Below are 115,343 nucleotides of genomic sequence, written 5' to 3'. Positions count from 1 at the left end.
CAGACGAATAGCACCGGTTCACAAGTCGTCGCGCTGTTGTTGATGACGGTGATTGCGCTGGTGTTCGGCTGGCATCTGGTGGCGTCGATTGGCGGTGCGGATATGCCGGTTGTGGTGTCGATGCTCAACTCCTACTCCGGTTGGGCGGCAGCGGCTGCGGGCTTTATGCTCAGCAACGACCTGCTGATCGTCACCGGTGCGCTGGTGGGTTCTTCGGGTGCCATCCTGTCCTACATTATGTGTAAGGCGATGAACCGCTCGTTCATTAGCGTGATTGCCGGTGGTTTTGGTACCGATGTGAGTGTCGGTGGCGAGAGCGAAGAAGAGGGTGAACATCGCGAAATCACGGCAGAAGACACGGCGGAATTGCTGAAAGGCTCAACGTCAGTGATCATCACCCCAGGCTACGGCATGGCAGTGGCGCAGGCACAGTACCCGGTGGCGGAAATTACCGAAAAACTGCGTGCGCGTGGCATCAAAGTGCGTTTCGGCATCCACCCGGTTGCTGGCCGTTTGCCTGGCCACATGAACGTGTTACTGGCTGAAGCCAAAGTGCCGTATGACGTGGTGCTGGAAATGGACGAGATTAACGATGATTTCAGCGATACCGATACCGTGCTGGTGATCGGTGCCAATGACACCGTTAACCCGGCGGCGCAGGAAGATCCGCGCAGCCCAATCGCTGGTATGCCCGTACTGGAAGTGTGGAAAGCGCAGAACGTTATCGTGTTTAAACGTTCAATGAATACCGGTTACGCTGGGGTGCAGAACCCGCTGTTCTTCAAAGACAACACGCAAATGTTGTTTGGTGATGCGAAGGCGAGTGTAGAAGGTATCCTGCGCGCGCTGTAATCTGTAGTGCGATTAAAAAGGCGACCATCTGGTCGCCTTTGTTGTTTTAATCGTCTTCGTCTTCTTCATCGTCATAATCAATCGGCGATTTGAAATCGTCCGGTTTGATTGCCAGCAAATCACAGCGGAGATGATCGATAACCTGCTCAGCGGTATTCCCCAGGAACGCGGCCGAAAGGCCAGTGCGGCCGATGGTGCCGAGTACCACAATTCCCGCCTCCAGATGAGAGGCGATATCCGGTATCACTTCCTCCGGCAAGCCTTTTGCCACATGCGTAAACTCTTCGCCGATGGAGAATTTCTGGCGTAGCGCTTTCATCGCCACCAGATGTTGTCCGCGAATCGCATCGTTATACACGCTGGGGTCAAAGTCGGGGAGTTCAATGGCGATATTGATTGGCGTGATGGGATAAGCACCGACAAGGTGCACTTCTGTGTGATTGACCATATCGGCCAGCAGCACTGTTTCACGAATCAGCTTTTGGTTTAATTCATCGTGATGGGGCTCTTCACTGGCCAGATTGACCGCCACAACGGCTCTGCCACCTTCCGGCCACGGCTGATCTTTCACCATCCACACCGGGCAGGGGCATTTGCGTAGCAGATGCCAGTCTGTCGGGGTAAAAATCACTGCTTCCAGGCGATCGTGCTGATGGGCCATTTTCAACACCAGGTCGTGCTGGTGCGCCATCACTTCCTGAATGATCGCTTCATAAGGGCGGTTATGCCACACCACCTTAATTTCAATATCAACACCGGCCTCAAGATAGGCGTGGGCCTGTTGACGAATCCATTCAGTACGCTGACTGATCACACCTTTACGCATGTTGGATCGCTCATCAGGCGACAACAAGGTGGTCATTTCATAGGAGAAGTCGTAGATAGGCAGGAAAGCTTTGATTTTTCCGCCGATACGTTGATTCAGATACACCGCACGACGCAGCGCGGGTTGATCGTCCTGTTGGGCGTCAATCGCCACCAGAATATTTTGGTACCGGGACATAAGGCAATCTCCTCAAACCAAAGCAAGTTGGATTAAAGATAGCCTAAGTTGGCGCAGGGCAGAAGGGGAAAAGTTGTTGCCGGATCAATAAACTAACATTTATCGACCCGGCATAGAATCACGCAGCTTGTTCAGTCTGACCCGCCAGTTCTGCCAGCAACGCATGGTTCTCGATAGTGATATATTTGCCTTTAACGGCCAGCATGCCACTTTTCTGGAAGCGGCCCAGCAGACGGCTAATGGTTTCTACGGTTAGTCCCAGGTAGTTACCAATGTCACCACGCGTCATGGTCAGGCGGAATTCGCGTTGTGAGAAGCCACGTTGACCAAAGCGGCGTGACAAATTCCAGACAAAGGCCGCCAGACGCTCTTCCGCGTTTTTCTTGGAGAGCAGCAGGATCATATCCTGATCGCCTTTAATCTCACCGCTCATCAGACGCATCATCTGCTGGCGCAGTGCCGGCATTTTACCGGAGAGATCGTCGAGAGTTTCGAAAGGAATTTCACACACCATCGCTGTTTCCAGCGCCTGAGCAAAACTCGGGTGGTGCGCGCCGACAATCGCATCAAAGCCCACTAAATCCCCTGCCAGATGGAAGCCGGTAATCTGCTCGTCACCCTGTTCAGTAATGGTATAACTTTTGATGGTGCCGGAGCGGATAGCGTAAAGCGATTTCAGTTCATCACCGGCTTTGAACAACGTCTGACCTTTCTGAATCGGCTTTTTGCGCTCAATGATATTGTCCAGCTGATCCAGCTCATGCTCGTTCAGTGTGAAAGGGATACACAACTGGCTGATACTGCAATCCTGACAGTGAATGGCACAACCGCCAGACTGAATACGTCGAATGCTGCGTTTTTCCGGGATCATATAGGTACGCTCGATGATTATTGACTGCCGTCAATTTTAACATTTTTACGCGTTAAGGGAACTCATCCGAGCAGTAATTCCCCTTAAACCCCCACTAACGTAGGGTATACCTGAGTTTGCGCAAGGTTTGCCTGACATTATTTTTTGACCTGGAACGTTTTGTTGCCATATTTACATCTGGTCACAACTTGTCTCAGCGCAAAAAGTGACAGATGTGATGCCAAAAATCCTTTGCTACTATTTTGTTTTTGAGCGGCAACTTGCGCTCAGCAAACCACCAGGCGTGAGAAAACACCATGAACCTAGACGATGAAGACCTTTTCCGGGATGCCATGGGCGATGTGACGCCACTGAAAGATTGTGCCAATACCCAATGGTTGCGTTCCCCTTCGACCAAAGCGCCGCGCCCGACGCAAGCGAATGACGAACAGGAAAATTTCCTCACGCGGGGCTTTCTTGACATCATCCCGCTGACGACACCGCTGGAATACAAAACAGAAGGGATTCAACAAGGTGTGTTGGACAAGTTGCGGCTGGGGAAATATTCCCTGGACGCCAGCCTGAACCTGCTGCGTCAGCCGATAGAAACCTGTCGAAAGTCATTGTTCAGTTTCATGCTGCAGGCACGCAAGCAGGGGCTACGCAATCTGCTGATTATCCACGGTAAAGGCCGTGATGATGAAGCCCATGCCAATATCGTACGCAGTTATCTGGCACGCTGGCTGACGCAGTTTGACGAGGTGCAAAGCTTTTGCGTGGCGCAGCCCCAGCACGGAGGTGCCGGGGCACTGTATGTCAGTTTAAGAAAAACGGATCAGGCGCGGCTGGATAATCGTGAGCGCCACGCCAAACGCAGTCGCTAATCAGGTGTGAAATTTGCGAATGGTCGCCAGCAACACTTCGGCACTCAGGCTGAGATGACTGCCGCTGCGGGTGATAATCCCCACCGGCTCTCCCGGCCCAGGGGAGTTAATCGGCAGTGCAATAACGGCATTGTGGCTAAGGTCTTCCTTGATGGCGCCTGAGGGGACAAACCACACATAGTCATAACGCAGGGCCAACTGACGCGCCAGCGAAGTGGATGAGGTTTCAACACAATTAGCGGGAAGCGCGCAACCTTGCTCGTCCAGCATATGTTGAGCGATACGACGCGGGGCGGTGCCCTCCGGCGATATCACCACTGGCCACTGCATCGCGCGGGATAACGTGACGTTGTCACTGAGGAGCGGGTGTTCCGGACGTACCACCAGTTTAAGCGACTCAAGGAATAGCAATTCATAACTCAGACCCGCCATCATTTCACTGTCGGCCATGCGCCCAATGCCAATATCAAACTCACCCGCGCGCAACCCGGCCAGCAGAACATTATTATGTAATGTCGCCACTTGTACCGTGGTGTTCGGTTGTTGCTCGTGAAAGCGATCGAGAATCTGTGGCAGCATACCCATTGCCGCTGTGGTGAGCGCGCCGAGGCGAATCACGACCGGTCGGCCGGGTTGTGGGGCGTTAAAGCTTTGGCCTGCATGGTTAAGCGCATCCAGCACTTTTACCGCATGGACAAGAAATTGCTCGCCGAGCGTCGTTAACTGGGCACCGAGACGACCACGTTCAAACAGGCGCGCGCCAGCCAGTTCTTCCAGCTCATTCAGGGTTTTCGAGAGCGCAGGTTGGCTGAGATTCAGTGTCTCCGCCGCGCGCCCCAGCGTACCTTGCTGCGCGACCGCAACAAAGGTGTGTAAATGGCGCAAGCGAATGCGCTGATTGAAAAGGGAATTTTTGTCCATAGCCTCAAACATAATGACTTTTACCTGATGGCGGCAATGGGAAAACTGGAATTATGTTAACTTCACTGCAAAATTATATTAACAAAAACCCTGATGTTGCTAACCTGATGTTTTAAATAGAATTAGTGAAAGTCAGCGCCAATGCAAAATTATCACCTATTGCAATATCAAGCGCTTAATCTCGCATAATTTGAATAATTCTCACTTACACCTAAAAATCCTGCCCGTTATTGTTAACGATGAGCTATCATTATCGCCGTTTTTTTTACCAAAACTGATGATTAAACGATGAATGTGCAGGAGTTGATCCGTGACCACCGTTGAAGCCGTAGATGTTCGCCAGCTGATTAATCAGAGTGCGCTTAGCCGTTGGCAAAAACGCCTGATTGCGCTGTGCTTCATCGTTGTTGCGTTGGATGGCATGGACATCGCGCTGATGGGCTTTATCGCTCCTACATTGAAAGCCAGTTGGGGCGTCACTAATCATCAGCTTGGCATGGTGATCAGCGCTGCGCTGATTGGCCTGGCCTTAGGTGCCATGGTGGCAGGGCCATTGGCCGATCGCTACGGGCGGCGTGTGATGATACTGCTCAGCGTGGGTTTTTTTGGCTTGTGGACGCTGGCCACCGCCATGGCGCAAAACATCGATCAAATGATGTTATTCCGTTTTCTCACCGGCCTTGGCCTCGGTGCAGCCATGCCAAACGTTGGAACGCTGGTAGCAGAGTATGCACCAGAGCGTCGACGTTCATTCATTATCACCGTGGTGTTCTGCGGTTTCACCTTTGGTGCCGCATCGGGCGGATTTGCAGCTTCCTGGCTGTTGCCTCGCTATGACTGGCACTCCGTGATGTTGATGGGTGGCGTCTTGCCGCTGATTGTTTTGCCTTTCCTGCTGCGCGGCTTACCGGAATCCGTGCGCTTCCTGATTAGCCGTCGCGCACCTGCTGCACGTATTCATGCCATTTTGGATCGCATGCTGCCTGGCGTCGTTGAGCCGAACAGCCATTACCAGTCCACTGAACAGGTTGTCGTGCGGCGTGGCGCAGTGGCGACGGTGGTTTCCCGGCGATATCTCTTCGGCAGCCTGATGTTATGGGGCGGCTACTTTATGGGGCTGTTCCTCGTCTATCTGATTGGCAGCTGGATGCCCTCGCTGATCAACACCCTGGGTATGTCGGTGACGGAGGCGGCTATCGTCACGGCCATGTACCAGGCGGGCGGCACGGTAGGCTCGCTGTTTGCGGGTTGGCTGATGGACCGCATCAACGCCAATATCGCGCTGGCGGTGATCTACTTCTGTGGCGGCATTGCGATTGTCGCGCTCGGCTTCTCCCCGGCGGAAGTGGGATTAATGAGTGCCATCGCCTTCTTTAGCGGCTTCTGCTTTAACGGCGCCAATACCGGCATGAATGCGCTGTCCGCCAGCTATTACCCTACGCACGCGCGTGCGACCGGTTCCAGCTGGATGCACGGTGTGGGTCGTGTCGGTGCGATTATGAGTGCTTTTGTCGGCGCAGAACTCCTTTCGCTCGGGTGGTCGTTCAGCCAAATCTTCCTGTTGCTGGCGATTCCAGCGGTGCTCACCACGATCATGCTGGCCCTGAAATGTCGCTTTGGTGACCCGTCAGACCGGGTTGAGTGACAGGCCGATCACAGTTCCACGAAATTCCTCCACGGCGATAAAGGGTTGATCTACATTAGCAACAACCCTTAACGCCGAGGTGATGACCATGGAAAACTTTCTCACCAGCGATGCGATTCGCACGCTGTTCTCGCAAGCGATGTCCAGTATGTATCAGCAGGAAGTGCCGCAATATGGCACCCTGACGCAACTGGTCACGGCCGTGAATGAACGTACGCTGGAAGCACAACCCGCTTTAAAAAACCGTCTCGCCGCCGCCGATGAACTGGACCGACTCAGTGTGGAACGTCACGGTGCGATTCGTGTGGGGACTGCCGAAGAACTCAGCACGCTGCGCCAGATGTTTGCGGTGATGGGGATGGAACCGGTAGGATATTACGATCTCTCCCAGGCGGGCGTGCCGGTTCACTCCACCGCTTTTCGTCCGGTTACGGACAGCGCATTGCGCCGCAATCCGTTCCGCGTGTTTACCTCTCTGTTACGTCTTGAACTGATTGATGATGCCGCGTTGAGAGAGAAAGCCGCCGCGATTTTAGCCGCGCGCGATATTTTCACGCCGGGTTGCCGCGCATTGATCGCGCAACATCAACAGCAGGGCGGTTTAAACGCCGCTGATGCCGCTCGCTTTGTCAAAGAGGCGCTGGAAACCTTCCGCTGGCATGCCCATACCCTCGTGGACAGTGAAACCTACCGCGCACTGAGCCAGCAACATCGTTTGATTGCCGACGTAGTGTGCTTCCAGGGGTGCCACATCAACCATCTGACCCCACGCACGTTGGATATAGATCGCGTGCAAACCTTAATGCCCACGCGCGGCATCGATCCTAAAACCCTCATCGAGGGCCCCCCCCAACGTCAGGTGCCGATTCTGTTACGTCAAACCAGCTTTAAAGCGCTGGAAGAGGCAGTCCATTTTAATGACGGCACCCCCGGCACACATACTGCGCGCTTTGGTGAGATCGAACAGCGCGGCGCGGCGCTAACCCCCAAAGGCCGCACACTCTACGACCGTCTGTTGGCGGAAGCGGGCACCGGCAGTGATAACCAGCATCATCAACAGCATCTGAGCGCGGTGTTTCGCGATTTCCCAGATGATGAAGATACCTTGCGCGAACAGGAACTGGCGTGGTTCCGCTATCGTTTGACCGCTAAGGGCACCCAGCATCCTCCGCAAACGGGAGAAACTCTGGTTCAACTGCTTGCTGAAGGGCGCGTGCAGGCAGAACCGATAGTGTATGAAGATTTTCTGCCAGTGAGCGCAGCGGGGATATTTCAGTCTAATTTAGGCGACGAAACGCACGCACGTAGCGCGGGCAATGCCAGCCGGGCGGATTTTGAAGCCGCGTTAGGTGCAGCGGTGCAGGATGAGATGGCGTTGTATCAGCAGATGCAGCAGCGCAGTCTGGCTCGTTGCGGTATACGTTAAGGGCATAAGAAAACCGGTCTGTGAAGTGGCATCAGCACTTCAGCAGACCGGCTTCATTTCTTTTGATTTTTATTGCAAGCGCGAATCACGCACCAGCGTGTACTTCCCGGCACCCAAGAACATGATGGCGAGTGCGCCCAGCAGATAAAGCGCCTCTGTTTCCAGAGACCAGGCGCCAACATCTGTGCGATGCCAGACTGCGCCCATTTTTACCAGCAAGGTCGCAACAACCATGTTCACCGCAATAATGAAAGCCGCAGGGCGCGTCATTAAACCGATGATCACCATGACAGGTGCCACTATTTCCCCGATGTAAGCACCGTAAGCGATGAAACCTGGCATGCCTTTAACGGCCAGCATATGAGCGATCCAGTCGACGCCATGCATCACCTTGAATTCGCCATGAAATAACAGCAGGCCGCCAAACGTCAGACGTAACAGCAGTTTACCGAAGTCCGGGTGATCGCTCATCCGATTGAACATCTGGTTGATACCACCAAACATCGCGCTTCTCCGTCTCGCCAGGTTAACTTGTAACCTTAATGCAATTCGCCATGCCAGGGTTAGCCAAATAATTTGATGGAGATGTTCAATGGATCGAAAGCATATTCGGCTTAATCTGCAAATGCTTTCAGAACATGGACATTCGCTTAAGGCCTGCAAATAATGGAACCAAGCTTGATCTGGGAACCCGAGATGAAAAACGAACGACGTCTGAGGATCATGACCGCAGAGGGTGAACTCAGAGGCCTGATTGACGATGATCTTTTTGTCTTCAAGGGAATACCTTACGCCGCGCCACCTGTGGGCGCACTGCGCTGGCGTCCGCCACAGCCGGTTGCACACTGGCAAGAAGTACGTGAAGCCACGCAATGGGGTGATGCCAGCTGGCAAAACCGGGATTATTGCGTGGCAGTGGGTGGCGGCGATCCGGGCCGGTTCAATGAGGATTGTCTGTACCTGAATATCTGGACCCCAGACGTTGAGCCCTCCCGTCCCTTGCCGGTGATGGTGTGGCTGCACGGCGGAGGCTTTACCATCGGCGCGGGTAGTCTTGATCCCTATCGCGGCAAAGCCTTAGCCGCGCAGGGCGTCGTAGTGGTCACGCTCAATTATCGTCTTGGCCATTTTGGCTTTTTCGCCCATCCGGCGCTGGATGCTGAATACCCGCAAGAAGCGGTGGTAAATAACTTTGCCTTGCTGGATCAAATCGCTGCGCTGCAATGGGTTCAACGCAATATTCCTGCCTTTGGCGGCGATCGCCAAAATATCACACTGTTTGGCGAATCATCGGGGGCGCGCAGCGTGTTGTCTTTATGCTGTTCTCCGCTGGCTGAAGGGCTGTTCCACAAAGGTATTGTCCAGAGTGCATACAGCTTGCCGGATGTGCCGCGCAGGAGGGCGCAACAGATCGGTAAACAGGTTGCAGCGCATTTTGGCCTGCCGGATCACGCCTCTGCCGAACAGCTTCGTCAGTTACCTGCCGATCAATTCTGGCCGCTGCAACGTCCACTGGGATTAGGTCCGGTGGCAATCAGCGGTGATGCGGTGCTCCCCAGACCGATGCTCGAAACCTTTATGGCCGGTAAACAGCATCGGGTGCCGTTGATGGTGGGAAGTAACAGTGATGAAGCCAGCGTACTGGATTATTTTGGTGTTGATCCTGCAACGGTGTTACAACAAATTCGTCGCAAAAATCGCCTGAGTTATGGCCTGATGAAATGGCTATACGATATTCACGACGATACCTTACTGGGCCGGGCAGTGGCGCGAGACATGGCGTTTACCGTGATCCCGTTACTGGTGGCGCAGTCTCAACACAGTATTGGCATGCCTGCCTGGCGATACTGGTTCGACTATGTGTCAGAGAACGCCCGCGACCTCTATCCACATGGCACCTGGCACGGCAACGAAATCCCCTATGTGTTCAACACGCTGACCTCACTGAAACCGCTGCCTGAGCGGGATTACACTGCCGCAGATAAGCGCTTCGCCGACATGGTCAGTACCTATTGGGTGACCTTCGCCCGGGATGCCAGTGAGTTTAGTTATCGGCTGCAGGGCAAAATCGACTGGCCGGTGTGGCGTCCCCGTGAAGACCTGACATTAGCCCTCGGTGATCAGGGTAAACCGCAAGCGGTGTTGAAGGCGCGTTTTATGCGTGGGCGGCTGTGTTTGTTCCGTCTGATGATGCGCAGCCACGTTAAGCTTTGATGAGCAGGCTAATAGTGAAATTGCGCAAATGAATTTATAAGGCAAATTTTCGGCTAATCCATTGATTATCAGTAATAACATTTCCTATCCGGCTTAAGCAGACAGCAATTAATTAGCTTATTAAACCGTTACATTTTCCCAATCCACTGCCGATAAACGCAATATGCCCGATTTTATCGGGCCTCCTACGCGTTTCACACCAAGGGATTATGTATGGGAATCTTAAAAAACTTCACTATTCGCGCCGTCATGCTGACTATTCTCGGGCTGTTCTGCCTGCTGTGGTGCGGTGTCGGATTATTTAGCGTGCACTCGCTCAATGCCCTCGGCGAAGGGAATGAGATAGACCGTGAGCTGGTTAATCAGATGACGGTACTGAGTAAAGGCAACGATCAATATTTTCGTGTGGTGACGCGTCTATCCCGCGTGATGGAAGGGCGTGCATCGGGCGCGGCAGTAAGCGCGGATGACTTCGCACCGGTGCAACAGGCGCTGGAGAGTATGAAAGCGCAGCTGGTGCAATTCAAAGCGATGGCACCTGGCCCGATGGACAGTGAAACGGTTAACAGCGTTATCGCCAGCTGGCAGAAATTGCTGGATGAGGGGATTGCGCCGCAGGTGTCGCTGGCACAGCAGAGCACCGTTGAAGCTTACCGCACACAGGCTAATAACGTGACGCCCGCCCTCAGCCGCGCCTTTGGCACCAGCGCGGAGGCGTTTAATAAAGCCGCAGGCATTAAGCTGGATGAAACCCGTGTCACCGTCGATAAACTCACCAACATTACTAAGGTGATTATTTTGGTTGCTGTGGTGTTCGGTCTGGTGATTTTGCTGTTCACCGACCGTTATCTGGTAGCGATGCTGGTGAAACCACTGGAGCGCGTACGTAACCATTTTGCAGTGATTGCCCAAGGCGATCTTAGTCAGCCCGTGGAAGATTTCGGCCGCAACTGTGTTGGCAAACTGGTGCCGCTGCTGCGTGCGATGCAGGACAGCCTGCGTGAAGCCGTGAGCGCCATTCGCAGCGGAACCGAGAATATCTATCGCGGCGCGGCAGAAATCTCATCCGGTAACAACGATCTCTCCTCCCGTACCGAAGAGCAAGCGGCCGCGCTGGAGCAAACTGCGGCCAGTATGGAGCAGCTCACGGCAACGGTGAAATTCAACGCCGACAACGCCCGTCAGGCCAGTTCACTGGCAGAAACGGCTACCGGCACCGCGCAGCAGGGCGGCCGTCTGGTAGGGGAAGTGGTCACCACCATGCAGGGCATTTCCGGCAGTTCGAAGAAAATTGCTGAGATCACCAACGTGATCAACAGCATTGCTTTCCAGACCAACATCCTGGCGCTTAACGCCGCCGTTGAAGCCGCGCGTGCGGGCGAACAAGGCCGTGGTTTTGCGGTCGTGGCCAGTGAAGTGCGTAATCTGGCACAGCGCAGTGCCGGGGCGGCGAAAGAGATCGCCACGCTGATTGAAGATTCCGTCCAGCGCGTGGATAAGGGCTCTGCGTTGGTCAGCAGCGCAGGCAGCACCATGAACGATATTCTGAAGTCGGTGCAGGATGTGAATGAGATCATGAAGCACATCGCGGCCGCCTCCGAAGAGCAGAGCAAGGGCATTTCGCAAGTTGGCACCGCCGTCACGGAAATGGACAGCGTGACTCAGCAGAACGCCTCGCTGGTAGAGCAGGTTTCTGCGGCGGCCAGTGCGCTGGAGCGTCAAACGGAAGAGTTGCAGGCTTCTGTCGCGAAATTCCGTCTGTCGGACAGTGCGCCGTTAGGTAAAGCTCAGGCCGCGCCAGCCAGCACCGTTCTGCGCCGTCCGCTGTTAACCAGTACGCCTGTCGCTCAATCGAAGTCGGCCAGCGCCGATGAGTGGGTTTCATTCTGAGGCTGACACAACCACGCCACCAGATCCGGCAGGAACGGTGGCGCATCCTGTTCTGCGCACTGTAAAAGGCTGTACGCTGCCCCGGTGGCCACGCTGTTGGCAAACGGGGCAATCAAGCGACCATTCGCCAAATCATTTTGCACCAGTGTCACATCCGCCACCGTTGCACCAAAGCCCTGAATCGCCGCGCTGATGGCCAGATCCATAGTAGCAAAGTGCTGATTGCGTGCCATCGGCACAGTGGCCGCTTGATCCGCCAGCCACATTTGCCAGTCGCGGGAATCATTGGTGGGATGCAAAAAAGTAAACCTCGCCAAATCGCTGATGCCCACGGGTGGCGTGATGTTGCTGCCCAGGACAGGTGTCAGTCGCTCATCAAATAAACGAATGGAACCGGCAGGCGGCGTGCCAAACACAATCGCCGCATCATAATTTTCCAGCTGTGAAGCGTGGTCCAGCGTGGTGGTCAGTGCCACATGGATTTCCGGCCGCTGTTGCTCCAGCGGCACCAAACGTGGCACCAGCCAGCGCATGGCACAGGTGGGCGCTTTCAGGCGAATTGAGGCATTGCTGCGGCTGGCTTTCTCGGTGGCATTCACCAGCATGGCATAACCTTGTTGCAGTTCGGGCAACAGCACCGCGCCTTGCTCGGTAAGATGCAGACCACGCGCATGGCGTGCAAACAAGGGAAATCCCAGCCAGCTTTCCAGCGTGGCGATTTTACGGCTCACCGCACCCTGCGTAATGCATAATTCGCTGGCGGCGCGCGTCAGGTTAAGATGGCGTGCGGTGACCAGAAAAGCATGGATGGCATTCAACGGCAGGGCGGAGCGGGACATAACGACCTCAAGCTATGATTTTTAATCATGGCTATTATGACAACAATTCGCTTGTCGACTCAAGCGTCTCACCGTTGAATAGAAATCTACTTTACTTACGTGGTTATGCAACCTTGTGGAGCAACGATGACCTTGAATAGCAGTGTTAACATCTCTTCCAAACAGCCCGATGTCGGCACGACGATTTTCAGCGTCATCGGCCAGCTGTCAGCACAACATAAAGCCATCAACCTGTCGCAAGGTGCGCCGAACTTCCCGTGCGATCCGCATCTGGTGGAGCTGGTTAGTAAAGCCATGCGCGAAGGTCATAACCAATATGCCTCTCTGACCGGTTTACCGGCGCTGCGTGAAGCGCTGGCTGAAAAAGTCGAGACGCTTTATGGCCAGCGCTATGATGCGGGCAGCGAAGTGCTGATCACCGGCAGCGCCAGCCAGGGTATTTACATGGCGATTTCGGCGCTGGTGCATCCTGGTGACGAGGTGATCTTCTTTGAACCGGCGTTCGACAGCTATGCGCCGGTGGTGCGTTTACAGGGCGCAACCCCGATTGGCCTGAAGTTGCAGGTGCCGGATTTTGCGATCAACTGGGATGAACTGCGCGCCACCATCACGCCGCGCACCCGCATGATCATCATCAACACGCCGCACAACCCCAGTGCGCAGGTGCTGACGCCAGCCGATTTGGAGCAGCTGGCGGCCTTAACCCGCAACACGGATATCGTGGTACTGTCCGACGAAGTGTACGAACACATCCTGTTTGATGGCCGTGCCCACTGCGGCATGGCAACCCATCCGGAACTGGCACAGCGCAGCGTGATCGTGTCTTCATTCGGCAAAACCTTCCACGTCACCGGCTGGCGCGTCGGTTATGCGCTGGCACCGGTCGCGTTGATGGAAGAAATTGTGAAGGTGCATCAGTTCATGATGTACGCCGCCGATACGCCAATGCAGGTGGGTTTTGCGCACTATCTGCAGAATCCGCAAAACTATCTGCAGCTGTCACCGTTCTATCAGGAAAAACGCGATCGCCTGCTGTCATTGATGCAAGATTCGCCGTTTAAGCTGCTGCCAAGCGCAGGTTCCTTCTTTATGTTGGCCAGTTACGGACATTTCAGTGACGAAAGCGACAGTGAAATGGTAAAACGTCTCATCGTCGATCACGGTGTGGCCACCATTCCGTTGTCGGCGTTTTATATGGACGGCACTGACAATAAATTAATTCGCCTGTCATTCGCGAAAGACGACGCAACACTGCAGGCTGGCGCGGAAGCGCTGTGCCGGGTTAAAGGGTAATTAGGGGAAGAATAATGAAAAAGTTAAACGCACTGTTTGTGGCGCTGGGTATGCTGACTTCTGCACACGCACTGGCACAGGAAACCTTACGCTACGGTCTGGAATCACAATATCCACCGTTTGAAAGCCGCAACGCACAGGGCGAGCTGGAAGGTTTTGATATCGAACTGGGTAAAGCAATTTGCGAAGTTGGCAAATTCGACTGTAAGTGGGTGGAAAGCAGCTTTGATGCGCTGATCCCGGCACTGCAGGCGAAAAAGTTTGATGCGATCAACTCGGCGATGAACATCACCGAAGCGCGTGCTAAAAGCATCGATTTCACCAAGCCCATCTACCGTATTCCGACCATGCTGATCGTTAAAGAGGGCGAGAAAGTCCTGCCAACCGCCGAGTCGCTGAAAGGCAAAAACATCGGCGTGCTGCAGGGTTCAATCCAGGAAACTTACGCTAAGAAGCACTGGGAGCCGCAGGGCGTGACCGTGACCTCTTATCAGGACCAGAACCAGGTTTATAACGACATGGTGGCGGGCCGCCTTGACGGCACGCTGGTGATGTCTGCTGCGGGTCAGTCTGGTTTCCTCGATAAGCCACAGGGCAAAGGTTTCGCCTTTGTTGGCAAGCCGGTTGAAGATGACACCATCCTCGGTTCCGGTATCGGTTTCGGCCTGCGTAAGGGTGATGCCAAGCTGAAAGGTGAACTGGATGCGGCTATCACGAAAGTGCAGGCTGACGGCACCATCACCAAGCTGGCGGCGAAATTCTTCCCTGGCATTGATGTGACCGCAGCGAAATAACAGCAAGCGCCACTCTGGCGCGCTGCGCCGTTAAAACCGGATTAAATTAAGGCTGCCATTGTTCATCTATGGCAGCCTTTTTCGTTTACGTCGAAGTGTGTGGCATTGCCTCCCAACGGTCGCCGGACCCTCACTGTGCCTCTGACAGCATTAAGATCTGCCGGTAAAGTTCTTGCTTATTTCGCCGCCAGATAACACAGCGCTTCCGCCACCTGATAAGACTTCACAAACGACGGCATCGGTAAAAACTCAAAGCGTGAGTGGAAATTGTGCGCGCCGGTAAAGAAGTTCGGTGTCAGTAATCCTTTGGCCGATAAGGCCGCACCATCCGTGCCACCTCGCATAGGGATCACTTTCGGTTCCACACCCACCTGTTCGAGCGCCGCAAATATCAAGTCAATCGCACGACGGTCTTCCCCAATCGCATTGCTGATGTTGCTATAAGTATCGTTAATGGTGAGTGAAACATGCCCGGTAGGATAAAGCGCGGCGATCTCATCCGCCACTTCCACCAACTGCTGTTTTTTTTCATCGAATCCCTTTAAATCAAAGTCGCGAATCGATGCTTTCAACACCGCACGGCTGGCGTTGGCATTGATATCGTTAAACCAGATATAGCCTTCGCGTCCTTCGGTATGTTCTGGCGTGGCCAGGCGATCGAAACGTGAAATAAAGTCGTGCGCCATCAGGAGCGGATTCACCAGCACGCCTTTACCGGACATCGGATGCGCCGGCACGCCGGTAAACACCAGTTCCGCCGCCGCCGCATTGAAGTTCTCATACACCACTTCGCCCAGCTCACAGCAGTCGATAGTCCAGGCAAAATCAACGTTAAAGCGTGTCTCCAAATCCAGCGCTTTGGCGCCGCGCAATCCAATCTCTTCATCCGGCACAAATGCCACCACGATGTCGCCATGATCGCCTTTGAGGTTTTCCATCAGCGTCATGACCACCGTCACCGCCGCTTTATTATCGGCGCCGAGCACGCTGGTGCCATCGCTAAAAATAATCTCCTGCCCGTGATAGGGAGCGATCTCCGGATGTTCCGCCACGCGCAGCCAGATATCCTGCTGCGCGTTCAGACACAAATCATCGCCGTTAAACGTCAGGGTTTGCGGGTGGATATCCGGTGATAAACCCACGTCAACCGTGTCGATATGGGTAATAAAGCCAATGCGCGGTGCATCAGGCCGATTGCCCGGTTTTACTGCGGTCACCGTGGCATGCTGATCGATGACGATATCCTGCAGCCCAAGCTCACGCAGTTCCTGCGCCAGCAGCTCCGCCATCGCATGTTGTGAAGGGGTGCTGGGCAGCGTGGTGGATTTGGCATCGCTCTGGCTGGAAACCGCCAGATAACGGTAAAAACGTTGGGTCAGTTGGCGCGCGAGTTGTTCTGTCATCACATTTCCTTATTAGCTTTGCGCGATGTGCATTACACACCTCGGATAAAACGTGTTATTTATCAATACATACCGATGCGGGCTCATGGAAGTCAACAAAAACGAGGATCACAATGAAAAAGATGATGGCAAAGTTCACACTCAGCGCGTTGTGTTTAGCGGTAGCAGGCGGGGTATCGGCAAAAACGCTGGTTTACTGTTCTGAAGGTTCTCCTGAGAATTTCAACCCACAGCTGTACACCTCGGGAACCAGTGTGGATGCCAGCGCAGTGCCGATTTTCAATCGCCTGGTAGACTTCAAGCCCGGCACCACAGAACTGGTGCCAAGCCTGGCTGAAAGCTGGGATATCAGCCCGGACGGCACGGTATACACGTTTCACTTACGCAAAGGGGTTAAATTCCAAAGCAACAAACTGTTTAAACCCTCGCGCGACCTGAATGCCGATGATGTGATCTTCTCGTTTATGCGTCAGATGGATCCCAAAAACCCCTACCACAACGTCTCCGGTGGCAACTACAGCAATTTCGATAGCCTGGAACTGGCGAAGCTGATCAAGAATATAGAGAAAGTGGATGACAATACGGTGCGCATCACGCTGGCGCATGCGGAAGCGCCGTTCCTCGCGGATTTGGCCTGGTACTTCGCCTCCATTCACTCTGCGGAGTATGCCGATCAGATGCTGAAGGCCGGTACGCCAGAAAAAGTGGACATGGAGCCGATCGGCACCGGGCCATTTGAGCTGGTGCAATATCAAAAAGACTCCCGCATTCTCTACAAAGCCTTCCCGGATTACTGGCAGGGCAAAGCGAAACTGGATCGCATTGTCTTTTCCATCACCCCAGATGCCTCAGTGCGCTATGCCAAGCTGGAAAAAAACGAGTGCCAGATTATGCCGTTCCCTAATCCGGCCGATCTGGAAAAAATGCGCACCAATCCTGACCTGACGCTGGAACAGAAATCGGGACTCAACACCGGTTTCCTGTCGTTCAACACCACTAAAGCGCCGCTGGATAACGTTAAAGTCCGCCAGGCGCTGGCGATGGCGATTAACAAGCAGGCGATAATTGACGCGATCTTCAAAGGCACCGGCACGGTGGCGAAAAATATTCTGCCGCCGGATGTCTGGAGCGCCGACAAGGATTTGAAAGATTACGATTATGATCCGCAGAAAGCCAAAGCGTTGCTGCAGGAAGCGGGCATAAAACCCGGCACCGAAATCTCACTGTGGGCGATGCCGGTACAGCGTCCTTACAACCCGAATGCGCGACGAATGGCAGAGATGATTCAGGCAGATTGGGCGCAGGTGGGCATTAAAGCCAACATCGTCAGTTATGAGTGGGGTGAATACCTGAAGCGCGTGAAGGGCGGCGAGCATCAGGCGGCGCTGATGGGCTGGACCACGGCGACTGGCGATCCGGATAACTTCTTCGGCCCGCTCTACAGCTGCACCTCGGCCAATGGCGGCTCCAACTCCTCCAAATGGTGCTATCAGCCGTTCGAGAAGATCATCACCGAAGCACGTGCTGAGCAAAACCATGACAAGCGCGTCACCCTGTATCTCGAAGCGCAGCAGATGATGCATGACCAGGTGCCTGCCGTGATGATCGCCCATTCGACAATTTTCGAGCCGGTGCGCAAAACGGTGAGCGGATATACCGTCGATCCGTTTGGCAAACACATTTTCTATCCGGTCGATATTAAGGATTGATGATGGCAGCGGGCAATCCAAAGGCGGCCCGCTAGATTGCCAAAATCCTGGCGATTATGGCTTCCAGCGTTGACGCAACGGCTCTTCCAGCGCGTTCATTTGCTGCAGTAAAAACGTCATAAACACATTCAGGGCGGCACTGCGAGGTCGCCCTGATTGCGCCTGTAGCTGCAGGTTGCGCTGACTCAACTGATCAATACCCACAGAACGTAATATCAAGCCGTGCGTTTCCGCCTCTTGCAGCACGGTAAAGGCGCTGCAAATGGTCAGGGCCAGCGGTGTACGCAGCAGGAAGTGGAACAGCGTTGAGAAGGTATCGCAGGTGATCACCGGTTCAATCAAATTGCCGCTCATATGGCTCGCCAGCTCAAACAGCTGGCGCACCGTGGTGTTTTGTTGCGGCAACGCCAGCGGATAGTGGCTGACATCGTTCAGGGTCACGTGTGTTGCGCTAGCCAGCGGATGGCTCTGATGCATCACCAGCAGCACCGGCGCTGGCCAGGAACCGATCACCTCCACACCGCGTTCAGCGTGCAGGCTAAATTGCAGTGCCAGATCGCATTCACCACTGCGCAATAACTCGGCGACACCTTGCGTACTCGCCACTTTGATATCAAACAGCACGCCGGGATTATCCTCACGGAAGGCGGCAATCATGCGCGGCAGCAGCGTAAAGGCCAACCCATCGGTACAGGCCACGCGAATCAGCGTGCGTCGTACGGCCTTTAATCCTTTGATTTCTGCCAGCGCGTATTCCATCTCCAGCATATTTTTGCGCACGTGATGGGCGTAAATTTCACCGGCTTCATTCAGCACCATACCGCGCGCATGGCGATCGAACAGCGGTACGCCGACCTGATTTTCCAGTCGCTGGATCTGCCTGCTGATGGCCGACACCGCCACAAACAGCTGTTCACTGGCCGCGCTGAGCGAACCGGTATTGGCAACAGCCAGAAAATAGCGGATCTCGTTGCTTATCATGCGAATGCCTCATGCTGGTGCATGCCTCGAAATTGGGCAGCGGAGCTTTGCCAAAAAAGCAAATCATACTCGACAAATTGATAATTGTGGCAAAGCAAGGTTTCCGCAAAGATGACAAAACCAAAATACCAATAAAAGACATGCAAACATGACAGCACAACAAGCGGTACAACAAGCCACCGCCTGGTTCGACAGCGGGGAATTTCAGGAAACACTGGCCCGACGCGTGGCACAGCGCACCGAAAGCCAGCGCCAGGATCGCGACAACGAATTACAGCGTTACCTGCAGGATGAAATTGGCCCTCAGCTGATCGCACTGGGGTTTACGCTGCACTTTATCGATAACCCTGAAGCCGCTCATCGCCCCTTCCTGGTGGCGGTGCGCATCGAAGATCCGTCACTGCCGACCTTGCTGAGCTACGGCCATGGCGATGTGGTGTTCGGCGATGACGAAAACTGGCGCGAAGGCCTATCGCCGTGGCAGTTGGTGGAAGAAGGCGATCGCTGGTACGCACGCGGCAGCGCGGATAACAAAGGTCAGCACTGCGTTAACCTTGCTGCGCTGGAGCAGGTATTTAAAGCACGTGGTGGACGACTCGGATTCAACTGCAAAATGCTGTTTGAGATGGGTGAGGAGATCAGCTCACCGGGTCTGGCTCAGCTGTGCCAGCATCATGCTGAACTGCTTAAAGCCGATCTGTTTATCGCTTCTGACGGCCCGCGTCTCAATGCGGTGCGCCCAACCCTGTTCCTTGGCTCCCGGGGTGCGGTCAACTTCCGTCTCACCGTCACCGCGCGTGACAACGCCTATCACTCAGGTAACTGGGGCGGCTTATTGACCAATCCGGGTACTCAACTCGCCAACGCCATTGCTTGTCTGGTGAACGAAAGGGGCGTGCTGCAGGTTGATGCGCTGAAACCTGACTCTCTCACTCAGCAAGTGCGCGACATCCTCAGCGACATCGAAGTGGGCGGGATGCCAGGTGACCCAGAGATTGATCCCACCTGGGGCGAGCCGACGCTTTCTCCGACAGAAAGACTCTACGGCTGGAATACACTGGAAGTCCTCGCGTTCCTGACCGGCAATCCTGAGCGTCCGATGAATGCCATTCCCGGTGCAGCCACGGTGGTGTGCCAGTTGCGCTTTGTGGTCGGTACCGATTGGGAAAACCTGGCACAGCATGTTAGCGAGCACCTGGCGAAGCACGGTTTTGGCTACGTAAAAGTGGAGTTTATGCGCGGCTCACCGGCGACGCGACTCGATCCTACCGATCCGCTGGTGGATTGGGTGCTGGCGAGCATGGCAGAGACCAGCGGCAAAAAACCGGCGCTGCTGCCGAATCTGGGCGGTTCACTGCCCAACGAAGTGTTCTCAGACATTCTCGGCCTGCCAACCTTGTGGGTGCCGCACTCCTACCCGGCCTGCGGTCAGCATGGCGTCAACGAACATATGCTGAAGTCGATTGCGCGTGAAGGTCTGCAAATTATGACCCGACTGCTGTGGGATTTGGGCGAGCAGGGCAGCGAGCTGGTGGCTAAACACCGTCAGCACGCAGGAGGTGCTGCATGAGTACGCTTAACACGGCTGCCCCATTGAGCAGCACCAAACCAAATCTGCACAAAACGCTGTTTGCCACCTGTATCGGTAATGCACTGGAGTGGTTTGATATTGCGGTGTACGGCTTCTTTGCCAGCTACATTGCCCATGCGTTCTTCCCCACCAGCGATCCCTCGGTCTCTTTGCTGCTGACCTTTGGTAGCTTCGGCGTCTCCTTCCTGATTCGTCCGTTAGGCGCGATTGTGCTGGGTAACTATGCCGACCGCCACGGGCGTAAAAAGGCGCTGCTGCTATCCATTAACCTGATGATGCTGGGCGGCGCGGTGATCACCTTTATGCCGAGCTACGGCACTATTGGTTTGATTGCGCCGTTGCTGATTCTGCTGGCGCGTTTGGTACAGGGCTTCTCAGCGGGTGGCGAATTCGGTAGCTCAACGGCGTTTCTGGTCGAGCATTTCCCGGAGCGCAGGGCGTTTATCGCCAGCTGGCAGTTTGCCACGCAAGGCGCGAGTACGCTGCTGGCCTCGGCGTTTGGATTGGGGTTGACGCAGATCCTCACGGAGAGCCAGATTCAGGATTGGGGATGGCGTATCCCGTTTGCCTTCGGTCTGCTGATTGGTCCGTTGGGGATCTACATCCGCCGCCATGTGCATGAGCCTGCCAGTTTTGAAGCGCAAGCGCCGGAGGCCGCACCGTTGAAACGTCTGTTCGGGCGTCAGAAGGAGCTGATGCTGCTGGCGATTGGCCTGATGGTGATCTCCACCGCAGTAAACTACATGCTCAACTACGTGCCAACTTACGCCACCAAAAACCTGCATCTGCCAGGTTCCGCCGCGTTCACTGCGACCTTGCTGGCAGGGGTGATCCTGACGGTGGTGACGCCGCTGATGGGCTTACTGGCGGAGCGTGTTGGCCGCGTGCCGTTGATGTGGGGCTCGCTGATCCTGTTGATCATCACTATCTATCCAGCGTTTAAGCTGGTGGTGAATCACACCACGCCGACCACCTTGATTATTCTGGTGTGCTGGATGGCGTTGCTGAAATCGATCTATTTCTCGACGGTACCGTCGGTGATGGCCGACTTGTTCCCAATTGGTACTCGCGCCAGTGGGATGGCGATCAGCTATAACGTCGCGGTGACGGTGTTTGGTGGTTTTGCACCGCTGATTTGTACGCTGCTGATCACTGCCACCGGCACCAGCCTGGCACCCGGTTATTACCTGATGGCGATGTCGGTACTAAGTGGATTAGCCTTGCTACGCAGCCAGAAGCGTATCGCTTAAAAGCGGTTGAGCGGATTAGTTTGCCCCCCTATCTAAAGGCGAAGAGCTTAGGCATACCGGAGCTGCGCATTCCATTGCGCAGCCTGAAGAAATGCGCCAGTTATGGCGCGACTTCACCTCATGACGATACCTGGCTGGTAACCTATTCAGCCAGGTATTTCACTCAGGAGAACTGCAAATACACCACGTGGGTCTGCAGATACTCTTCCAGTCCGTGACGTCCATCCGCACCACCAATACCCGATTTGCGCCAGCCTGCATGGAACCCTTGCATCGCCTCGAAGTTCTCGCGGTTGATGTAGGTCTCACCAAACTTCAACTGACGCAGCGCAATCATCGCCGTGTTCAGATTTTGCGTGTAAATCGAAGAGGTCAGGCCATATTCACAATCGTTAGCAAGCGCGACGGCTTCATCAAGGGTTTTAAAGGTCATCACTGGTAATACCGGACCAAAGATCTCTTCACGCATGATCTCCATCTCCTGACGCACACCGGTAATAATCGTCGGTTCGAAGTAGAACCCTTTATCACCGGCGCGTTTGCCGCCCAGCACTACTTTTCCGCCTTCAGACACTGCTTTGGCGACTTTCTGCTCCACGCGTTCCAGCGCGGCGGCGGTGATCAGCGGGCCCATGTCGATATCGGTTTGTTCGGCCGGGTTGCCAAACTTCACCTGCTTCATTGCGGCAGTCAGAGCGGTGATAAAGCGATCATAAATGCCTTCCTGGACATACACGCGTTCCGCACAGTTGCACACCTGTCCGGTGTTGATCACGCGTGAGCTGACAATCGCCTTCACAGCTAGATCCAGGTCTGCATCATCCATGACAATCGCGGGGGCTTTGCCGCCGAGTTCCAGCGACACCTTGGTGACATTTTTCGCTGCGGATTGCATGGTGGCAATGCCCGCGCCGACGCTGCCGGTCAGGCTCACCAAACCGACTTTCGGGTTCGCCGCCAGCTCCTGACCGACTTCAGGACCATAACCAAACACAAAGTTGATCACGCCCTTCGGCAGGCCAATCTCATGCACAATCTGCGCGAAAATCGCCGCGTTGTTAGGGGTGAGCTCACTGGGTTTGATGGCAATAGTGTTGCCGGTAATCAGCGCCGGAGCGGCTTTACGCGCAATCAGGAAGAAGGGGAAATTCCACGGCAGGATACCGGTGGTGACACCGATGGCTTTCTTAAATACAAAGATATTTTCATTTGGGCGATCGCTATTGACGATTTCACCTTCATAACGACGCGCCCATTCGGCCATGTAATCCAGATAATCGGCAGTGAAAAGCACTTCAGTTTGCGCCAGCCCCTGCGTTTTACCGCCTTCCGCCACAATCGTGGACGTCAATTCGGGTTCACGCTGGCGGATACCGGCGGCAATTTTACGCAACCAGTTGCCGCGTTCTACTGCGGGCAACGCTTCCCAGCCGGGTTGTGCAGTTTCTGCTGCCGCAATTGCCTGTGCTGCATCTTGCTGAGTGCCTTGCGGCACGCGAGACAGCAGCGCTTCAGTCGCCGGATTGATGACCTCAATCCATTTATCGTTCTGATCGTTTACAAACGCGCCATTAATGTAATGTTTATGGTGTGTTGTCATCTGTAGGGTCTCCGCGATCGGTTTCGTTATCAGGGTGTGAATCGAGAGTGAAACAGATCAAGGTGTAGCACCTTTTTGTCAGTGCCAGAGCGGATGACGAGATGGCAGAGAAGGGAAGAACGGTACGACAGACGCAGCATTCCTGATGAAATGCCGCGTATTCAGCGTGTTAGCTAATCATCCTTTTCAGCAAAAATATCAGGAGCCCGGCACCGCCGCGCCGCTGGCGATAAACCAGGCGAGGAAACTGACGCCAGCAATGATGATGGCAATAGGGAAGAGCAGTCCGATTTTCATAATTATCCTGATCGTTAAGCGAGTTGAACAATGGCGCGATGGGTTTTCATCATACTGAACAGCTGGAATTGGCTGGCGTCATCCACCTCGCGCAGATGTTCGCCTTTCTGATACCGAATGCGGTGAACATGCCCGAGTTGACGCCACACCACGATGGCCGAAGCCAGCAGGGCGCAGTTCTCTTCGCTCTGGATGCAGTCAAGTGTGGCGTAACGTTCTTCATCCAATCCATTAATGAACACGTTTAACGCCTGGGGCGGCACAATGGCGCGGATATCATCCAGCATCACGCGGCTCACCTGCTGCGACAACAGCAGCGTCAACCTTTTGCTATTCATCTCATTCCTTCGTTGCGATGATTTTTCCAACGTTATACGGAGTTCGCCACGTCGGGGAAAGCTCATCGGGCGGCTTTGCGTGACTGCCATGTTAAACAGCAGGCTGGCAGTCAGTCAAAAACTGTGTCGATCAACACAACAAAAATAAAAAATATCCTCAATAATAAGTCACTTATAGAAATCAGTCAGAATGTTGCCTGCAAATGCGATTTTGTGATCCTCATGTTCAAGACCCGCCGAATTTTGCCAGCAGCGCGCGCTTTCCGGCAGCCATCCAAAGGCTGAAGAAAAGCTGCGCACCGTAGACTGCTGCTAATCGGGAAACTATCGGTTTCCTGTGGGCCTCAACCTTACGAAGGAATAACAATGAACAGTGCCATTCTTGCCGGTATTTTATGGCATCTGGTGGGTGCCGCCAGTGCCGCATGTTTTTATGCTCCGTTTAAGCAGGTAAAAAAGTGGTCATGGGAAACAATGTGGTCAGTGGGCGGCGTGATGTCGTGGCTGATTCTGCCATGGGCGGTCAGCGCCGTGCTGCTGCCCAACTTCTGGGCCTATTACGGCAGTTTTAGCTTCTCGCAACTGCTGCCAGTGTTTCTGTTTGGTGCCATGTGGGGCGTCGGAAATATTAACTATGGCCTGACCATGCGTTATCTCGGCATGTCGATGGGCATTGGTATTGCCATTGGTATCACCCTCGTGGTGGGCACCTTGATGACGCCGCTGTTGCAGGGACGCTTTGTTGAGCTGTTCAGCTCGCCAGGCGGACGTATGACGCTGCTGGGTGTGCTGGTGGCGTTGGTGGGTGTGGCGATCGTTTCGCGTGCCGGTTTGTTGAAAGAGCGTGCGCTTGGCATCAATGCGGAAGAGTTTAATCTCAAGAAAGGACTGGTGTTGGCGGTGTTGTGCGGCATCTTCTCCGCCGGGATGTCGTTCGCGATGGATGCGGCAAAACCGATGCATGAAGCTGCTGCCAATCTGGGTATCAACCCGCTGTACGTGGCATTGCCAAGTTATGTGGTGATCATGGGCGGCGGTGCGCTGGTCAACCTGGCCTATTGCTTTATCCGTCTGGCGATCAAACCTGAACTGTCGGTGCGCCGTGACTTCTCAGTGGCGAAACCGATGCTGATCGCTAACGTGGCCTTCGCCGTGCTCGGCGGCACCATGTGGTATCTGCAGTTCTTCTTCTATGCCTGGGGCCACGCGAAAATCCCTCCGCAATACGACTTTGTCAGCTGGATGCTGCACATGAGCCTGTATGTGCTGTGCGGTGGTTTGGTGGGTCTGGTGCTGAAAGAGTGGAAAGCGGTGGGGCAGCGTCCGGTTCGCGTGCTGTCGCTGGGTTGCGTGGTGATCATCATTGCCGCCAACATCGTCGGATTGGGCATGGCCAACGGCTAATGAATTGGCCGCTTTAGAACAAGCCTGACGCGCGGCAAGGTGCGTCAGGCTTTTATTTTGTCGCTCAGTGAGGCGTGCTGAGGAAGAAAACGCTGGCGCCAGGCGCTGGGTGTCAAACCGGTATCCCGCGTAAACACCACCGAGAAGTAATTGCTGTCATCAAAGCCGCAGCGAGCGGCCACTTCACTGATTAAACAATCCTGCGTGCGTAACAAATATTTTGCCTGGCACAGTTGCAGCTGCCGTAAATAGTGGCCCACCGTCATGCCGGTTTGCTGACGAAACAGCTGCTTCAGTGCACGCTCATTTAATTCATTTTGCTGGCAAAAATGGGCCAGGTCGAATGGGCGGTGCAGTGCACCCTGTAAGGCAGACATCAGTAAATCAAGCTGTTCACCCTCCGGCAGCGCCCATGGACGGTCGGCGGCATAACCATGCCGACGCAAGATCAGTGCCAGCTGCAGAAACAGGGCTTCAGAGAGCTGGATCGACAACGAATCGCTTTTACGGCTCTCCCGCTCCAGCTGGCTGATCACGCCACGCGCCAGCGCCATGCCGCGCGTGGTTAAGCGCCAGCAGCTGGGTGCATCATCGTCCTGCGGGGGCAGCAGTTGGCTCCAGTCCAGACTCAGACGAAAGCGATCGCGGCAGTAAAGAATGTTATCCAGCGCCAAATCGTTGACGCTGTCATAGCTGTGGCAATCGTTGTCGCGGATATAGAACACATCGCCGCAGGTAATCAACCACGGGCGTTCGTTGAGCACGTGCAAGCCGTTGCCGCGCCAGACGATCACAATTTCACTGAATTCATGACGATGCGGGGGGAAGGAGGGTTGAGGCATGCGTTCGGCCACCGCAATCGGCAAATTGGTGGCCGGGAAATAGTCTTCGCGCGTCAAAATCAGCGACATGGGAACCACTCCAGTTACATCATCTGCTGGCGCTCCGCTCGGGGCGCGCAGCCAAATTCCCGCCGAAACAGCGTGGAGAAGTGGTTGCTGTCACCAAATCCGCACTGATAGGCGATGTCCGTTATGCGCATATCACTATGGCGCAGTAGATGCCGGGCCTGCAATAATCGCAGACGATTCAGGTAGCGCTGCGGCGTATTGCCGGTTTGCTGCTTCATCTGGCGATGCAGGGTGCGCAGCGAAAGCGAGAAGCGATCGGCCAGCGCATCCCATTCAATATCTTCACTGTAGTGCTCATTGAGCCAGTCAAGCAACCGATGCAGACGCGCTTCCTGATCCTGCGCCTGATCGTTGTGACCCGCCTCGCGCAGCAGCACCAGCAGTTGCAAAAACAGCTGCTCCTGATGCGCCTGTCGCTCCAGCGACCAGACCTCCTGCTGTTTCATCTGCGTCACAATCTGCAGCGCCTGCGCCATCACCTTGTGATTGATACGCCAGTGCGACAGATAGTTGCCGTTTTCATCACCGGGCAGCAATGACTGTAAACCAGAGAGAAAACGAAACGCTGCCGGGCTGCGGTACAGCACATTGGTCAGGCACAAATTCTCGGTTTGTTCATACAGATGGCGATCGTGATCGCGTACAAAGCACACGCAACCGGCGCACAGGGTCTGCGGCTGGCCGTTAAACACGTGAATACCGGAACCTTGCTCAACCAGCACGATTTCGTGGAAATCATGATGATGCTCGGGAAAGGCCTGCTGCGGCACGCGCGGCTCAATAGCAATCGCGTAGTTTCCTTCCGGAAAGAAATCAGCACTGTGCAGAACGGTCATGATGCGCCTCTCGATTAACAATTTTGTAACCGAGTCTACGCAGGCGCTGTGCACCTTACCTTGAAATTTAAACCGCACAGCGCAGGAAAATGGCGAATTATTCAAGATCGGCCAAGTGATTGATGGAATTGCGGTAAAGCTCACAACTCTGTTGTTCCCCGGTTCTGTGAGCTTTCTCACGATCATCTTTGCCAGCCTGCCATCGACTATCACGCGCTGGCAGTAAGGGGAAGGTGGCAAAGCGCCAGTATTCATACGCTAAAGCCATCTCATCACAGGAAGAAACGCCATGAGTATGCGTAACATTGTTGCCATTGATTTAGGCGCATCCAGCGGGCGCGTGATGCTCGCACAATGGACCTCTGCTAACCAGCGCATCACCCTGCGTGAAGTGTGCCGTTTTGCCAACCAGCGTGTTCGTCGCACCGGTTATGACTGCTGGGATCTCGACAGTCTGGAGCAGGCGATTCGCGCAGGGCTGGCGCAGTTAGATGATGAGGGCATCGTGCCGGACAGCATCGGCATTGATACCTGGGGCGTGGATCTGGTGCTGCTGGATGCCAACGGCGAACGGGTGGGCGAAACGGTCAGTTATCGTGACTCGCGCACCGATGGATTGATGGCGCAAGCGATCAATGAGCTGGGCAAAGCCGCCATTTACCAGCGCACAGGTATCCAGTTTCTGCCCTTCAATACCCTGTATCAGATGCGTGCGCTGCACCAGCAACAACCGGACTGGCAGGCACAGGTCAAACATGCGCTGATGATCCCGGATTATCTGCATTACCGTCTGACCGGCAATATGAACTGGGAGTACACCAACGCCACCACCACGCAGCTGCTCAACATTGACACCGGCGAGTGGGATCGCGAGTTGCTGGCGTGGGCGGGGATTGATGCCGACTGGTTTGGCAAACCGACTGCGCCGGGCAACACCGTGGGCAACTGGGTTAACGTCAGTGGTAAAAAGATCCCGGTGGTGGCCGTCGCCACCCACGATACCGCCAGCGCGGTATTGGCCACGCCGCTGATGCAGGATGATGCCGCTTATCTCAGTTCTGGCACCTGGTCGTTAATGGGCATAGAAAGTCTGCAACCCTGCGTCAACCGCACGTCGCTCGACGCCAATATCACCAACGAAGGTGGCGCGGAAGGCTATCGGGTGTTGAAGAACATCATGGGACTGTGGCTATTACAGCGCGTATGCAGCGAATTGCACATCTCAGATCTCTGCGCATTGATTGACGAAGCAAAAAATGAATCCGCCTGTCGTGCCCTGATCAATCCTAATCATACGCGTTTTATTAATCCCGCCAGCATGGTGCAGGAGATTCAGGATGCCTGCGCTGAGCAGCATATGCCGATTCCACAAAGCCCTGCAGCGCTGGCACGCACCATTTTCGACAGCCTGGCGCTGCTGTATCGCCAGGTGATAGGCGAACTGGGCACCCTGCGCGATAGCCCCATTCGCCAACTGCATGTGGTCGGCGGCGGCAGTCAGAACCCATTACTGAACCAACTCTGTGCCGATGCCTGCGAAATGCCCGTACTGGCCGGCCCCATTGAAGCCTCAACGCTGGGTAATGTCGGCTGCCAGCTGATGGCGTTGGGTGAACTGCGTGATGTGGCCGAATTGCGTCGCTGCATCGATAAAAATTTCCCGTTAGAAACGTTTGCACCTCAGAACGCCAGCATCTTTGCTGCCCACCAGGCACGCTTTGCGGCACTGAGCCAACCTGCTAAGGAACTTGCATATGACAAAGCTGATTGAACAAGCCTTTGAACTGGCGAAACAACGCTACGCGGCGTTGGGTATTGATGTGGACCAGGTAATGACCCAACTGGATGGCATCCCGGTGTCGATGCACTGCTGGCAGGGGGATGATGTTCGTGGCTTTGAAAACCCGAATGGCGAACTGACGGGCGGTATTCAGGCCACCGGCAATTATCCGGGACGCGCTCGCAACGCGGATGAGCTGCGTGCGGACATAGAAAAAGCCATGTCGCTGATCCCCGGCACTAAACGCCTCAACCTCCACGCCATTTATCTGGAAAGCGATTCGCCAGTTGAACGCGATGCCATTGAGCCGAAGCACTTTAGCGGCTGGGTAGAGTGGGCGAAATCCAACAAATTAGGACTGGATTTTAACCCCAGCTGCTTCTCACACCCGCTGAGCGCCGACGGCTTTACGCTTTCCCATGCTGATAAAGGGATTCGCCAGTTCTGGATCGACCACTGCAAAGCCAGCCGCCGTATTTCAGCGCACTTTGGTGAACAGCTGGGAACCCCATCGGTGATGAACATCTGGGTGCCTGATGGCATGAAAGATCTCACCATCGATCGTCTGGCACCGCGCGAGCGTCTGGCCAGCGCGCTGGATGAAGTCATCAGCGAGAAGCTCGACCCGCGTCATCATATCGATGCGGTGGAAAGCAAACTGTTTGGTATCGGCGCGGAGAGTTACACCGTGGGCTCCAACGAGTTTTGCCTCGGCTATGCCGCCAGCCGTCAAACGGCGCTGACGTTAGACGCCGGACATTTCCATCCTACCGAAGTGATCTCCGACAAGATTTCCACCGCCATGCTGTACGTGCCGCGCCTGCTGTTACATGTCAGCCGCCCTGTACGCTGGGATAGCGATCACGTGGTGCTGCTCGATGATGAAACGCAGGCCATCGCCACTGAGATCGCCCGCCACAAACTGTTCGACAAAGTGCATATCGGCCTGGACTTCTTTGACGCCTCGATTAACCGCATCGCAGCCTGGGTGATTGGCACCCGCAACGCCAAAAAAGCGCTGCTGCGCGCACTGCTGGAACCCAGCGATCAGCTGCGAAAATGTGAGCAGGAAGGGGACTACACCGCGCGTCTGGCACTGCTGGAAGAGCAGAAATCTCTGCCATGGCAGGCGGTCTGGGAAGCCTGGTGTCTGCGACATGATGTGCCCGCCGATGCCAGCTGGCTGAGCGAAGTGCGTCATTATGAACAACAAACATTGCGTCTACGATAAGGGATCTACCATGCAAAATATTCTCTCTTCTTCATTCGTTCAGAACATGGTGAAGGCGACCAGTGATATGTGGCTGAAAGGCTGGGATGAGCGCAATGGTGGCAATGTCAGCCTGCGTTTGCTGCCGGAGGAAGCGCAGGCCTGGTCAGCTGATTTTTATGCCGAACCGCGCTGTATTGAGTTAACCCAACCGGCGCCGGCGCTGGCCAATGATTGGTTCCTGGTCACCGGTTCTGGCAAATTCTTCCGTAACGTTCAACTTGATCCCGCCGACTGTCTGGCGCTGTTACAGGTGGACGACAAAGGGCTGTCGTACAAAATCCACTGGGGTCTGAGCAACGGCGGGTTGCCGACCTCGGAACTGGCGGCGCATTTCCAGTCGCATAGCGTGCGCAAGCAGGTTTCCAATGGGGCTGACCGCGTGATTATGCACTGCCATGCCACCAATTTTATGGCGTTGAGTTACGTAGTGAATCTGGATTCCGCCCGTTTCACGCGCTTGCTATGGGAAGGCAGCACCGAATGTCTGGTGGTGTTCCCGGATGGCGTCGGTATCCTGCCGTGGATGGTGCCGGGAACCGATCAGATTGGTCAAGCCACTGCCGATGCCATGGCATCACACAGCCTGGTGATGTGGCCGTTCCACGGCATTTTCGGTGCCGGTCCGAATCTGGATGAAACTTTTGGACTGATCGACACGGCCGAGAAGTCTTCAGAAGTGGTGGTCAAAGCCTTGTCGATGGGTGGGATTCGCCAGAGCATCACCACCGAACAGCTGGTGGCACTGGGAGAACGCTTCGCCGTCAAACCGTGGCAAGCGGCATTGGATGCGGAGCGCAGTGATGTTGCGTAAAGCCTTTGTGATGCAGGTGCATGCGCACTGTCATGATGAATATCTGCGTCGCCATTCACCGATCTGGCCTGAGCTGGAACAGACGTTGAAAACTCACGGTGCGCACAACTATGCGATTTGGCTGGATGCGGAGCGTAATTTGTTATTCGCCAGCGTGGAGATAGAGTCGGAAGCACGTTGGGAGGCGGTCGCGAACACGGAAGTGTGCCAGCGTTGGTGGGCATCGATGAAAGATTTGATGCCATCGAATGCGAACAATAGCCCGATCAGCCAGGTGTTAAAACCGATGTTTTTTATGCCTTAAGGATTTCAAACATTACACTTTGGTGCAAGTCAGGGGCGGCCTGGAGGTCGCACCTGACTGCAAAGTTATAAAACATCGTCAGCAGGCTATGACGCGTTCAACGCGCAGTAGCCTGCCAGAGCGGGCCAGATGGCCATCTGCGTATCGACTATTCCATCGAGATCGTCACGGCTTGCGCCTTCACGGGCGCGCACTGACATGCCCTGCAACACGCAGGCCAGATAGCTGGCCAACGTACCGCTGTTGGCACACTGCGGCAATTCGCCACGCTGTTGCCGGACATCCAGAAATTGCTGCAAAGCCCGTTCCTGTGCATGGTGCTGCTTAGCCAGCATCTGTGCAATCTCGTCTGAGCCTGAAGAGAGCGCACTGGAGGTGCAGATAAAGAAACAGCCAGCGGGCTTATCGCACTCGGTAAAACAGGCTGCAGTAGCACGAAAATAGGCCTCAATCGCGGCTTTGACATCGAGTGTTTCATCCTTAAGCACCTGATTACGCTGCGCGCTGAAGGTATCGATGTAGCGCTGCATTGCTGCGCGGAACAAGCCTTCCTTATTCTCAAACTCCGCGTAAAGCGTCGGCGCTTTCGCCCCCGTCGCGTTCACCAAATCTGACAGCGAGGTGCCTTCATAACCGTGTGCCCAAAACAACATTAACGCTTTATCCAGCGCATCGTTGCGATCAAACACTTTGGGGCGACCACGCGTTTTGCGATTAAGCGTGTCGGTCATTTGCGTCATAGGGACACCTCACTGCATGAAGAACATGTGATTAAATTACCGATCGCTAACTAAATATGCAAGCGCAGCCGACATTCCCTCTCATTCACTTTGCCCGTTTGTGCTTTACCTGCGGCACAACACTCAAATCGATAAGTGAAAAAGGGCGCTAAAGCCCATAATCACGCCTCTTCTTAATAAAATAATGACCGTTAATAAAATGATTGACGAGATGCCCAGTTCGGCGCTAGCATTTAATTAACGGTTGTTAACTTAATTCAGCCGACCCCTTTCATCTGCATAAGAGAGACGATCATGAAAAGCATCAAAATGTTATTAGCCGCAGTCGCACTGTCATCCATCGCGTTTGGTAGCATGGCTGCTGAACTAGTGAATCAGGCACCATTGAACCAGCAGCAAATTGGTGTGGTCAGTGCATCAGGTAGCACTAACCTGACTTCACTGGAGAATCAGCTATCGGAGAAGGCGAGTGCTGCCGGAGCAAAGTCGTTCCGCATCACTTCGACCTCTGGCAACAACAAGCTAAATGGCACAGCGGTAATTTATAACTAATTACCAAAGCGCGAAGAATGGCGCAGGGGCGCACCGATGTGGGCCCCTGGTTATGAGCGGATTATCCGTTTGAACGGAGTTGCGGATACCGACGGAAGATGGCGATACACCAGAACAACGCAACCAGTCCAATTAACCCCCCCACGTTACCCACATCCGACATTTTCATATGCAGGCTGACCTGGTTCCCCAACAGGGCACCCGCACCAATCCCGATGTTATAAATACCTGAGAACAAGGACATCGCCACATCGGTGGCATCCGGTGCCAGTGACAGCACACGAACCTGCATCGCCAGGCCGATCATCATCATTGCCATGCCCCAGAAAATGCACAGCAGCGAAATGGCTGCAGGGCGCACGGCGGCAAACAGCAACAGCCCCATACTCAACGTGATGATGCCAATCGCGGCGAGTAACATCGCTGAGGGGAATTTGTTGCCCAGCGAACTGAACAGCACGCTGCCGATAATCCCGGCTGAACCGAACAGCAACAGCAGTAAGGTCGTGAAGTTCTCATCCGCATTCGCGACCACCTGCATAAAGGGTTCGATGTAGCTGTAAGCGGTGTAGTGCGCGGTGACCACCAGCGTCACCAGAATATACATTGCTACTAACGCCGGACGGCGGAACAGCATCGGTACGCTACTCAGTGAGCCTGTGTGCTCGCTCGGCAGACGTGGCAGTATCCGCACCAGCAAAATTAGCAGCACCAACGCTGACAAGCCGATCATGCCGAAAGTGGTGCGCCAGCCGAGGTATTGCCCAACGATTCGGCCAATAGGCACGCCCAACACCATCGCCAATGCCGTACCGGTTGCCAGCATACTCAACGCCTGGGTTTTTTTGCCAGCCGGAGCAACACGAATCGCCAGTGAAGCAGTAATCGACCAGAATACCGCGTGCGCCAGTGCGATGCCGATGCGCGAAATCACCAGCGAGGTGAAATCCCATGCCACGGACGAAAGCACATGGCTGGCGATAAACAGAATGAACAACATCGACAGCAGCAGACGGCGTTCTATATTCCGCGTCAGTAGCATTAACGGCAGGGATAACAGCGCAACGACCCATGCATAAATGGTCAGCATAATACCGACATCAGCGGTCTTCATGGCGTAGCTCGCCGCTATATCCGACAACAGGCCAACAGGTACAAATTCAGTGGTATTAAAGACAAAGGCGGCAATCGCCAGCAGCACAACGCGTAGCCAGGCTGTTTTACGTGAGACGGTAGTTGGTTGCATGGGGTTCAAATCGATCTGACAGCGAGTGAGGGGGCGAAACGAGCCCGGTTAAGTGACCTGCATCACAAATTGGGGCTATTGTGGAGCATTAATGAGCGGATGAAAACCATATAGACCGTTTTTATTCCTGAATATTTTTTATCGCAGAAGACCTGGTTAATAGCCTGGGGTTATTATCAATTCTTGCTTTTTGGCTAAGGGGTGAACGCAGGCAAGAACAATCAAAGCGTAGCGCTTTATGATTCCGTGATGAGGAAGTCGGCTATTTCTGTATGAGAACGATGTGACAGCCGTACTTAACAACACGCCTTAAGCGCTACGCGATTGTCAGACCAGCATTATCAGAGTTGCACCATGTGTTTTAGCGCCACGCTATGCTGAGTGGTCAGGCTTTTTTTTACCGCCACCGGGCAACAATGCTCGCATCCCATCGCATTGGAATAGAATTTACGGGCTTGTTGAATGGCGGCCGTGGCGGTGTAGAAAGTCCCGAGAAAGCGCCGTGCACCATCGGAAGGGAGGAACGGGCAGCCTGTTGCATGTACCACATGGTTGTCGTTATAGCCTGCATGCTTATCGACGTAATAATAGAGTTGCATCTAACGTCCTCATTGCTGTGAAAAAAGAAAATCTAACTATTGTTGGAATAAAATGGATTATAGCGACGAATTGTCGTTTTGTTTTAAGTGGGACTATTTGAAAGCGCGATTCTGACGGCTTAAGCGAGAAGCGGGGCGCAGCGGCCCCGTCGTTTAGATGAAAGGTATTACAGTTTTCGGCACTGTAAACGCCAGCCGACGAATAAGGCCAGCAACAGCAACACACTGATGAACAGCGTCACGCCCGTCCAGCCATAGCTGTGCCAGAACACACCGCCTAACGTGCCCGCCACGCTGGAACCCACGTAGTAGCTGAATAAATAAAGTGACGATGCCTGGCCTTTGGCGCGGCGTGCGCGTGGACCAATCCAACCGCTGGCAACGGAGTGCGCGGCAAAAAAGCCCGCTGTAAACAGCATCATGCCGGGCAGTATCAGCCAGAGTGAATCAAATGCGGTGAGCAATAACCCAACCAGCATAATGGCGGTGGCGCCAATCATTACCGGACCACGGCCAAAGCGGCTGGTCATCGCGCCTGCTTTAGGAGAACTCCACGAGCCGGTCAGATAAACCACCGACAGCAGACCCACCACCGCCTGGCTTAGCGACCAGGGTGCGCTCAACAAACGGTAGCCAATGTAATTAAACAGCGTCACAAACGCGCCCATCAGCAGGAAACCTTCTGCAAACAGGAACGGCAAACCCTTGTCGCGCCAGTGCAGGCGGAAATTGATAAGTAAACTGCGCGGTCGCAACGAAGCGGGACGGAAATGACGTGATGCCGGCAGAATCTTCCAGAACATTAGTGCGCCTGCTAGCGAGAAGCAACCGATCACCCCAATGGCTACACGCCATGAGAAGAAATCGGTCAGCACCCCGGTGAGCAAGCGTCCGCTCATGCCGCCAATAGAATTGCCGCTGATGTACAGCCCCATCGAGAAGGCAATAACGCGGGGATGAATCTCTTCACTTAAATAAGTCATCCCGACCGCTGCCACACCGCTGAGAGACAACCCAATCAGTGCACGCATCATCAAAATGCCTTGCCAACTGGTCATGGTGGCCGAAATCAACGTGCAAATGGCGGCGAGCATTAAGGCAGTGACCATCACCGACTTACGCCCGATGGCATCGGAGAGCGGGCCGGTCACCAGCAAGCCCAGCGCCATCAAACCCGTTGAGAGTGACAATGAAATACTGCTCTCAGCGGGAGAGACGCCAAACTGCTGTGACAACACGGGCAGAATTGGCTGCACACAATACAGCAGCGCGAAGGTGGCCAATCCAGCGGAAAATAATGCCAGCGTGACGCGCATAAACTGCGGCGATCCACGTTCAATCCATTCGGAGGAGGCTACGGTTGAATCAGGCTTAGCGGACAAATCGTCTTCACGAATTGTCACTGCCTGGGAAGAGCGACTCACGGAATATCCTTAGATAAGAAACGGTCTGATTACTGTAGGAAAATGGGAATAGGTTGTACAATATATTAATAATCTCAAATGAGACGTTTAAAGTATGAATATTGAGTTGCGCCATCTGCGGTATTTCATCGCCGTTGCGGAAGAGCTGCACTTTGGCCGCGCGGCGCAGCGGCTGAATATCTCCCAACCGCCGCTCAGTCAACAGATTCAGCAGCTGGAGCATGAGATTGGCGCACAGCTGTTTACCCGCACTAATCGCAGCGTGCAGATCACACCTGCCGGTCAGTTGTTTTTACAGGATGCGCGCGTCATTTTGCTGCAGGTTGAACAAGCCGCCAGTAGGGCAGCGCGTGTGCACAGTGGACAGGAAGGCGAGCTGCGTATTGGTTTCACCTCTTCCGCACCCTTCACCGGCCTGGTTTCGGACGCGCTGTATCAATTTCGTCAGCGTTGGCCGGAAGTGCATATTTCGATGCAGGAAAATAACACGCGTCAGCAGTTAGCACCGCTGCACGAAGGTCGGCTGGATTTGGGGGTGATGCGCAACACACCGTTGCCAAGCGATTTACAGCATCGGGTGCTGTTGCGCGAGCCGTTGTGCGCGCTGGTGCACTGGGCACATCCGCTAGCGGATGCCGAAACGATCTCTATTCAGGCACTGGCCAACGAGCCCTTCGTGTTTTTTGATCCACAGGGGGGGACCGCGCTGTACGGGGAAACACTGGCGCTGTTGCACCGTTATCAAATCAAACCGTTTATTACACAGGAAGTGGGCGAAGCGATGACGATTCTCGGTCTCGTTGCTACCGGATTAGGAGTGTCCATATTACCGGCTTCTTTCCGGCGTGCGCGACTGGCTGATGTGGTGTGGATTCCCCTGCAGGAGCACGATGCCATTTCTGAAGTCTGGCTGGTCTGGTCAGCCACGCGGCAACCCACTGCGCAAATGCACAATATGATGCAATTGATGATGCAGAATGCCGAAATTTAAATCGTCTGATGATCAATGGCCCGATCTTTATGTGCGATAAATCACATTTCTAATCAAATATTTGACGCTGCCTGCCAATCTGCATCACCATAGCTGCTGTTTATTTAGAAGCGCGAAAATATCCGGGAGCAGGGCGTGAATCTGGACAGTCAGCCTGGCCACATTGACCAAATAAAACAGACCAACGCAGGTGTGGTTTACCGACTGATTGACCTTTACGGCCCGATTTCGCGTATTGAGCTTTCTAAACGTGCCCAGCTGGCACCCGCCAGCATCACCAAAATTGTGCGTGAAATGCTCGATGCGCATCTGGTGCAGGAAACCGAGTTCCAGGATCCAGGCAGCCGTGGCCGTCCGGCCATTGGTTTGATTCTTGATACCCTCGCCTGGCACTATCTTGCCATCCGTATTCAACCGGGACATATCACGTTAACGCTGCGCGATCTGAGCAGCCGTGCTTTGCAGGAAGATCGACTGCCACTGCCTGCCAGCGCTGACCAGCCGCTGCTGCAAACGCTGCAGCAAATGGTTAATGACTTCTTCGTCCGCCATCAGAACAAACTTGAGCGTCTTACCGCGATTGCCATCACCTTACCCGGTTTAATTAACGCGGCATCGGGTGTGGTGCATCGCATGCCGGGCTATGACGTGCAGGAAATGCCGTTAGGTGAAACACTTTCCTCGCTCACGGGTTTACCGGTATTTGTGCAACATGACATCTCCGCCTGGACGCTGGCCGAAGCGCTGTTCGGTGCTTCGCGCGGTGCGCAGGATGTTATTCAAATAGTGATTGATGAAACGGTTGGTGCGGGTGTGATCAGCGGGGGCCAGCTTTTGCACAAACGAGGTCGTGCGCTGGTAGAAATTGGGCATACGCAGATCGATCCTTACGGCCAGCAGTGTTACTGCGGTAATCATGGCTGTCTGGAAACCGTGGCCAGCACAGGCAGTTTATTGCAGCTGGCGGCCCAGCGTTTATCTTCGCAACCCGACAGTTTGCTGCATCGGGAACCGCTAACCATCGCCAGTTTATGCGCAGCCGCGCAGCAGGGCGATCGACTGGCGCGTGATGTGATTGCCGGTGTCGGCCACCACATTGGTCGCATGTTGGCAATGATGGTGAATATCTTCAATCCCCAACAAATCCTGATTGGTTCTCCGCTTAATCAAGCCGCTGAGGTGCTGTTTCCTGCCGTTAGCAGCACCATTCGTCAGCAGGCGTTACCCGCATACAGTCATGAGATCCAACTCGCCCCTACCAGCTTTAGCGATCCGGGCACTTTTGGTGCCGCCGCGCTGATCAAAGACTCACTTTATAGCGGCCATTTGCTGGTAAAACTGTTGCAAGGCTAATCACTGCTCGCCTTAAGTTTGCGCTAACGCAATCTGCCATCCGAGACATTTCCTTAAACTGCCTTCTTCGCAGGTTACACATCGCTTCAACGAAGGAGGAATAAGGTGAAAACAATCTTTGTCACCGGTACCGACACTGCGGTGGGTAAAACCGTCGTGTCACGCGCGCTTCTGCAGTGTTTCGCCAAAGCGGGTCTCTGTGCAGCAGGCTACAAACCTGTTGCTAAAAGTGCACAGCACACGCCAGACGGATTGCGTAATAAAGATGCTTTGCTGCTGCAGCAGGCATCGGGGCTTGAACTGCCTTACCAGGCGGTGAATCCCATCACCCTGGAAGAAGATGAAATCAGCACCAGCGCATCCGTGCGAATGGATTATCCGTTGCTGAGCCGCAGCCTTGAGCAGTTACAAAGCCGCGCCGCGCGGGTGGTGGTGGAGGGAACTGGCGGCTGGCGCAGTCTGATGAATGATCTGCAGCCGTTGTCCAGTTGGGTTCAACAGGAACAACTGCCGGTCGTCATGGTGGTGGGCATTAAGGAAGGTTGCATTAGTCATGCTTTACTGACCGCTGATGCCGTTGCTCGTGATGGGCTGTCTTTGGTGGGCTGGGTCGCCAACCGGATTAACCCAGGATTGGCTCATTACGCTGAAATCATTGATGTTCTGCGTGAAAAGCTAGGCGCACCGCTGCTCGGTGAGTTGCCTTATCTGCCGCGTGCCGAGCAGCGTGAGCTGAGTGGTTATCTGAACATTTCCCTGCTGGATGAGGCATTAATGCACGTTGATAGTGCACAGCCTGCGGCCTGATGAAACGAAGTGATGCAAATGATCGGTGGCTGAATCTAAGGTTTCGGGTTCAGCATCCGAGATCGCTCTGCTTAAATCAGCTTATAATCATGCGGTTATAAATTTTTTACTCAATGTGAGTGCCAATGGCGTGAATCATGCATCAGCCATGCTGATGAATATTCTGCCGGAGCACACACATGTCGCACTCCCCTAAAGGTTTATTGTATGGGCTTGATGCCCGTATTGGTCCTGTTCCCGCCTTTTTCGCTGCGTTGCAGCACGTCCTTGCCAGCGTGGTAGGGATCATTACACCGCCACTGATTATTGGCTCAATCCTCGGATTGCAGACTTACATTCCGTATCTGATCAGCATGTCTTTGCTGGTTTCCGGTTTAGGGACATTTCTGCAGGCGCGTCGCTTTATGGGGATTGGGGCGGGCATGATTTGCCTGCAAGGCACCAGCTTTGCTTTTCTCGGCGTCATCTTATCTGGCGGTTTGATGGTGAAAGCGCAGGGCGGTTCACCGGAAGCAATCATGGCGATGATCATGGGCTGTAACTTTGTGGCCGCGTTTATCCCCATGTTGATCAGCCGTTGCGTAGCGCCGTTGCGGAAAGTGCTGACGCCGGTGGTGACCGGCACGGTGATTACCTTGATCGGCATCAGCCTGATTAAAGTGAGCATCACCGATTGGGCTGGCGGCCATAACGCCACTGACTTTGGTGCGCCAGGAAATCTGGCGCTGGGCGCGCTGACGCTGCTGGTGATTATTGTGCTTAACCGTTCCCAGAATCGCTGGATGCGCCTTGTTGCGGTGGTAGCAGGTATCGCCGTGGGCTGTCTGGCGGCGGCACTGACCGGCCATCTGCCCATCAAACCGATGATGTCCAGCCACTTGCTGGTTTTGCCTTCATTTTTCCGCTTTGGTTTCGATTTTAGCTGGAGCATTTTCGTGCCGATTGCGCTGGTATCGGTGATTTGCGTGATTGAGGCGGTAGGGGATTTGACGGCGAATTGCCTGATTTCGCAGCAACCCATTGAGGGCGACGGTTTTCAACGTCGTTTGCAGGGTGGCATTTTGGCTGATGGGATTAGCTGTCTGTTCGCCGCGATGTTTTCGGCATTCCCTAATACTACCTTTGCGCAGAATAACGGTGTGATTCAGATGACCGGCGTGGCCAGCCGTTATGTTGGCATGGTGATTGGTGTGATGCTGTTGCTGTTAGGGGTGTTTCCGGTGATCGGCAATGCGCTGCAGCAAATCCCTGCGCCGGTACTTGGCGGCGCCACACTGGTGATGTTTGGCAGTGTGGTGGCGGCAGGCATTCGGGTGATGACGCAATCCCCGTTGGGACGCCGTGAGATGTTGATCGTCGCGGTGTCCTTTGGTATTGGCTTGGGTGTGGAAGCGGTACCCGAGGTGTTGAAGCAGTTGCCACCGTTGGTGAGTAATTTGTTTGGTCATGCGGTGACCACGGGGGGCATTCTGGCGATGCTGTTGAATATCGTGCTGCCATCGGAGCGGGGTGATGAGCGGGTTATCGGTGCGGTGGAGGAAAATCACTGATTTGAGTCTGTGGTTGCGTTGGGAGAGTTGGGGAGCTAAACCGCTGGCTGTGAGTTTGTGCGTACGTCGGAAGAGGTGGGGATTTAAACCACTGGCTGTAAGTCGGTGCGTACGTCGGAAGAGTTGGGGATCTAAACCACTGACTGTGAGTTGGTGCGTACGTCGGAAGAGGCGGCAGATCGTAAAGACGCCATAAACCATCCCTGGGGCTCGGCCCGCGCCATCCCTGGCGCAGGACGCTTTACTCCTCTGCCGCCTCTTCCAACGCTTTAGCTGTTGTGCGGTTTGTCTGGATTCAGGCTGCTGTGCGTCTTGTTAAGGATTCAGTCTGCGGCGCGTACGTCCTGAGCTGAGATAATCCGCGATATAGTCTTGCGAAATCTCACCGCTGTAGCGTCCTTCCTCATCGACGATCGGCATCCAGACGGTGTTGTGCTCATACAGCTTGGATAGCACCACGCGCAGATTCTCTTCAGCCTTACCCGTCACTTTGAAGGTATGCAGCATCTCCTCGCAGCGTCCGGCAGCATTACGTGCTTCGCGACGCTTCACAAATCCCAGCGGCTTGCCATCATTATCTACCACGGTGACCGATCGCATGTCGTTGTCATCCATGGTGGCGAACGCCTCCTGCAACGGCGTGCTGCGCTGCACGGTGATAGTTGGCTGTTGATCGGTGACGTCGCCCGCCTGCACCAGCAGCAGGCGTTTCAGCGTGCGGTCCTGTCCAACAAAAGAGCCGACAAAATCATTGGCCGGTTTTGCCAACAGCTCGTCGGGGCTAGCGCACTGTACGATTTTGCCCTGTCCAAACACCGCGATGCGGTCACCCAGTTTGAGTGCTTCATCAATATCATGGCTTACCAGCATTACGGTTTTCTTCAACTGGCGCTGCATTTCGAGAAACTCATTCTGAATCACTTCACGGTTGATTGGGTCGACAGCACCAAACGGTTCATCCATCAGCAGTACCGGTGGATCAGCAGCCAGCGCGCGGATCACGCCGATACGCTGCTGCTGACCGCCGGACATTTCTCGTGGATAGCGATTCAGGAATTTGCTGGGATCGAGCGCCACCATGCTCATTAACTCGGTAGCACGTTCGCGGCAGCGCTTTTTATCCCAGCCCAGCATGCGCGGCACCACGGTAATGTTTTCTTCGATGGTCATGTTGGGGAACAGACCAATCTGCTGAATTACGTAGCCGATATTTCGGCGCAGCGTCACAGTATCTTGTCCGCTGGTGTCTTCACCGTTGATCAAAATCTTTCCGCTGCTGGCTGGGATCAGACGGTTAATCATTTTCAGCGTGGTGGTTTTGCCACAGCCGGAAGGGCCGAGCAGCACGCACATCTCTCCGGCAGGTACTTCCAGGCTGACGTTGTCCACGGCGTTGAAGGCGGTGCCGTTTTTTTGTGTAAAGGTTTTCGTCAGGTTTTCCAGTTTTATCATTATCGAATCCCCTTAGGAGTCAGCGCCGACTGCAAACGGTGCAGTAGCCAATCAAGCACAATCGCTAATAAACAAATCATTAATGCACCGGCAATCAGCATGCGCACATCACTGCCGCTGATGCCATCCAGCAGTTGTAATCCCAATCCACCTGCGCCGATGACTGCGGCAATCGCCATTACGCCAACGTTCATGACAACCGCAGTACGGATACCGCCGAAGATTACCGGCAGCGCCATCGGAATTTCGACCCAGCGCAGGCGCTGCCAGAAAGTCATGCCTATGCCGCGACCGGCTTCACGCAGCCCTGGCGACAGGTTTTCCAGTGCGGTGTGGGTGTTACGCACAATCGGCAGTAGGGAGTAAAGGAATACCGCGCAGATAGCGGGCAGCGCACCAATACCCTGACCGATCATGGAAAACAGCGGAATCATCAGACCAAACAGCGCGATGGTTGGAATCGTCAGTACGATGGTGGCGATACCGAGCACTGGCGTCGCCAGCCATTTAAAGCGCACAATCAAAATGCCCAATGGCACGCCAACAATGATGGCGAATCCCACTGCAACCAGCACCAGCCAGGTATGCTGCCAGGTTAAGGCCATCAGGGTGTGCCAGTTACTCATGATGTAATGCAAAGTCTCCATGACGCCTCCTTACAGCATGTTTTTCGATTGCAGGAAATCACGCGCCACCTGCTGCGGTGACTGATGATCGATATCAACACGTTTGTTCATCTCGGTGATCGCTTCGTCGGTGATCAGCGGTGAGAGTTGATTGAGGGCCGCATCCAGCCCCGGATGGCTTTTCAACACATCCAGACGTACGACTGGCGTGACGTTGTAACTTGGGAAGAAATGCTTATCATCTTCCAGCACCTTGAGTTCAAAGCCTTTTACTCGGCCATCGGTGGTATAAATCAAGCCCGCATCGACAAAACCATCACGTACCGCGTTGTACACCAATCCCGGGTCCATCTGGCGAATCTGCGGGCGATCTAGCGGCATGTCGTAGGCTTTCTGCAACGGCTTCAGGCCATCGGAACGGCCGGAGAACTCTAAGTCGAGCCCGAGTTTCCAGTTGTGGTCGGGGTCGGTTTTGCGCACCTGTTCCAGTTTGGCAACGAGCTGTGACATGGTGCTGATGCCTTCTTTATCGGCGCGTGCACGCTGCATGGCAAATGCATAAGTGTTGTTCATTGGCGCGGGATCGAGCCACACCAGGCCCAGTTTGGCATCGAGTTGTTTAACGGTTTTATAAGCCTCTTCAGATGACATCGGTTTGTTGATGTGGTTAAAGATGATCAGCGAGGTACCGGTGTACTCCCAGGTCATATCGATTTGCTTGTTGATCATCGCATTACGACCAATCGTGGTGGCGATATTGGTCTTAGGGACCACCTGAAAACCTTTCTTTTGCAGCCAGAGCACGGTCATGGCAGATAAAATATGCTGTTCGGTAAAGCTCTTGGTTGCCATCACAATCGGTGTTGCCGCGGCGGCGGATTGGCTGATGGCCAGTGTGGCGGCCAGTGCCAGCGCGGTGTGTTTCACCCAGCGCGTTAAGTTATGCGTTTTACCCATCACTTAGCTCCTTGTGTTAAGCCGCAGAGTGCGGGCTGAGGAAACGACCCAATGCTGCCAGCAGCAAATCGAGGATCAACGCAAACAGGGCGGTGGCCACGGCGCCGAGGATCAACGTAGGGAAGTCATTGAGGTAAATGCCGGGGAAAATCAGTTCGCCAAAACTGCTGGCACCAATCAGGAAGGCCAGCGGTGCCGTACCGACATTGATGGCGGTCGCAATGCGCACACCCGCCAGAATCACTGGCAAGGCATTGGGAATTTCTACCTGACGTAAACGCTGGAATTTGGTCATGCCGGTGCCGTTGGCAGCTTCAATCAGTGACGGCGGTACGGCGCTTAATCCGGAATAGGTATTACGCACGATAGGTAACAATGAGGCGAGGAACAGGGCGATTAACGCAGGCCGATCGCCAATCCCGACAATGACCATGGCCAGTGCGAGAACAGCCAGCGGCGGCAAGGTATTCCCGACGTTAAAGATCTGCATCACATATTCAGCCCAACGACGAGCAAACGGGCGGCTGAGCAAAACCCCGCTCGGAATGCCAATCAGCAGGGCGAAAAACATTGACCAAAACACTAAAAACAGATGCTGCTGACCCAGATAAATTAAGTCTTCTTGCCGGTCGCGCAACGTATTCAACCCGATTCCCCAAACCAGCAGGGCAATCACCGCGACGATGGCCAGTAGTGCCAGCCCGGCTCTACTAACGAGCGATGCATTTTGCATGCGAAAGTCTCCCTGATTCGACAAATTGTTCGATCTTGTTATGTCATTTCACGGTTGAAGGCGTAGTGGAGAACAAACCACATACGAAAATCCTTCACGTTAATAAATTGCAGATAAAATGACTGTTAGATGGTGCTTTTCCAGCGAATAACTGGAAAGTGCTGTTAAAAGCTATAGCAATGCTTAGCGTATTGCGCCAGTTTTCACGGCAAAATCAGACAGATAGAAGAGCGGTTAAAACCTTCTTAACCCGCATGAAGTAAGGCATCATCTGACAATAAAAAAAATTCATCGAATTATGTGACATTGTCACATAATGGGCGCACGCAGAGGAAACTCGTCTGATGGAAAATCAGCTAGCCTTGAGAGAAAAAGGGAGACGTATGACTGAAACTGCAGAATTGAACACGGAACATCGCCACTGGATCCTTATCGCCTGCATGCTCGCCATGTTTATGGCCGCGATTGAAGTCACCATTGTGGCGACCGCGATGCCGACCATTATTGCTGAACTCGGCGGTTTCTCGCAGTTTGGCTGGGTCTTCTCTATCTATTTGCTGACTCAGGCGGTGAGCGTGCCACTGTATGGTCGGCTTGCTGATATGTGGGGGCGTAAACGACTCTTTTTCATTGGCGTTTCGCTGTTCCTGATCGGCTCGGTATTGTGCGGTTTTGCGCATACCATGACGTGGTTAATTCTGTTTCGCGCGTTTCAGGGGCTGGGGGCAGGCGCGATTATGCCGCTCACCAGCACCATTGTGGCCGACATCTACTCCCCGCGCGAACGTGCCCACGTGCAGGGATGGCTTTCCAGCGTCTGGGGTGTCGCGGCTATTATTGGGCCACTGAGTGGTGCCTGGCTGGTTCAGCACTTTAACTGGTCGGTGATTTTCTGGGTGAACGTGCCGATCGGTCTGTTTTCCATGCTGCTGTTAGCGCGTTTCTTACCGGCGCGTGAGCATCACAAAGGGGCGACGCTGAATCTTACCGGCAGCTGCTGGCTGATGATTTGCGTTACGGCACTGTTAGTGGCGCTGTTGCAGGCGGATGCCCTTGGTTACTGGTTACTGGCATTCCTGTTATTGGCACTGCTGGCGGGCTGGCAATTAAAACAGCATGAACAGCGAGCTGAGGCTCCGCTGTTTCCTCTGGCTATCTGGCGCAGCCGGTTAATTCTGGCAGGCAATGCCGGTAATCTGATCATCGGTGCCACCATGATGGGCATCAGCGCGTTTCTGCCAACCTGGATTCAGGGTATCACCGGTGGTACGCCGCTGCAGGCGGGTAGCGCGTTGGCGATGATGTCGATTGGCTGGCCGCTGGCCAGTACGTTGAGTGGCCGATTAATGCTGATCACTTCCTACCGTTTTACCGCGCAACTCGGTGCCTTGTTATTGATTGCGGGCAGCGCGCTGCTGCTGCTATTGCGTACCGACAGTTCAATCATGCAAGCCGGGCTCACTGCTTTTGTCATCGGCACCGGCATGGGCATGACCAGCACCACTTTTCTGGTGTCGGTGCAAAACCATGCGCACTACGACATTCGTGGCATCTGCACCGCGTCTATTATGTTTAGCCGCATGCTGGGTTCAGCGATTGGTACTGCGCTGATGGGCGCGGTACTGAACTTCAATCTTGCGCAGCGTCTGCCACAGGCCAGTGATCCGATGCAGCAAATCATGTCACATGAAAGCCGTCAGTCACTGTCCGAAGCGACGTTGCATCAGTGGACCGGACAGATCGCTGCTTCGCTGCATTGGGTGTTTGTGGTGGCGTTAGTGATTGCGATGCTAACGTTGTGGATTGCGTGGTTGATGCCGCGTCAGCGGCCAGAGGCAGAATAGAAAAGGGCGGCCATCAGCCGCCCTTTCAGTATTACTGCGCGGGAGCATCCTGTGAACTGCCTGCGCTTGCCGGGACATTGCTTTCACTGTCTCGGCCGTTTTTCTTGTACACAATTTTCTGGCTGTCATTTTCGCAGTGACCCACTACCTGGCCGCCCGCTTGATCGGCCTGATCGTTAGGCACGATATCCAGCGTAAAGTCCGATTCGGCCACGCCGTTACTGACGATCTTCTTACTGATATCCGCTTTAACAGTTTCACAGGAAGCCTGCGCCAGCATCGGCAACGCCAGCATTGCCATCAACATCACTGCATTACGTTTTTTCATCACACTCTCCTTGGTTCTGAATTCCCTTGAAAACTATAGCAGCAACAGCGAATTAAGGGGCGATCGTACGGCCGGTACGACGATCAAGGCAGCGCAGAGTGTTCGGTTCCCAATACGCATTGACGTTATAGCTCTTCTCGCAGCTATCACGGGTGTCAAAAGCTTTATCGGTTTTATCGAACTCTTTCTCGACGCGCGTGTTGACCTTATTGCGCAGATTCTTCGTGTCGTTCCACTGTTCTTTGCTTTGACGCGCGGCTTCGTTGCTGGAAGCACTGTTGCCGTTCTCAATGATCAGGCGGTCAGTTTGGGCCGATGCCAGCGGTGCAGTCAGCAGCGCGCCGCAGGTTAACGTCACAGTCAGCAGGAGAGAAAACAGGTTTTTCATTGTGATTTCCTTTAGTTAACACCAGCACAGCCAGAAACCCGGCTGTCACAACCATGAGGGCTAGTATATCATCGCTGCAACTTTGCTCACCAGCGGTGAGCCTTTTGTTTAGGCGAGAGAGAGATTTTCTATGCTGGTGAAAACCACTTTACTGTTTTTTTTGACTGCGATTGCCGAAATTGTCGGCTGTTTTCTGCCGTGGCTGTGGCTGAAGAAGGGAATGACCGCGTGGCTTTTACTGCCTGCAGCGGCGAGTCTGGCGTTGTTTGTCTGGTTGCTGACGCTGCATCCGGCAGCAAGCGGTCGTGTGTACGCGGCTTACGGGGGTGTCTATGTGGTGACGGCGCTAATTTGGCTGCGCGTGGTGGATGGCGTCAAGCTCAGTACATGGGATTGGATTGGCGCGCTTGTAGCGTTTAGCGGCATGTTGATTATTGTCGCTGGTTGGGGCCGGGCGTAAGCGATGGGCGCAACCTGTGCGCCCGTGACAATATTCAGCCTTTATGCACTTTCAGACCCGCAAGCGTCTGGGAGACCGGCATGATTTCCAGCGTATTGATATTGACGTGTTTAGGCAGTGTCGTGACCCAATACACCGCTTCAGTGACATCTTCCGCTGTCAGCGCGGTGGTGCCTTCGTAAACGGCATCCGCACGCCCATCATCGCCTTTGAAGCGCACATTAGAAAACTCGGTGCCACCCACTAAGCCCGGCTCGATATCGGTGACGCGCAGCGCGGTACCGTGCAGATCGGTACGCAGATTGAGGCTGAACTGGCGCACGAATGCTTTGGTCGCGCCATAAACGTTGCCGCCCTGATAAGGCCAGCTGCCCGCGATGGAGCCGATGTTTACGATGTGACCGACATTGCGCTCCACCATGGCGGGCAGCACGGCACGCGTCATGTACACCAAACCTTTGTTGTTGGTGTCGATCATATTTTCCCAGTCTTCAATATTGGCTTTGTGCGCGGGCTCGATCCCTAATGCCAGACCGGCATTATTCACCAGCACGTCGATTTCACGCCACTCTGCGGGCAGCGCAGCGATAGCTTCATCGATAGCGGCGCGATTACGCACATCCAACTGAACGGTATAAAGGTTGGCACCCAACTCCTCTTTTAGCTCTTTCAGACGCTCTGCGCGGCGTCCGCTGGCAATCACTTTATGACCATTAGCGATGAAGCGACGGGTGATGCTCTCACCAAAACCGGCGGTGGCGCCAGTGACAAAAATAATCATCTCACTGTTCCTTAAACAATTGTACGTCAATGTTAACCAATTGATTTTAAATTTAAAAACCAACAATGAAACTCTACGAATTATGGGCGGGGGAAGCGAGATCATTTTGTGAGTGCCTGGTTGAGCAAATTTACCCGGCTGTAATCAGCTCTCCAATCCATAAACCGTATACATCATAAACCATCTATGCAGGCTCATGGTCTTTGTGCGTTGCGATAAATGTGGGATTAGCCGCTGTGGAGGGAATTTAACATGCGCAACAATCTGGCTTTGAGGAGGGCGGAGGCACGGGCACAGCGCTGCGTAACATGGGTCAATTCATGCTAACAGGTTGCATGCTTTGGTTGATTCAAGACATGCTGCTGCTTTTATGACTCACCGAGCCTGACGTGTGCTATCTGGCTGGCGGTGAGAGGTATTCAATTCATAACCGGATTCGGCCTGCTGTTTGCTCAGCGTTGCGAACGAAAGCGAACCTGGCATCGCGGTTTATCACCACGATACCAGGCGCCTGTTTGGCACAGTGAATCAGAAAGAACTCCAGTTATCCTCTGGGGAGCTTCCCGCTGTAGCCAGCGCTGTACGCGATTTTAGCGGAGAGAGAACCGGCTTTTTCACTTGGCTTTCAGCTTTGGGTATCACCGCATCAGCGCTCTCCATCAATTTAAACGTACTGACCAGTTCTGCCATTACGGCGGCCTGCTCGGACATGGACTGGGCTGCACTGGCTGACTCTTCAACCAACGCCGCATTCTGCTGCGTGGTGGTATCAATTTGCCCCATCGCGATATTGATTTGACCAATACCATCGCTTTGTTCGCGGCTGGCATGGGCAATTTCTTCAATCAGCTGCGTCATATTGTGGATATCAGACACAATACTGGTCATTCCCTGATCGGCTTTCACAACCAGCTCCCTGCCTGACGTCACGCGTGCAACCGTGTCATCAATCAGTGTTTTGATCTCGCGCGCGGCACCCGCGCTGCGCTGCGCCAGACTACGCACTTCGCTGGCAACCACCGCGAAGCCTCTTCCTGATTCTCCCGCTCGCGCAGCCTCAACAGCGGCATTCAGTGCCAAAATATTGGTCTGGAAAGCAATGCCGTCAATCACCTTAATAATTTCGGACATTTTCTGCGAATCGTTCGAGATTTCCTGTATGCGTGTCGAAACATCGTTCATTACGGCACCGTTGTCTCTGACCGCGGAGGCCACGCCACTAACAAACTGGCGCGCCTGCTCAGTATTACTGGCGGTATTGCTCAGCGTTGAAGTCAGCTCTTCTAACGTGGCGGCCGTTTCCTCCAGGCTTGCTGCCTGTTCATCGGTACGAGAGGCCAGATCATTGTTGCCACCGCTGATTTCACTGGAAGCAAGCGCGATGTTGTTGGCACCTTCACGCACGCGGAGCAGCACGCCCGAGAGTTTTTCAACAAAGCGGTTGAATGCCGCTGATATCTGCGCCAGCTCATCGCCGCCGCGCACTTCCAGGCGACGCGTCAGATCACCTTCCCCTGAAGCAACGTCTTCCAGGGCGTCGCGTAAAATGGCGAGGCGACGCAACTGCTGGTTGAACACCAGCCCGGCAATCAGCGCGGTAATAATCAGACTCACCAGGGTGATGAGGATGCTTTCCCGCTGTAATGTCGTCAGCGATGCCGTCACTTCATCACGATCAACGGCGATCACCAGTGACCACGGCGTCCCTTTTACCGGAGAGGCGTAAACGAACTGCTGTTCACCGCCGATGGTCAGTTCAGCATGCCCACCCTGACTGGCCAGATTTTGGATAACTTTGAGGTCGAGTGAAGGTGACAACTCAGTGACCGCCTTGAGAATAAGGTCAGACTTCGGCGCGGCAATCAATTTACCGCTGCTGTCCACCAGGAATGCAAAACTCTTCTCCAGTGGATGAATCGCATTCACCGTATTGGAGACGGTATCCAGGTGTAGATCGCTGCCGATCACACCCAATGTTTTTCCGTTATCGACAATCGGCTGAGCAAAAGTAATGGTCAGCTTGCCGGTTGAGGCATCAACATAGGGGGCCAGCAACACCGGATGGCCAGCTTTTACCGTTTCCAGATACCACGGACGCTGGCTGCCATCATAGGTGGCTGGCATAGGATGGACGAACACATGGGAATGAGGCTCAGGATAGACGATATAGGCATCATCAAACTCGCCAGCTTCGATCGCCGCACGCAGAAAAGGGACCGCATCGTCATGACGACCAAAAGCCGTTTTGATCGAACCGGTGATACGTTGTTTTTCTGCTGCCCAGCCAGCCAGTTCAGCCGCATGAACGCGGGAGAGCTGGCCAATGCGCTCATCAATGCTTTCAAGTGTCTTTCCACGCACGGTGGTGTAGGTAAAAGTGGCAAGTGCGATAAGAGATACTGCCGTGATGACCACGCTGATAGCGATTAAACGCGAGCGTATTGTTTTAAACATGTTTACCTTCCACCCAACTGGATCACATTAGAGGTTTGATTTTTCCAGAATGCGTCCTGCGTCACTGAAAATACGGAATACGTTCTCTGTTATCGGTAATCCCATCTAAAACTGTAGGGAACCGATTGCGCGGTGGAAGAGTATTAAGGCACTAAAAGGGAAGGGAGTCAGCGCGCCCGTCGTCCTGATAAAGAGAGACGGGCACACTATACTTAACGAAGCGAGCGCTCAAATGCACTCGCTGATACCGCTTAACTTAACGCGACGAGGGACAGCTGATGCGAGTCGGTATAACGGTCAGTGGCCAATGGCATCGCGTCCTCATCAACCTGGAACTGCGTCACCGACTGCTGCAAATTCACCACCTGCTGTTGCAGTGAGCTGGCAGCGGTTGCCACTTCAGCCACCAGTGAGGCATTCTGTTGTGTTACACCATCCATCTGCTGTATAGCGATGTTGATCTGCGAGATGCCGCGCGTCTGCTCGCCGGAAGCCAGCATCACTTCATCCATGATATCGGCCACTTTTTTCACATCGAGCATCACTTCATTCATGGTGACGCCAGCATCTTTAACCAGTCCTGAACCCTGCTCAATATTGCTGAGCGAGTCATTGATCATCAGGCCAATTTCCTTCGCGGCGGTGGCGCTGCGCTGAGCCAGCACTCGAACTTCCGAAGCGACCACAGCAAAACCGCGTCCCGCTTCTCCTGCACGCGCGGCTTCAACTGCTGCGTTCAAGGCCAGCAGGTTAGTCTGGAAGGCAATGCCGTCAATCACACCGACGATGTCGCCGATTTTTGCCGAGCTTTTCTCAATAGAACTCATGGTGGTGACCACTTCAGACACCACTGTTGCACCACGCGAAGCAGATTCTGATGCCTTCTGCGACAATGCGTTAGCTTTGCGCGTGTTGTCCTCATTGTTTTTCACTGTCGCCATAATTTGCTCCATGCTGGATGCCGTCTCATCCAGTGAGGCCGCCTGTTGCTCAGTCCGGCTGGAGAGGTCGATGTTGCCCGTCGCGATTTCTTCAACGCCGGAGCCGATCGCATCGGTGCCACTGCGGACCATCAGCACCATGTTTGCCAGGCCATCGCGCATACGCTGTACCGCGGCAAACAATTGCGCAATTTCATTTTTACCGGAGATATCGATGCGCGCACGTAAGTCACCTTCGGCGATGCGATCAAACACGTTGATCACATGATTGAGCGGCTTAACGATAAGATTGGTCATCACCGACCAGGCCAGCGCGGCCAACACCAGCGCACAGGCGATACAAAAGTATAGCGTAAACGCCATATGCTGAACCCGATCGCTGGAGTCACTGTAGGCGACATCAATACTTTTAATTTTAAAGGCCACCAGCGCTTTAGAGGCTTTATCAAAGGCACCGTACAACGCCGTTGATTTCCCTGCACGCTGGCGGTATTCATCCAGTTTGCCTGCTTCGAGCGCGGCAAAAGCCGGATCGATAAACTCTTTCATCAGCGCATCGCGTGTGGTGGCCATTTCAGCCGCAATTGGCTTCTCTGCTGAGGATTGTGGATATTTCAGATATTCCTGCCATTTCGCACTGGCGTTATCTATTTTACCTCTGGCGCGCTCAAGCGCGACTTTGGCTTTTTCGGCATCGCCACTGCCCACCAGTGATTCATATAAACGCAAATCCAGTCGTCCACGTAATAAAAGTTCTGAGCTTTCATTGAGCGCCACCAGGCCCGGCAAAACTTCGGTATCAACGGTGGCAAAGGATTTATTGCCAGACTGTACGGCAAATAACCCTAAAATACCGACGAACAGCAATAATGCTGTTAATGAAAAAACCATGATGCTGAGGGCGGTGCGGATCTTTATTCTATGAAACATAACTATTCCCTGAGAACGTTTAATTGAAAAAGATGAAGGCGTAGTAACAATGATTTTTTTATTAAAAGGGGAAGTCATGAGTGTGACTTCCAGTAAACAGGCGGATTTAACCCAGATACTAAGGCTTAGCGGTCTCGGCTAAGAAGGTCTGCAGTTTTTTATTATAAAACTTTGCTTGCATCATAGTGCCATGACCGCTGGTTTCAGCACTGGCCGGAATGAGCAGTAACTCCGCTTTCTTTATCTTGGGCAATTCACTCTGCAAAATGCCGGTTTCAACCGGATTACGTTCATCATCTGCTGAATTAATGATCAGCATGGGTGCGGTAATACGGCTCAATCCAGGCATGGCATTATAATTTGCCGACGAACCCCAGATATAAATGAAGTCGTTGGCATCCGCGGTGACAGGCGCAGCAAGACGTGCATCCACCAGTTTATCCGCCAGTGCGCGCGTCGGAGCTTTATGTTGATAAGCGAGCGTACCGCCGGTGGTGGCAATACTGAACATGATATTGGCGGTTTTAAGCGTAGGGGGTTGCTGTTGATAGTTGCCTTCAGCCCAGGCAGGATCGCCTTTGATCGATTCAATCAGCATGCGGCGAAGCATCCAGTTGCGGCCCGATAACTCATTCGGCTGCGACGCCATCGGGACCAGTGCATCCATCATGCCGGGATATTTTTCACCCCACAGCCACGTCTGCATCCCGCCCATGGAATAGCCCATCACCAGGCGTAAATGCGAAATGCCCAAACCTTCTTTAATCAGCCGATATTGTGCTGTCACCATATCGTCGTAATCGTAATGCGGGAAGGCCATTCTCAAGCCATCAGAAGGTTTGGATGATTTTCCTGAACCAATGCCTTCCGGGATGATAATAAAATACTTGCTGGCATCCAGCGCCTGTCCCGGGCCAAATAACTCCCCGGCAAATCCCGGTGCCAGTAAGGCACTCAGAGGTTGATTGGTTCCGTGCAGTAATAATACCGCTGGTTTATTCTTATCACCTAAAGTAATGTAGTGAATGCGCACATCTTTTAATTTTTCACCGCTATTAAAGCTAAATTCTTTTGCGATCCAGTCAGCTTCTGTCGGCGTGGGTAATGAACTGGCTGCGTGCGTTAAGGGTGATACAGTTAACAGAATGGCACTGGCCACTCCTGATATCATGCGATTAAACATAAACGTCGCTCTTAAGTGATGATATTCCCTGGAAGGCTGATATTAGTTTTAATAGAGATAAATCCCAATTAATATCAACGGGGTTCAAGGAAAAGCAGATAATAATCTTCTTTTTTGAGTTTTAACGAGACGATTTTTATGCGGTTTTTCTTATGCTAATACATCCGCATGCCATGATGATGTTTAACATTTCTGTATTAATTCTCTTATTTCATCTGTCTCATCGTATTCCCTCTCATTTGTTTTCACTATCAGCGCTTATTAGCACACCCAAATCCTTCCTCTGCCACACCGGAATCTTCCTGAAGTAAAATCTGTGCACTACAAGCGTGCGGCGCTGCACTTAAATGGTGCGCAGTTCGTGTTGTCATTACGCTTATTTCCTCAGGCATCTCATACCTGACACGCTTTTTATCCCCATGCAATCGGTTGCTTATTTTCGCAACCGATTGCGCATTCGATTGCGGTTCCAAAGGGACATGAAATTGAATGTGTAGTTTTTAAGTTGTTGATAGATTGCGATATTTTTATAAATCCTCATTGGCATAGCGTTTGCAATAAACCTTGAAGGCAACTCATTGCACTTTTACTTATCAAGGAACCGTTATGCCTTACGCCTCTGAAACGCTACTGCGCGCCAGTTTTTTTGATTTCACCGCACTGGCTTCTCAGCCCGATGATATCGCTGCGCATGCTCGCTACCTCGAAGACGGCTTGCTAACGTTGCGCGCGGGCAAGGTGGTGTCACTTGAAAGCTGGGAGATTGCAGAAGGGCGCGTTGATGCTGCCACGGTGATCGATCTGCGCGGCAAGCTAATTGTGCCGGGTTTTGTGGATACACATATTCATTATCCGCAAACGGAGATGATTGGCGCATTTGGCGAACAGTTGCTGGAGTGGCTAAACCAATATACTTTTCCGGTTGAGAGCCAATATCACTGCCCGGATCACGCGGCACAGATGTCGGCCTTCTTCCTGCAGCAACTGTTATCCAATGGCACCACCACGGCGCTGGTGTTTGGCACGGTGCACAAACAATCGGTCGATGCGCTGTTTCATGCCGCGCAACAGCTGGATATGCGTCTGATTGCCGGAAAGGTGATGATGGACCGCAACGCCCCCGCGTATCTGACAGAAACGCCGGAAGAGAGCTATCAGGATTCACGTGAACTGATTGAACGCTGGCATCAGCGTGGTCGTCTGAGCTATGCCTTGACGCCACGTTTCGCGCCCACCTCCTCGCCAGAACTGCTGGAGAAAGTCCGTCAACTGCGCAGCGAGTTCCCGGATACCTGGCTGCACACCCATCTGAGCGAAAATCAGCAGGAGATCGCCTGGGTCAAATCGCTGTTCCCGGAGCGGGACGGCTATCTCGATGTTTACCACCATCATCAGCTCACCGGAAAGCGCAGCGTCTTTGCACACTGTCTGCATCTGGAAGAGAACGAGTGGCAATGCCTGCACGACACCGATTCTTCTATCGCATTTTGTCCGACGTCGAACCTGTTTCTTGGCAGTGGCCTGTTCAATATTAAACGCTGCTGGCAGCAGGGCGTGCGCATGGGCATCGGCACCGATGTCGGCGCAGGCACCACCTTTAATATGCTGCAAACGCTGGGTGAAGCGTACAAAGTTGGGCAGTTGCAGCAGTACAAACTCAGCGCCTGCGAAGCCTTTTACCACGCGACGCTGGGCGGTGCGCATGCACTGGACATCGACGATAAAATTGGCAACTTCAATCCCGGTAAAGAAGCGGATTTCGTGGTGATCGACCCGGCGGTTTCGCCGCTGCAAAAGCTGCGTAGCGGTAATAGCAAAGATATCTGGGAGCGCTTGTTTGTGATGATGACGCTGGGAGACGATCGCAACATTGCGCAAACCTGGGTTAGCGGCAAACCGGTGTGGCAGCGCGATCGAGAAGAGGCAACGGTATGATCCAGTTTCTGCTGAATAATCGGTTGGTCACCGAAACGGCCTTAGACCCGAATCTGACCGTGCTTAACTACCTGCGTAGCCATCAACAGCGGCGGGGAACCAAAGAGGGCTGCGCATCAGGTGACTGCGGTGCCTGTACGGTGACGCTGGGAAAAGTGGTGGCGGGGCGAATGCAGTATCAGGCCATCAACAGTTGCCTGACGCTGGTTAGCAGCCTGCAAGGCAAACAGCTGATCACCGTGGAAGATTTGAAACAGGGCCGTGAACTGCACAGCGTGCAGCAGGCGATGGTGGATTGCCACGGCTCGCAATGCGGCTACTGTACGCCGGGCTTTGTCATGTCGCTGTTCACTTTGCAGAAAAATACACAGGGCTGGAATCCGCAGCAGGCTGAACAAGCGCTGGCAGGCAATCTGTGTCGCTGCACGGGCTACCGGCCAATTATGGCCGCCGCACAGCAAGCTTATGAGCAACCCGCAGAAGATAATTTTACGGCGGATGAGTCGGCACTGGTTCAGCGCTTACAGGCGTTGGATAACGGGGAAGTACAAATTCTCGAAGCCAACGGCAGTCGCTGTTTCGTCCCGAAAACACTGGCACAGCTCGCGGCACTGTATCAGCAGTATCCTGAAGCGCAACTGTTGGCCGGCGGCACCGATCTCACATTGAAAATGACTCAGCAGTATCAACGTTTACCGCTGCTAATTGCGCTGGAACAGATTGAGGCGTTAAGCGTTTGTTCTGAAGATAAAGAGGATATTCATCTGGGCGCTGCTGCACCGCTTCACCATTGCTACCATTTCCTGGCAGCGAGAATTCCTGCCTTCAGTGCCACATTAGAGCGCTTTGCATCATTACAGATCCGCAATCAGGGTACGCTCGGCGGCAATATCGGCAATGCTTCACCGATCGGTGATTGTGCGCCCATGTTGCTGGCACTCAATGCGCGATTGGTGTTGCAGCAGGGAGAAAGCCTACGTGAAGTGCCGCTGGACCAGTTCTTCACTGGCTACAGGCAAACCGTGTTGCAGCCAGGGGAATTCATTCACTCAATAGTGATACCGAAAGTGACGGTGTCACCTAATTTCGTGGCATGGAAAGTGGCAAAACGTCTGGATGATGATATTTCGGCGGTGTTTATCGCCATCAACATTCAGCTTAAAGAAGGCGTGGTGGTGCAGGCACGACTGGCCTTTGGCGGCATGGCCGCAACGCCCAAACGGGCAACCGCAGCCGAGGCCGCGCTTAATGGTCAGCCACTGAATCAAGCTTCCATTGAGCAAGCCTGCGCGGCGCTCAGCCAGGATTTCCAGCCGTTAAGCGATTTTCGCGCCAGCGCCGACTACCGCTTGCAGGTCGCGCGCAATCTATTGCGTCGTTACTACGCGCAAACCTGTGGCGAACTGACCCTCACCGAGGTGGCGCGCTATGTCTCATAACCGACCCGAACTCAGCGAAACGCTGTTAAAAAGCCAGTTTGCCAGCGACATAAAAACCGGTGTGGGCCGCAGTCAGAAGCATGAAAGCGCCGATAAACACGTCACGGGTGAAGCGATTTATATAGATGATCGGCCGGATCTGCCTGGTCTACTGCATTTGTGCCCACGTCTGAGTGAGCATGCGCATGCGCGGATCACACATATCGATGTGCAGCCTTGCTATGCCGTGCCCGGCGTGGTGAGCGTGCTAACCTGGCGCGATGTGCCGGGTCTGAATGATGTGGGTCCGTTAGAGCCGGGCGATCCGTTACTGGCAATGGATATCGTGGAATATCTGGGGCAGATCGTGATTGCGGTGGCAGCGGATTCACCCGAAGCCGCGCGCGCCGGTGCTGCCGCCGCCATCATCGAATATCAGCCACTGCCGGCGATCCTGGATGTGCGTGAAGCCCTGGAACAGCGTCACTTTGTGCAGCAGCCGCACGTCCATCAACGGGGTAATGCTGAAGCGGCACTGGCGCGTGCGCCGCATCGTATTCAGGGTGAATTTCATATAGGCGGTCAGGAGCACTTCTATCTGGAAACCCAGACCGCGTTAGTGATCCCAGGTGAAGACGACAGCCTGCAGGTTTTCTCATCGACGCAGAACCCGACGGAAGTGCAGAAGCTGGTGGCCGAAGTGATGGATATCACCATGAACAAAGTCACCATTGATATGCGCCGGATGGGCGGCGGGTTTGGCGGTAAAGAGACGCAGGCTGCGAGTGTGGCCTGCTTGTGTGCGATTGCCGCGCGCCAGACGCTGCATCCGGTAAAAATGCGTCTGGCGCGACGCGATGATATGCGTATCACCGGTAAGCGCCATCCCTTCTTTGTGCGTTACGATGTGGGCTTTGATGAGGAAGGTCGTTTCTGTGGTGTCAAAATCGATTTGGCGGGAAACTGCGGGTATTCCCTCGATCTGAGCGGATCAATTGTCGATCGTGCGATGTTCCACGCCGATAACGCCTATTACCTCGGCGATGCGCTGATCACCGGTTATCGCTGCCGCACGCACACCGCGTCTAACACCGCCTATCGCGGTTTTGGCGGGCCTCAGGGCATGGTGGCGATTGAGCAGATCATGGACCATATCGCCCGCGAGCGCGGTTTGGACCCGCTCGAACTGCGTAAGCGAAACTATTACGGCAAGCAGGATCGCAACATCACCCATTACCATCAGCAGGTGGAGGATAATCTGCTGATGGAGATAACGGAACAGCTGGAAGCCAGCAGCGATTACGCCACGCGTCGCGCGGACATCACAGCGTTTAACGCCAGTCATCGTTATATGAAACGCGGTCTGGCCTTAACGCCGGTGAAGTTTGGCATCTCCTTTACCTCCAGCTTCCTCAATCAGGCCGGTGCCTTAATTTTGATCTACACCGATGGCACGGTGCAGCTCAATCACGGTGGCACCGAAATGGGTCAGGGACTGAATACCAAGGTGGCGCAGATTGTCGCGGAAGTGCTGCAAATCGATATCAGCCAGATTCAGGTCACGGCGACCGACACCGGAAAAGTGCCGAACACCTCACCCACGGCGGCCTCCAGCGGGGCCGATCTTAACGGCAAAGCGGCGCAGAATGCCGCGCAGATATTGCGCGATCGCCTGACGGAAATGCTGTGTCAGCAGCATCACTGCACGGTCGACGCCATCTCCTTTAGCAATGGCATTGTGCGCGTTGGCGAGTTGCATTTTACTTTTGCGCAGGTGGCGCAGCAGGCGTGGCTGAATCAGGTGCCGTTATCCGCCACCGGATTTTACAAAGTGCCCGGCATCCATTACGACCGCAATGCCGGACGCGGCAAACCCTTTTATTACTTCGCTTATGGCGCGGCGTGCTGCGAAGTGCTGGTGGATACCTTAACCGGTGAATATCGTTTGCTGCGCGCGGATATCCTGCATGACGTTGGCGCCTCGCTCAATCCGGCGCTGGATATTGGGCAAGTGGAGGGCGGTTTCGTGCAGGGCATGGGCTGGTTAACCTGCGAAGAGCTGGTGTGGAACGATCAGGGCAAGCTGCTAACAGACGGCCCGGCGAGTTACAAAATCCCCGCCATCAGCGATGTCCCACATGATTTGCGCGTCACGCTGGTAGAGAACCGTAAAAATCCGCAGGACACGGTATTCCATTCGAAAGCCGTGGGTGAGCCGCCGTTTATGCTGGGCATTGCGGTGTGGTGTGCGTTACAGGATGCCGTAGCCAGCGTGGGTAACTACCGCCGCCATCCGCAACTGGATGCACCCGCCACGCCGGAGCGCGTTTTCTGGGGCGTTCAGCGCCTCTCAGGAGCGGATGATGATTTATCATGACTGGATCGCCGTACTGCACAGTTTACGTGAGAAACGTGAGAGCTGCGTTTTAGTCACCGTGCTGAGCCAGCGCGGATCGGTCCCGCGCGATCGCGGCAGTAAAATGGTGGTCAGCGCCAGCGATACTTATCTCACCATCGGCGGCGGTCATCTGGAATATCAGTGCATTGCGCTGGCGCGCGAGATGCTGGAGCAGCGTTGCCAGCAGCCGCGCAGCGAAGAGTTTGCGCTGGCTGCGCGCCTCGGCCAGTGCTGCGGCGGGCATGCCACGCTGCTGTTTGAACCACTGATGCAGCAGCAACCTGAAATCCAGCTTTACGGCGCAGGCCACGTCGGGCAGGCGCTGGTAAACCTGCTGGCAACGTTACCCTGTCACATTACCTGGATTGATAGCCGCGCCGCCCAGTTTCGCCATGTGCCGCCGGGCGTCACGGTGCGCCAGGTAGAGGACCCGATCGATTGCGTCAAAGAGGCCGCGCCCGACAGCTACTTCATTGTGATGACCCACGACCATCCGCTCGATTTGGCGCTAAGCGAAGCCATTTTGCGGCGCGGTGATTTTCGCTATGCCGGCGTTATTGGTTCGGCTACCAAAGCGCAGCGCTTTCGCTATCGGCTGGAAGGCAAAGGGATCGCTGCGGATGCAGTGGCGCGGCTGCGCTGTCCGCTCGGCCTGCCGGATGTGAAAGGCAAACTGCCAGCGGAAATCGCCGTGGCGGTAGCGGGTGAAATCATCAGTGTGTATCAGCGCCAGCAGAGCGGTTGTTGAGTGACGTTGAAACTGCCAGGATAGAAGCATCCCGCCGCACCGGTTGCGGCGTTGCTGATTATCAGGAGCGATAATGACTTCACGAGCCAATCCGTTTTTCACCGTCAGTGCATTGCCCTATCAAACTCCGCCTTTTGACCTGATTCAGGAAGCCGATTTTCTTCCGGCGCTTGAAGCGGGTATTGAAGAGAAGCGTCAGGAAATTGCCGCTATTGCCAACAATCCTGAACCCGCCACGTTCGCCAACACTTATGAAGCTCTGGAGCGCAGCGGGCAGCTGCTAAGCCGCGTCAACCTGGTGTTTGGTGCCATGACGTCAGCCAACACCAGTGATGTATTGCAGGAAGTTGATGAGCTAATCACGCCTAAACTCACGGCGCTAAATGATGAGATCCATCTCAACAGCCAGCTGTTTGCCCGCCTCGACAGCGTTTACCAGCATCGCGGCGCTGCCTGTCCGGATGCGGAATCGATGCGTTTGGTGGAAGTGACCTGGCAGCATTTCCAGCTGGCTGGGGCCAGCCTGAGCGACGCAGATAAAGAGCAGCTGCGTGCCTGCAATCAGGAACTCGCCACGTTGAGTACCCGTTTTGGCAATAAGCTGCTGGCGGCGACCAAAGCGGGCGCGTATACGGTGAGCAGCGCAGCGGCGCTGGCGGGATTGAGTGAAGAAGAGTTAGCGCATGCTAAAGCCGCAGCGGAGGCGCGTGGATTGCACGGCGAATGGCTGCTGCCGTTACAGAACACCACGCAACAGCCTGCATTGCAGTCACTGGAAGTGCGCGCCACGCGTGAAGCGCTGTTCAACCAGGCACTCACGCGCAGCGAACAGGGCGATGACAATGACACACGCGCGATTGTGTTACGCATGGCACAGCTGCGCGCAGAGCAGGCTAAGCTGCTCGGATTCAAGACTTATGCGGAATGGAGCATGCAGGATCAGATGGCGAAAACGCCGGATGCTGCCTTTGCGTTTATGCGTAATATTGTTCCGGCGGCGCGGGCACGCGCTGAGCGAGAAGGGTCAGACATTCAGCAGGTCATTGAACAACAGCACCACACTTTCCCGCTGCGCGCCTGGGATTGGAATTTCTACGCTGAACAAGTGAGAAAAGCTAAATACGCACTGGATGAGAGCCAAATCCGCCCGTACTTTGAGCTGAATAATGTATTGGAAAAGGGCGTGTTCTGGTCCGCCAGCCAGCTGTTTGGCATCCGCTTCCAGCAGCGTCACGATCTGCCGGTGTATCATCCGGACGTTAACGTTTATGAAATCTTTGATGCTGATGATACGCCTTTAGCGCTGTTCTATACCGACCTCTACAAGCGGGATAACAAAAGCGGCGGCGCCTGGATGAGCAACTTCGTTGACCAGAGTACGCTGCTGGGCACCAAGCCGGTGATCTACAACGTCTGCAACTACACCAAACCGCAGGCTGGGCAACCTGCGTTGCTCAGCTGGGATGAGGTGATCACGCTGTTCCACGAATTCGGTCATGCGCTACACGGTTTGTTTGCCACCCAGCGTTATCCAAGCCTGTCCGGTACCGCTACGCCACGCGATTTCGTCGAGTTCCCTTCGCAGATTAACGAGCACTGGGCTAGCGATGAAAAGGTGTTTGCCAACTATGCCCGTCATTATCAGAGCGGTGAGGCGATGCCCGTGGAACTGCGTGAGAAGATGGTGCGCGCGTCTAAGTTCAACAAGGGCTACGACATGACCGAACTGCTGGCGGCGGCATTGCTGGATCTGCAATGGCATTCGCTGACCACGCAGGACAACCCGCAGGATGTCAGTCACTTTGAACTACAGGCGCTGGCGGCGGAAAACATCGCGTTAACCACGGTGCCGCCACGTTATCGCTCCACCTACTTCCGTCATATCTGGGGCGGCGGTTACGCGGCTGGTTATTACGCCTATATCTGGACGCAAATGTTAGCCGATGATGGTTATCAGGCTTTCGTTGAACGTGGTGGGTTGAGTCGTGAGAATGGCCAGCAATTCCGTGATCATATTCTTTCACGCGGTAACAGCAGCGATCTGCAACATCTGTGGCTGGCATGGCGTGGAAAAGCACCGGAGATTGGTCCGATGCTGAAGAATCGCGGTTTAGAAGAGGCGTGATAAGCAGGGCGCACGGCGTGCGCCCTGGCATTAACCCAACGGGCCACCTTCAATGGTGTCGCACATGCCGGCCAGCACTCGCTCGCCGGTTTCGTTTTTCAAATCGGCGTACCACGCAGCGGTGATTTCGGCATCTTTGGCATGCGTCACGTCGCAGCGTTTACGTGCTTTCAACACCAAATCTTTGGTGCGTTCCACGCGGCGTGCCTCGTAGCGCTGCAATCCATCTTCGATTCCCAACGAGTGTGAGGCCAGCGTCTGCGCCAGCACCACCGCATCTTCCATCGCGGCACAACCGCCCTGGCCGATATCTGGCGTGGTGCTGTGCGCCGCGTCGCCGAGTAAAGCCACGCGACCTTTGACGAAACGGCTAAAGGGTTCGATGTCGTGAATTTCAACCCGATTGGTGGTATCGGGATTGATACTGTCGATCAGGCGCTGCACCGGATCGGCCCAGCCGCTGAAGTAATTCTTCAGATCCTGGCGCAGAGTGGAACGATCTTCTGCTAAGCCTTTGGGCAAAGGTACGTCGAAGAAGAAGTAAAAGCGGTTGCCGCTCACTGGCATCAGGGAGACGCGCTTGCCTTCACCGACAAAGGTTGTCCACTGATCGGCTGGGGCGATGCTTTCATCTATGGTCACTAAGCCGTTCCAGTTAACGTAACCGGCGTAGCGTCGTTCTACATTTTCACCTAGCACATAGTGGCGGATCACGGAATGCGTACCGTCGGCGGCGACCAGGAAATCGCCTTCAGCCTGACTACCATCATCAAACCAGGCGGTGACGCCGGTGGTGCTTTGCTCGACGTGGGTCACGCGTTTACCGAACTGAATGCGTGAGCGACCATAGGTATCGATCAGCATCCCCTGTAACTCGGCGCGAGCGACCGGATAAGGGTATTCGCCCACCTGCTGCACCAGGGGTGACAGGCTAAAGCGGGTCAGGGTGCTGCCACTGTGCGCATCGTTATAGGCCATAAACGCCATATTGCCGCCCAGTGCCTGCAGTTGCTGTTTCATGCCGAGCGCGTTCAGGCATTTGACGCCGTTGGGCCAGATCGAGATCGCCGCACCGACTGGCTTCATCTCTTTGACCGCTTCAAAAACGGCCGTATCGAATCCTGCTTTCTCCAGCGCAATCGCCGCGCTCATGCCGCCAATGCCCGCTCCAATCACAATCGCTTTCATCACTGTCTCCTTTGTCTACCTGATTAACCCTGCAACTTTCGTACCATCAGGTTTGTTGTGAACTATTTCTTCGTAAGGAATTGATTATTAATGGGTGTTTTTAATGGTCCGATGCGTGCATTGCACCGTTAGTGCGCAACGCTTTGCACAACAAGAGGGCGGTGAAAGCAGGGTTTGAATCAAATGTTCCAATATGGCGTTTGGCAGAGAAGAGGCCATACTGTTTAGAACCTTTTCGCGAGGAATTTCCCATGAAGTGGATAATGGTGTTGATGATGCTGTTCAGTGCGGGTGCAATGGCGCAAACCCAGTGGCAACCGGAAAGAAAAGCGCCCGTGGTGCAACTGACGCCGGTGGCGGCCAAATGCGATCTCTCGTCCTGCCAGCAAAACTGTTATGTACAGCAATCGCAATGCAAAAATGACAACGGCGGCGGCTGTGGATCGCTCGCACAAATTTGCGTACAAAACTGTTCGAACGAGTGCCGATAAATGAAATAAATCTGTCATAACAGGGTGCTAGCGTGTTTCCCCGGCAAGGTAATATTCTGATAACAGGGGAAAATAATGAAAACCCGCTACACACTGATTGCAACGGTTTTACTGCTCGCTCAACAGGCCCATGCGACAACACTGCCGCAGGCGGCCGCACTGGCTGCACAAACGTCTACCGGTTCAACCCCAGGCTATACGCAGCTGGAGCAACAGTCGTTGCAGGCTCAGCGCACCTGGCTGCAAGGCGACAGTGCGTCACTGAAACGTGAGCAACTGGAAAAAGCCAAACAGACCAGCACGCAGGCAGACAAAGCCTGGCTGAAAAGCAGTGGCTATGATTTCAACGTGAAGCAAAATCAGCAGGCTGGCATCGCGCTGTTATCAGGTTTCAGCACATTGCCAGACAGCGTATTGACGGCTAACCGCGCCACCGTGACTGATATCAACCTGAATGCCACGCAGAACGTGCGTCATCAGGCGTTGCAGGATGCGGAAGCGATCGGCTCGCTGTATTTCCTGTCTGATGCCATGGGACCGCGTTTGGGTAAAGCCTTCATCGCGGCTTATGACAAAGGCGAACTGAGCAAAGCCGCTGCGCTGATTAAGGCCAGTGAAGTCAGCACCAGCGCTGCCAAAAAACACTTTAACTATCCGCGCCCGTTCCTGCATGAAGGCAATACCATCCATCTGGTACCCGATGATGTGGTGGTGAAAGACAATGTGCGCTATACCGCGGACGGCGGATCGTTCCCCAGCGGGCACACCAATACCGGTTATACCGATGCGCTGCTGATGGCCGAAATGGTGCCGGAACGCTTTGAGGCACTGGTGACACGCGGTGCGCGTTATGGATATTCGCGTCTGGTGTTAGGCGTGCACTATCCGCTGGACGTGATGGGTTCACGTATGGTGGCAGAGCGCAACGTGGCGACTTACCTCAACGATGCACGCTATCAGGTGCTGTTCAAAGAGGCGCGCGATCAACTGCGTGCCGCGCTGGAGAAGGAGTGTGGTACTTCGCTAGCTGAATGCGCACGCACAACCGGCAAGGACGATCCTTACCGCGCGCCGGATATGAAGCAATTCTATCGTTTCACGCTGAGCTACAATCTGCCAAAAGCCAATGTGAAAAATACGCCGATTCAGGTGCCGCAGGGCGCAGAGATCCTGCTGAAAACGGCGCTGCCGCACCTGTCTGACGCGCAGATTCGTCGCCTGATGGTGAAAACCGCCTTGCCAAACGGTTATCCGTTGTCGGGTAATGCTGAGCAATCCTTCTGGCAGCGCGTCGATCTCACCGCCGCGTACAGCATGGCGAAGTGATCCTGACGCGGGCACTAACGTCGTCAATACGTCGGTGCCCGCAACTCACGGATTTGCGTTCTTGTTATGGTGATCAAACGCAAAGAGCGTAGAAAGGATTAACGCTGACTGCGGCAACAGCGGGATAGTCAGGACAAACCGCACATTATCTTTTCAGACTACCGTATTCAGCATGATGATTCGCAGTGTATAGCCACGGCCCGAGAGCTAATCGACGATGAATAGCTTCGCACCGTACGTCGTGGAGGAACGATGTGCTTCGGCATTATCGGCAACCTGATAGCTCACGCCCGGGGTCAGGGTAAAAGTGCGGCCATCTTCCAGTTCGGTGATCATTTCGCCTTCCAGACACAGCAATATATGACCTTTGCTGCACCAGTGATCGGCGAGATAACCCGGCGAATACTCCACCATGCGCACACGAATATCGCCAAAACACTGAGTGCGCCACAGCGCAAACCCGCTGTCGCCCGGATGTTTTTCGGTCTCGAGGGTGCTCCAGTCGGTAATGCCAAACGGTAGTTGATTGATCTGCACGACGCTATCCTTATTGAATTCGACGAGAACACAACATTACCGCCTGGCAAAAAAATAACCAGTGAATTCAACCAACTTCATGCCACATTTCGCTCATCGCCAGCTCCAGCCTTTTGAACACCCGATAACGTGCATCATGAAACGCAAAGCGTTCCGGGCGTGGCTGTAACTCGCCGGGATTAAGGCGTACTGCTTGCTGTGCCGCCATGGCCAGATCGGGCCAGACACCTACGCCGACGCCCGCACAAAGCGCAGCACCCAGCGCGCCAGTCTCTTTGCACTCAGCCACGCGAATCGGAACGCCCAACACATCAGCAAACATTTGCGGCCAGATGCAGCTGCGCGCCGCGCCACCAGAAAGGGTCGCGTGGGTAAACGAAATCCCTGCTGCGCGCAAGCGATCAATGTGTGCGCGATGGGCAAATGTCACGCCTTCAAACAGCGCAAACAGCATATCTGCGCGCGTATGCCAGCCGCTCAAGCCATAAAACCCCGCTTTTGCGGGTTCAGATTTACGACCGGAATAGAGGTAAGGATGATAGAGCGGCAACTGCGGGTTGGGTTCAACATGGGCCACGGTATCACTGCTGTGCGCCGCGCCGTTGCCAGCGCGTCCATCATCGAACTCACGCAGGAACCAGTCGAGATTGGCGGCTGAGGTGGCGCTGGCTTCAATCGCCATAAAGCGATCATTTTCAATAATTGAATTCATAAACACGGGCCGCTGATAATCCGGTTTATCGACCACCACCTGATTGATGCTCCAGGTTCCTGCGACGATGGAAGCCTCTCCGGTTTTCACCACGCCAGAACCAATGGCGCTGGCCACCACATCAAAAATGCCGGCCACCACCGGAATACCTGACGGTAATCCGGTGAGTTGCGCGGCGCGCGCGGTCACGTGTCCGACCACCGCACAAGACTCGCGCAGAGGCGGCAGCAGATTAAGCGCCTCTTCAATGCCATACAGCGCCATCAACTCGTGGCTGTAATTGCGCTGTTGATAATCGATTAATCCGGCTCCGGCGGCATCGGAAACCTCAGCGCTGATAGCCCCGCAGAGGAAATGGGCGATGACATCTTTAGCACACAACAAATGGCCGATCTGCGCCCAGCGATCGGGCTGATGCTGTTTAATCCAGCTGATCAGCACGGGCGTGGCGGCGGGCCAGGGCTTCTGCAGCGAAAGTTGATAGATGGCTTTATCGTTACCGCTGGCTTCCAGGCCCTGCACGGTTTCGATGGCACGATGGTCAATGGATTGAATGCCGAACAACGGCTGCTGCTGCTTATCAAGTGCATACAGACCGTTACCGTGACCCGCCGCGCCCACGGCAATAACCTCATTCGCCGTGCTGCCCGCCTGTTGCAAGCAGCGCGTGACGGCCACGCTGACTCCGTGCCAGATATCTTCTACCGGACGCTCCGCATAACCTTCTTGCGGCTGGAGAGTTTCTCCCGCACATTCGGCAACCGACAGTACGCGGCCACTGAGATCGAACAGTACCGCTTTGATCATGGTGTTTCCGGCATCTATGCCGAGAAGTTGACTCATATCCGACTCCGATTCACAGACGAAGACGGCGCACCGCTTAAGCGCCGGTGCAGGTAAAACTCAACCCTGCTGGTAAATGTCTAATGCGTCCGGGCCGCTAGCGCCCTGATGGATGATTGCCATCAGCGCATTCACCACGCGTGATGGGTTATCGTGTTGGTACACGTTACGGCCATAAACCATGCCGCTGGCGCCTTGCGCCATCAATGCGGCGCTTTTGGCCAGCACCGGTGCCAGTTCGCCTTTGCCGCCACCGCGCACCAGCGTTGGACAGCGCGCCGCTTCCACCACGCGGTGAAAATCTTCCACCTTCTCCGTGGGGTCGGCTTTGATAATGTCGGCGCCAAGTTCACGCGCCAGACGCACCAGTGGCACGATTTTCTCTACATCACCGATCGAACCGTAAGCCGCGCCTTGTCCTGCCGGCGCCATTACCAGAGGTTCGATCATCAGCGGCATCGCATAACGATCGCAAGCCTGACGCAGACGGCCGATGTTCTCCACGCACATACGGAAAATGCCGGGTTCATCGGGGATCAGATAGAGATTCACTACCACCGCAGCCGCATCCATCTGCAACGCGGCGAGGATTGGCTCATCCGGGTTGTGCAACACCGCCCACATTTCGCGATGGCGCGCCGCGTTATAGGCGTTGCCGACATCCGTGCGCATCACCAGCGCCGGTTTCCGTCCCGCGACCTGTTGCAACAGATCGGCCTGGCCGTAATTCACCTGAATGGCATCCGGTTGCGCGGCGATCAGGTTCTCCATCACACCTTCGATGTTCTCTAACCCAATCAGAAAGTCGGGCTCATTCGCAATACCGTGGTCGATAGCCACATCAAGGCACTTACCGTGTTGAAACAGACGATTCATGCGGACTTTATTGCTGACTAACATGGCGTGTTTCCTCCTGGAAAAGAGTGGGGTTGAGATCGGTCAGGCCGTGCTGTCGCGCCAGACTGGCGCAAGTGTTTTGCAGATGGTTTTGCAGTTGAGTGACATTCCAGCCGCGCAGATCCGCCATCAGTTGAGCAATTTCTGCCACCAGTGAGGGCGTCAATTCGCCGCAAATCGCCAGCGACGTGCGGCGCACCAGCAGGTCTTCAAGTTGTTGAACCTGCTCATGCTCAATAAGGTAACGAAGTTCCAGCGCGCTATACCCCGCATGATGCTGTAGCGGCTGCTCCCCCTGTTGCTGGATCAATTGCAGGATTGGCAGGGCGCGGCTGCCATAACGGCGGACTAACTGCGATACGCGGGACAAGGGCAGTGAATGCAGATGCGCGAGTTGGGCAAGCCACGCGGTTTGCCCGGAAGGTGCAGGGAAGTCGCGTCCACCGCCGATGGGCAGATCGCCGCTCGACACACGGCGCTTTTCTCCGATCAGACGCAATACCCGATCCGCGGCCTCTTCACCAAACTGACGAAAGGTGGTCCATTTGCCGCCGACCAGGCATAGCAAGCTGTAAGCATGTGCGGCATCAGGCGGCAGCAGCACCAGCGAGTGATTGCGCGAGATTTGCCCGTTAACTTTGGCGTTGCTGGCCGGAAGCGGACGCACACCGCAAAAGGTATAGAGAATCGACGATTCCGGCACCACGACGTCAGGAAAAACAAAGCGCAGCGACTCAAGAATGTAGGCTTTTTCCTCCTCTTCACACACCACGCTATCGGGATCGTCCACGCGGATATCCGTGGAACCGAGCAGCACTTTGCCAAACCACGGAAACATAATGCAGACGCGGCCTTCCTGGTTTTCGAAATAGACCATTTCCCCATCGAGCATCTGTAACAGTTTGGGGTGATCAATGATCAAATGCGAACCCTTGGTCCCGCCAATCAGTTTGGTGAAATGTTCCGTGGGCGCCAGATGCTGATTGAGCTGATCTATCCACGCGCCGCCGGCATTCACCAATACATGCGGCTGCAGAGTAAAGTGCTCACCGCTGAGTGCATCCTGTAACGTAACGGATTCGCCATCGGCGCTCACCAGTTGCAAATAATTCAGCGCCAGTGCCTCCGGACAAGCACGCTCGGCATCTTCAATCAATTCATAACCCAGTCGTTCCGGTGCACTGATCCAGGCATCGTAGTAGCTGGCGCTGTATTTCACCCAGGGGGCAAATCCTGGCCAGCGGTCGCGCGTGGCTGCCTCACCGCGCACCTGATGTTTGGGCATCGATCCGTACTGCCTGGTGTAGACATCGTAGAGACTGAGGCCAGTTTTGATCAGCAGAGCGCCGCGGCGAGTGGGTTTGTCGCTCAGACGCAAAAAACGCCGCGTGGCATTGAGCAGTCCGCCGCCGAGGTTGTCGATCGGGACAGTGGTACGCAGCGGAAAAACATAGTGCGCCGCGTTTTTCAGTAGCCGGTCACGCTCCATCACCGACTCTTTGACCAGCGTAAACTCGCCGGTTTCCAGATAGCGCAGTCCGCCGTGGATCATACGAGAAAGCGCACCGCTGGCCGCCTGGCACCAGTCACCTTTTTCCACCAGAACCGCCGGAATACCCTGCAATGCCAGTTCGCGAAAGGTGCTGATGCCGTTGATGCCGCCACCGACAATCAGCACTGGTGTGGACGTGCGCTGTCATAAAGCGCTGAGTCGCTGCTCGCGTGTTGCATTATTCTCCATGGATTGCTCCCCGGCTCTTGGCCATTTCGAGTACGCCTGCTGCAGTGGATTCGTCGGTGACCATGCCTTTTAGCCACTGGCCTTGCAGCGCACAGTGGATGGGATCCACTTTGTCGCGTCCGGCCACCACCGCCATAGAAAAGGGAATACGTTGTAGCTCCGATAAGGTCAGCCCAACCAGCCGCTGATTGGCGTCAAACGGCGCGGGCTGGCCTTGTGCATCGAGTAACCAGGCTAGCAGTTCGCTGCGTGCGCCACTGGTTTCGATGCTGGCGGATGCATGACGAGCTGCCAGATTCAAATCGTAGTAGCTGGAACTGTCGCTGTGAATAGAACCAAGACCGACCACTGCCAGCGTAGCGTTACGCGCTTTATCCAGCACCCGGTCTACGGCACTGATTCTCATCAACATGTCACGTTCAGCAGCAGAGTCAGTGAAGAGCGGGGCATGAATCTGCCAGGCATGGCCGCCAAGCCGAGCCGCCATTTCAGAGGCAACATGATTCACGTCGGTATAGTGCTTTCCTTGCACGCAACCCAATGCAGGCACGACCTGAACATCGTATTTGCGCGAAGGACGCAGTGCCTCCACCAGAGCGCTCACGCCTTTGCCACCGGTGATCGCAATAACGTCGCCATCTTTCAGACGTGATAGCAAATAATCCGCCGCCGCCGCGCCCACCATCTGTAAATTCTGCTCATCACTGCGCGCGACATTGGGTGCCACCACCACCTGTTGCAGTTGACCCCATTGCTGCAGATCACTTTCGAGTTGGTGGGCCGACAGCCAGGGCGATTTGATAGTGATTTCTACCATGCCGCTCTCTTTGCCCTGACGAATCAGGCGATTCACGCTGGCGACCGACAACCCGGTTTCCACCGCAATCTCCGACTGCTTTTTGCCGTCGAGGTAATACATCACCAATACCTGATAGATCTGGCGTGCACTGTGAAATGCTGGATGTTCGCTGGCGAATTCCATCGATGATGCGTCCTTATGCTGCCCGATATTTGTTCAGCAGGTGGTCAATCGACACCGCCGCCAGCAGAATTAAACCTTTGATCAAGTCCTGCCAGTAGACGGAAACATTAATCAGGATCAGTGAGCTGGTCACGATGGAGAGCAGTGCGACACCTAAAACCGCGCCCAGAATCGAGCCAGTGCCGCCTTTCAGGCTTGCGCCGCCTATCACCGCCGCCGCTATCACGTTCAGTTCCATCCCTACGCCAAAGGTCGGGGTAGCTGAGCCTAACCGCGCCATATAAATAATGCCGGCTACACCTGCTAGCGTTGAGGTGAGTACCGTGACCCACAGTTTTATGCGGTTGATGTTGATGCCGGAATAGGCCGCTGCACGCTCATTACTGCCGGTATAAAATACTTTGCGGAACAGCGTGGCTTTGCGCAGCAGGAAATCGAACAGAGCGACCAATACAAAGAACAGCAGGATGACAAACGGAATGCCCCACATGGCACCCTGGCCGATAAATTTGAAACTGACGGGAAGTGTGAACAGCGACAGCGGCGTGCCCTGCGTGATGATCATGCAAAGCCCGCGCACAATCACCATCGCTGCCAGCGAGGCAATAAAATGACTCAGGCCGATTTTGGTCACTGTTAAACCCATCAGCAAGCCTACCAGTGCGGCGGCAGCTATTCCTCCCAGGCTGGCCAGCCAGGGATCCACCCCACTGAGAAACAGTTGTCCCGCGACCACCATAGAAAGGCACACCACCGCGCCGACCGAGAGATCGAGACCGCCGACGATCAACAAGATCGTCATACCGATCACCACAATGCCTTCAATCGAAAACGACAACAGCATCGCTTTCATATTGGCCCACGTCAGGAAGTAGGGTGAGGTAAAACTCATCACGATAAAGATTAACGCGATGATCGCAATCAAGCCGATTTCCCGCTGCTTGTGCAGGCCGCCAAACAATGACAGCCGGGATTTGCCTGCTCCGGGCAAGGTCGTATTTATGGTCATAGCGCCTCCACTTCAGGGGGAATGCCAGCAGCCAGTCTCATCAGATTCTCCTCGGTCATTGCATCGCCGGTCACTTCACCGGTGATGTGACCTTCATGAATCACGATAATGCGGTCACATAAACCAATCAGCTCAGGTAACTCTGATGAAATCACCACCAGTCCGACACCGTTATGTGCTAATTGGGCGAGGATCTGGTAGATCTCTGCCTTGGCGCTGACATCGACGCCGCGCGTCGGTTCATCAAGAAAGATGATTTCGGGGTGCACCGACAGCACGCGCGCTAGCGCCACTTTCTGCTGATTGCCGCCAGAAAGCGATGACACCGGGTCGCTCAATTTGCCGCGTTTCAGTTTGACCTGATACGCCAGCGCTTCCGCTTGCGCACGCTCGCGGCTTGGGCTTAGCGTCAAACCGTGATGGCTAATCGCGCGGACATCCAGCGCCGAGATGTTCCAGTCAATTGGCATTGCTAAAAACAGCCCGGCGTCCTTACGATCTTCGGATAAATAAACCAAGTGATGTTGGATACTGGCGGCGTAATTTTTCAGTGTTGCTGGCTGCCCTTTGATACGTATCGTGCCGTGAGTTACCGGCTGCAATGCGCACACGCCCTGAGCGATTTCGCTACGGCCGGCGCCCATCAAGCCACCTATGCCGAGAATTTCGCCGGGATACAGCTCGAAGTTGATATCGTAAAAACGCTGACTATCGCTAAGAGATCGTACCTCCAGCAGCGGTGCGGCACGATGAGAGGGGCGTTTATCGGGATAGAGTTGCGACAATTCGCGACCGACAAGGCGCGTAATGACTTCATCCGGTGTCATGCTGTTCAATGGCGCACTGTGCACCGTCCGGCCATCGCGCAGAATGGTGATGTGCTGACAAAGCGCAAAAATCTCGGCCATACGATGACTGATATACACCACCGTGATGCCCTGATCGCGCAGTTGACGCACGATGGTGAACAGCGTCTGCGCTTCTGGTTCCGTGAGCGCTGCAGTGGGCTCATCCAGAATCAGCAAACGACAATCCAGCGTCAGTGCTTTGGCAATCTCTACGAGTTGCTGTTGTGACAACGACAGTTCACTAACCTTTTTACTCACTGGAATCGGCGCAAGACGATTCATAACCTGCTGCGCTTTTTCCCTCAAGGTTTTATGCGGTAATAGAAAGCCGCGCTGCTGATGCGCCATCCAGATATTTTCATAGATAGTAATATCCGGGCACAACGCGATCTCCTGATGCACCAGCCCGATGCCTAACCGCTGCGCCTCACGCGGCGAGCGTATGGTTACGGATTGCCCCTCCAACACTATTTCACCGCTGTCGGGGCGCAGAATGCCATCAATGATATTCATCAGAGTAGACTTACCCGCGCCGTTTTCACCGGCCAGCGCATGAATTTCACCGGACCTTAGCGTAAGATCAACGTCCTGTAACGCCTGTACTGCGCCGAAGCGTTTGCTGATGCTGCGTAACTCAAGCAGTGCCGTCATCATCTTTCCCCTTACTCGTTGATGCCTTTGGTTCCACGACGTTTCAGGTAACGGTCCCAGCGGAAATCATCGGCATTTTCTTTAGTCACCACGGCATAACCATTGTCGAGGATTGGGAACGAGAAGGGATTCACACCGTTGCGTTTGGCATCATTCATGGGGTCAATCAATTCTGGGTGGGCGGCAAGGAACAGCGTCATAAAGCCCATGTAGCCCTGTATTCCCTGATTGGGGTTGATAGCACCAAATACCTCGCCGCTTTTGATCATATCCAGTACTTTGGCGTTGACGTCCACCGTCATCACTTTCACTTTGCCACCGTTTTCCACCACTGCCTGTGCGGCACCGATTGCGGAACTGGCTTCAGGCATGAAGATGCCTTTCAGGTTTGGATTCGCTTGTAGCATCGACAGCACGGCGTTGTAGGCTTTTGATGGATCCTGATTAGTGGCGGCGCGCGCAACCAGCTTGCTGTCAGGAAACGCGGTTTTCATCTCATTGATAAAAGCCGTAACCCGACGGTCATGATTATCCTGCCCTGGATTTTCCAGCACCGCATACTCCGCGCCTTTGCCCATGGCTTTACCGAGTTCATCGGCGGCGGCTTTACCTTCACGGAAGTTGTCTGAGGTGATGTAAGCGACACGCTTGCTGTTGGGGGAATCAGCGGCAAAGGTTACCACCGGAATGCCCATCTCTGCCGCACGATTAATTGGCTCGATAAAGGGGTCGGGATTCATCGGATGGAGGAAAATCCCGGCGGGTTTCTGCGCCAGAATCTGTTCGAAACTGGCTAACTGCTGGTTGACGTCATAAGCGGGCGTGCCACCATAAACGGTTTTGCAGCCCAGCTGATGCGCAGCTTGTTTAAACATCTCGTACACCGGAAACCAGTATTCAACACCGGTCACCATGACGTTCATGTAGTAAGTTTCGCCAGGTTTGCAACGGAACTGTGGTGATTCATCGGCGGCACGTGCGGTGCTGGAGAGTGTGCCCGCTAACGCAAGGCTGGAAAGAAGGATGGCGATTTTTTTCATGTTTTTCCCCGGAGCAGACGCTGAATTTAGAGGCTCAGCCGTGACGACTTAACGCGGAAAAACGAGCCGGGGTACGTTTTGAAAATTATTTCTGATTCGTGAAATAATTTTCATAAGCTATAAAAGCTGGCGGGGAAAAGATCAGTTAATGGTTAATGAAATGTTTCTCGCTTGTGATCGCCTTCACTTTCCCGCAGATAGCAGAATATTTGGTTAGGAGAAACCGTGACGGAATTTTATAATCACGTGCTGAAATTGTGGCTTAACTGAAATAAAAGGAATTTTCATGCGCTTATCTCTTACTGCGCTAACGCTGCTGGCAAGCACCAGCGTCCTCGCACAAACCCCTTCACCTGACGCCATCATCAAACCGTTGATGCAGCAATATCAAATCCCTGGCATGGCGGTGGCTATTCTGCACGATGGCAAAACCGAGTTTTACAATTACGGTGTGGCATCCAAAGAGACTCAGCAGCCAATTACCGCGCAGACCTTGTTTGAAATCGGGTCACTCAGCAAAACCTTTACCGCTACCTTAGCGAGCTATGCGGCTCAGCAGAAAAAACTGCAGTTTAGTGACAAAGCCAGTACATGGTTGCCCGACCTAAAGGGCAGTGCGTTTGATCAGGTGTCACTGCTTAACCTTGCTACTCACACCACGGGCACGCCGCTGTTTGTGCCGGACGATGTCACCAATCAGCAGCAGTTGATGAACTGGTACAAAAACTGGCAACCGCCGGCTCAGCCGGGCACTCAGCGTGTCTACTCCAATCTGGGGATTGGTATGCTCGGCATGATTGCCGCCAAAAGCTTGCATCAGCCGTTTATCAGCGCGATGGAGCAGCAACTGTTACCCGCGATGGGCATGAAGCACACTTATATTCAGGTGCCTCAGTCAGAGATGGGCCAATATGCGCAAGGTTACAATAAACAAGACAAGCCGGTACGTGTGACGCCAGGCCCGTTGGATGCTGAATCGTATGGGTTGAAATCGACATCCGCTGATCTGATTCGCTGGCTGGCGATTCAACTTGATGAACAGAAGGTCGCGACGGAGTGGCAGCAGGCGATCGCCACCACGCATCAGGGCTACTTCAAAACCGAGGCGTTTACGCAGGCGATGATGTGGGAATACTATCCGTTGCCTGTCTCATCAAAGCAGTTGGTGGAAGGCAACAGCGGTCAGCGCATCATGAAAGGGATGTCGGCCACGTTGATCACGCCACCGCAGGCTGCGCCACAACAGGCGTGGTATAACAAAACCGGTTCGACCAATGGTTTCTCAACCTACGCGGTGTTTATTCCGTCACAGAAGATTGCGGTGATTATGCTGGCGAATAAATGGTTCCCGAATGACGATCGCGTCATCGCGGCGGACAAAATCATTCAGATGTTGGCTCACTAACGGATTGTTGGGCGCGCCCCGACGCGCCCAATTAAATCGCAACTTACTTTCGTGCATCCAATGCGAGTTTGACGGCCATGCCCGCCAGCACCGTGCCCATCAGCCAGCGCTGCAAACGCTGCCAGCTGGGGCGCGTCAGTAAAAATGTCGACACCTGGCCAGCGGTAGTAATGAAAATCGCATTGACCGTCAGGCTAATCACAATTTGGGTGACGCCCAATATCAGCGACTGCATCAGCACACTACCGTGATGCGGGCTAATAAACTGCGGTAATAGCGACAGAAACATCATGGCAATTTTTGGGTTCGCGAGGTTGGTGAGGAAACCCATGGTGAACAATTTACGCGGGTTGTCGGCAGGGAGATCGCGCACGGCAAATGGCGAGCGGCCGCCAGGCTTGAGTGCCTGCCACGCAAGATACAGCAAATAGAGTGCGCCACTGAAACGCAGCGCATCATAGGCCCATGGAACGGCAAGCAACCACGCGGTGATACCCAGCGCCGCGCACAGCATATAAAACACAAAACCTAACGCCACGCCGCCGAGGGAAATATAACCCGCCCGCTTGCCCTGACACAGCGAACGCGAAACCAGGTAGATCATATTGGGGCCGGGCGTAAGCACCAATCCCAACGCCACCAATGCAAAGGCTAACCAACTCGACAGTTCTGGCATGCAACACTCCTTGCGTTATTTTCGCGATTATGGCGCGAACCAGGCATATCAGGCAACGCACGTTTTCAGACTGACAACAGGAATAAGCTGCGTTAGTTTGGCTTGGCTTATTGTATTTAAAAGGGAGATGAAAATGACCGTTCCTGTAGTGGCATTGCTAACGGCAAAACCGGGTTGCGAAGATAAAGCTGAGCAATTATTTCGTGGTGTGCACGGTTGTGGTTTTCGAGGATTTGTACGGCAACCGTTGGGATCTTTACCAGAACAAATGATCGACCGGTCTGACTCGCTTCAAAATCCAGGTTTCATACACCGGTTAAGCGGCCGATAATGGAATCCTGAAATGACCTGGTTTCCCACTTTAAACAGGTAGATGCGGGCGGTGAAATTCTCGTCCGCCAGCGGATCAATATATTTTCCGATAACGGGATCCTGCGTATCAGGACCCGCAATACGAAAAGATTTGCGAGTGGAAACCGTTACGGAATCAGGATGGTAGTCATAATCAAGATTCACGGTGCGATCAACATTAATCCTGCTTTCAAGCCCCTGCGGCGACATAAATGCCAGATAAGCATTTAAATGACCTTCACGACTGCCGCTCAAAATATCCCAGTAGCCATGACTGACTACGGTCCGGTCAGGTTCGTCATAGATGATATAGGTCTCGGCCCGGCAATCGCCAGAAAATGGCCGTACAAAATAGGGCAGCGAAAACCAACCCAGCAACAATGCCAAGAGGCAACATGCCGCGGAAACAGCCATTCTCATGGATGGTTTCTCCCGATAACCGCAAATGTCTGGCAAGAGGTTGTCGCCAGTGCAATTTCGCCTTTGCACACAAAGAAATTAATCGCGTTGCCACGATCGGCATTAATGTAGATTTTGCTGTGCGGCGTAATTGAAACCTGCATTTTGTTAAGCCAGTAACTCACGCGTCTTGCCGAGTCATGTTTGTCATTTTCCACGTATTGCGAAAACAGAAAGCTGTGCCCATCAAGCAGAAGTGGTTCGCCATACCGCAATGGGTGGATAAGTTGTTGGCCACGAATCACAGTGCCCACGATAAAAAACAGGCAGCAAAGCAGCAGCGTAAGTACCCTGAGTTTTATCTTTGTCGGTTTATTCTTAAGCGCTGATTTCGATGTATCAGAAACAGAGATCGCTGATGTTTCTTGTTTTTGATTCAAACCATCCTGGCGTTCCGGTAACGAATAATTGTGTGAGTCTGAAACGAGAGTGATGCAACCGGGTTTTAAGCGATATCCCATGTATCCCAGTGTTTCAAGAATTTCGCCTTCTACTTCCAGTGAGGCGAGTGATTTCCGGATGCGAAAAAGGGTTTGTCGTACAGTATTATCGGAGACCACAGCACCATGGTTTCTCCAGCAAGCGTCATGTAATGCTTCTTTGGAAACGATATTACCTTCATGCTCACACAGGTACGTCAGGCATATTTTACTTTGCCTGCTAAGAATAATCTCTTTATCTTCCAGCCTGATCAGACCGGTATCGGTAAAAAAAATAATGGTCACTTCTGCCTGATCCCCACGGCGCATCTTCAACGCACACTTTTCATGCGGCTGATTATAACACGGTCTGACAAAAGGGCATGCTGATGATGACAATCAGGTAGGTAACAGCTTTGTCACAGGGTTATCTATATGATTAATATGTGAATTATCTCCATGCTGGTGACTTTTAAGTGACATTTACGGCAGTATGTTGAAAGCCTTCAATCTAGCCAATAATATCCGCATCGGATTAATCGCATGGCATCGGCTAATATCGTTCAGATGAATCTGTAATAATTGCATATTGGCGTGATCACAATTGAGGAACATCACCAATGCATAGCGCCATTAAAATAACGACAAGCAAAATCAAAAATAAAAATATCGCTATTATGACACCCAGCGCGATCACCTATTATGGTATTCGCGCCATGTTGACAACATTGAATGCTGTGACGGTGACTCACCATCCCATCCAAACCCATGATGAACAGATCAACATCATTGATAGAGATTTGGATCTGATTATTATCGATACTGAGGTTGGCAATGCAGATGTTATTTCTATGCTGATAAAATCTTACTTGCCCACAGCATTAGTGATAATTTTAACCCGCGCATCGGATATCAGGCTATTACAAAAATATAAAAAATCAGGTGTGCAAGCCATATTAAACAGGAAAAGCAATCAGCGCGAGGTTGAAGATGCGGTGACGGCAGTACTTGAACATCGAGTCTGGGGATTTGAAGTCAAACCCACTGCACCGCAAAAGGGTTCATCTCTACGACAGGTATTCTCATCAAGAATGTATGAAGAAGCGATGCTTTCACTCAGTACCACGGAAAGAACGATCATCCGCTCCATCTATCGCGGCCGTACCGTAACGGATATTGCTCTTGCCAAAGACAAAAGTATTAAAACCATTAGCAGCCAAAAACAGTCTGCAATGCGCAAACTCAATGTAAAAAATCTGGCTGAACTCCATCAGCGGTATCACGCCTGGCTGGAATAGTACCTGCCAGGCCATTTCCTTCCCACATACCACCGTCTTTTTCCTCTTGATTTCCCGACATTTTTCCTCATTTCCCGGCACCGGAGAGCCACTCCGGTGCACCTTCGGTTGGACGTTGTTCTTAATTTTTTTGTGATGGGTTTCTTAAAATCGTGCGCTGCAGTTAGGTGAAATGCCGACAGATTGTTATGAATGAAGCTAACTTAGGTTTCATTCGAAACAATCGGAGCGACAAAATGAATACATCCTTTACCTCTTTACAACAACCTGAAGATGCAAAGCAGCATATCCGCTTGATGAAACAGGTGCTCAGAGCGCAAATCGGCGATGTTGAGGGCCTGTTTGAGCAGGTCAGAAGTAAAATCCTCAGCGAAATTGCTGTAGCACGCGAGGAAGAAGCGCGAAACGGCACGGCATGGCCACAGATACGTTGGGATGACATCGCCGCAGGGCGCATTTCCGATGAAGTGAAGGATCACATTCGTCGTCGCGGCTGTGTGGTGGTGAAACAGACCTTTACGCGCGAGCAGGCGTTGGGCTGGGATGCGTCGATGCTGGAATACCTTGATAAAAATGATTTCGATGAAGTCTATAAAGGGCCGGGTGACAACTTCTTTGGCAGCCTCGATGCCTCACGCCCTGAAATCTATCCTATCTACTGGAGCGAAGCACAGATGTCGGCGCGTCAGAGCGACGCCATGGCACAAACCCAATCCTTCCTGAATCGCCTGTGGACCTTCGAATCCAACGGAACGCGCTGGTTTGACCCTGATGTCAGCATTATCTATCCGGATCGTATTCGCCGTCGTTTACCGGGCACCACATCAAAAGGGCTGGGCGCGCATACGGATTCCGGGGCGCTGGAACGCTGGTTACTGCCAGCTTACCAACAGGTGTTTAGCAAAATCTTTAATAATCAATTCGATCAATATGATCCCTGGGACGCGGCACATCGCACAGAAGTGAATGAATATCAGGCTGGCACCACCACCAAATGTTCAGTCTTCCGCACTTTCCAGGGGTGGACTGCGCTGTCAGACATGCAATTGGGTCAGGGCTTGCTGCATGTGGTGCCGGTTCCGGAAGCGATGGCGTATCTGTTGCTGCGTCCGCTGCTGAAAGATGTACCAGAGGATGAACTCTGCGGTGTTGCACCGGGCAAAGTATTGCCCATCTCAGAGCAGTGGCATCCTGAACTCATCAAGGGACTGTGTTCCATTCCAGCAATGGAAGCGGGTGATTCTGTCTGGTGGCACTGTGATGTTATCCATTCGGTTGCACCGGTTGAGAATCAGCAAGGTTGGGGCAATGTGATGTACATTCCGGCTGCACCCCTGTGTGAGAAGAATGCCGCTTACGCCACTCAGGTTGCTGAGGCGCTGGCAACCGGTGCCTCACCGGGTGATTTCCCGAAAGAGGACTATGAAGCCAGCTGGCGCGATCGATTCACTTTGGACGCGTTAAACAGCAACGGTCGTCGCAGTCTCGGCTTAGGTTAAGTTTCTGGTAAGCTGGATAAAATTTTAATTGAAGCAGGCACTATGAACGCACGTCATCAGCACATTATCCAATTGGTCAGCGAACGCGGCAGCGTCAGCGTCAGTGAACTGGCGCAAACCACCGGCGTTTCCGAGGTGACGGTGCGTCAGGATCTGAATGTTTTGGAAAAGGGCGGCTTTCTGCGCCGCGTGCACGGTTCAGCCGTGGCGCCAGAAAGCGACGATGTCGGCGCACGCATGCAAACGCGTTTTGCCGTCAAAAAACGTCTGGCGGAGTACGCCGCTTCGCTGGTTAACGCGGGTGAAACGGTGTTTATTGAAGGCGGCAGCACCAACGCGTTGCTGGCACGCGAATTGAGCGAACGCGGTGATATCACGATTATCACCGTCAGCCATTACATCGCGGGATTGCTGCGGGAACAGGGCGGTGATGTGATCATTCTTGGCGGGCTGTTCCAGAAGAGCAGTGAGTCGGTAGTCGGGCCGCTGACGCGATTGTGCATCCAGCACCTCAACTTCCATAAAGCCTTTATCGGTATCGACGGCTGGGATGCCATCACCGGTTTTACCGGACGTGATATGCTGCGCTGCGACGTGGTCAACGCCATCATGGAAAAGCAGACGCACACTGTGGCACTCACCGATTCATCAAAGTTTGGTCAGATACATCCCTTCGCTCTGGCACCGACCGTGCCCTTTAAGCAGGTGATTACAGATAGCCAACTGTCGCCGGTGTATCAGGAAATATTGCGCCAGCAGCCAATGGAGTTAACGCTGATTTAGGGGCACTTTTCATCAGCGTCGACAATCATCATTGTCATAATGAAGGATCACATGTTCCCTAACATCACCTCTAAAAGACTGCACTATCGCCAGTTAGTTACCGATGACTGGCGATTCTTTCTCTCGCTGCAACAGGATGAGCGTGTGATGCGCTATGTGGCCGATCCGCAGCCTGAAGAAGAGATTCGACGTGACAGGTTCGAGATAAGATTGCCCCACTGGCAGAAAGGCAGCACCCATTGGCTGTGTCTGGTGATGATGGAACAGGGGCAATCAGCGCCGTTAGGCGTCACCGGATTTATCGATCGCGGTGACGGCGTAGCGGAAGTCGGTTTTTTGCTGGCAGCAGAAGCTCAGGGCAAGGGATTTGGTACGGAATCACTTCACGATATTGCGCGTTATGCGCTGAATGAACTGGGCTTTCGCAAGCTGATTGCCACTGTGACCGCAGGAAATGAAGCCTCACGCAGGACACTATTAAAAGTGGGATTCCAGCAGGAGGGCACCTTGCGGAAAAGCTATCATCTCGCGGGTGAGTGGCGCGACGATTGGGTATTTGGATTATTCGCGGACGAATGGAGGCCACTCTAACCTGCGATTAACGCCTGTGCCGTTAATTCATCGGTAATTAATCCCGTCACCAACCCGCTGGCCAATACCGCGCGGATCGCGTCGACTTTGCTTAATCCCCCCACCAGCGCCACAATCTCGGCGCGGTGGGCAAGCTCTAAATCCACCGAGAGCGTACGCGCTGTCAGGCTGTTGTGAATCATCTGCCCGCTGGCGTCAAAGAAATGACCGAGCAGCTCACCGACAGCGCCAGAAGCAGAGATATCGTTGATCTCGTCTTCGTCGATCATCCCGGCTTCGACCAGTTGCGCGGCCGGTTCCACGGTGCCGATCCCCACCAGCTTCACCTCACTCTGCGCCGCCATGGCAAACACTTCGCTGACGCCGCGCTGCTTAAGCAGCACGTCGCGATCTTCCTGCGTGTTGGCGAAAAACGGCACCGGCATCATGTAAGCTTGCGCACCGGTTTTTTCCGCTATGCGATGCATAACATCGTGGGGATTGAGCGCGTAGTTGCGCGTCAGACAGCCCAGCAGCGAAACGAATCGCATATGCGGGGCGTCAATGCGCGAGAGTTGGTGAATAGCGGCGGAAAGGGTGCGGCCGTGCCCCAGCCCCAGGGTGATCGCAGGCTGCGACGTGAGGAGATTGCGCAGATAATCCGCGCCCGCCATACCCAGCGTTCGCACTGGCAATCCCTCTTCACCAAGGTCAGGCGCAACGTGGCAAAAACGCAGTCCGTGCTTTTCGCGCAGCTGATCTTCCAGCGCCACGCACGCCATGATATCGCCATCAATCGACACCTTCACCGCACCCTCCGCGACCATCTTGGCAATCATGCGATGGGTTTTGACAGACGGTAATCCCAGACGTTTGGCGACTTCAGCCTGGGTCAGGCCGCCCACGTAGTGCAGCCAGGCGGCACGCAGGGCTAAAGAGTCATCGCGTTCAGCGGGAGTAGGAGCCGGTTTCATGTTTCATTTCCTGATCAATAGGCTTAGGAAGCCAGATGCAAATCCTGCACGCCCGTATCAATGTGCGATGCCCAAAACGCAACGCTTTCCGCGATATCCGCCACCACCTGGCGGTCAGTGGGTTCACGCTCTTTAAAACTCAGTTCGAGGCAAATTTCGTTATCCTGCGCGCCACCGCGCGCCAGCGCGTCCAGCAGCGGCTGGGGCTGAATACGGCCGCCCGCATTGTACTGCAATGTGAAGGGTCTGTGGCCGCCTTTGTCCATCATGCTTTGTTTTATATGAATAATCGGCGAATAGCGCGGCACCGCTTCAGCCCACGCGTAAGGGTCGTAATCACGCGGGTCGATTGAAGTGACATCGCCGTGATCGATATCCGCCATCATCCACATCGGCAGGGCAAAGGACTCACTGCTCAAACGCTGCTGCAGTGCGAGGCAAGCCGGAATGGTCTCACCAAACTCGCGTCCGATGCTCATCGGTTCCCAAAACAGGTATTTCAATCCGGCGGATTGCGCATGCTCCGCCACCTCGGCCCAGCAGTCTATCGCGATATCGATCAAGGCATCCCGCCGCGCCGCATCGTTGAAATCCTGCTGGGTGAAAATGGCGAACTGCGATCCAACCGCCTCGCCCCCCAGTTCTGCGGTGATATCGGCGAAGGTTTTGAACCAGTCAACGTAGTAGCGTCGCACGTCAACGTCCGGATGACCAAAATGATTGAGGCGGCCATAGGGACCAGTCATACCCGATGTCACGCGCACCCCGGTTTCCCGCAACGCCTTCTGCATCTGGCGCGACATGCGGTTGATGGTGGCGGCTGGCCAGCCAGGATTGATAAATTCATGGGTTAACTGCAGATCGCGGATACGGATCTGTTGTGCCACGGTGTGAATCAGATCCTGCGGATCGGCAAAACGATTCACCAGTGGGTTGGTATTGAGCGAAAGCGTTAAGGGCATGATTACGCCTCCTTACGCAGCGGCACGGCCGCAGCATAGGTCGCGTCAAACCATTGGCTAAAGGCCTGCTGCTGAACTTCGGTCAGATGCAACTTGTGCTTAGTGCGACGCCACAGCACATCCTCCACCTGCTGCGCCCACTCATTTTCTACCAGGTAGCGCACTTCGGCTTCATACAACTGTGCGCCGAAATGGCGGCCCAGATCGTTTATCTCACGGGCGTGACCCAGCACTTTCTCAATGCGCGTGCCATACAGGCGCGCATAGTGTTTGCGCAGCGGCGCCGGTAACCATGGCCAACGGGTTTTCACTTGCTCAAGGAAGCTCTCGAAATCGCCATTTGCCATATCACCGCCCGGCAAAGTGGCCTCGCGTGTCCAGTCTTTACCCATATCAGGGAAGAAGGGCGCAAGCTTCTGGATAGCGTGTTCTGCCAGCTTGCGGAAAGTGGTGATTTTGCCGCCAAACACATGCAGCAGCGGGGCGTTTTGCTGATCGTCGAGATCGAACACGTAGTCACGCGTGACGGCAGAAGGGTTGCCTTTGCCATCGTCAAACAGCGGACGCACACCCGAGAATCGGGTAATCACATCGCTGGCGCGCAGTTTGACTTTGAAGTAGCGATTGACCACATCGATAAGGTACTGCTGCTCGCTGTCATCGGCGGTCACCGCTTCCGCTTTGCCCTGCCACGGAATATCGGTGGTGCCGATCAGGGCTTTATCGCCTTCATAAGGGTTGATGAAAATGACGCGTTTATCGGTGTTTTGCACCAGATACGCCTGCTGGCCTTCCCAGAATTTCGGCACGATGATGTGTGAACCTTTAACCAGCCGCACGCTGCGGTTGCTTTTGGTCTGGGTGACCTGATTTACGATATCCAGTACCCACGGGCCGGCCGCATTCACCAGCACTTTGGCATAAACCGTGCGCTGTGCACCGCTGGTCTCATCCTGAATCGTGACTTCCCACTTGCCGCTGATACGTTTGGCCGACACACAGCGGGTACGCGGCAGAATCGTGGCGCCGCGTTCCGCAGCATCCACGGCATTCAGTGCGACCAGGCGTGCATCATCGACCCAGCAATCGGAGTACTCGAAGCCCTTGCTGTAGATATCGAGGATTGGGGCGCCTTCGGGATCGCGCATCAGATCAAGCGATCGCGTGCCGGGCAGCTTTTTGCGCCCGCCTAAATTGTCATAGAGGAACAGCCCTAAACGCACCAGCCACGCCGGACGATCGGTCGGGCTATGCGGCAACACAAAGCGCATCGGCCAGATAATATGCGGTGCGGCATTCAGCAACACTTCTCGCTCGATCAGCGCCTCGCGTACCAGTCGGAATTCATAATATTCGAGATAGCGCAGCCCGCCGTGCACCAGTTTGCCCGAGCGCGAGGAGGTACCCTGTGCCAGGTCATCTTTTTCACACATCATCACGGACAAGCCGCGCCCGGCCGCATCACGTGCGATGCCCGCGCCATTAATGCCACCGCCAATGACAAACAGATCCAGCGTATTTTCACTCATGGTGTACTCCTTAAAACTTATTCAGTGCATGCCAGGCGGCAGGGAGATCGCTGCGGATCTGCTGATAATGGGGAAACAGTTGGTTATAGCGCTGCGACAGTTCAGCGGAAGGCGGTTCAGGCGCATCCAGCAGCGGGCGCACCCAGGTTTCCACGCACTGCGCCATGGAGGGATAGGCGCCAATCGCCACCGCTGCCATCATCGCGGCGCCCGCTGCACCGGCTTCATCACGCTGGCTGATACGCACCGGTGCGCCAATGCAGGACGAGAGGATCTGGCGTAGCGGCTGGGAACGCACCGCGCCGCCGGTAAGACGAATTTCACCTGGCAAAGTACTGCCCATCGCCTGATAACAATCACGCGCGGCCATGCCGATGCCTTCAATCACGCCGCGCACCATGTCGGCAAAATTGTGCTGATAGTTAAGTCCGGTGAAGCTGGCGCGCGCGTCAGCGTTGACGAACGGCCCGCGTTCACCGGCAATTGAGATGTAGGGATGGAACAGCAGGGTGCCGGGTTCGGCTTTGTTGAGCCACTGGTCGATATGTGCCACCAGCCGCGCATGATCGATTTCACAGCCGAATCCGCTCAGCAATTCACTCGCCACGTTCAGCAGCCAGTCGAGATTAAGCGTTGAGGCCATATTGGTTTGCACCTGCGTCACATAGCCCGGCCACGGCAGCGGGATGACATAACCGGTTTGCGCCGGATTCAGCCACACTTCATCAATGGTCACGCTGCGCAGATGCACGCCGGTAGAGCCGACAATTGAGCAGGCGGTATGGGCTTCGCCGGTGTGCACGCCTGCGCCCAGCGCGGTCATCGCCATATCCACATAACCCAGCGATATCGGTGTGCCCGCGCGCAGGCCGGTGAGGGCTGCGGCCTCAGCGGTCAATGGATGGGTGATTTGCGTGCCATCAATGATATCCGGCAGCAGATGACGTCGATGTTCCAGTCCCAGCGCTGCGATGACGGTATCGTCATAACGCTGGGTGCGGAAGTTACCAAAAGTGAAGCTGGCCTCAGAAGGATCGGTGGCACGTACGCCCGTCAGATTGAGGTAAAGCCAGTCTTTGCAATGCAGTGCCACTTCGCTCTTCGCCAGTAGCTCAGGAAAGTGCTGGTCCATATGCGCCATCTGCGAACCCTGCTGACAGGTATTCAGCCCGGTGCCCGTGGACTTAAAACGCTCGGCTGCAAGGGCGTGCTGGTTTAGGGCATCGACGGTGTGTGCTGCACGCGCATCCAGCCAAATCCAGGCATCCTCTACCGGCTGATTATTGGCGCCCACCAGCCAGGTGCCATCCCCTTGTGCGGTGACGGCCACGGCCACCACGCGGGAAGAGAGATTTTCCACACGCTCGCCCAGTTTCCGTATCGCGTCCACGGCATCTTGCCAGGTCTGCGACATGGATTGCTGCGCGGCACCACCTTCGCTGCGGTAATAGCGGTTACGCACGGAGGCGCACGCCAGCTGTGTGCCTTCCAGATCAAACGCCACCGCTTTCACCACGGAGGTGCCGGAATCCAGACCCAGAATAATATCGCTGTTACCCACGTACACCTCCGAAGGGAAGAAAAGTTGACCCATCACGTCGTGTTAATTCCCTGTGATGAATTTGCTAAATAATGTCTTACACCACTTCTCATGGAGATAACATATCCAATGTATTATTTTTCGATAAAACGAATAAATTTCACTTCAGTTAGCGAGTTTGATCACGAAAATGGCGGTAGTACACGACAATATGAAATGAGATATCACATGAATAAGGCTTGTATGGCGGGCTTTTATTGGCGATGAAGGCGTTAAGGTGTGAATTTAGCGATCCAGATCGCGCTCCTGAAAAATTCGTGAACCCCCTGTTGACAATTTAGTCACATCAGCACAATCCTCATCACAAGAGTTATCACATTTATAACATTTAATGCGGCGATTATCGCAGCAGATAACAGTGAGAGGTCACGTTATGTCCGATGTCTCAATGCTGGCACAGCAGCTCTCCCGCAAGCGCATCCGCCGCTACAGCATCATCGGTGTTGTGGTGGTTGCGGTGATTGCCGCCATGGCCATTGACACAAAAGTGGTGAAAATCGGTTCCGAGCAAGATGTGCAAGAGCAAGGTTTCTCGCCGGATAGCTACGGGGAGAAAACCTTCCCCGGTATTCAGCAGGATGTGGAAGCGCGTGCGGTGGATGCCAAAACCCTCGCCGATGCGCTGAAAGCCAATCAACAGGAAGCGGTACAGAAATACGGTGTGGGTTCGCCGCTCCCGGTGATCCCCGTCAAGCTGGAAGGCGTGGTGCAGCCCGGTCAAATGGGCATTTTCCCACTGAAAGTGGCCGGTTTACCGGAAGGAAATGTGATTCGCCTGCAAACGGGCCCGGCCATTACCGGCACCGATTTACGTGATGCCAGCGGAAAAATCCAGTTCGGCGATTTTACCAACCAGATTGAGTATCAAAACGCTGGTTCGGCGATCAATCGCGCCATGAAAGCCAAAGTACTGGATAAGTTGGATCGTGATGCGCTGCCCGGGAAAACCGTGCAGGTGGTCGGGGTGTTCCGTTTGCTCGCGCCGAATAACTGGATGGTGACGCCAGTCAGTCTGGAGGTGAAATGAAACCATTCAACGTTAACCCGGCGCTACTAAAAGGCGAAGTGATCCTTGAAGCGCGCAACATCAGCAAAATCTATGGATCGACCCATGCACTTAAAGGCGTGAATTTTGAGATCCGTCGCGGTGAAGTCACCACGTTGTTTGGTGAAAACGGCGCAGGTAAATCCACGCTAATGAAAATTTTGTCGGGCGTCATTACGCCAACATCCGGGGAAATTCTCTACAACGGCGAAGAGAAAGTGTTTCGCTCTGCCACTGAAGCACGCGATTGCGGCATCTCGATTATCCATCAGGAGCTGAATCTCGCTCCCAACATGAACGTGCGCGACAACATCTTTATGGGGCGCGAAATCATGAAGCCGGGTGGGGTGGACTACGCGGAAGAAGCCCGCATAACCGCCCATCTGATGGCGGCGCTGGAGGAGGAAATTGATCCGCTGACGCCGGTGGAAAACCTGCGTCTGGGCCAACAACAGATTGTCGAAATCGCCCGTGCATTGTCGGTGAATTCACAGATTCTGATCATGGATGAACCGACATCGGCGCTCAGTGCTGCGGAAGTCGCGGTGCTGTTCCAGGTGATCCGCGATCTCACCAGTCAGGGTGTAGCCATTGTATACATCTCACATCATCTCGAAGAGGCACTGGAGATCACCGATCGCGCCGTGGTGCTGCGTGATGGCGTGATGACCGCGTACGCGAAACGCGATGAGATCGATCTCGAGTGGATCGTGCGCAATATGGTGGGCGATCACTTTGACCTGGGTTCGCCGCCGCAAGGGTATGAGTTTGGTGACCAGGCGTTGACCGTGCAAGACCTGACGGTGAAAAGCAAAACCGGGATTCGGCTGGTGGATAACCTCTCACTGTCAGTAAAAGCCGGTGAAATTGTCTGCATCTATGGCCTGATGGGCGCGGGGCGCACCGAACTGCTGGAGTGTATCGCCGGGCGTATTCATCAAAGCCAGGGCCGCGTTCTGCTGCAGGATACCGATGTCAGCGGCTTAACCATTCAACAACGTATTCAAATCGGCCTTGCGTTGGTGCCCGAAGATCGGCAACGCGACGGTTTGGTGCAAACCATGTCAGTGGGCGAAAACCTGTCGCTCGCCAGTATCAACGAATTTGTGCGCGGTTTGGTGCTGTCACCGCGACGTGAAAAGCAGCTGGTGACGGACAGTATTCGCAACGTCACGGTGAAAACCGCTGGCGGCGAGGCGGCCATCGGATCGCTCTCCGGTGGCAATCAACAAAAAGTGGTGATCGGCAAAATGCTGGCCACCCGTCCCAAAGTGATTCTGCTGGATGAACCCAGCCGCGGCATTGATATCGGTGCCAAAGCGGAAGTGTTTCGTCTGCTGGCGGAAAACGCCAAAAAGGGGCTGGCGGTGGTGTATACCACCTCGGAAGTGGGCGAATGCCTGAGTATTGCGCATCGCATTGTGGTGATGAGCAAAGGGCGCATTAACGCCATTTTCGATTCCAGCGTGAGTAAAGAACGCATTATGGCCGCTTCAGGCGAGTCTCTGGTGGCATGACATGAAAAACGGAGCAAACGGTATGACAGACAGAACACACACGCTGGATTCGCCACCCGTCGCGAGTAAAAAGAAGACCGATAAAAGTCTCAATCTGGCGCGATTGCTGCTGGAAGGGCGCGCGTTTATTGCGTTGCTGGTGATTATTATCACCTTTTCCTTGCTCTCGCCTAACTACTTTACCGGCGCCAACTTCCTGACCATGGCATCGCATGTGGCGATTTTTGGCTTACCGGCGATTGGCATGCTGCTGGTGATCCTCAATGGCGGTATTGACTTGTCCGTCGGTTCAACTCTGGGTCTGGCTGGCGTGATGGCCGGCTTTATGATGCAGGGGATTAACCTCGACGCGCTAGGTGTCGTGCTGTATCTGCCCGTGTGGGCGGTGGCGATATTGACGCTGGTGATTGGCGCGCTGGTGGGATTGGTCAATGGCGTGTTGATCGCCTGGTTCCGCGTTCCGGCGTTTGTTGCCACGCTCGGCACTATGTATGTGGCGCGCGGTATTGCCCTGCTGATCACTAACGGACTGACCTACAACAAACTCTCTGGAAGTGATGCGCTAGGCAACACCGGCTTTGACTGGCTCGGCTTCAATCGCATCTTCAATATCCCTGTCGGTGTGCTGGTGCTGGGTGTGGTAGCACTGGCCTGTGGTTTTCTGCTGAGCCGTTCGGCGTTTGGACGCTGGCTCTATGCCTCGGGGGGTAATGAGCGCGCCGCCGACCTCTCCGGCGTGCCGGTGAAACGTATCAAAATCAGCGTTTATGTGTTGTCGGGTATCTGTGCCGCGATGGCGGGGCTGGTGCTCTCTTCACAGCTCACTTCAGCCGGTCCAACGGCGGGCACCACTTATGAACTGACCGCGATTGCCGCGGTGGTGATTGGCGGTGCGGCCTTAACCGGTGGTCGCGGTAACGTGCGCGGCACGCTGCTGGGCGCTTTTGTAATCGGTTTTCTCTCTGATGGCTTAGTGATTATCGGCGTCTCTGCCTACTGGCAGACGGTGTTCACTGGCGCCGTGATTGTGCTGGCAGTATTGCTCAACACCCTGCAATACGGCAAACGCAGTCGCTAACTCACGCGCGCTGTCTGGCAGCGCGCGGTTATCCGTAAAACCTGTACCCTAAATAATAACGGAGCACCTATGTTCACAAAACGTTTGTTTATTGCTGCCGCAGCGATGGCGATCACCACCTTCGCTGCACCGACCTGGGCGGATAACGGGTTGATGACCATCATCGTCAACGATCCATCCAACCCTTACTGGCTGACAGAAGGTCAGGTCGCGCAAAAAGCCGCTGAAAAACTTGGCTACAGCGCAAAAGTCAGCGCGCACAAAGGTGATACCAATACCGAAAGCCAGCTGATTGATACGGCGATCACCAACAAATCCAAGGCGATTATTCTTGATCCGGCTAACGCCGATGGTTCTGTCGGTTCAGTGAAAAAAGCCATCGCGGCGAATATCCCGGTGTTTATCATTAACGCTGAGCTGAATCAGAGCGGATTGGCCAAAGCGCAGTTGGTTTCTAACAATGCGCAGGGCGCGGCGGTGGGCGCGATGGAGTGGGTGAAACAGGTAGGCGATACCGCCAACTATGTTGAATTAGTGGGCCCACCATCCGATAACAACGCGGCAACGCGTGCCAATGGTTTTGATACCGTGTTGTCACAGTATCCGACGCTGAAGAAAGTGGGTCAGGAAGTCGCCAACTGGGACCGTACCCAGGGCTTCAACAAGATGCAGTCACTGCTGCAGGCTAACCCGAACATCAAAGGCGTGATCAGCGGCAACGATGAAATGGCGCTGGGGGCGATTGCCGCACTGAAAGAAGCCGGCAAGCTGAACCAAATCAAAGTCGGTGGTTTTGATGGCTCGCCGGATGCCGTTGATGCCGTAAAAGCCGGTACGCTGGCGTATACCGTGATGCAGCCCGTGGCGCAGTTCGCGCAGAAAGCGGTAGAGCAGGCTGACAGCTTCCTGAAAACCGGTAAAACCGGCGCAGCATCGGAAAAACAGCTGTTTGACTGCATTTTGATCACCAAAGAGAACGCGGGCAATTTCGTATCACCGTTTGTATTGAAGCAGTAATGCATGACGTGCGGCTTTCGGGCCGCATACTGCTCAGCGGACGCACTCCGGTGCGTCGCTGTAACCCTTCTCGTGAGTCCAAACACCACACCATTTGCAAAAGGCGCGTTTCCGCGTTGTAATCACCTGGAACCCGCATTTCTGCATCACTTTCTGGACGAAATATGGCGCACAACCCGCAGGACTCTTCTCTCAACGTCTTCATGGCCGAACCCTTACCCAGCGACAGTCGTCAGGCGCGGCAGTTGGCGCGACGCCAGTTGATCGCGGAAGCCGTGATGGCAGAAGGCGCAATTCGCATTGAAGATATTACCGACCGTTTCGGCATCAGTCTGATGACCGCGCACCGTGATATTGATGAGATGGTCGAACGCGGATTGCTGCATAAATCGCGTGGGGTGGTCTCCGCCACACCAACCAGCCTGGTCGAGTCCAGCGATATCTACCGCGCGACGCGTCAACTGGAAGAGAAGCAGGCCATCGCTGAGGTGGCGGCCACTTACCTGGAGCCAGGACAGGCGATCTTCCTCGATGATTCCACCACGGTATTGCAGATGGCGCGCTTGTTACACGCGCGCGCCCCGTTAACGGTGATCACCAACTCACTGACGCTGATGAATGAGTTGCGCAACGGGCGCGATATCACGCTGATGGGGCTGGGCGGTCAGTTTTATCACTGGTGTAATGCCTTTATGGGTCGCATGACCCGTGAAGAAATCGCCAGCCTGCGCGCCGACGTGTTCTTCGTCAGCATGTCAGCCATCATCGATGACACGGTCTTTCATCAGTCAGCGGAAACCGTCGAAACCAAACGAGCGATGTTTGATGCTGCACAGAGACGTATTTTGATGATGGATAACACCAAATTTGAACGCCGGGCGCTGCATCGTTTTGCCCATCTCAGCGAGTTCGATGTGGTGATTGTCAATCAGGGCACGCCGGTGCCAGTTCTGCGTCGTCTGCAGGATCTGGGTGTGAATGTCGTGGTTGCACCGATGAAGACCCACGCTGGATCGCGCGAAGAATCCTGATTCACCTGTAAACTTATTCTTTCAGATAACCTGAGGCACTCACTGTCGGCCGCGGCAGTGGTGCATCGGCCTGTTCAAATGCGTTTGACAATGCAATCTACCTACTAGTAGATTGATAGCTCTGCCACCGTGAACGAAGACGGTGCAACTGATTGCCACGCGCTAATCATTCAGCTCGGGTAACTGCCTTGTCTTAATTTATGCCATGTTGAGCGAACCTATGAACAAGCCTTCTCTGACGACCGGCCAGACACTCACCCGTCTGGCCGCTATTGCAGTGGTACCATTGATAGTCATCGCGTTATTTCTCTGGGCTGGCGGCTGGTTAACACCGGATAAGTTGTCCTCCGATAAGCTCATTACCGTGCTACAAAAATCAGGCGGGGAGCATCCCGGCTACCGACGCAATCATGCCAAAGGCGTCTGCATCAACGGCAGCTTTGCCGCTAACGGCAATGCCAGCGTGCTGTCGCGTGCCGGGCTGTTTGCACCGGGCGAAACCCCGGTGATCGGGCGCTTTGCTATTGCCGGTGGCAATCCGAACGCCCCGGATTATGCCGTGCCGGTGCGCAGCATGGCGTTAGCGTTTTACCAAAAAGATGGTCAGCAGTGGCGCACCGGGATGAATGCCATGCCGATGTTTCCGGTGAAGAGCGTGGAAGGGTTTTACGATCTGCAAATCGCCACGCTGCCGGATGCCAAAACAGGCAAGCCCGATCCCGCGAAGATTCAGGCCTTTGTAGAAAAACATCCCGAAATCAAACCGTTCTTCGGCTGGGCGCAGCAGTATGTTCCTTCCTCTAGCTGGGCCAGCGATCGCTACAATAGCCTTAACGCCTTCAACTTTATTGATTCGGCCGGCAAGAGCCATGTGGTGCGCTGGAGTATGGTGCCGCACAGCGAGTATCAGCCCATCAATGCCGCCGATAAGAATGACAGCGACTTCCTGCAGAACGATCTGCAACAGCGTCTTGCCAAAGGGCCGCTGCAGTGGGACCTGATCATCACTGTCGCAGACGCGCAGGATAAAAGCAGCGATGCTTCGATTGCCTGGCCAGCGGACCGGCAGACCATCAATGCAGGAACCCTGACTATCAACCAAACCACGCCGCAGCAGCAGGGCGCCTGTAACGATATCAATTACGATCCGCTAATTCTGCCCGAGGGCATCACCGCCTCGGATGATCCGATCCTCAATGCACGTTCATCGGCTTATGCCAAATCCTACAACGCCCGTACCCGTGAACAGGCAGGAGCACACTGATGAAACACACAGAGACTTTCCATCCGGCGTTGCGCGCGATTCACTGGCTGATGGCTGCCGCTATTATGACCATGCTGTTTATCGGCGTGGCCATGGTCGCCACCGTCTCGTCACTGCACAGCTTGCTCGTGGCGATCCATAAGCCGTTGGGCTTAATGATATTGCTGCTGGTGGTGGTGCGATTGTGGCTACGTTTTACCACCGCCAAACCGGCCTTGCCGGAGACGTTATCAAACGGGCAAAAAGCGCTGGCACACCTTTCGCATTGGGCGTTGTACGTAATGATGCTTGCGCAACCTCTTATCGGCTGGGCGATGCTGTCGGCGGCGGGCTATCCGATCAGTCTGGGAGGCAGTCTGCTGCTGCCCCCCATCACGCCAATCAGTAATGATCTGTATGCCTGGTTGCGTCCGCTGCATAGTTGGGTGGCTTTAGCCTTGTTCGTTACGGTGATGCTGCATCTTGCCGCCGCGTTGTTCCATGCGCTGATTCTGCGTGATGGCGTCTTCAGAAGTATGACCGGTCGCCGTAAGCGTCCTGAAGCGCCTTGACATCACCGCTGCAGGTCAGTAGGTTCAGTGCCAATTTACTGATTTGCAGCCATTTCATCTTTGCTGCCGGAGCCCTGCATGACCGTTGAACGTTCGCCTAAAGCCACTGAAATCATTAACCACACCCGAGCGCTGCTCACAGCTGGTGGTTATAAAAGTTTCAGCTATGCCGATTTGGCAGAACGCGTACAAATCCGTAAAGCCAGCATTCATCATCATTTTCCGGGCAAAGCCGATCTGGTGCTGGCGGTGGTCAATGATTATCGTGAGGAGGCGCGAGCCGGCATGGCCGCGACCAGTGAGCATTTCAGTGATGATCCGCTGGCTGAGCTAAACGGATATGTGAACTTCTGGGCAACCTGCATTAAGGAAAACAGCTCACCGTTCTGTATTTGCGTGATGCTGGCAGTGGAGCTGCCGACCTTACCGGAAGAGGTGGCGGCTCAAGTCACCGGACATTTCGCCGATCTGTCCGCGTGGCTGGCCGGTGTGTTGCAGAAGGGGGAAAAGCGCGGGGTGTTTATTCTGCGTGAAGGGGCGGAAATGGAGGCCAAATCGCTGATGGCGACGGTGCATGGTGCGATGATTGCCGCGCGCGCGTTTAATAACCCCGAACTGTTCTTACCCATGATTAAACCGGTGCTTAACAGTCTGGTTATTTCCGTTTAATGGCTTTGCGGCCATTTATCTTCGCGACTCTTTCATCAACAACAGAATCACTTTATCCACCAGATAAGGTGCCTGCTTATTTAATTCAGGATCGTTGCGTAATTGCGCAGCAATGTTCAACGCAAATTCGCGAACATTCTGTTTATCCGCTTGCGTTGATTCACAATCTGAAGGACGGCAGTCAGGATATTGGTTAGGAAAATGAATCACACTCACAATGCCCCCTGAAATCATTGCTAAGTAAGCCGAATAAATTTTAATCTACTAGTTGGTAGGCTGGCAGTCAAGGGAGGAATTTGCAGTAGAGCACAGCAGGTTTAAACCTCCGTGATAGCCCGGGTAGGGGCATTTCGCGCGCTTTCTCACCGCTTCGCCAGTACCGCCTGAAAATAGGAATTTTTACCTTTCGTCATTTCACAAATCCTCTTAAATTAGCGCCGACGAGAAGTGCAAGTCGCCAACGATTTGGTGTCTTAACAACAATCAAATTAAAAACAATTGCATTCCATTTTTTAATGGTAATGAGGATTTCGATGCTTTTAAAACGCAGCTGCAGTATCGCCATTGTCGCTTTAGTCTGTTTATCAGTTACCGCCTGTGGCATGTCGCATCGTGGTCGTAATACGGCAATAGGTGCGGGTGTTGGTGCTGTGGGTGGCGCGGTATTAACCGGCGGAAGCACCTTTGGTACGCTGGGTGGTGCCGCCATCGGTGGCTTGATTGGTCATGAAGTGAGTCGTTGATTCATCCTGCTGATCTATTTCGTCGCGCACTCAATGCGCGACGAAATAATAACTTTTATACCTTCGTTTTATTCCCCGATTAAATTTTCTTTAACTGGCCAAATACCTGTTTGCCGTTATGGAAGCTTGCTATCACGGGTGCAACATGCGCCACGGCTTCAGCAGAACAACTCGCCGCCACTAACATCATCGTTGCGCTATCCTGCGCCTTCGGCCACTGTTGTTCACCCTGGCTATTCAGCGGCAGCACTTCATTGGTGGCGATACCCAAGGCGCGACTCAATGAGAACTCATCCGGGCCACGATACAACTGCGCATAGACGTTGGCTTTTTCCAGCATGCTGCCGCTGCCAAAAGGTTGCCAGTGGTCGGCAATGGTATCGGTGCCGGACCATACCGGTACGCCCGCCGCACGCAGTTGCGGCAATGGCATGATCACGCGCCCAATCGGCACGGTGGTGGCGATGCTGAACTGCTGCGCTTTGAGTTCCTCGATCATCGCATCCAGTTCACTCCCCGATAACGTGCCCAGCGCAAACGCATGGCTGATGGTGACTTTGCCTTTTAGCTGCGGATTCTCACGCACCGTTTTCAGCATGTAGCGTATCGCGGCCACACCGTGCGGCTCGGTTTCGTGCAGGTGGATATCCACCGGCGCAGCAAAATCCAGTGCGATGCTGAACATCGTATCCAGCGATTTCTCCATCGCACCATCAATGTTGGTCGGATCCAGGCCGCCGACAAAATTGGCGCCCATTTTCATCGCTTCACGCATCATGCCTTCGACCCTGGACCGCAACAGTCCATGCTGCGGGAAGGCGACAATCTTCACGGTAAAGTCCTGACGGTGGTTAGCAATCGCCTGTTGCAAGTGCGCCAGCCCATCCAGTTTGCTGATCGGGTCGATATTGCAGTGGCTGCGCGCTTCGGTGCTGCCTTTGGACTGCAGTAAGCCCATCAGCTTTTCGGCACGCATTTCGGATGTCGGCACAATCTCAGGAAGAATCTGCTCCTCCTGATGAATCATATCGATCACGCTCTTACGCGGCAGCGGGGCGCGCCAGCCGTCACCATAGAAGGTTTTATCGAGATGGATGTGCATATCGCGCGTTGCAGGCAGCAAAATATGGCCCGCCGCATCCCAGGCGGGAAGGGTGCTACTGAAACCTGCCGCGTGGATACCCGCGATATTTGCGCCGTTGATTTCGATATCGTACAACCCGGTGCGTGTCGCGGTGATCACGTCGTGATGACGTACAAAGGCTTCTTCCAGCCGCACATTCCGCAGCAGATAGTGGCTAACGTCAATCTGCATCAGGTTTTCAGGGGGACAGGCAGTGGCCGCAGCGTTACGGCTACTTAATCCGGCACCGAGCAGCGTACCTGCCGCCGTGAGTTTGATGCCAGCGGAAAGAAAGTCTCGGCGGTTGCCGGAAGTCATGAGGCTCATCGATTATGTTCTCCTTGTAGGGGAGATTCACCCTAGAGGAGCGATAAGCGCTGTGCTGTGATTTTTTCCACTGATAACTATGGAGAAAAGTAATGACGCATCGGACAGCATCGCTATCCGATGTTCTGTAGAAGGGTTAATGATTTTGCGGTTTGGGCATCGGCGGTGTGCCATGAGTATGGAACGTCTCAATGGTTTTCAGGCCCCATGCCTGGCCTTTCTTGCGTTCGCTTTCCGTCCAGACTACCGTCTGCCAGTCTGGCGCGAGTATCAGTCGGGCCCCGGAATTGGCCAGCTCGACGCGATTCCCCGCCGGTTCCCAGACATACAGGAAAAACGTGCCCTGGATGGCATGTTTGTGTGGGCCGGTTTCAATATGCACGCCATTTTCCAGGAAGATGTCGGCCGCGCGCAGTATGTCTTCTCGCGTATCGGTGGCGTAGGTCACATGGTGCAAACGTCCATTGCCGCCACCGTGCTCTTCAGTACAGGCCAAATCATAGGTTTTATTATTGACGGTGAACCAGCAGCCACCAATCCGCCCATTATCCAGCTGAATCATCTCTGTGACGCGGGAGCCTAAGCAGGTTTCCATAAAGCGCTTGAATTCACTGACATCTGCAGCCAACAGATTGAGGTGATCCAGACGACGCGGACAGGCGCCACGCGCATGGTAACGCTGAGACAGGTTTTTCAGCGACGGGCGTTGGTCATCGGGTGCCTGATAACGGACCGTGTCGTAATAGATCTCAAAAATGTGGCCAAAAGGATCGGTAAAGCGAAATGCCTGTCCGTGACCCTGATCGTCGTTGACCCAACCAAGCACTTCATAGGGGCTGGCTTCAATCGCCGCAACACGCCGTTCCAGCGAAGCCTGTGAAGCGGCGCGATAGGCAATGTGCCCCACGCCAGTCGTGTGATGACGCGTAAGCTTCAGGCTGTGAAACTCATAATCATCCCAGGCGCGCAGCCAGGCGTGATCGTTGTCTTGCGCGGTGACCGTCAAGCCATAAACATTGACAAAGAAGTTGAGGCTCTCTTCAAACTTGTCGGTGTAAAGCTCCACGTGAGCCAGATGCGCAATATCGAAGCAGGGTTCAGAAAGCTGAGATGTCATGATGCCATTCCTATTTATTGAGGGTTTGTGACAGCGCCGGAAGGTCATCCAGTGCTGCGCCCTTTATTTTCAGAGACAGAGAAACATTGCGATGAAGCACAATGCTGATCGCAGCCAGTAACGCGGGTAGCGCGAGAATAAAGAAAATCGCCGACTGCGCCGGGAACGCACCCATCAGCAAGCCGCCAATCGAAGAACTGAGAATCGCACCGGTACGGCCTATGCCGTGCATCCAGCTCACGCCGGTGGCGCGCATTTCGGTAGGGTAATAAGCAGGGGAATACACCTGTAGACCATTCTGTGCGCCATTAATACACATGCCGATAATGAAAATGAATACGCCCAGCGCCACCCCGGAAAACGTGAAGATGCCTTGTGCTAACAAGCAGAGACAACCCAGCAGATAGACCACGCCAATCATTACTCTGGCGTTGCATTTATCCATCAATGCACCGACCAGAATACCGCCCAGCGGACCACCAAGCTGGAATAACCCCGCCAGAATCGCCGCTTGTTCGAGGGAAATACCGCCCGAGCGCATAATGGTCGGCAGCCAGCCGTTAAGCAGATAAATCACGAACAGCCCCATGAAGTATGTCACCCACAAAATGATCGTGCCGCGAGCAAAACCGTGGTGGAAGAGCTGGGAGATGGTGCTGTTGCGATTGATCCGGGGAGAGTTGAGCACGAACGCCGTATCCTGCTGAAACTGGCCGCCCATGCGATTAAGCAGAGCAGCAATCTGCGCGCGAGGTGCCCGGCGCACCACCAAATTTAACGCAGATTCGGGCAGCAGATAACCTAATAAGGGCAACATAAGCAGCGGCAGTGCACCGCCGAAAATCAACACCGCATTCCAGTGATAGTGCGCCAGCAACGCGGCCGCGATAAAGCCCCCCAGACCGGATCCGATATTAAAGCCGCTGAACATCAGGGTAATCATCACGCCCTTACGACGCTCAGGCATATATTCTGCCAGCAGCGTGACGCAGTTGGGCATGACCGCGCCCAGCCCGAGCCCGGCAATGAATCGCATCATCGCCATTTGCAGCGGCGTGGTGGCGAAAGCGCAAATCAGACTGAAAGCGGAGAAGATCATAACCGCGAGCAGGATGATTTTTTTTCGGCCAAATCGATCGGATAAGGGACCCGCGATCAATGCGCCAATCGCCACGCCAAACATCGCCGCGCCAAGGATCGGCCCCATCGCGGCGCGAGAGATATGCCACTGCTCAATCAGCGCAGGCGCAATAAATCCCATCACGGCAGCATCGTAACCGTCGAACATAATGATGATCAGGCAGAGGAATAACACGCGCCACTGAAAGGCGGAAATGGGTCGCGAATCAATCCAGGCTTTGATGTCGACCAGCTTATTTGTATTCATACGTTCGCTCTCTCTTCGGGCACGCAAAGTCTATTGAATGACAAGTCATGATTAACTCATCCAGCTCCACGGTAAGCACCGTGTGGCAGGCTGTCTGTCAAAAAAGGCTTTTAGCGGTATGAGTTACGTTTATATTGTGAGCGAGTTGTCATAATCCACGGTGTCAGTACGGGTTTGTGGTGCCCGGTAGAAAAGCCCTATACGTAAACGGCGTGCAATCTTTGTATGAATTTCGTTTAGGTCGCTGTTGGATGAGCTTCGGCGCTGATGCACTCAATCAGCGCCAATGTAGCCGGGGAATGCAGCGCACCCGCGCGCAACGTGATGCCGATATCACGACGCGTATCGGGTAGGGTGAAGGACAGAGGTTGGAGCACACCTGACTTCAATTCGTACTCCAGCTGGTGCCATGACACTGCCGCCACCATATCGGAGTCCATTAATAAGCCGCGCACGATGGCGAGGTCACCGCTCTCAACCACCGGTTTGGGTACCGGAATATCCAGCGTCGCAAAGGCGTGTTCTAGCAGATGGCGGGCCGGACTGTTTTCTCGCGGCAAAATCCACTGTGTGTCGGCGAGATCGGCAGCGCTTAACGTTCGACCGGCTAACGGATGTTGTGGCCTGGCGAGCAGCACAAGTTCTTCGCTGAACAGCCGCCGATTATCGATATCAGTAACGTTGCTGTCATGACGCAAAGCCCCGACAATCAGATCAACGTCGCCGGCCCGGAGTTCGGTAATCAGCGTGCTAAAGGCACTTTCGTTGGTCACGACGTTGATCGCCGGATGTGCCGTCACCAGACGGGCAATCGCGCGTGGCAATAACACACTGCGACACAAAGGTAGCGCGCCAATATGAACGGTGCCCTGCAGAACACCTTGCTGGGCGGCAAGATCTTCCGGGATATGGCGAATTTCATTCAGGGCGCGGCTGATGTGTGGCGCCATTTCACGCGCGGCGGCTGTCGGCTGCATGCCCCGCGGCGAGCGCTGGAACAGCACGATATTGGCCCCTTTCTCCAGCACCTTTAGCGCGGCACTGACGGCGGGCTGGCTGATGCTCAGCGAACTGGCCACGCTTTGCGTATGCTGCAAATGAAACAGCCTTAAAAATATCTGCAGGCGCCTGACGTTGAACAACCAAATCGGTTCGGCGTCATCCCGTATGGACTCGCGCAGTTTAAATCGAGCGAGAAGTGCAGGTATCTGTTTGAGTTCCTGGAGGGCGCGCTGTGCGCGGGGCAGTACACATTTACCATTCTCGGTGAGCAGCATCCCGCTGGCATGACGTTCAAACAAAGGCGTGGTGAGAGTGTGTTCCAGATCACGTATCGATCGCGTCACCGCCGATTGCGTGCGAAATAAATCTTCCGCAGCCTCCGAGACGGTTCCCCGTTCTGCAATCATACAAAGTGACCTTAGCTGCATGATTTTAATGTGATTAGTGTCTTCCTGTTCCTGCATGCCCTCTGCCCCTGAACCTCTGATAATGATCACAACATAAATAAAAATCATAGCTCGCACAATGAAAGGCATTATTCGGTCACGGTGGTGCGTGTCAGGATGAAAAAAACGTAATAGCAGGGGAACATAATGGAAAACGCAGTGAAAAAGAGTGCCTTGGTGGTCAGTGCCCATTCCGCTGACTTTGTCTGGCGCGCAGGCGGGGCCATCGCGTTGCACAGTGCGAGCGGCTATGGCGTGCACGTCGTCTGCCTCTCTTACGGGGAGCGCGGTGAGTCGGCAAAACTGTGGCGCAAAGGCAATATGACCGAGCAGACCGTCAAGCAGCATCGTCAGGCCGAGGCCGAACGGGCCGCGGATGTGTTAGGTGCCAGCATTGAGTTCTTCGATCTCGGCGATTATCCCCTTCGCGCGGATAAGGAAACGCTGTTTCGCCTCGCCGATGTGTTTCGCCGCGTACAGCCTCACTTTGTGCTGACGCACTCGATTGCCGATCCTTACAACTACGATCATCCCCTGGCGGCGAATCTCACCCAGGAAGCACGCATCATTGCACAGGCAGAAGGATATCGTCCGGGAGAACCGATTATCGGTGCACCGCAGGTTTACTGTTTTGAACCGCATCAGCCTGAACAATGCCTGTGGAAACCGGATGTGCTGCTGGATATCACCTCGGTTTGGGAAAAGAAATATCAGGCGATTCAGTGCATGGCCGGGCAGGAACACCTGTGGGAATACTACACGCGCGTGGCGCTCCAGCGCGGCGTACAGGCCAAACGTAATACTGGGATTGCTTCCACGCGCGTCATCACCCACGGCGAAGGCTATCAGAGTCTGTTCCCACGGGTGACGGAGGATCTCTCATGAGCGGGGTTAACCAGAAAGGCATCGTGGTTACGCAAATTGAGCGGGCCGATTCCGCTCTGATTGCACAATTTTCCCGTGCCGGAGTGGCGACCGTCCACGAAGCGCAACAGCGGCAAGGTCTGCTCGATGTGCGGATACGACCAATCCAGCAGGGTGTCGCGATAGCCGGCAGTGCGGTCACGGTGCTGGTCTCTCCCGGTGATAACTGGATGTTTCATGTTGCAGTCGAACAGTGTCAGCCTGGCGATGTGCTGTTGGTGTCGCCGACCTCGGATTGCCATGACGGCTTCTTCGGTGATCTGCTGGCCACTTCATTAAAGGCGCGTGGCGTAGTGGCGCTGGTGGGCGATATCGGTATCCGTGACAGCCAGACCCTGCGTGAGATGGGTTTCCCGGTCTGGTCGCGTGCGGTGTTTGCTCAGGGAACCGTTAAAGCCACGCTGGGGTCGGTGAATGTGCCAATTCTCTGTGCCGGTCAGCTGGTTCTTCCTGGCGATATCGTGGTTGCCGATGACGACGGAGTAGTGATTGTGCCGCGAGCGGATGCGAAAAATATCGCCGAGACCACCCAACAGCGGGTCGCCAATGAGGAGAGTAAACGAGTAAGACTGGCTGCGGGGGAGCTGGGGCTGGATATTTATCAGATGCGTGGCGCGTTAGCGGAAAAGGGATTGCGCTACGTGGATTCTCTGGATGCCCTGCAAAAGAGTTCGCTATGAAACAGACGCTGATACCCTGTGTCTTAATGCGAGGCGGCACCTCCAAAGCCGCCTGTTTCCTGGCCAGCGATCTGCCAGAAGCGGCGCCGCAACGAGATCGTGTGTTGCTGGCCGTCATGGGTTCACCCGATCCCCGCCAAATTGATGGCATCGGTGGGGCTGATCCGCTGACCAGTAAAGTAGCGATAATTTCTCCCTCCACGCGGCCTGATGCGGATGTCGATTACCTGTTTGCACAGGTTAACGTGCATCAAGCAGTAGTCGATTATGGACAGAACTGCGGCAATATCCTCGCCGCCGTGGCGCCTTTTGCCATTGAGAAGGGCCTGATAAGGGCACAGGGCGACATCACGCGCGTGCGCATCTTTATGGTCAACACCGGGCAAATCGCAGTGGCGCAATTTGCCACGCCCGATGGCACGGTGGAATACCAGGGCGAGACCCAGATAGACGGCGTGCCCGGTTTTGGCGCAGAGCAAATTTTGCAATTCGAGGATATTGCAGGCTCCAGCTGCGGATCGCTGTTACCGACCGGAGAGGCGCGTAATCGGTTTGACGGGATTGAGGTGACCTGCATCGATAACGGTATGCCCGTGGTGATCCTGCGTGCTGAGGATGTGGGATGCACTGGACAGGAAACTCGCGAACAGCTGGAGAGTAACGCTGAGTTAAAAGCGCGTCTGGAATCCATCCGCTTACAAGCGGGTCCGCTGATGAATCTCGGGGATGTGACGAAACGAACCGTGCCGAAAATGACCCTGATCGCGCCGCCCGCTAATGGCGGTGCGCTATCCACGCGAACATTTATTCCCCATCGCTGTCACGCCTCTATAGGCGTACTGGGCGCGGTGAGTGTGGCTACAGCCTGCCTGATCCCCGGTTCCGTGACGCAGGGCATCGCGCAGATTACCGATGCCAGGCAGCAGCGTCTGGCGGTAGAGCATCCCAGCGGCGAGTTTAGCGTGATGCTGACCCGTGATGAGGCAGGGAAGGTGACGCAAAGCGGCCTGATACGTACGGCACGTTTGTTATTCGACGGGCGGGTCGCCATTCCAGGCTCACACTAAAACACGAATTACCCTGCACGCTGACGTTCTCCTGTGCTGACAACCTTATGGGTTGTCGGCATTCTTCATTCGCTCTGCAAAATCTTCGTTTCCACGCGTGACTGCGTGCTCCTACTCACACTGCCTGGCCAGACTCCTTATTTTCCTTAAATAAATGTCGCCTGATTCATTATTAATGTGACAAGTGTGCGCACGGTGTGTCTTTAATGTTACGAGTCAGTATATTTAATAGCGAGGTTTTTAAAGATTTAATGGCGCAGGAATTAAGTGTTCTGAAAGTGATAATTGTTTTTGGTTTGTTAAATTAAATCATTCCGGCTGTTATTAAAATACAATAACTCAATGCTTGTTAAAATTACGTATTATTGATGTTGAGCTTATGTCTACGGTAATTGTAACCCTGCTAAATAATAAGATAATCGTATCATTACGGGCTGCACGCCGATTCTTTCACTCTTCAGTGCATCATAATTAACGCTCAAAACCACGCTAAAACCTTGAATCAGGTTGATTAAAATCATGAATTCCTCATAAATTAACGCTCTCATTACATTTAATTCACATGAAAATCATTCATTTATACAGCGAATTTTTTCTTTTTGTTACAAGTTACCCCTTTAATTTGGATGCCTTTGTGTAAACGAAAATATAGAATAATTTACAGAAAAATTCTTATTACGAGCCGTGTCGATACCTACGCTTGCAAGTGTTATCGACAGACATTTCGTTAACAATCGTGATTTATTTTCCCCGTTCTTTCTCCGGAACGAACGCCGAAGTGAATATCCTATTTCAGACGTCACCTGTCTGGAAAATAAACTGTGGTTGTTGCTCGTAGTTAAGAGAAAGACGACAGTGCGGCACCGATTTCAACTTGTTATGCACGAGCTTGCTTCATCTCACTTCATAACATGTGAAACGGCGCTGGATTGCCGTTAACTCATTCGGTCACTCAAAAAAAGAAGATAGTCATGCTAAGTAACGATCTTACATCGCTGATCACGCGTATTGACTTCGCGCTAATTTCATCCATTCACATCATTTTTCCCCCGCTAACCATTGGACTGGCTGCACTGTTGTTCATCTCTGAACTGATGTGGGTCAGGAAGCAAGATGAGCAGTGGTATCGCCTGTGTCGCTTCTTTGAAAAGCTGTTTATCGTTAACTTCGGTGCTGGCGTGGCAACCGGTGTCACCATGGAAATGGCCTTCGGTATTCTTTATGGTCGCTTCTCGCAGGCTGCCGGGCCGTTCTTTGGTCAGGTGCTCGGCTATGAGACCATCACCGCCTTTATGTACGAAGCCGGCTTTATCGGCCTGATGATTTTTGGCTGGGGCAAGATTAGTAAAGGGATGCACCTGTTTGCGACCTTTAACGTGGCGCTCTCTTCTACGCTTTCTGCGATGTGGATCCTGGTGGCTAACTCCTGGATGCAAACGCCAACCGGTGTTGAACTGCATAACGGTATTTTCATCGTAACTGACTGGCTGGCCGCGCTGTTTAATCCGAATGCGCGCAGTGCTTTTCCGCACATGCTGCTGGCAAGCTTCGAGCTCTCGCTCTGCTTCGTGGTGGCGACCTGCGCCTGGTATGTTCTGAAACAGCGTCATGTTGATCTGTTCCTGAAACCCCTGAAGTATTCACTGATGGCGCTGGCCGTGGTCGCCGCCGTTCAGATCTATATGGGTGACGTGCTGGGTGAAGCCACGCTGGAACATAAACCGGCGGCGCTGGCAGCGATGGAAGGGCACTACGATACTTATGATTCTGCGGGTAACGTCAACAGTGCCTGGCACATCTTGGGTTGGCCAAATAAAGAAGGCACGGGCCTCGCATGGTCTATCGATATCCCGCACGGTTTAAGCCTGATTGAAACCAAAACCTGGAACGGTACGGTAACGGGCCTAAACAGCTTCCCGAAAGATCAGCAACCGCCTGTAGTATTGCCGTTCTACGCTTTCCGCGCCATGTCAGGTGCTGCGGGTGCCATGCTGCTGGTTAGCCTATGGGGCGTCTGGCTGATTGCACGTCGTCGCATGACCGCTGAGCTGGCTCCGCGCAATAAGCTGTTCCTGGCGCTGGCCGTTATTATGGTGATCCTGCCTTATATCGCAGTGATTGCGGGCTGGTGGACGCGCGAAATTGGCCGTCAGCCGTGGATCGTTTATGGCCTGATGCGCACCGAAGACGGTATGAGTCCAATGACCCTGGGTCTGGCAATCTTCTGGCTGGTGGGCTTTGCCATCTTTGAGACGGCAGTGGTCGCGGGCACCATATGGTTCCTGGCGAAAGTGGTGCGTATTGGTCCTGATTTGACCAGCAAAATACCGGGCGAGGGGCATGAGCATTTGGGTCACCTTGAAATGCCTGCCAGTGGTCATGCTGACCATCCTGAATATATCCGTCCGGTTTGATGGGAGATTAAATCCATGGACATGCTTAATTCGACTCAGCACTTCCTGATCATCGCCTGGTGGTTAGCATTTGGTATCAGCGTTCTTTTATATATCGCGCTGGATGGCGCCGACCTGGGGGCGGGGATCTTCTCGCTCTTCGTTCGCGACCATGATGAACGTGGCGCGATCATGTCGGCAATGGCTGGCACCTGGGATGCCAACGAAACCTGGCTGATCGTCGCCGGTGGTATTATGTTCGGCACCTTCCCGTTTGTGTACGGTTCGGCATTTAGCTACCTGATGGTGCCAATGGCGCTGGTGTTGTGGGGCATTATGTCCCGCGCGGTGGCACTGGAGTTTCGTCATCTGGCATCGCCATTCTGGCAGAAGTTTTCTGACGGCATCTTCGGTGTCGCCAGTCTCGCGGTGACTTTCTTTGGTGGGATGAGCGTTGGTGCGTTGCTGCAAGGTTTCCAGATGGATTCGCCAGCTCAAGGGGTTCCAACCTATGTGGGCGGCGCATTTAACTTTATTTCAGCGTTCTCCATCTGGACCGGCGTGGCTTCCTGCGTGGCAATGACGCTGGCAGGCGTGCTGTTCGTACGTGCTCGCTTCGAGAAAAATGAACCGATTCGTCAGGATGCAGCACGTTGGACGGCGGTGATCTTCTGGTTAGCTATCGCTGCCGTGGTGATTACCTGGGTGTGGAGTGCGGTGATCTTCGACTGGGCACGTGCGAAATGGTTTGGTCCGCATTTCTGGATCTGGGGCCTGTTTGGCTTGATCGCTCTGGTCTGTATTGATCAGGTGCGTCGTGACACCCTGAAGGACAAAGATTTTGCAGCGGTGATGTGGTTCAATGGCGCGGCATTTATTCTGGGCTTCGGTATGTTACTGACCATGTTCCCGTGGATCGTGCCAGGCACCTGGACCATCTGGGCGGGCGCAAGCCCTCAGGTTTCGCTGATTACCTTCACCATGACCATGGGCGGTTTTGTTCCGGTAATGCTGATGTACAACTGGTATCAGATCTGGGTATTCCGCGGCCGTATCTCCAAGCTGGTTGGTCACGGGGGACACTAAGACATCATGTCTGCTAGTTCCCCTCCAAGTGGAATGGCAGCCCGCCTGGCGGAGCGTTGGCTTTCGAGCCTGCGTCGCCAGGCGGGCGGTTTATTTTCACTGTCGATCAGTATGGCGGCGCTCAATGCCATACTGATGATTGCACAGTGTTGGCTGTTAGCCTGGCTTATCAGCAACGCCGTCCTCGGTGGTAAAACCTTCACCGCGCTATTGCCTTATCTCTTATTGCTGCCGGTTGTGATGTTGCTGCGCGCGGGTATCGATATCCTGCGTCAGGGTTTTGCGTTTGAAGCCTCCGCACGTATCCGTCAGGGATTGCGCGGGATGTTGTTAGATCGCATCGCCACACTGGGGCCCGCCTGGAGCCAGCATCAACGTACGGGCAGTATCGCCAGCTCACTTGGTGAGGGCGTCGAAGCTATCGAAGCTTATTTTTCTGGTTTCCTTCCGCAAAAAATCATCATCGGCATTGTGCCGCTTGCCATTCTGGTGGCGCTTTTTCCTTTTGACTGGGTTTCCGGCTTGATCATGTTGATCACCGCGCCACTGGTGCCGTTGTTCATGATCGTAGTAGGAAAGGGCGCAGAGAAAATGAGCCTGAAGCAGTGGCACAAACTCAGCCTGATGAGTGCACACTTCTTTGATGTGATTGCTGGCCTGACAACGTTACGCCAGACCCATGCTGCACGCCGACAAGCGAACATCATCGCGGCGATCTCGGACAGCTATCGTCAGACCACCATGAAGGTGTTGCGGCTGGCATTCCTTTCATCATTGGTGCTGGAATTTTTTGCCACCATCAGCACCGCGATGGTAGCGGTCTATGTTGGATTCCGTCTGTTCTATGGCGAAATGGGCTTCCTGCCGGGGCTGTTTGCCTTGTTGCTGGCACCGGAATTTTTCCGTCCGCTGCGCGATTTGGGCACGCACTATCATGCCCGAATGGATGCAATTGGCGCGACGGAAGGTCTACTGGCGATCCTGAATGCTGAAGCGCCGGAATCGTCACAGGGTAATGACGCGCTCCCGGTGAAACCTCGTGAAATCAACGTCGAAGGGGTGAGCTATCAGTATGCGGAGGGCGGCGGCGTTACCGATGTTTCCTTTACTTTACGCAGCGGGGAAACACTGGCGATCGTCGGCACCAGCGGTGCCGGTAAAACCACCTTATCGCGAATGCTACTGGGCTTTATCGCGCCGAACTCAGGACGCATCGTCATTGATGGCAAGGATCTTTCTTCATTAGATCTTCCTGCATGGCAGCAACAGATTGGTTGGCTCCCGCAGCGACCCACTATGTTTGCCGGTTCGATTGCGGAAAATATTCTGTTGTCGCGTTCGGGTATCAGCCAGGCAGAGGTTGAAGCAGCGGCACAGCTGGCTCAGGCTGACACTTTTATCCATTCGTTGCCGGCGCAATATGATTACCGCCTGGGTGATGGTGGAAAAGGGCTGTCCGGTGGGCAGATTCAGCGTATTGCAATGGCCCGCGCCGTATTGATTTCGCCACCGGTAGTGGTACTTGATGAACCTACGGTCGCGCTGGATCGCCAGACGGCACAGCAGATGATTGCCGCCTTGGGTAATGCATTACCGGATAGCGCACGCTTGATCATCACCCACGATACGGAGATTGCCGCCACGGCCGACCGCGTTATCGTGCTGGAGAAAGGGCGTGTGGTTGAAGCAGGGACGCCGCAGGCATTGCGCGATCAGGCTGGCGTCTTCGCTGAACTCGAGCGTCTGCAAAAAGGAGACCTCGCATGAAGGATCTTTGCCATCTCTTGCGCCTGGCGCGTCCGTGGCGTTTCCGCATGGCGGTGGGAATATTGCTCTCTGTGATTGTGATTCTCTCCAACGTGGCACTGCTTGCCTTATCAGGCTGGTTCATTACGTCCATGGCGCTGGCTGGCGTGGGCTCACTGGCACTGGAGTTTTTCACTCCGGCTGCAGCGATTCGTGGGCTCGCGGTATTGCGTACCTTCGCGCGTTATCTGGAAAGATTGGTGACGCACGATGCAACTTTGCGCTTGTTGTCGGTTTTACGTGTCTGGTTCTATCAGCAGTTAGCCCATCTTGCGCCTGCGCGACTGCAGGATTTTCGCGATGGGGATGTGCTGGCGCGTTTTCGCGCTGATATAGATAGCCTCGACAATTTCTATCTGCGTATTCTGACGCCGGCCATTGCAGGGCTGATCTCGTCGCTCATCATTTTGGCAGGAATTTGCTGGTTCTCACCTTCAGTGGCCTTGATTGATGCGGTGGTGCTGATACTTGCGGGCGTGGTCGTGCCGTGGATTGTGGCCTCACTGACGCAAGCCTGTGGCAACCAGATCGCTACCGTGCGCTCATCCGTTCAGGCCGCATCCACCGATTTGGTGCGTGGATTAGCAGAGTTACAGATGGTCGGAGCCGTTAGTCATCAAACCGATCATCTGCGCCAGCTTTCTCAGCAACTGATCAGCGCACAGCGTCGGCAAGCCTGGACCAGCGCCAGCGGCGGGGCGATCTGCGCCTTAATGGGACAGCTCGGGTTATTTTTCGCCTTTATCCTGCTCTTCAACACCGGGCACGCGAGCGGCATTTCTGCCAGTGAAATCGTGATGTTGCTGTTCACCATCCTGGCGAGCACTGAAGCGGTGGCCGGGTTGCCCGCTGCTTTTGCTGCACTCGGCACTACGCGCGCAGCGGCACGCCGTCTGTTCTCCATGACGGAGCTGAAACCGGCGATTGTCCTGCCTGAAACCAGCCCGATACCGGAAAGCAGCGAGTTGTCATTTTCTTCCGTGACAATGCGTTACACGCCTGACGCGCCTAATGTACTGGATAAGCTGAGCTTTACCGTGCCGGTCGGCCATTGTCTGGCGATTTTAGGTCCCAGCGGAGCAGGAAAAACCACCGTACTGAATCTGGTGCAAGGATTCTGGGAAACGACAGCAGGGGATGTGTCTATCGGCGGTCGTCCGGTCAGGGCGCTCTCTGAAGATACACTGCGTCAGATGATCTCAGTGGTTGGCCAGAAAACCTATCTCTTCAACGCATCGATTCGAGACAACCTGCGCCTGGTTGCACCGGATGCGGATGACGAGGCTTTATGGGATGCACTGGCGCGCGCCGCTTTAGACGACGAAGTCCGCGCATTTCCTCTGGGGCTCGACACCCTGGTGGGAGAGTTAGGAGGGCGTCTGTCTGGTGGTCAGGCCCGCAGGATTGGGATTGCTCGCGCGTTTCTTTCCCATGCGCCGATCGTGTTGCTGGACGAGCCCACTGAAGGGCTAGACGCAGTAAATACCGAATTAGTACTTAACTGCTTGAAAGAACTCATTAAGGGTAAAACCACGCTGCTGGTGACCCATCAGATCCAGCCACTTTCCCTCGCGGACAGTCGGTTACTGCTCGATAAACAATAACAAGAGCAGGGATCTGTTTTTTGTTTTATTTACATCTGCTTAGGGGCAATCTGAGCAGATGCTTAATCAATACAAAAATAAACTTGTGAGACAACTGACCAGGGATCACCATGGATAAAATGACAAACTCCAAAACCCGACGAAAACATATTCGTTTCCCACATCTGCTGATTGATCAAATCGAAGAGAGTATGAAGAGCGAAAACATTCAAAACTTCTCAGCCTGGGTTGTCGAAGCCTGTCGTCTGAAAGCGCGGGAAGCTGGCAACGGAAAGAAGTAATTCATCATTTCCCGTTGGTGGCAGGTCATCATCGCTGACGTGTTACGGACGGGAAACCTCATCTGATTTGACTCTTCAAATTTTCATTTCAGGCCAGTGTCCAATGCCAGAAAGCGTCGCATTAGTGGAACGCTATAGAGCACATCCAGCTCAGCAAAACGCACGCATTTCCCAGGAGGTCACTTTAACTTAGCCAGATAATAAAAGTACGGGTAATGTATATTATGTTAAATTAGGTATCGGGTTGCGCACGCCAGACTGAACTGGGCTATCTCCTACTAATATTTGATTGCACTGCTGTGAATGGCCAGCGCCCCATGCTGACGTAAACGACTTACGTTTCTCACTTAGCATCGAACCCTCCACTCTGCTCAGCCGTTCACATTGTAAATGGCTCATCATGGGCCATGCCGCTTAACTCATGAAAACTGCTCGCTCGCATGAGACAAGTACACATGAAGGCGCCCTGTATGTGATCTTCAATGTAGAGTTATCTTCACTCTCATCCTGATAAGCATGGCTAAGTTATCAATACACCCTTCATTAAACGTTTAAAATGCCGCCAAATTAAGGCGTCGCTACGCCAATCTTTGGCAATAATCCCTCACAAAAAATCTCAGAATTCACGTAGCGACGTCAGAGAATGCAGCGTTCAGCCAGTGTCCTAAACCGACAATCATTCAAATCCCGATATGATTCTTAACCGCTATCTCAGGCGTTTTTCCTGCCATCAACTACAGTTAACTGATTCAAACCCCAGCAAAAAAAACATCATGCCCTTTTCGCTCACCACACATCTGTTCGCGCGGCTACGTCTGTTGATATCGATTGTTGCAGGGGTCGTCTGCTATTTCTTACTGCCTGCAAAACTGGGAGAACTGCAGCGCGTGCTGATTGGCTGGAATGTGCTGGCGTGGCTTTATCTGTGGTTTATCTGGTTTCGCATGCTGCGTACCGATGCTGGCGAGATCAAACGTATCGCTCAGATGCAAGATCAGAGCGCTGCGTTAGTTTTGGGTATGGTCATTGTGGCCTGCATGATCAGCATCGTGGCAATCATGAGCGAACTGCCGGCGCTCAAACATCTCACCGGCACGCCACGCGTGTTACATCTGCTGCTGACGGCCATGACATTGATTGTCTCATGGGCATTACTGCCAAGTTCGTTTGGCATGCATTATGCGCATCAACACTATTTGCATCGCAGTCAAAATGTCACGCCCATGATATTCCCGGAAAAACCGGACGAACCGGCATACTGGGATTTTCTCTATTTCTCATTCACCATCGCGGTTGCATCACAGACCGCTGATGTGGCAACGGGCACCACCGAAATGCGCAAGCTGGCGCTGCTGCAATCGGTGATCTCATTTATTTTCAATCTGGCCATTCTGGGATTGTCGGTGAATGTGGGCGCCGGATTGCTGAGTTAACGCTTAACGACGCCCTTTATTAATTGAGGCAGACCAGTTGAAGTCACTGACTTCGCTGGCAGATTGCGCTTCAGGTTTCTTGCGGCGCGCAGGTGTTTTCTTTGCTTTGTCCGCTTTGGCTTTTTCTTTGGCTAGCTTGCTGGTCATGACTTGCTGACGCGCATCTGCGGTATATTCTTTCTCTTTTTTCGCATCAGGCTCTTTACCACTGCGCTGGCGATGTTTTTCCATTAACCCTTTGCAGATTTCATCCACTTCACTTCGCTCAGCTTCATTGAACTGGTCGATTGAAATCATTTTCTTATCGCTCATCGCGTTATTTCCTCAGTAAATGGCTAAGCTCAAGTCTACACCATTGCTGCCGGCACGGCTTTCTTGTAATCTTGCCCGCCAATCATCTGCCTGCAAATTAGGACGTAATATGACCCCTCACTCTTCTAAAGATCCCATGCACGGCGTGACGCTGGAAATGATTGTTAATGCGTTAGTGGCGCGTTATGGCTGGGTTGAACTCAGTAAACTCATCAATATCAACTGCTTTAAAAACGATCCCAGCGTAAAATCCAGCCTCAAATTCCTGCGTCGTACTCCATGGGCGCGTGCTGAAGTGGAAGCGCTGTACCTGGATTCTCTGGATGAACCCGACAAACAAGATTCAGCTGACAGCGATTTTAATCCCTGGACCCAGGGCCACTGATAATCACAGCGGCTTACCCTCTCTTCCCCCTTTCCTTTTGATGACAACCTTGCCAGCGTCATCACATTTTCCAATGACAGGCTGCCTTGTAACTTCTTTTCTCGCGTGACAATATCGATACATGTATATACATGTATCGCCTATTGCAAACACAACTGATAAACAAAAATAACATAACGCACTGCGTTCATTGTTTCAGCGAGGAAACTATGTCAGCCGAATCACCTGCAGCCGATTATTCAGGCAGAGAAAACCAGCGCCTGTCTGAAACCCGATCTATCGATTACATCCCGCTCCGTGAACGTCATGGCCACCCTTTTAGCCAGTTCACACTCTGGTTCGGCGGTAATCTGCAAATCACCGCCATTGTCACCGGTGCGCTCGCCGTGGTGCTGGGCGGCGATGTGGTGTGGTCGCTTGTGGGCCTGTTAGTGGGCCAGATTATTGGTGCCGCCATCATGTCGTTGCATGCCATTCAGGGCCCACGTCTTGGCTTACCGCAGATGATCACCAGTCGCATGCAGTTTGGCGTGTTTGGTGCGGTGATCCCGCTGCTGCTGGTATGCATTATGTATGTTGGATTTTCGGCAAGTGGCACCGTGCTGGCCGGTCAGGCACTGGCAAAGCTGATTAATGTGAGCAACGCGACGGGTATGATCCTGTTCAGCGCCATCATTGTGGTGATTGCGGTGCTCGGTTATCGGGTGATTCACAAGTTGGGTAAAGTGGCGAGTGTGATCGGTGTGCTGGCCTTCGCTTATCTGTTCATCACCCTGCTTTCCACGCATGATTTGTCGGCCGTGTGGCAAAATCAGCACTTCACGATTGCCAACTTCCTGCTGGCCGTTTCACTCTCATCCTCCTGGCAGATAGCCTTTTGCCCGTATGTGTCTGATTACTCACGCTACCTGCCGGCTAACGTCTCGGCGAAAAAGCTGTTCAGTTCGGTGTTTTTCGGCACCGTTTTAGGCACCCAAGCCTCAATGACGTTGGGCGTGATTGTGGCGGCGATTGCCGGAAAAGCGTTTTCCGGTAATGAAGTGGGATATATCGTGGGTCTGGGCAGTAGCGCGACCATGGCAATGGTGATCTACTTTGCTATCTGTTTTGGCAAGATTACCTTCACTACCCTGAATGCTTACGGCAGCTTTATGTCACTCACCACCATCGTGTCAGGCTTCCGGCAGCAAACGTCCCTCAGCCGTGGCGGTCGGGTTCTGTTTGTGGTGTTGATGGTCACGATCGCCTGCATCATCGCCCTGATCAGTGAACCGGCCTTCCTTAAGTCGTTTACACATTTCCTGTTGTTCCTGCTGGCCTTCTTTGTTCCGTGGAGCGCAATCAGCCTTACCGATTTTTATCTCATCACCAAAGGGCGCGTGGATATTCCGGCACTTTCACAGCCTGATGGTCGTTATGGGCGCTGGAACTGGGCAGGGATTGTGGTCTATTTCCTGGGTGTGATGGTGCAACTGCCGTTTATTGATAATCCGCTGCACCATGGCTCATTGACCTGGATATTTGCAGGCAATGATGTGTCGTGGATTATTGGCTGGTTTGTCACCGCATTGCTGTGGTTAGCCGCACGCCGACTGGATCGTCGGGGCGCGTTGGCAGAGTCTATCTATCCTGTAGAGTGACGTTGTCACGGCCGCCAGTTCAGGCGGCCGTATGACTTACTTATCGTTGGTAAACCGTCCCACAATGGTGGCAGCCCCCAAGGTATGGCCTTTCAATTTGGCGATCAACTCATCATGTGTCAGTCCGCCAGGTAATTGATTTACCGGCAAATCTGTTGCCACCATCACGAAGTTATAATGATGTATGCCACTTCCCACTGGTGGGCATGGACCGTAATAACTTGTGGTGCCCGGCGAATTCTTACCTCCAGTGTATCCTTCGCCTTTACTTAATTCGCCCTGCGCAAACTGCGTGCGATCCGCCGCGATGTTATAGGCCACCATATGTGTCACGCCTAAGCCTTTTCCTCCTACGGGATCGGTCAGCATCAGCGCAAAGCTACGGGTGCCGGCCGGTGCATTTGACCAGCTTAGAGCGGGAGATACATTGTCGCCGGTGCATGACGGGTTACTTTTGTTGTTGCCTGCAAAGGTTTTATCCAGCATGGCACTGTCGTTAAAATCCGATGATTGCAGCGTAAATATCGGGGCAGCCAGCACGGTTCCCGGAAGCAACGCCAATA

At 54.0% G+C, this 115,343-nt stretch carries 104 protein-coding genes (2 of these 104 running past the window's edge); 55 read left to right on the top strand and 49 right to left on the bottom strand.

All coding sequences use genetic code 11. The features are described 5' to 3' along the window. Positions 1-852: the 3' portion of a Re/Si-specific NAD(P)(+) transhydrogenase subunit beta gene (gene pntB, locus FD737_RS05995; protein WP_034830917.1), read on the top strand. It extends 537 nt beyond the left edge of the window; 852 of the gene's 1,389 nt are visible here — the last part of the coding sequence; its start codon lies off the left edge, out of view; it ends in the stop codon at positions 850-852. Between the two features lie 46 nt (positions 853-898). On the opposite strand, the gene uspE is transcribed toward pntB, so the two are convergent. Both uspE and FD737_RS05985 read right to left on the bottom strand, forming a co-directional pair. Further along, complete coding sequence (uspE, locus tag FD737_RS05990; RefSeq protein ID WP_034830915.1) at positions 899-1,855, bottom strand: universal stress protein UspE; 957 nt, start codon at positions 1,853-1,855, stop codon at positions 899-901. 118 nt (positions 1,856-1,973) lie between these two features. Beyond that, positions 1,974-2,726 (bottom strand): FNR family transcription factor, encoded by a 753-nt coding sequence (locus tag FD737_RS05985; RefSeq protein ID WP_034830913.1) that lies wholly within the window; start codon positions 2,724-2,726, stop codon positions 1,974-1,976. 296 nt (positions 2,727-3,022) lie between these two features. On the opposite strand from FD737_RS05985, the gene smrA reads away from it, so the two are divergent. After that, a complete protein-coding gene (smrA, locus tag FD737_RS05980) occupies positions 3,023-3,589 on the top strand; it encodes a DNA endonuclease SmrA (protein ID WP_034830911.1) in 567 nt (188 codons plus the stop codon). Here smrA and FD737_RS05975 read toward each other — a convergent pair whose 3' ends face one another. Further along, a complete protein-coding gene (locus FD737_RS05975; RefSeq protein WP_034830936.1) occupies positions 3,590-4,510 on the bottom strand; it encodes a LysR substrate-binding domain-containing protein in 921 nt (306 codons plus the stop codon). 310 nt (positions 4,511-4,820) lie between these two features. Here FD737_RS05975 and FD737_RS05970 point away from each other — a divergent pair, with 310 nt between their 5' ends. Both FD737_RS05970 and FD737_RS05965 read left to right on the top strand, forming a co-directional pair. Beyond that, complete coding sequence (locus FD737_RS05970; RefSeq protein ID WP_097117070.1) at positions 4,821-6,155, top strand: aromatic acid/H+ symport family MFS transporter; 1,335 nt, start codon at positions 4,821-4,823, stop codon at positions 6,153-6,155. A gap of 88 nt (positions 6,156-6,243) precedes the next feature. Next, positions 6,244-7,581, top strand: coding sequence for a VOC family protein (locus FD737_RS05965; protein WP_160832972.1), 1,338 nt, complete (start codon positions 6,244-6,246; stop codon positions 7,579-7,581). 69 nt (positions 7,582-7,650) lie between these two features. On the opposite strand, the gene FD737_RS05960 is transcribed toward FD737_RS05965, so the two are convergent. Beyond that, positions 7,651-8,085: a DoxX family protein gene (locus FD737_RS05960; protein WP_034830906.1), complete on the bottom strand. Its 435-nt coding sequence runs from the start codon at positions 8,083-8,085 to the stop codon at positions 7,651-7,653. A gap of 192 nt (positions 8,086-8,277) precedes the next feature. On the opposite strand from FD737_RS05960, the gene FD737_RS05955 reads away from it, so the two are divergent. Both FD737_RS05955 and FD737_RS05950 read left to right on the top strand, forming a co-directional pair. Further along, positions 8,278-9,795 carry a carboxylesterase/lipase family protein gene (locus FD737_RS05955; protein ID WP_160832971.1) on the top strand — a complete coding sequence of 506 codons (1,518 nt, stop codon included), beginning with the start codon at positions 8,278-8,280 and terminating at the stop codon, positions 9,793-9,795. 213 nt (positions 9,796-10,008) lie between these two features. Further along, complete coding sequence (locus tag FD737_RS05950; protein ID WP_160832970.1) at positions 10,009-11,685, top strand: methyl-accepting chemotaxis protein; 1,677 nt, start codon at positions 10,009-10,011, stop codon at positions 11,683-11,685. Here FD737_RS05950 and FD737_RS05945 read toward each other — a convergent pair. Next, positions 11,643-12,524 carry a LysR substrate-binding domain-containing protein gene (locus FD737_RS05945; RefSeq protein ID WP_160832969.1) on the bottom strand — a complete coding sequence of 294 codons (882 nt, stop codon included), beginning with the start codon at positions 12,522-12,524 and terminating at the stop codon, positions 11,643-11,645. The two genes, FD737_RS05950 and FD737_RS05945, sit on opposite strands and share 43 nt — an antisense overlap. 126 nt (positions 12,525-12,650) lie before the next feature. Between FD737_RS05945 and FD737_RS05940 the strand changes: the two genes are divergently transcribed. Both FD737_RS05940 and FD737_RS05935 read left to right on the top strand, forming a co-directional pair. Continuing rightward, positions 12,651-13,817 (top strand): methionine aminotransferase, encoded by a 1,167-nt coding sequence (locus FD737_RS05940; protein ID WP_160832968.1) that lies wholly within the window; start codon positions 12,651-12,653, stop codon positions 13,815-13,817. A 14-nt stretch (positions 13,818-13,831) separates the two neighbouring features. Then, positions 13,832-14,611, top strand: a complete 780-nt coding sequence (locus FD737_RS05935; RefSeq protein ID WP_058962084.1) for a transporter substrate-binding domain-containing protein — start codon at positions 13,832-13,834, stop codon at positions 14,609-14,611. 176 nt (positions 14,612-14,787) lie between these two features. On the opposite strand, the gene pepT is transcribed toward FD737_RS05935, so the two are convergent. Beyond that, the gene (gene pepT, locus FD737_RS05930; protein WP_160832967.1) at positions 14,788-16,014 is read right to left on the bottom strand and encodes a peptidase T; all 1,227 of its coding nucleotides are present in this window, start codon (positions 16,012-16,014) and stop codon (positions 14,788-14,790) included. Positions 16,015-16,127: 113 nt separating this feature from the next. On the opposite strand from pepT, the gene FD737_RS05925 reads away from it, so the two are divergent. Beyond that, complete coding sequence (locus FD737_RS05925) at positions 16,128-17,723, top strand: ABC transporter substrate-binding protein (RefSeq protein WP_160832966.1); 1,596 nt, start codon at positions 16,128-16,130, stop codon at positions 17,721-17,723. A 54-nt stretch (positions 17,724-17,777) separates the two neighbouring features. Here the strand turns inward: FD737_RS05925 and FD737_RS05920 are convergent, their stop codons facing one another. After that, positions 17,778-18,704: a LysR family transcriptional regulator gene (locus FD737_RS05920; protein ID WP_160832965.1), complete on the bottom strand. Its 927-nt coding sequence runs from the start codon at positions 18,702-18,704 to the stop codon at positions 17,778-17,780. A 148-nt stretch (positions 18,705-18,852) separates the two neighbouring features. Between FD737_RS05920 and FD737_RS05915 the strand changes: the two genes are divergently transcribed. Both FD737_RS05915 and FD737_RS05910 read left to right on the top strand, forming a co-directional pair. Continuing rightward, on the top strand, positions 18,853-20,274 hold the full coding sequence (locus FD737_RS05915) for a M20 family metallopeptidase (RefSeq protein ID WP_160832964.1): 1,422 nt from the start codon (positions 18,853-18,855) through the stop codon (positions 20,272-20,274). Further along, a complete protein-coding gene (locus tag FD737_RS05910) occupies positions 20,271-21,545 on the top strand; it encodes an MFS transporter (protein ID WP_097117078.1) in 1,275 nt (424 codons plus the stop codon). Before FD737_RS05915 ends, FD737_RS05910 begins: the two co-directional genes overlap by 4 nt. Before the next feature lie 163 nt (positions 21,546-21,708). Here FD737_RS05910 and aldA read toward each other — a convergent pair whose 3' ends face one another. The 3 genes from aldA to FD737_RS05895 form a co-directional block, all read right to left on the bottom strand. Continuing rightward, the gene (gene aldA / locus FD737_RS05905) at positions 21,709-23,145 is read right to left on the bottom strand and encodes an aldehyde dehydrogenase (RefSeq protein ID WP_160832963.1); all 1,437 of its coding nucleotides are present in this window, start codon (positions 23,143-23,145) and stop codon (positions 21,709-21,711) included. A 198-nt stretch (positions 23,146-23,343) separates the two neighbouring features. Continuing rightward, entirely contained in the window at positions 23,344-23,442 is a 99-nt protein-coding gene (locus FD737_RS05900; RefSeq protein WP_141399000.1) for a YoaK family small membrane protein, read from the bottom strand. A gap of 14 nt (positions 23,443-23,456) precedes the next feature. Then, on the bottom strand, positions 23,457-23,780 hold the full coding sequence (locus FD737_RS05895; RefSeq protein ID WP_097117080.1) for a hypothetical protein: 324 nt from the start codon (positions 23,778-23,780) through the stop codon (positions 23,457-23,459). A gap of 366 nt (positions 23,781-24,146) precedes the next feature. Here FD737_RS05895 and rhaT point away from each other — a divergent pair, with 366 nt between their 5' ends. Continuing rightward, complete coding sequence (rhaT, locus tag FD737_RS05890; RefSeq protein WP_097117081.1) at positions 24,147-25,184, top strand: L-rhamnose/proton symporter RhaT; 1,038 nt, start codon at positions 24,147-24,149, stop codon at positions 25,182-25,184. Between the two features lie 44 nt (positions 25,185-25,228). Here the strand turns inward: rhaT and rhaR are convergent, their stop codons facing one another. Together rhaR and rhaS are read right to left on the bottom strand one after the other, a co-directional pair. Continuing rightward, entirely contained in the window at positions 25,229-26,095 is an 867-nt protein-coding gene (rhaR, locus tag FD737_RS05885; protein ID WP_160832962.1) for an HTH-type transcriptional activator RhaR, read from the bottom strand. A 14-nt stretch (positions 26,096-26,109) separates the two neighbouring features. Beyond that, entirely contained in the window at positions 26,110-26,931 is an 822-nt protein-coding gene (gene rhaS, locus FD737_RS05880) for an HTH-type transcriptional activator RhaS (RefSeq protein WP_097117082.1), read from the bottom strand. Positions 26,932-27,220: 289 nt separating this feature from the next. Here rhaS and rhaB point away from each other — a divergent pair, with 289 nt between their 5' ends. From rhaB to rhaM, 4 genes are read left to right on the top strand one after another with little or no spacing between them, the layout of a single operon-like run. After that, positions 27,221-28,702: a rhamnulokinase gene (rhaB, locus tag FD737_RS05875; protein ID WP_160832961.1), complete on the top strand. Its 1,482-nt coding sequence runs from the start codon at positions 27,221-27,223 to the stop codon at positions 28,700-28,702. Beyond that, entirely contained in the window at positions 28,686-29,942 is a 1,257-nt protein-coding gene (locus FD737_RS05870) for an L-rhamnose isomerase (RefSeq protein WP_097117084.1), read from the top strand. The genes rhaB and FD737_RS05870 overlap by 17 nt, the downstream gene beginning before the upstream one ends. A gap of 10 nt (positions 29,943-29,952) precedes the next feature. Then, positions 29,953-30,795 carry a rhamnulose-1-phosphate aldolase gene (rhaD, locus tag FD737_RS05865; RefSeq protein ID WP_097117085.1) on the top strand — a complete coding sequence of 281 codons (843 nt, stop codon included), beginning with the start codon at positions 29,953-29,955 and terminating at the stop codon, positions 30,793-30,795. After that, the gene (rhaM, locus tag FD737_RS05860) at positions 30,785-31,099 is read left to right on the top strand and encodes an L-rhamnose mutarotase (protein ID WP_097117086.1); all 315 of its coding nucleotides are present in this window, start codon (positions 30,785-30,787) and stop codon (positions 31,097-31,099) included. The genes rhaD and rhaM overlap by 11 nt, the downstream gene beginning before the upstream one ends. 86 nt (positions 31,100-31,185) lie before the next feature. On the opposite strand, the gene FD737_RS05855 is transcribed toward rhaM, so the two are convergent. Continuing rightward, positions 31,186-31,839 (bottom strand): TetR/AcrR family transcriptional regulator, encoded by a 654-nt coding sequence (locus tag FD737_RS05855; protein WP_097117087.1) that lies wholly within the window; start codon positions 31,837-31,839, stop codon positions 31,186-31,188. Positions 31,840-32,133: 294 nt separating this feature from the next. On the opposite strand from FD737_RS05855, the gene FD737_RS05850 reads away from it, so the two are divergent. Then, positions 32,134-32,391 (top strand): YdgH/BhsA/McbA-like domain containing protein, encoded by a 258-nt coding sequence (locus tag FD737_RS05850; RefSeq protein WP_160832960.1) that lies wholly within the window; start codon positions 32,134-32,136, stop codon positions 32,389-32,391. A 61-nt stretch (positions 32,392-32,452) separates the two neighbouring features. Here FD737_RS05850 and FD737_RS05845 read toward each other — a convergent pair whose 3' ends face one another. The 3 genes from FD737_RS05845 to FD737_RS05835 form a co-directional block, all read right to left on the bottom strand. Further along, positions 32,453-33,637: a sugar transporter gene (locus FD737_RS05845; RefSeq protein WP_160832959.1), complete on the bottom strand. Its 1,185-nt coding sequence runs from the start codon at positions 33,635-33,637 to the stop codon at positions 32,453-32,455. Positions 33,638-33,978: 341 nt separating this feature from the next. After that, positions 33,979-34,236: a hypothetical protein gene (locus tag FD737_RS05840; protein ID WP_034831174.1), complete on the bottom strand. Its 258-nt coding sequence runs from the start codon at positions 34,234-34,236 to the stop codon at positions 33,979-33,981. 167 nt (positions 34,237-34,403) lie between these two features. Further along, on the bottom strand, positions 34,404-35,660 hold the full coding sequence (locus tag FD737_RS05835) for an MFS transporter (RefSeq protein WP_160832958.1): 1,257 nt from the start codon (positions 35,658-35,660) through the stop codon (positions 34,404-34,406). 94 nt (positions 35,661-35,754) lie between these two features. On the opposite strand from FD737_RS05835, the gene FD737_RS05830 reads away from it, so the two are divergent. The 4 genes from FD737_RS05830 (at position 35,755) to FD737_RS05815 (ending at position 40,361) form a co-directional block, all read left to right on the top strand. Beyond that, positions 35,755-36,651, top strand: a complete 897-nt coding sequence (locus tag FD737_RS05830) for a LysR family transcriptional regulator (RefSeq protein ID WP_160832957.1) — start codon at positions 35,755-35,757, stop codon at positions 36,649-36,651. A 135-nt stretch (positions 36,652-36,786) separates the two neighbouring features. Beyond that, positions 36,787-38,004, top strand: coding sequence for an ROK family protein (locus tag FD737_RS05825; RefSeq protein WP_160832956.1), 1,218 nt, complete (start codon positions 36,787-36,789; stop codon positions 38,002-38,004). Positions 38,005-38,109: 105 nt separating this feature from the next. After that, positions 38,110-38,811, top strand: a complete 702-nt coding sequence (gene bioD / locus FD737_RS05820) for a dethiobiotin synthase (RefSeq protein ID WP_097117092.1) — start codon at positions 38,110-38,112, stop codon at positions 38,809-38,811. A 179-nt stretch (positions 38,812-38,990) separates the two neighbouring features. Next, on the top strand, positions 38,991-40,361 hold the full coding sequence (locus FD737_RS05815) for a nucleobase:cation symporter-2 family protein (RefSeq protein ID WP_160832955.1): 1,371 nt from the start codon (positions 38,991-38,993) through the stop codon (positions 40,359-40,361). 315 nt (positions 40,362-40,676) lie between these two features. Here FD737_RS05815 and osmV read toward each other — a convergent pair whose 3' ends face one another. From osmV to osmY, 4 genes are read right to left on the bottom strand one after another with little or no spacing between them, the layout of a single operon-like run. Further along, positions 40,677-41,813, bottom strand: coding sequence for an osmoprotectant ABC transporter ATP-binding protein OsmV (gene osmV, locus FD737_RS05810; protein WP_097117094.1), 1,137 nt, complete (start codon positions 41,811-41,813; stop codon positions 40,677-40,679). After that, the gene (gene osmW, locus FD737_RS05805) at positions 41,813-42,460 is read right to left on the bottom strand and encodes an osmoprotectant ABC transporter permease OsmW (protein ID WP_034823432.1); all 648 of its coding nucleotides are present in this window, start codon (positions 42,458-42,460) and stop codon (positions 41,813-41,815) included. Before osmW ends, osmV begins: the two co-directional genes overlap by 1 nt. Positions 42,461-42,469: 9 nt before the next feature. Beyond that, a complete protein-coding gene (locus FD737_RS05800; RefSeq protein WP_097117096.1) occupies positions 42,470-43,396 on the bottom strand; it encodes a glycine betaine ABC transporter substrate-binding protein in 927 nt (308 codons plus the stop codon). Positions 43,397-43,412: 16 nt separating this feature from the next. Continuing rightward, positions 43,413-44,129 (bottom strand): osmoprotectant ABC transporter permease OsmY, encoded by a 717-nt coding sequence (gene osmY / locus FD737_RS05795; RefSeq protein ID WP_160832954.1) that lies wholly within the window; start codon positions 44,127-44,129, stop codon positions 43,413-43,415. Positions 44,130-44,512: 383 nt separating this feature from the next. On the opposite strand from osmY, the gene FD737_RS05790 reads away from it, so the two are divergent. Next, on the top strand, positions 44,513-45,973 hold the full coding sequence (locus tag FD737_RS05790) for an MDR family MFS transporter (protein ID WP_160832953.1): 1,461 nt from the start codon (positions 44,513-44,515) through the stop codon (positions 45,971-45,973). Between the two features lie 31 nt (positions 45,974-46,004). Here FD737_RS05790 and FD737_RS05785 read toward each other — a convergent pair whose 3' ends face one another. Both FD737_RS05785 and FD737_RS05780 read right to left on the bottom strand, forming a co-directional pair. After that, positions 46,005-46,301 carry a DUF1161 domain-containing protein gene (locus tag FD737_RS05785; protein ID WP_034823436.1) on the bottom strand — a complete coding sequence of 99 codons (297 nt, stop codon included), beginning with the start codon at positions 46,299-46,301 and terminating at the stop codon, positions 46,005-46,007. A gap of 52 nt (positions 46,302-46,353) precedes the next feature. Then, entirely contained in the window at positions 46,354-46,689 is a 336-nt protein-coding gene (locus FD737_RS05780) for a DUF1283 family protein (RefSeq protein ID WP_160832952.1), read from the bottom strand. Positions 46,690-46,819: 130 nt separating this feature from the next. On the opposite strand from FD737_RS05780, the gene FD737_RS05775 reads away from it, so the two are divergent. Beyond that, positions 46,820-47,149: a YnfA family protein gene (locus FD737_RS05775; RefSeq protein WP_176505722.1), complete on the top strand. Its 330-nt coding sequence runs from the start codon at positions 46,820-46,822 to the stop codon at positions 47,147-47,149. Positions 47,150-47,183: 34 nt separating this feature from the next. Here the strand turns inward: FD737_RS05775 and ydfG are convergent, their stop codons facing one another. The 4 genes from ydfG to FD737_RS05755 form a co-directional block, all read right to left on the bottom strand. Beyond that, positions 47,184-47,930: a bifunctional NADP-dependent 3-hydroxy acid dehydrogenase/3-hydroxypropionate dehydrogenase YdfG gene (gene ydfG, locus FD737_RS05770; RefSeq protein ID WP_097117098.1), complete on the bottom strand. Its 747-nt coding sequence runs from the start codon at positions 47,928-47,930 to the stop codon at positions 47,184-47,186. Between the two features lie 528 nt (positions 47,931-48,458). Further along, the gene (locus FD737_RS05765; protein ID WP_160832951.1) at positions 48,459-50,384 is read right to left on the bottom strand and encodes a methyl-accepting chemotaxis protein; all 1,926 of its coding nucleotides are present in this window, start codon (positions 50,382-50,384) and stop codon (positions 48,459-48,461) included. Between the two features lie 251 nt (positions 50,385-50,635). Then, complete coding sequence (locus FD737_RS05760; RefSeq protein ID WP_160832950.1) at positions 50,636-52,255, bottom strand: methyl-accepting chemotaxis protein; 1,620 nt, start codon at positions 52,253-52,255, stop codon at positions 50,636-50,638. Positions 52,256-52,373: 118 nt separating this feature from the next. Continuing rightward, on the bottom strand, positions 52,374-53,438 hold the full coding sequence (locus FD737_RS05755; RefSeq protein ID WP_160832949.1) for an alpha/beta fold hydrolase: 1,065 nt from the start codon (positions 53,436-53,438) through the stop codon (positions 52,374-52,376). A 606-nt stretch (positions 53,439-54,044) separates the two neighbouring features. Here FD737_RS05755 and guaD point away from each other — a divergent pair. The 5 genes from guaD (at position 54,045) to dcp (ending at position 62,062) form a co-directional block, all read left to right on the top strand. Beyond that, positions 54,045-55,373, top strand: coding sequence for a guanine deaminase (gene guaD / locus FD737_RS05750; protein ID WP_097117101.1), 1,329 nt, complete (start codon positions 54,045-54,047; stop codon positions 55,371-55,373). Beyond that, positions 55,370-56,812, top strand: coding sequence for a xanthine dehydrogenase small subunit (gene xdhA / locus FD737_RS05745; protein ID WP_160832948.1), 1,443 nt, complete (start codon positions 55,370-55,372; stop codon positions 56,810-56,812). Before guaD ends, xdhA begins: the two co-directional genes overlap by 4 nt. Beyond that, positions 56,802-59,168, top strand: a complete 2,367-nt coding sequence (xdhB, locus tag FD737_RS05740) for a xanthine dehydrogenase molybdopterin binding subunit (protein ID WP_160832947.1) — start codon at positions 56,802-56,804, stop codon at positions 59,166-59,168. The genes xdhA and xdhB overlap by 11 nt, the downstream gene beginning before the upstream one ends. Beyond that, entirely contained in the window at positions 59,155-59,937 is a 783-nt protein-coding gene (gene xdhC, locus FD737_RS05735) for a xanthine dehydrogenase accessory protein XdhC (protein ID WP_097117104.1), read from the top strand. The genes xdhB and xdhC overlap by 14 nt, the downstream gene beginning before the upstream one ends. Positions 59,938-60,010: 73 nt before the next feature. After that, a complete protein-coding gene (gene dcp / locus FD737_RS05730; protein WP_160832946.1) occupies positions 60,011-62,062 on the top strand; it encodes a peptidyl-dipeptidase Dcp in 2,052 nt (683 codons plus the stop codon). Positions 62,063-62,092: 30 nt separating this feature from the next. On the opposite strand, the gene hpxO is transcribed toward dcp, so the two are convergent. Next, positions 62,093-63,250: an FAD-dependent urate hydroxylase HpxO gene (gene hpxO / locus FD737_RS05725; RefSeq protein ID WP_160832945.1), complete on the bottom strand. Its 1,158-nt coding sequence runs from the start codon at positions 63,248-63,250 to the stop codon at positions 62,093-62,095. Positions 63,251-63,501: 251 nt separating this feature from the next. On the opposite strand from hpxO, the gene FD737_RS05720 reads away from it, so the two are divergent. Both FD737_RS05720 and FD737_RS05715 read left to right on the top strand, forming a co-directional pair. Beyond that, positions 63,502-63,741, top strand: a complete 240-nt coding sequence (locus FD737_RS05720) for a hypothetical protein (protein ID WP_058960503.1) — start codon at positions 63,502-63,504, stop codon at positions 63,739-63,741. A 75-nt stretch (positions 63,742-63,816) separates the two neighbouring features. Next, entirely contained in the window at positions 63,817-65,067 is a 1,251-nt protein-coding gene (locus tag FD737_RS05715) for a phosphatase PAP2 family protein (protein ID WP_097117107.1), read from the top strand. A gap of 207 nt (positions 65,068-65,274) precedes the next feature. On the opposite strand, the gene FD737_RS05710 is transcribed toward FD737_RS05715, so the two are convergent. From FD737_RS05710 to FD737_RS05675, 8 genes are all read right to left on the bottom strand, one after another. After that, the gene (locus FD737_RS05710; RefSeq protein WP_160832944.1) at positions 65,275-65,604 is read right to left on the bottom strand and encodes a DHCW motif cupin fold protein; all 330 of its coding nucleotides are present in this window, start codon (positions 65,602-65,604) and stop codon (positions 65,275-65,277) included. Between the two features lie 67 nt (positions 65,605-65,671). Then, entirely contained in the window at positions 65,672-67,159 is a 1,488-nt protein-coding gene (locus tag FD737_RS05705) for an FGGY-family carbohydrate kinase (RefSeq protein ID WP_160832943.1), read from the bottom strand. 60 nt (positions 67,160-67,219) lie between these two features. Beyond that, the gene (locus FD737_RS05700; RefSeq protein ID WP_160832942.1) at positions 67,220-68,059 is read right to left on the bottom strand and encodes a class I fructose-bisphosphate aldolase; all 840 of its coding nucleotides are present in this window, start codon (positions 68,057-68,059) and stop codon (positions 67,220-67,222) included. Next, positions 68,043-69,734, bottom strand: a complete 1,692-nt coding sequence (locus tag FD737_RS05695) for a glycerol-3-phosphate dehydrogenase/oxidase (RefSeq protein ID WP_370523008.1) — start codon at positions 69,732-69,734, stop codon at positions 68,043-68,045. Before FD737_RS05695 ends, FD737_RS05700 begins: the two co-directional genes overlap by 17 nt. Before the next feature lie 52 nt (positions 69,735-69,786). Beyond that, a complete protein-coding gene (locus FD737_RS05690; RefSeq protein ID WP_160832941.1) occupies positions 69,787-70,779 on the bottom strand; it encodes a sugar-binding transcriptional regulator in 993 nt (330 codons plus the stop codon). Positions 70,780-70,792: 13 nt separating this feature from the next. Continuing rightward, complete coding sequence (locus FD737_RS05685) at positions 70,793-71,788, bottom strand: ABC transporter permease (RefSeq protein ID WP_160832940.1); 996 nt, start codon at positions 71,786-71,788, stop codon at positions 70,793-70,795. Further along, positions 71,785-73,287, bottom strand: a complete 1,503-nt coding sequence (locus FD737_RS05680) for a sugar ABC transporter ATP-binding protein (RefSeq protein WP_160832939.1) — start codon at positions 73,285-73,287, stop codon at positions 71,785-71,787. Before FD737_RS05680 ends, FD737_RS05685 begins: the two co-directional genes overlap by 4 nt. Positions 73,288-73,298: 11 nt before the next feature. Next, a complete protein-coding gene (locus FD737_RS05675; RefSeq protein WP_034823457.1) occupies positions 73,299-74,327 on the bottom strand; it encodes a substrate-binding domain-containing protein in 1,029 nt (342 codons plus the stop codon). Between the two features lie 286 nt (positions 74,328-74,613). Between FD737_RS05675 and ampC the strand changes: the two genes are divergently transcribed. Next, on the top strand, positions 74,614-75,732 hold the full coding sequence (gene ampC, locus FD737_RS05670) for a class C beta-lactamase (protein ID WP_097117114.1): 1,119 nt from the start codon (positions 74,614-74,616) through the stop codon (positions 75,730-75,732). Positions 75,733-75,775: 43 nt separating this feature from the next. On the opposite strand, the gene FD737_RS05665 is transcribed toward ampC, so the two are convergent. The 3 genes from FD737_RS05665 to FD737_RS05655 all read right to left on the bottom strand — a co-directional run bounded on the left by FD737_RS05665 (position 75,776) and on the right by FD737_RS05655 (position 77,967). Then, positions 75,776-76,408 (bottom strand): LysE family translocator, encoded by a 633-nt coding sequence (locus FD737_RS05665; protein WP_097117115.1) that lies wholly within the window; start codon positions 76,406-76,408, stop codon positions 75,776-75,778. A 291-nt stretch (positions 76,409-76,699) separates the two neighbouring features. Next, positions 76,700-77,179, bottom strand: a complete 480-nt coding sequence (locus FD737_RS05660) for a hypothetical protein (RefSeq protein WP_141399001.1) — start codon at positions 77,177-77,179, stop codon at positions 76,700-76,702. After that, entirely contained in the window at positions 77,176-77,967 is a 792-nt protein-coding gene (locus FD737_RS05655) for a helix-turn-helix domain-containing protein (RefSeq protein ID WP_097117117.1), read from the bottom strand. The genes FD737_RS05660 and FD737_RS05655 overlap by 4 nt, the downstream gene beginning before the upstream one ends. A gap of 290 nt (positions 77,968-78,257) precedes the next feature. Here FD737_RS05655 and FD737_RS05650 point away from each other — a divergent pair, with 290 nt between their 5' ends. The 4 genes from FD737_RS05650 to FD737_RS05635 all read left to right on the top strand — a co-directional run bounded on the left by FD737_RS05650 (position 78,258) and on the right by FD737_RS05635 (position 81,808). Further along, positions 78,258-78,935 (top strand): LuxR C-terminal-related transcriptional regulator, encoded by a 678-nt coding sequence (locus tag FD737_RS05650; RefSeq protein ID WP_160832938.1) that lies wholly within the window; start codon positions 78,258-78,260, stop codon positions 78,933-78,935. Between the two features lie 236 nt (positions 78,936-79,171). Beyond that, entirely contained in the window at positions 79,172-80,434 is a 1,263-nt protein-coding gene (locus FD737_RS05645) for a DUF1479 domain-containing protein (protein ID WP_160832937.1), read from the top strand. Between the two features lie 42 nt (positions 80,435-80,476). Next, the gene (locus tag FD737_RS05640; RefSeq protein WP_034823463.1) at positions 80,477-81,217 is read left to right on the top strand and encodes a DNA-binding transcriptional regulator YciT; all 741 of its coding nucleotides are present in this window, start codon (positions 80,477-80,479) and stop codon (positions 81,215-81,217) included. A gap of 51 nt (positions 81,218-81,268) precedes the next feature. After that, a complete protein-coding gene (locus FD737_RS05635; protein ID WP_160832936.1) occupies positions 81,269-81,808 on the top strand; it encodes a GNAT family N-acetyltransferase in 540 nt (179 codons plus the stop codon). On the opposite strand, the gene FD737_RS05630 is transcribed toward FD737_RS05635, so the two are convergent. The 4 genes from FD737_RS05630 to FD737_RS05615 are packed head-to-tail and all read right to left on the bottom strand — an operon-like array spanning position 81,805 to position 86,846. Continuing rightward, entirely contained in the window at positions 81,805-82,761 is a 957-nt protein-coding gene (locus tag FD737_RS05630) for a sugar-binding transcriptional regulator (protein WP_160832935.1), read from the bottom strand. The two genes, FD737_RS05635 and FD737_RS05630, sit on opposite strands and share 4 nt — an antisense overlap. 23 nt (positions 82,762-82,784) lie before the next feature. Next, positions 82,785-83,723 carry a sugar phosphate isomerase/epimerase gene (locus tag FD737_RS05625; RefSeq protein WP_097117122.1) on the bottom strand — a complete coding sequence of 313 codons (939 nt, stop codon included), beginning with the start codon at positions 83,721-83,723 and terminating at the stop codon, positions 82,785-82,787. A 2-nt stretch (positions 83,724-83,725) separates the two neighbouring features. After that, entirely contained in the window at positions 83,726-85,252 is a 1,527-nt protein-coding gene (locus FD737_RS05620; protein WP_160832934.1) for a glycerol-3-phosphate dehydrogenase, read from the bottom strand. Between the two features lie 10 nt (positions 85,253-85,262). Further along, on the bottom strand, positions 85,263-86,846 hold the full coding sequence (locus tag FD737_RS05615) for an FGGY-family carbohydrate kinase (RefSeq protein WP_202404480.1): 1,584 nt from the start codon (positions 86,844-86,846) through the stop codon (positions 85,263-85,265). Between the two features lie 379 nt (positions 86,847-87,225). Here FD737_RS05615 and FD737_RS05610 point away from each other — a divergent pair, with 379 nt between their 5' ends. The 8 genes from FD737_RS05610 to FD737_RS05575 all read left to right on the top strand — a co-directional run bounded on the left by FD737_RS05610 (position 87,226) and on the right by FD737_RS05575 (position 95,024). Continuing rightward, positions 87,226-87,879 carry a DUF2291 domain-containing protein gene (locus tag FD737_RS05610; protein ID WP_160832933.1) on the top strand — a complete coding sequence of 218 codons (654 nt, stop codon included), beginning with the start codon at positions 87,226-87,228 and terminating at the stop codon, positions 87,877-87,879. Beyond that, the gene (locus tag FD737_RS05605) at positions 87,876-89,414 is read left to right on the top strand and encodes a sugar ABC transporter ATP-binding protein (RefSeq protein WP_097117125.1); all 1,539 of its coding nucleotides are present in this window, start codon (positions 87,876-87,878) and stop codon (positions 89,412-89,414) included. Before FD737_RS05610 ends, FD737_RS05605 begins: the two co-directional genes overlap by 4 nt. Before the next feature lie 22 nt (positions 89,415-89,436). Beyond that, positions 89,437-90,492 carry an ABC transporter permease gene (locus FD737_RS05600; RefSeq protein WP_176505723.1) on the top strand — a complete coding sequence of 352 codons (1,056 nt, stop codon included), beginning with the start codon at positions 89,437-89,439 and terminating at the stop codon, positions 90,490-90,492. A 69-nt stretch (positions 90,493-90,561) separates the two neighbouring features. After that, on the top strand, positions 90,562-91,509 hold the full coding sequence (locus tag FD737_RS05595) for a D-ribose ABC transporter substrate-binding protein (protein WP_034823484.1): 948 nt from the start codon (positions 90,562-90,564) through the stop codon (positions 91,507-91,509). A 164-nt stretch (positions 91,510-91,673) separates the two neighbouring features. Continuing rightward, positions 91,674-92,540 (top strand): DeoR/GlpR family DNA-binding transcription regulator, encoded by an 867-nt coding sequence (locus tag FD737_RS05590; RefSeq protein WP_160832932.1) that lies wholly within the window; start codon positions 91,674-91,676, stop codon positions 92,538-92,540. 220 nt (positions 92,541-92,760) lie between these two features. After that, the gene (locus FD737_RS05585) at positions 92,761-93,804 is read left to right on the top strand and encodes a catalase family peroxidase (protein ID WP_160832931.1); all 1,044 of its coding nucleotides are present in this window, start codon (positions 92,761-92,763) and stop codon (positions 93,802-93,804) included. After that, on the top strand, positions 93,804-94,355 hold the full coding sequence (locus FD737_RS05580; protein ID WP_160832930.1) for a cytochrome b: 552 nt from the start codon (positions 93,804-93,806) through the stop codon (positions 94,353-94,355). The genes FD737_RS05585 and FD737_RS05580 overlap by 1 nt, the downstream gene beginning before the upstream one ends. 78 nt (positions 94,356-94,433) lie before the next feature. Beyond that, positions 94,434-95,024, top strand: a complete 591-nt coding sequence (locus FD737_RS05575) for a TetR/AcrR family transcriptional regulator (protein WP_097117131.1) — start codon at positions 94,434-94,436, stop codon at positions 95,022-95,024. A 15-nt stretch (positions 95,025-95,039) separates the two neighbouring features. Here FD737_RS05575 and FD737_RS05570 read toward each other — a convergent pair whose 3' ends face one another. After that, positions 95,040-95,240: a hypothetical protein gene (locus FD737_RS05570; protein WP_097117132.1), complete on the bottom strand. Its 201-nt coding sequence runs from the start codon at positions 95,238-95,240 to the stop codon at positions 95,040-95,042. A gap of 317 nt (positions 95,241-95,557) precedes the next feature. Between FD737_RS05570 and FD737_RS05565 the strand changes: the two genes are divergently transcribed. Beyond that, positions 95,558-95,767, top strand: a complete 210-nt coding sequence (locus tag FD737_RS05565; RefSeq protein ID WP_034823502.1) for a glycine zipper 2TM domain-containing protein — start codon at positions 95,558-95,560, stop codon at positions 95,765-95,767. A gap of 79 nt (positions 95,768-95,846) precedes the next feature. Here the strand turns inward: FD737_RS05565 and FD737_RS05560 are convergent, their stop codons facing one another. The 4 genes from FD737_RS05560 to FD737_RS05545 form a co-directional block, all read right to left on the bottom strand. Next, the gene (locus FD737_RS05560) at positions 95,847-97,217 is read right to left on the bottom strand and encodes an amidohydrolase (protein WP_160832929.1); all 1,371 of its coding nucleotides are present in this window, start codon (positions 97,215-97,217) and stop codon (positions 95,847-95,849) included. A gap of 136 nt (positions 97,218-97,353) precedes the next feature. After that, the gene (locus tag FD737_RS05555; protein WP_160832928.1) at positions 97,354-98,334 is read right to left on the bottom strand and encodes a VOC family protein; all 981 of its coding nucleotides are present in this window, start codon (positions 98,332-98,334) and stop codon (positions 97,354-97,356) included. 10 nt (positions 98,335-98,344) lie between these two features. Then, complete coding sequence (locus FD737_RS05550; protein WP_160832927.1) at positions 98,345-99,721, bottom strand: aromatic acid/H+ symport family MFS transporter; 1,377 nt, start codon at positions 99,719-99,721, stop codon at positions 98,345-98,347. Between the two features lie 236 nt (positions 99,722-99,957). Further along, the gene (locus tag FD737_RS05545) at positions 99,958-101,187 is read right to left on the bottom strand and encodes a LysR family transcriptional regulator (protein WP_160832926.1); all 1,230 of its coding nucleotides are present in this window, start codon (positions 101,185-101,187) and stop codon (positions 99,958-99,960) included. A gap of 129 nt (positions 101,188-101,316) precedes the next feature. On the opposite strand from FD737_RS05545, the gene FD737_RS05540 reads away from it, so the two are divergent. From FD737_RS05540 to FD737_RS05500, 9 genes are all read left to right on the top strand, one after another. Next, positions 101,317-102,054, top strand: coding sequence for a PIG-L deacetylase family protein (locus FD737_RS05540; protein ID WP_160832925.1), 738 nt, complete (start codon positions 101,317-101,319; stop codon positions 102,052-102,054). After that, positions 102,051-102,773 carry a 4-carboxy-4-hydroxy-2-oxoadipate aldolase/oxaloacetate decarboxylase gene (locus FD737_RS05535; protein WP_160832924.1) on the top strand — a complete coding sequence of 241 codons (723 nt, stop codon included), beginning with the start codon at positions 102,051-102,053 and terminating at the stop codon, positions 102,771-102,773. The genes FD737_RS05540 and FD737_RS05535 overlap by 4 nt, the downstream gene beginning before the upstream one ends. Continuing rightward, positions 102,770-103,840, top strand: a complete 1,071-nt coding sequence (locus FD737_RS05530; protein ID WP_160832923.1) for a 4-oxalomesaconate tautomerase — start codon at positions 102,770-102,772, stop codon at positions 103,838-103,840. Before FD737_RS05535 ends, FD737_RS05530 begins: the two co-directional genes overlap by 4 nt. A 971-nt stretch (positions 103,841-104,811) precedes the next feature. Further along, positions 104,812-106,254 (top strand): cytochrome ubiquinol oxidase subunit I, encoded by a 1,443-nt coding sequence (locus FD737_RS05525; RefSeq protein WP_160832922.1) that lies wholly within the window; start codon positions 104,812-104,814, stop codon positions 106,252-106,254. A gap of 15 nt (positions 106,255-106,269) precedes the next feature. Next, positions 106,270-107,319 carry a cytochrome d ubiquinol oxidase subunit II gene (locus FD737_RS05520; RefSeq protein WP_034823522.1) on the top strand — a complete coding sequence of 350 codons (1,050 nt, stop codon included), beginning with the start codon at positions 106,270-106,272 and terminating at the stop codon, positions 107,317-107,319. A gap of 6 nt (positions 107,320-107,325) precedes the next feature. Next, complete coding sequence (gene cydD / locus FD737_RS05515) at positions 107,326-109,086, top strand: thiol reductant ABC exporter subunit CydD (RefSeq protein WP_237448746.1); 1,761 nt, start codon at positions 107,326-107,328, stop codon at positions 109,084-109,086. Further along, on the top strand, positions 109,083-110,729 hold the full coding sequence (cydC, locus tag FD737_RS05510; protein WP_097117141.1) for a thiol reductant ABC exporter subunit CydC: 1,647 nt from the start codon (positions 109,083-109,085) through the stop codon (positions 110,727-110,729). Before cydD ends, cydC begins: the two co-directional genes overlap by 4 nt. A gap of 110 nt (positions 110,730-110,839) precedes the next feature. Beyond that, on the top strand, positions 110,840-111,010 hold the full coding sequence (locus FD737_RS05505) for a YlcI/YnfO family protein (RefSeq protein ID WP_072050617.1): 171 nt from the start codon (positions 110,840-110,842) through the stop codon (positions 111,008-111,010). A gap of 773 nt (positions 111,011-111,783) precedes the next feature. Next, entirely contained in the window at positions 111,784-112,443 is a 660-nt protein-coding gene (locus FD737_RS05500) for a DUF1345 domain-containing protein (protein WP_097117142.1), read from the top strand. A 3-nt stretch (positions 112,444-112,446) separates the two neighbouring features. Here the strand turns inward: FD737_RS05500 and FD737_RS05495 are convergent, their stop codons facing one another. After that, positions 112,447-112,755, bottom strand: coding sequence for a hypothetical protein (locus tag FD737_RS05495; RefSeq protein WP_160832921.1), 309 nt, complete (start codon positions 112,753-112,755; stop codon positions 112,447-112,449). Between the two features lie 109 nt (positions 112,756-112,864). Here FD737_RS05495 and FD737_RS05490 point away from each other — a divergent pair, with 109 nt between their 5' ends. Continuing rightward, positions 112,865-113,140 carry a VF530 family DNA-binding protein gene (locus FD737_RS05490; protein WP_160832920.1) on the top strand — a complete coding sequence of 92 codons (276 nt, stop codon included), beginning with the start codon at positions 112,865-112,867 and terminating at the stop codon, positions 113,138-113,140. 209 nt (positions 113,141-113,349) lie between these two features. Continuing rightward, positions 113,350-114,780: a cytosine permease gene (locus FD737_RS05485; protein ID WP_058960550.1), complete on the top strand. Its 1,431-nt coding sequence runs from the start codon at positions 113,350-113,352 to the stop codon at positions 114,778-114,780. Between the two features lie 36 nt (positions 114,781-114,816). Here the strand turns inward: FD737_RS05485 and FD737_RS05480 are convergent, their stop codons facing one another. After that, a protein-coding gene (locus FD737_RS05480; protein ID WP_034823536.1) for a YbhB/YbcL family Raf kinase inhibitor-like protein crosses the window boundary here: on the bottom strand, positions 114,817-115,343 show its 3' portion. The gene runs 25 nt beyond the window's last position; 527 of the gene's 552 nt are visible here — the last part of the coding sequence; the start codon falls outside the window, past its right edge — the gene reads right to left on this strand; its stop codon occupies positions 114,817-114,819.

Origin of the sequence: Pantoea sp. Seng (assembly GCF_009829935.1) — a bacterium.
GTDB lineage: Bacteria > Pseudomonadota > Gammaproteobacteria > Enterobacterales > Enterobacteriaceae > Pantoea > Pantoea communis.
The sequence above is the reverse complement of the archived record's forward strand: the minus strand, read 5'-3'. Positions and strand labels throughout refer to the sequence as shown.

Coding starts and splice junctions, on each gene's coding strand:
- uspE (WP_034830915.1), bottom strand. CDS start 1,855: ATGTCCCGGTACCAAAATATTCTGGTGGCGATTGACGCCCAACAGGAC.
- FD737_RS05985 (WP_034830913.1), bottom strand. CDS start 2,726: ATGATCCCGGAAAAACGCAGCATTCGACGTATTCAGTCTGGCGGTTGT.
- smrA (WP_034830911.1), top strand. CDS start 3,023: ATGAACCTAGACGATGAAGACCTTTTCCGGGATGCCATGGGCGATGTG.
- FD737_RS05975 (WP_034830936.1), bottom strand. CDS start 4,510: ATGGACAAAAATTCCCTTTTCAATCAGCGCATTCGCTTGCGCCATTTA.
- FD737_RS05965 (WP_160832972.1), top strand. CDS start 6,244: ATGGAAAACTTTCTCACCAGCGATGCGATTCGCACGCTGTTCTCGCAA.
- FD737_RS05960 (WP_034830906.1), bottom strand. CDS start 8,085: ATGTTTGGTGGTATCAACCAGATGTTCAATCGGATGAGCGATCACCCG.
- FD737_RS05955 (WP_160832971.1), top strand. CDS start 8,278: ATGAAAAACGAACGACGTCTGAGGATCATGACCGCAGAGGGTGAACTC.
- FD737_RS05950 (WP_160832970.1), top strand. CDS start 10,009: ATGGGAATCTTAAAAAACTTCACTATTCGCGCCGTCATGCTGACTATT.
- FD737_RS05945 (WP_160832969.1), bottom strand. CDS start 12,524: ATGTCCCGCTCCGCCCTGCCGTTGAATGCCATCCATGCTTTTCTGGTC.
- FD737_RS05940 (WP_160832968.1), top strand. CDS start 12,651: ATGACCTTGAATAGCAGTGTTAACATCTCTTCCAAACAGCCCGATGTC.
- FD737_RS05935 (WP_058962084.1), top strand. CDS start 13,832: ATGAAAAAGTTAAACGCACTGTTTGTGGCGCTGGGTATGCTGACTTCT.
- pepT (WP_160832967.1), bottom strand. CDS start 16,014: ATGACAGAACAACTCGCGCGCCAACTGACCCAACGTTTTTACCGTTAT.
- FD737_RS05925 (WP_160832966.1), top strand. CDS start 16,128: ATGAAAAAGATGATGGCAAAGTTCACACTCAGCGCGTTGTGTTTAGCG.
- FD737_RS05920 (WP_160832965.1), bottom strand. CDS start 18,704: ATGATAAGCAACGAGATCCGCTATTTTCTGGCTGTTGCCAATACCGGT.
- FD737_RS05915 (WP_160832964.1), top strand. CDS start 18,853: ATGACAGCACAACAAGCGGTACAACAAGCCACCGCCTGGTTCGACAGC.
- FD737_RS05910 (WP_097117078.1), top strand. CDS start 20,271: ATGAGTACGCTTAACACGGCTGCCCCATTGAGCAGCACCAAACCAAAT.
- aldA (WP_160832963.1), bottom strand. CDS start 23,145: ATGACAACACACCATAAACATTACATTAATGGCGCGTTTGTAAACGAT.
- FD737_RS05900 (WP_141399000.1), bottom strand. CDS start 23,442: ATGAAAATCGGACTGCTCTTCCCTATTGCCATCATCATTGCTGGCGTC.
- FD737_RS05895 (WP_097117080.1), bottom strand. CDS start 23,780: ATGAATAGCAAAAGGTTGACGCTGCTGTTGTCGCAGCAGGTGAGCCGC.
- rhaT (WP_097117081.1), top strand. CDS start 24,147: ATGAACAGTGCCATTCTTGCCGGTATTTTATGGCATCTGGTGGGTGCC.
- rhaR (WP_160832962.1), bottom strand. CDS start 26,095: ATGTCGCTGATTTTGACGCGCGAAGACTATTTCCCGGCCACCAATTTG.
- rhaS (WP_097117082.1), bottom strand. CDS start 26,931: ATGACCGTTCTGCACAGTGCTGATTTCTTTCCGGAAGGAAACTACGCG.
- rhaB (WP_160832961.1), top strand. CDS start 27,221: ATGAGTATGCGTAACATTGTTGCCATTGATTTAGGCGCATCCAGCGGG.
- FD737_RS05870 (WP_097117084.1), top strand. CDS start 28,686: ATGACAAAGCTGATTGAACAAGCCTTTGAACTGGCGAAACAACGCTAC.
- rhaD (WP_097117085.1), top strand. CDS start 29,953: ATGCAAAATATTCTCTCTTCTTCATTCGTTCAGAACATGGTGAAGGCG.
- rhaM (WP_097117086.1), top strand. CDS start 30,785: ATGTTGCGTAAAGCCTTTGTGATGCAGGTGCATGCGCACTGTCATGAT.
- FD737_RS05855 (WP_097117087.1), bottom strand. CDS start 31,839: ATGACGCAAATGACCGACACGCTTAATCGCAAAACGCGTGGTCGCCCC.
- FD737_RS05850 (WP_160832960.1), top strand. CDS start 32,134: ATGAAAAGCATCAAAATGTTATTAGCCGCAGTCGCACTGTCATCCATC.
- FD737_RS05845 (WP_160832959.1), bottom strand. CDS start 33,637: ATGCAACCAACTACCGTCTCACGTAAAACAGCCTGGCTACGCGTTGTG.
- FD737_RS05840 (WP_034831174.1), bottom strand. CDS start 34,236: ATGCAACTCTATTATTACGTCGATAAGCATGCAGGCTATAACGACAAC.
- FD737_RS05830 (WP_160832957.1), top strand. CDS start 35,755: ATGAATATTGAGTTGCGCCATCTGCGGTATTTCATCGCCGTTGCGGAA.
- FD737_RS05815 (WP_160832955.1), top strand. CDS start 38,991: ATGTCGCACTCCCCTAAAGGTTTATTGTATGGGCTTGATGCCCGTATT.
- osmV (WP_097117094.1), bottom strand. CDS start 41,813: ATGATAAAACTGGAAAACCTGACGAAAACCTTTACACAAAAAAACGGC.
- osmW (WP_034823432.1), bottom strand. CDS start 42,460: ATGGAGACTTTGCATTACATCATGAGTAACTGGCACACCCTGATGGCC.
- FD737_RS05800 (WP_097117096.1), bottom strand. CDS start 43,396: ATGGGTAAAACGCATAACTTAACGCGCTGGGTGAAACACACCGCGCTG.
- osmY (WP_160832954.1), bottom strand. CDS start 44,129: ATGCAAAATGCATCGCTCGTTAGTAGAGCCGGGCTGGCACTACTGGCC.
- FD737_RS05790 (WP_160832953.1), top strand. CDS start 44,513: ATGACTGAAACTGCAGAATTGAACACGGAACATCGCCACTGGATCCTT.
- FD737_RS05785 (WP_034823436.1), bottom strand. CDS start 46,301: ATGAAAAAACGTAATGCAGTGATGTTGATGGCAATGCTGGCGTTGCCG.
- FD737_RS05780 (WP_160832952.1), bottom strand. CDS start 46,689: ATGAAAAACCTGTTTTCTCTCCTGCTGACTGTGACGTTAACCTGCGGC.
- FD737_RS05775 (WP_176505722.1), top strand. CDS start 46,820: ATGCTGGTGAAAACCACTTTACTGTTTTTTTTGACTGCGATTGCCGAA.
- ydfG (WP_097117098.1), bottom strand. CDS start 47,930: ATGATTATTTTTGTCACTGGCGCCACCGCCGGTTTTGGTGAGAGCATC.
- FD737_RS05765 (WP_160832951.1), bottom strand. CDS start 50,384: ATGTTTAAAACAATACGCTCGCGTTTAATCGCTATCAGCGTGGTCATC.
- FD737_RS05760 (WP_160832950.1), bottom strand. CDS start 52,255: ATGTTTCATAGAATAAAGATCCGCACCGCCCTCAGCATCATGGTTTTT.
- FD737_RS05755 (WP_160832949.1), bottom strand. CDS start 53,438: ATGTTTAATCGCATGATATCAGGAGTGGCCAGTGCCATTCTGTTAACT.
- guaD (WP_097117101.1), top strand. CDS start 54,045: ATGCCTTACGCCTCTGAAACGCTACTGCGCGCCAGTTTTTTTGATTTC.
- xdhA (WP_160832948.1), top strand. CDS start 55,370: ATGATCCAGTTTCTGCTGAATAATCGGTTGGTCACCGAAACGGCCTTA.
- xdhB (WP_160832947.1), top strand. CDS start 56,802: ATGTCTCATAACCGACCCGAACTCAGCGAAACGCTGTTAAAAAGCCAG.
- xdhC (WP_097117104.1), top strand. CDS start 59,155: ATGATTTATCATGACTGGATCGCCGTACTGCACAGTTTACGTGAGAAA.
- dcp (WP_160832946.1), top strand. CDS start 60,011: ATGACTTCACGAGCCAATCCGTTTTTCACCGTCAGTGCATTGCCCTAT.
- hpxO (WP_160832945.1), bottom strand. CDS start 63,250: ATGAAAGCGATTGTGATTGGAGCGGGCATTGGCGGCATGAGCGCGGCG.
- FD737_RS05720 (WP_058960503.1), top strand. CDS start 63,502: ATGAAGTGGATAATGGTGTTGATGATGCTGTTCAGTGCGGGTGCAATG.
- FD737_RS05715 (WP_097117107.1), top strand. CDS start 63,817: ATGAAAACCCGCTACACACTGATTGCAACGGTTTTACTGCTCGCTCAA.
- FD737_RS05705 (WP_160832943.1), bottom strand. CDS start 67,159: ATGAGTCAACTTCTCGGCATAGATGCCGGAAACACCATGATCAAAGCG.
- FD737_RS05700 (WP_160832942.1), bottom strand. CDS start 68,059: ATGTTAGTCAGCAATAAAGTCCGCATGAATCGTCTGTTTCAACACGGT.
- FD737_RS05690 (WP_160832941.1), bottom strand. CDS start 70,779: ATGGAATTCGCCAGCGAACATCCAGCATTTCACAGTGCACGCCAGATC.
- FD737_RS05685 (WP_160832940.1), bottom strand. CDS start 71,788: ATGACCATAAATACGACCTTGCCCGGAGCAGGCAAATCCCGGCTGTCA.
- FD737_RS05680 (WP_160832939.1), bottom strand. CDS start 73,287: ATGACGGCACTGCTTGAGTTACGCAGCATCAGCAAACGCTTCGGCGCA.
- FD737_RS05675 (WP_034823457.1), bottom strand. CDS start 74,327: ATGAAAAAAATCGCCATCCTTCTTTCCAGCCTTGCGTTAGCGGGCACA.
- ampC (WP_097117114.1), top strand. CDS start 74,614: ATGCGCTTATCTCTTACTGCGCTAACGCTGCTGGCAAGCACCAGCGTC.
- FD737_RS05665 (WP_097117115.1), bottom strand. CDS start 76,408: ATGCCAGAACTGTCGAGTTGGTTAGCCTTTGCATTGGTGGCGTTGGGA.
- FD737_RS05660 (WP_141399001.1), bottom strand. CDS start 77,179: ATGAGAATGGCTGTTTCCGCGGCATGTTGCCTCTTGGCATTGTTGCTG.
- FD737_RS05655 (WP_097117117.1), bottom strand. CDS start 77,967: ATGCGCCGTGGGGATCAGGCAGAAGTGACCATTATTTTTTTTACCGAT.
- FD737_RS05650 (WP_160832938.1), top strand. CDS start 78,258: ATGCATAGCGCCATTAAAATAACGACAAGCAAAATCAAAAATAAAAAT.
- FD737_RS05645 (WP_160832937.1), top strand. CDS start 79,172: ATGAATACATCCTTTACCTCTTTACAACAACCTGAAGATGCAAAGCAG.
- FD737_RS05640 (WP_034823463.1), top strand. CDS start 80,477: ATGAACGCACGTCATCAGCACATTATCCAATTGGTCAGCGAACGCGGC.
- FD737_RS05635 (WP_160832936.1), top strand. CDS start 81,269: ATGTTCCCTAACATCACCTCTAAAAGACTGCACTATCGCCAGTTAGTT.
- FD737_RS05630 (WP_160832935.1), bottom strand. CDS start 82,761: ATGAAACCGGCTCCTACTCCCGCTGAACGCGATGACTCTTTAGCCCTG.
- FD737_RS05625 (WP_097117122.1), bottom strand. CDS start 83,723: ATGCCCTTAACGCTTTCGCTCAATACCAACCCACTGGTGAATCGTTTT.
- FD737_RS05620 (WP_160832934.1), bottom strand. CDS start 85,252: ATGAGTGAAAATACGCTGGATCTGTTTGTCATTGGCGGTGGCATTAAT.
- FD737_RS05615 (WP_202404480.1), bottom strand. CDS start 86,846: ATGGGTCAACTTTTCTTCCCTTCGGAGGTGTACGTGGGTAACAGCGAT.
- FD737_RS05610 (WP_160832933.1), top strand. CDS start 87,226: ATGTCCGATGTCTCAATGCTGGCACAGCAGCTCTCCCGCAAGCGCATC.
- FD737_RS05605 (WP_097117125.1), top strand. CDS start 87,876: ATGAAACCATTCAACGTTAACCCGGCGCTACTAAAAGGCGAAGTGATC.
- FD737_RS05600 (WP_176505723.1), top strand. CDS start 89,437: ATGACAGACAGAACACACACGCTGGATTCGCCACCCGTCGCGAGTAAA.
- FD737_RS05595 (WP_034823484.1), top strand. CDS start 90,562: ATGTTCACAAAACGTTTGTTTATTGCTGCCGCAGCGATGGCGATCACC.
- FD737_RS05590 (WP_160832932.1), top strand. CDS start 91,674: ATGGCGCACAACCCGCAGGACTCTTCTCTCAACGTCTTCATGGCCGAA.
- FD737_RS05585 (WP_160832931.1), top strand. CDS start 92,761: ATGAACAAGCCTTCTCTGACGACCGGCCAGACACTCACCCGTCTGGCC.
- FD737_RS05580 (WP_160832930.1), top strand. CDS start 93,804: ATGAAACACACAGAGACTTTCCATCCGGCGTTGCGCGCGATTCACTGG.
- FD737_RS05575 (WP_097117131.1), top strand. CDS start 94,434: ATGACCGTTGAACGTTCGCCTAAAGCCACTGAAATCATTAACCACACC.
- FD737_RS05565 (WP_034823502.1), top strand. CDS start 95,558: ATGCTTTTAAAACGCAGCTGCAGTATCGCCATTGTCGCTTTAGTCTGT.
- FD737_RS05560 (WP_160832929.1), bottom strand. CDS start 97,217: ATGAGCCTCATGACTTCCGGCAACCGCCGAGACTTTCTTTCCGCTGGC.
- FD737_RS05555 (WP_160832928.1), bottom strand. CDS start 98,334: ATGACATCTCAGCTTTCTGAACCCTGCTTCGATATTGCGCATCTGGCT.
- FD737_RS05550 (WP_160832927.1), bottom strand. CDS start 99,721: ATGAATACAAATAAGCTGGTCGACATCAAAGCCTGGATTGATTCGCGA.
- FD737_RS05545 (WP_160832926.1), bottom strand. CDS start 101,187: ATGCAGGAACAGGAAGACACTAATCACATTAAAATCATGCAGCTAAGG.
- FD737_RS05540 (WP_160832925.1), top strand. CDS start 101,317: ATGGAAAACGCAGTGAAAAAGAGTGCCTTGGTGGTCAGTGCCCATTCC.
- FD737_RS05535 (WP_160832924.1), top strand. CDS start 102,051: ATGAGCGGGGTTAACCAGAAAGGCATCGTGGTTACGCAAATTGAGCGG.
- FD737_RS05530 (WP_160832923.1), top strand. CDS start 102,770: ATGAAACAGACGCTGATACCCTGTGTCTTAATGCGAGGCGGCACCTCC.
- FD737_RS05525 (WP_160832922.1), top strand. CDS start 104,812: ATGCTAAGTAACGATCTTACATCGCTGATCACGCGTATTGACTTCGCG.
- FD737_RS05520 (WP_034823522.1), top strand. CDS start 106,270: ATGGACATGCTTAATTCGACTCAGCACTTCCTGATCATCGCCTGGTGG.
- cydD (WP_237448746.1), top strand. CDS start 107,326: ATGTCTGCTAGTTCCCCTCCAAGTGGAATGGCAGCCCGCCTGGCGGAG.
- cydC (WP_097117141.1), top strand. CDS start 109,083: ATGAAGGATCTTTGCCATCTCTTGCGCCTGGCGCGTCCGTGGCGTTTC.
- FD737_RS05505 (WP_072050617.1), top strand. CDS start 110,840: ATGGATAAAATGACAAACTCCAAAACCCGACGAAAACATATTCGTTTC.
- FD737_RS05500 (WP_097117142.1), top strand. CDS start 111,784: ATGCCCTTTTCGCTCACCACACATCTGTTCGCGCGGCTACGTCTGTTG.
- FD737_RS05495 (WP_160832921.1), bottom strand. CDS start 112,755: ATGAGCGATAAGAAAATGATTTCAATCGACCAGTTCAATGAAGCTGAG.
- FD737_RS05490 (WP_160832920.1), top strand. CDS start 112,865: ATGACCCCTCACTCTTCTAAAGATCCCATGCACGGCGTGACGCTGGAA.
- FD737_RS05485 (WP_058960550.1), top strand. CDS start 113,350: ATGTCAGCCGAATCACCTGCAGCCGATTATTCAGGCAGAGAAAACCAG.